Raw genomic sequence first — 82,344 nt, 5'->3', positions numbered from 1 at the left:
TCCTATCTTCGCATTGCCAGGACCGCGGCAATGATGCGGGGCGCTACGCTCATGCCAAGCAATTCAAGCGGCATCAGCGGCAGTTGCGCATTCTGCGCAGCCGGCTGGGCCGGATCATTCGCGATATCCGCCGCAAGATCGAAGGTCAGACCGTGCTCGAGAACGCCTTCGCCCTCCCGCTCGGCCGAGCCTCGCAGATCCGCTCGCAGCAGCAGCGCCAGCGCGGCTGGAAGCTCTATTCCTTCCACGCCCCGGAGGTGGAGTGCATCGGCAAGGGCAAAGCAGCCGCGCCTTACGAGTTCGGTGTCAAAGCCTCTATCGTCACCAACAACCGCCGTGCTCCCGGTGGCCTGTTCGTGCTGCACGCCAGGTCGCTGCCCGATAACCCGTACGACGGTCACACATTGCGGGACGTCATCGACCGCACCGAGACACTCACCGGCTGTGCGATCGAGCGGGCCTATGTCGACAAGGGATACCGCGGCCATGACACAAAGAACCCGCGCCGTGTCTTCATCTCTGGCCAGAAGCGCGGCGTCTTCGGTGTCATCAAGCGCGAGCTGCGCCGCCGCTCCGCCATCGAACCCATCATCGGACACCTGAAGACCGATGGCCACCTCGGCCGCTGCTACCTCAAAGGCCGCGCCGGCGATGCGGCCAACGTCATCCTCTCAGCCGTCGGCCACAACTTCCGCCGCATCCTCGCCTGGCTCAGAGAACTCTTGTGCCTGTTCCTGATCCAGCTCTGGCGCACGCCCGCCTGTCCGGCCCCGCTCAATTCGGCTTCTTAACGGACGACTGCGAAGTGACGGCAACAGAGTCTCGCTTCATTCGACAGAGCACGCCGTGTGGCTACCCCTCTCCCTAGCCCTCCCCCACAAGGGGGGAGGGAACGCACTGTGCTTGCGGCGCGATCTCTCCCAACACAACAAATTCACGACTTCCGCATCCGCGCCTTTGCCCCCGCGACGATCTGCATCGCGACGCCGGCGATCCAGCCGAACAGGGCGAACCAGCTCCACGCAATATGCGGTTCGAGGCGGAGCACGATGATGGCGACGGAGGCGAGCGCAGTGAATGTGGCGCAGAGCGTGCCGGCGGAGCTCAACAGTTCCGCGGCGTCGATGTCGCCGTGGGCCTCGTCGAAAGGCAGTTGCGGTGTGTCGATGCCGAGATAGAAGCCGACGAAGCCCAGCACCATCATCAGCAGCAGGAAGCCTTCCGTGGTGAGCGCGGGTATAGCGGATCCCACGTAAGCGCCGACGAACAGCCCGCACGCCGCGCCCGCCATCGCAAGCCCCACGCGCTCGATGACGTGGGCAGCTTTCCGGATACGAAACCGCATGGCAGGCCTCCGCGAGGCGTTGGACGCACGCGAGGTTAGGCCAGATTTGGCGGAGGTGGAAGGTGAGAGGGTTTACGGATGCGTGAGGTGGGATGGTTTAGGACCAAAGGACGCAAGCGCGGCGACCTTTGCGTGGGCGCATGCCTCCCCGACCGTCATTGCGAGCGCAGCGAAGCAATCCAGGCTCTTTCCGCGGACGCAGTCTGGATTGCTTCGTCGCAAGGGCTCCTCGCAATGACGAGTTTGCGGCGCGGTCGTCGCGCCACATTCGCCCCCCTCACCGCGCCCCGAAATTGGTCTTGCCGAACAGCGCCTTCTGCGTCGAGGGCTGCGAGCGCCAGTATTGCGGGGGGGCTTCGACCTCGCCGCCGAGATCCGCTGCGGCGTGCCAGCCCCAGCGGGGGTCGTAGAGCATGCCGCGGGCGAGCGCGACCATGTCGGCCTTGCCGGATGCGACGATCTCTTCGGCCTGCTTCGGCTCCGTGATCAGGCCGACGGCGATGGTGGGCAAACCCGTCTCGCGCTTGATCGCCTCTGCGAACTGCACCTGATAGCCGGGGCCGAGCGCGATCTTCTGCAGCGGCGAGACGCCGCCGGAGGAGGCATCGATCCAGTCGACGCCGCGCGCCTTCAGCACCTTGGCGAACTCAATCGTCTGCGCCAGGTCCCAGCCGCCCTCGACCCAGTCGGTCGACGACACCCGCATCCCGACCGGCTTGTCGTGCGGGAATGCCGCGCGCACCGCGTCATAGACCTCCAGCGGGAAGCGCATGCGGTTTTCGAGCGAGCCGCCATATTCGTCGGTGCGTTTGTTCGAGATCGGCGACAGGAACTGATGCAGGAGATAGCCGTGCGCGCCGTGCAGCTCGATCGCGTCGATGCCGATGCGATCGGCGCGCTTCGCCGACTCGACGAAGGCATCGCGAATGCGCTTGAGGCCGGCGGCGTCGAGCGCCAGCGGCGCGGCTTCGCCCTCCTTGTGCGGCAGCGCTGACGGCGCCACGGTCTGCCAGCCGCCCTGGTCCTGCGGGATCAGCTGGCCGCCGTCCCAGGGCCGCGCGCTCGAGGCTTTGCGGCCCGCATGCGCGAGCTGCATTGCGACCGCGGTCGAGGAATGTTTCCGCACCGAGGTGAGGATCTGCTTCAGCGCGGCCTCGGCGGCATCGCTGTAGAGCCCGAGGCAGCCCGGTGTGATGCGGCCGATCGCCTCGACATGGGTCGCCTCGATGCAGAACATCGCCGCGCCCGACAGGCTGAGATTGTTGATGTGGGTGAAGTGCCAGTCGGTGGGAACGCCGTCCTCGGCCGAATATTGACACATCGGCGACACCACGACGCGGTTCTTCAAATTCAGGCCGCGCAGCTTGATCGGGGAAAACAGGACGCTCATGCGGGGGAGTTCCGGGATGGGGCGGGGAGTTGGACAGAGTGTAGTGAGCGATGCGCCGATTGCCAGCCGCGCGGCGGGCATGGCGGCTCGTAGCGTCATGCATTGCGGCCGCGCCGCCCTACTCCACCAGCGCGAACTGCAGCAGCAGGGTGCGCTGGAGCATCGAGAAATTGTCGTCGGACACCAGCGTCAGCACGGTCTCGCCGTCAGGCGTGACGTGGGCGTCGATGCCTTCCATGTTGTCGATCTCGTGGCCGAGATCGGCCTTGAACAGCACGGGGCCGTCGACCAATGCGCCCGGCGCGATCGATTTCAGGGGGATCGCGCGGATGCGGATATCGACGCCGGTGAACCAGGAAAATTTGCGTTCGAGGATCAGGAGGTCGCTCGAGGGCAGCAGCACCGCATCGCTGATCAGCTGCTGCTCGGTGCGGCGAATGCTGAACTGGCCGGGCGTCGGGCCGCCGAGCAAGAATCCGATCAGATTGCCGTCGGCATCGAAGCCGCCCTCCGACAGCGCGATCAAGGTGCCCGCGAGCGGCTGCCCCTTTGGTATGTCCTTGGGGACAAACACCAGCGCCTCGAGCCCTTTATTATAGGGCAACTTCCGCACTGCCGGCGGCGTCGGCAGCACCTCGCCGCGGGCGCGCGTGCCGCCCTTCGAAAAATCGAACCGCATGATCTGGTTGACGCGCTCGAGCCCCACATAGACGAAGTCGCCGTCGCGCGCGAGCGATTCGGTGTCGTACCACAGCCGCTTCTCCGTGATCGGCCGCCCCTCCGCATTGAGCACCGGCGCAGCCTCGACGTCGTCGAGACCGGTCATGCTCCGCCCGGAATAGCGGATGCGACCGGTGAACCAGGTGCCCTGGTCGGAGATCGCGAGAAAGCGCTCGCCTTTGGTGTCGAGGAAGCGGAAGCCGGACAGGCCGCCGAAGCCGCGATGCGGCGAGGTCAGCACCAGGCCGCCGCGATAGTCCAGCGAACCGAACCGCGTGCGCGCGCGGTCGCGCGGCTCGAAATTGGGAATCGGCCGCGCGTTGACCTCGATGCCAACGGGCGCGGCGACGGCGTGCTCGATGAGCGCCGGCTTCGGCGCGGGCTGTGCCTGCGCCAGACGAGACAGTGCGAGAGTGGAAAATCCCGCCGCCGCGTGGCCGATAAAGCTGCGGCGGGATCGATGCTTGCTCACGAATGCAATTTGCGTCGCGGGCGGTTGGCCGGCTGCGTGGGCGCGGTGTTGGTCTCGCTGAAGAGTTCGGCGAGTTTTTCGGTGATGGCGCCGCCGAGCTCTTCGGCGTCCACGATCGTCACCGCGCGGCGGTAATAGCGCGTCACGTCATGGCCGATGCCGATCGCGATCAGCTCGACCGGCGAGCGGGTCTCGATCTCCTCGATGATGTGGCGCAGGTGCCGCTCGAGGTAGTTGCCGGGATTGACCGACAGCGTGGAATCGTCGACCGGCGCGCCGTCCGAGATCATCATCAGGATCTTGCGCTGCTCGGGCCGGCCGAGCAGGCGCTTGTGCGCCCAGTCGAGCGCCTCGCCGTCGATGTTCTCCTTCAGCAGCCCCTCGCGCATCATCAGGCCGAGATTCTTTCGCGCACGACGCCACGGGGCATCGGCCGACTTGTAGATGATGTGGCGGAGATCGTTGAGGCGGCCGGGACTGGCCGGCTTGCCGGCGGCAAGCCACGCCTCGCGCGATTGGCCACCCTTCCAGGCGCGCGTGGTGAAGCCGAGAATCTCGACCTTGACGCCGCAACGCTCCAGCGTGCGGGCGAGGATGTCGGCGCAGGTCGCCGCGACCGTGATCGGCCTGCCGCGCATCGAACCGGAATTGTCTAAGAGCAGCGTCACCACGGTGTCGCGGAACGTCGCCTCCTTCTCGTGCATGAAGGACAGCGGGTGATAGGGATCGGTCACCACGCGGGACAGGCGCGCGGGGTCCAGGATGCCCTCTTCGAGATCGAACTCCCAGGCGCGGTTCTGCTGCGCCATCAAGCGCCGCTGGAGGCGGTTGGCGAGACGGGCGACGATGCCCTGCAGATGTGCGAGCTGCTTGTCGAGATAGGCGCGCAGGCGCTCCAGCTCGTCATGGTCGCAGAGGTCTTCGGCGGCGATGATCTCATCGAACTTCGGCGCGAAGGCGTGATATTCCGGCCCGCGCGGCTCGTTCTTGCCGTGCGAATTCGGTCGCGTCGCCTCGCCCGGCGTCTCGTCGTCGCCGAGTTCGCCGTCGTCGAAGGTGTCGGAGGTCGAGGCCTGCGCGCTTTCCATCGCGCTCTCGCTCATCTCCTCGCTCGACGCCTGGGCTTGATCAGCGCTCATCTCCTGCGCGGCGTCGGAATCGGGCGAGCCCTCGGCGCCGGACTGATCGTTGTCGCCGTCCTGGTTCTCGTCGTTCTCGTCATTGTCTTCGCTGTCGGCGCTGCGCTCGTCGCCGATCTCGAGCGCCGTCAGGAGATCATGCACGGCATCGCCGAACCTGGTCTGGTCCTCGACCACGGTATCGAGCCGATCGAGCCGCCTGCCGATCTTGTCTTCGAGGATGGGACGCCAGAGATCGACCATCTTCTTGGCGGCCGTCGGCGGCGCCATGCCGGTCAGGCGTTCGCGCACCAGCATCGCCAGCGCGTCGGCGAGCGGCGCGTCGGCGCGATCGGTGATCTCGTCGAACTTGCCGCGATGGAAATGGTCGTCGAGCATCGCGGTGAGGTTCTTCGCAACGCCCGCCATGCGCCGCGCACCGATCGCCTCGACACGGGCCTGCTCCACCGCCTCGAACACGCCGCGCGCCTGCGGATTGCCGGGCATCAGCTTGCGATGCAGCTTCGGATCGTGACAGGCGAGCTTGAGCGCGATCGAGTCGGCATGGCCGCGCACGATCGCGGCATCGCGCCTGGTCATTTTTCGCGCGGGTTCGGGCAGCCGCGCCTTGCCCGGTGCGAGCCCGGGACGCTCGGCGGCGAAGCTGACGTCGAGCTCGGGCGCCTTGGCGATCGCCTTCAGGCAGGAGGCCACCGAGCGCTTGAACGGCTCGGTCGGAGCTTCCTTGGTGTTGCGGAATTTGGAGTTGGAGGTGGTGCTCATCTCGCCCTTACCCGTCGTCCCGGCGAAGGCCGGGACCCATAACCACCGGCGATCATTGCGTCAGGAGAAATTATCGGCGGCGCTTCACTCGAGACATCACGCGGTATGGGTCCCGGCGTTCGCCGGGACGACATATCGCGTGAAATCAGCTGAGCGCCACGTTCACCGCCGATTCCGGCAGCTCCGCGTTGAAGCAGCGCTGGTAGAACTCGGCGACGAGAGGACGTTCGAGCTCGTCGCACTTGTTGAGGAAGGTGACCCGGAACGCAAAACCGATGTCGCTAAAGATGTCGGCGTTTTCCGCCCAGGTGATCACCGTGCGCGGGCTCATCACCGTCGACAGATCGCCATTGGCGAAAGCGTTGCGGGTGAGATCGGCGAGGCGAACCATCTTGTTGACGATGTCGCGGCCCTCCGTGGTGCGATAGTGCTTGGCCTTGGCCAGCACGATCTCCACTTCCTCGTCATGGCTGAGGTAGTTCAGCGTGGTGACGATCGACCAGCGGTCCATCTGGCCCTGGTTGATCTGCTGGGTGCCGTGATAGAGGCCCGAGGTGTCGCCGAGGCCGACGGTGTTGGCGGTCGAGAACATGCGGAATGCCGGGTGCGGCTTGATCACCTTGTTCTGGTCGAGCAGCGTCAGCCGGCCGGAGACTTCCAGCACGCGCTGGATCACGAACATCACGTCCGGGCGGCCGGCGTCGTATTCGTCGAACACCAGGGCGACGTTATGCTGGAGCGCCCAGGGCAGGATGCCGTCGCGGAATTCGGTGACCTGCTTGCCGTCGCGGACCACGATCGAGTCCTTGCCGACGAGGTCGATACGGCTGATGTGGCTGTCGAGGTTGACGCGCACGCAGGGCCAGTTCAGTCGCGCGGCGACCTGCTCGATATGGGTGGATTTGCCGGTGCCGTGATAGCCCGTGACCATGACGCGGCGGTTGTGGGCGAAGCCGGCGAGAATGGCGAGCGTGGTGGCGCGATCGAAGCGGTAATCGGAATCGACTTCGGGGACGTGAGGATCGACTTCGGAATAAGCGGGGACTTCGAGATCGCTGTCGATCCCGAACACCTGGCGCACCGACACCTTCATGTCGGGCAAACCGGAAACTTCCTCAACTTTGGACATCGCGGCGGTCGTCATCAATCCTCCGAGGTCCCGGGCGATCCCGAGACCAGTTATTGCACGTTGGCTGCGGCTGGGTGCGATCGCGAACCTATCAGAGACAACCCGCGGGCAGAAGCCCGCCCCCCAATCAAAGTTCCGTTGTCTTTTCATTTAGATAGGCAAGGAACGCGATTTTTGGAAGGCTGCCCTGCGAATCACGCCTGAATTTCGTGCCGAGGGCACGGTCCTGCTCACGCGGGTGGCACTTTTACCGGCGCTCGTTACTTATGTAGGGTCCGAATGTAGGGTTCGAACCCCAAGGCCCAATCCCACCACAGAGACGATGTGACGTCCTTTCTCGATCCCCTCATTTCATTCGTCTCGGCCCATCCGTGGCTGGCCTATCTGACCCTCTTCCTGGCGGCCCTGCTGGAGGCGGTTCCGGTGGTGGGCTCGGTCATCCCCGGCTCGACCATCATCCTGGCGCTGAGCGCCCTGGTCCCAGGCGGCGAGCTCAGGCTGCAATGGGTGTTGCTGGCGGCAGCGCTCGGCGCAGTGCTCGGCGATGGTTCGGCTTACTGGATCGGGCACCGGCAGCAGCGGGAGATCCTCAACACCTGGCCGATGACCAATTATCCGCGTGTGGTCGAGCAGAGCGAGACTTTCTTCCACCGCTTCGGCACCTGGGCGGTGTTCTTCGCCCGCTTCGTGCCGCCGATCCGGGCCTTCGTCCCGGTCACCGCGGGCGCGCTGGGCATGCCCCCGGCCCGCTTCTACGCCATCAACATCCCCGCAATCCTGGTCTGGGCGCCGGCGCATGTGCTGCCGGGTGTTTTGGCGGTGTCGGCCCTGCACGAATATGCCGGGCTGCCGCACCATGGGCATCCGTACAAGCACATGTGGATTTTGACCGTGGTCGGCGTGGCAATCGTCGTAGGCGCGGCGGTTTGGATCTATCGCCGCCGGAACGGCGGCGGTGTCGCGGTGGCGAAGCCGCGGGGGTGATAGAGTGTATCCAGGCGCACCGCCTCATCCTGAGGGCCCGCCAACGGCGGGCGTCTCGAAGGATGGCCGCGGGCGAAAGCCGGGCCTGCATGGTTCGAGACGCGCGTTCCGCGCTCCTCACCATGAGGGTTTTTGATTATCCCTTGGAATCCGCAACCCCCGCCCTTCGTCCCGGTGCCGGTCCCACATACCTTGCCCTTGGCCTGATCAGCTTGCCGAACTGCAATTGCTCGCTGGCATGGGCGACCCAGCCGACGCTGCGGGCCATCGCAAACAACGCGAGCTCGCTGCCTCCCGGCAGGCGCAGCGCGTGCACGAGCACCGCGAGCGCGTAGTCGATATTGACGAGTTCGCCGGTCGCCTCCGCGATGCGCTCCGGCACCTCTTTGGTGAATTTGCGCGGTGCGCCGGCGCGGGCCAGGGCATTCAGCAGCGACTGCGCGCGCCGATCGCCCCGCTTGTAGACACCGTGACCGAAGCCCGCAAAGCGTTCGCCGAGCGCGACGCGTTCGCGGACCATCGGCTCGACGTCACGATCCACCAGCGCCTTGACGAGTTGCGAGGCGAGCACGCCGGCGCCACCGTGCTTCGGTCCCTTCAGCGCGGCGAGGCCGGCGATGACGGAATCATAAAGATTGAGGCCGGTCGAGGCCGCGCAGCGCGCGGTGAAGGTGGACGCGTTCAATTCATGCTCGGCGAGCAGAACCAGCGCGCGGCGGATGAGATCGGCCGCGTGCTTGTTGTCGGGCGCCCAGGCCCTCGCGATCTGCTGGTGCAGCGGCTCGGCGGACGGATCCGTGTTGAGCATGGTCGCGACCAGAAGCCGGACGATGCGCGCACCGACCATGGCGCGGCCATCCGGCGCACGCGTGAACGCGCGGGGATCGGCGCTCGATGCGAGCGCCAGCACGGCAATGGCGCGATCGATCGGTGCCGCCCGGCGCGCGGCCTGCGCGATCAGGCGCATCTCGTCGGACATCGCAGGCTGATTATGCGGGGCGAACGGATCGACGCCGGAGACGTCCCACAGCAGCGTCGCCGTGTGCTCCAGCGTATCGTTTTCGGCGAGATCGACGCAGTTGACGCCGCGATAGATCGCGCCGTCCTCGGTGATGGTGGAGATCTCCGTGTCCATGACCGGCAGATCGGCATCGAAGCTGCGCAGGCCGCGCGGCTCCGGCGACGGCACCCGGCGCTCCTTCAGCGCCCGGACGTCCTCGGCGCGATAGCGGTTCTTGCGCGAGTCCGGCGTCGGCTCGGAGCGGACCAGGCCGCGGCTGACATAGGCGTAGAGCGTGGCCGGCGAGATCGCGAGCTCGGCGGCGGCTTCCCGGGCGGAGAGGTAGAGACCTTCCGAATTTTTCATATTGATTTATGTAATCAAGATTGATCAATCTGTCGAGAGGCCCGACCTTTGGCTGGTGCAAAGGAGATTTGGGCCATGAACATCCACCTCACCAAAAGCCAGATCGGGCTGGACGGCGTTCCTGCAGCCGAAACCGTGCTGAGCCATGTCGACGGCGAGCGCGGCGAGTTGATCATCGCCGGGGAGCATGTTGGCCGACTGGCGAGCCAGTCGAGTTTTGAGGGCGTCACCGCCCGGCTCTGGAACGGCGCCAGCACGACCACGCTGAGCGAAGCTAATGTGCGCGCGAGCCTGGGCGCCGCACGCGAGCGCGCCTTCGCGCGGCTGGATGAGTTGCTGCCAGCAACGCGCGGCATGGGCATCATCGACGGGTTTCGCGCGGCGGTCGCGGGACTTCGCGCCGAGCACGGCCTTGCCCATGAGGCGACAATCGTCGGCGCATTCCCGGTGATTGCGGGCGCGCTCGTCCGCCGCGCCAGGGGTCTCGATCCCGTGGCGCCCGATCCGAACGTGAGCCATGCTGCCGATACGCTTCGCATGCTGCACGGGCACGCGCCCGAACCACGCGAGGTCACGGCGCTGGACGCCTATCTCGTCACCGCCAGCGACCACGGCATGAACGCCTCGACCTTCACCGCGCGCGTGGTGGCCTCAACGCAGGCTGATCTGTTTGCCGCCGTCACCGCCGGCTATTGCGCGCTGACGGGTCCGCTGCATGGCGGCGCGCCGGAGCCGGTGCTGGAAATGCTCGACGCGATCGGTTCGCGCGAGCGCATCCAGCCCTGGGTGGACGCTGCACTCGCCCGCGGCGAGCGGATGATGGGTTTTGGCCACCGCGTCTATCGCGTGCGCGACCCCCGCGCAGATGTGCTCAAGACCGCGATCGAGGCGCTGGCATCGGACGGCGCCGGCCTGCCCTTTGCCGGCGAGGTCGAGGCCTATATCCGCAGCGCGCTGCGCAAGAAGAATCCGGAGCGGCCGCTGGAGACCAATGTGGAGTTCTTCACCGCGATCCTGCTCGATGCGCTGGCGATCCCGAGGCAGGCCTTCACGCCCATCTTCGCGGTGGCGCGCGCCGCCGGTTGGACGGCGCATGCGCGCGAGCAGCAGCGGACCGGGCGGTTGATCCGGCCGAGCTCGTCATATGTGGGGGCGATGCCGGAGGCGTGAGGGACCGCGGATATCTCCGCAAGCCGGGAATCGTAGGGTGGGCAAAGGCGCACTTGCGCCGTGCCCACCATCGATCCAACACCGCAACAGAAGTGGTGGGCACGCTTCGCTTTGCCCTCCCTACGATACTACGGCGCGGGGAGAGGCCTACGCCTCGCGCACCACGGTCTTCAGGTAATTATACGCCTTGATGATCTCGATCAGGCGGTCCTCGGTGGAGCGGTCGCCGCCGTTGGCGTCGGGGTGGTGCTGCTTCACGAGCGCCTTGTACTTGGACTTGACGTCGGCGAGCGTGGACTCGGGGCCGAGGCCCATCACCTGGAGCGCCTTGCGCTCGGCATTCATGATCTTGCGCGTCTCGGCCTTGGGCGCGGCCTGCGGCCCGGCGCGCCAGCCGGTGCGGCCGTTGAGCTCCTGGAACATGCTGAACGGATCGAAGGCGCCGTCGATCTCGGCTTCCGCGCCTTTCTTGACGCCGCCATTGGCGCCCATCTTCCAGGTCGGACGATGGCCGGTCAGCGCATCCTTCTGATAGCGCGCGACAGCGTCGGCATTCATGCCGGAGAAGAAATTGTAGTTCTGGTTGTACTCGCGCACATGGTTCAGACAAAAGTGCCAGTACTCACGCTGGTTGTCGCGACCCTTGGGCGCACGATGCGCGCCCTTGTTCTGGCACCCGGTCCATTCGCAATTGACCACGGCGTCGCGCGGCTTCACTTCCGGTTGCTTGCCTTTCGGCTTGACCCGGATGGAGTCGAAGAACTTTGATGAATCGATCGGCATGGCTGACTTTGACTACGCAATGCAAAAACCTTCAAGTCTTGACATTGCAATTAGCTGAAAAGCATAGCCGAAGCTATGCTGAGGCGTCCTTGAACGGCCGCCAGAGGCGGCCTATGCAATACGGAGAGCGATCTCGCACCGTAATGACCCAGATGGCCATCAGAGACACTATCAGCAACAAGTTGCAGGAAGCTTTCACGCCGGAAAGCCTGCAAGTCGTCGACGAGTCACATTTGCATGAGGGCCACGCCGGCCATCGGCCGAGCGGCGAGACGCACTTCCGCGTTTATATTGTGTCTTCCGCCTTCAAAGGGAAGAGCCGGGTCGATCGCCACCGCATGATAAATTCGGCGCTGGCCGCGGAACTCTCCGGCAGCGTGCACGCGCTGGCGATCCACGCGCAAGCGCCGGGGGAAGGCGGGAGCTAGCTCGCCAGTTCAAGCGTCGGACGGCGCCATTTCTCCTCATCCTGAGGAGCGCGCAGTAGCGCGCGTCTCGAAGGATACAGGCCCCCGCGGCGGCATCCTGGCCTGCATGGTTCGAGACGCGCCTTTCGGCGCTCCTCACCATGAGGGGCAACAGGGTCATGCGAATCCTAAAACGACGTCCCCGCCCGCCGCCGCTTGGCTTCCTCCATTTCCGTCTCGCGCGGCACCGGTGAAATACGGAGTGCGGTGATGCGGTTGCGTTCGCGGCGGAGGACGCGGAAGCGGAAGCCGTGAAAGGTGAAACTCTGGCCGCGGTCGGGGATCGAGCGCGCCTCGTGAATGACGAGGCCGGCGACCGTCGTTGCCTCTTCGTCGGGCAGGTGCCAGTCCATGGCGCGGTTGAGGTCGCGGATCGGCACCGAGCCGTCGACGACGACCGAGCCGTCCGGCTGGGCCCGCACGCCCGCGACCACGACGTCATGCTCGTCGGAGATGTCGCCGACGATCTCTTCCAGAATGTCTTCCAGCGTCACGAGCCCTTCAACTTCGCCGTACTCGTCGACGACCAGGGCGAAATGGGTCTTGCGGCGGCGGAACGCCTTGAGCTGCTCGGAGACGGGCCGCATCTCCGGCACGAACCAGGGCGGCAGCGCGATGGTGGAGACGTCGATGCGCGAGGTCTCGCCGTCGGCCGCGCGGATCGCGCGCAGCAAATCCTTGGCGTGGAGCACGCCGATGATGTTTTCCGGCTTCTCGCGCCACAGCGGGATGCGGGTGTATTCGGCCGCCAGCACCTCGCGCACCAGATCCTCCGGCGGCAGGTCGGCGTTGATCATCGTCATCTCGGTGCGATGGATCATGACGTCGGAGACCTGGAGCTCGCGCAGATCGAGCAGCCCTCCGAGCATGTCGCGGTCGTGCTTCTCGAACTTGCCTTCATGATGCAGCAGGTCGACCGCGCCGCGGAGGCGCTCGGTCGGCGACAGGATCGCCTGGTGCTCGCCGGCAAGGCCAAACAGGCGCATCAACAGCCGCACGATGACTTCCACGATCCGCAGCAGCGGCCCCAGCACGTACATCGTCAGCCGCATCGGGCGCGCGACCGCGAGCGCCATGCGGTCGGGCGCGTTGATCGCGATGGTCTTGGGCAGCACCTCGGCGAAGATCACGACCAGTGCGGTCATCAAGCCGGTGGCATAGAGCACGCCGACGTCGCCGAACCAGGCCGTGAAGATGCTGGTGGCCAGTGCGGATGCACTGATATTGGCGATGTTGTTGCCGAGCAGCAGCGCGCCGATCAGGCGCTCGCGCATGTCGAGCAGTTGCGAGACCACGTCGGCGTCGCGATTACCCTGCTTGGAGAGCCGCAGCATGCTGGCGCGCGAAGCGCCGGTCAGTGCGGTCTCGCTCGCGGCGAAGAAGCCGGAGACGAGCAGGCAGAGAATGACGATGGTGAAGCCGAGCCAATCCATGAACCACTCTGGTTTCTTGTTTTGACGCGTTTTCTTGACGCGAACCGGTACCCACTTCGCTCGAAAACGCTTTAGCGCCGTTCAACCGCGTGTCACGCCTTGAGGGCGAGCTTGTCCTTCAGGAAGTCGCGCACCGGAGCCGGCTCGACGTTCTTCACGACGACGGCCCGCCCCACGGCCTCCAGCAGGATGAAGGTGAGCCTGCCGCGCTCGACCTTCTTGTCCTGCGCCATCAGCGCCAACAGCGCGTCGGCATCGGCAAGCCCCTCCTGCGCGAAGCCCGCGATGTCCTGCAAGCGCGTCGGCAGGCCGGCTTCGATCAGGTGGCGCTCGACGCGCGCGGCGTCCGCGTCGCCGATCATGCCGAGCTTCGCGGAAAACTGCGCCGCCAGCGTCATGCCGATAGAAACACCCTCGCCGTGAAACAGGCGGTCGGAGAAACCGGTCGCGGCTTCCAGCGCGTGACCGAACGTGTGGCCGAGATTGAGCAGCGCGCGCTCGCCGGTCTCGCGCTCGTCGCGCGAGACCACGCCGGCCTTGGCGCGGCAGGAGGTCGCGATCGCATGCTCGCGCGCCGAACCGCCTTTGGCGATGTCGGAATGGTTTTTCTCGAGCCAGGCGAAGAACGCCTCGTCGCCGAGCACGCCGTATTTGGCCACCTCGGCGTAGCCGGCGCGGAACTGCCGCGGCGACAGCGTATCGAGCACGGCGGTGTCGGCGATCACAAGCACCGGCTGGTGGAAGGCGCCGAGCAGGTTCTTGCCCTGCGGCGAGTTGATGCCGGTCTTGCCACCGACGGAGGAATCGACCTGCGCCAGCAGCGAGGTCGGCACCTGCACGAAGTCGACGCCGCGGCGCAGGATCGCCGCCGCAAAACCGGCGAGATCGCCGACCACGCCGCCGCCAAGCGCGATGACGAGATCGTTGCGCTCGATCTTCGCGGCGATCAGGGCTTCGCTGACCTTTTCGAGACCGGCATAGGTCTTGGAGATCTCGCCTTCCTCGACGACGATGCGCGATGTCGGAATGCCCGCGGCTGCGAGCGAAGACTCGGCGGGCTCGAGCCAGTATTTCGCGACGGTGCGATCCGTCACGATCGCGGTGCGTACGCCGGGGCGCAGGCGCGCGACCCGTTCGCCGAGCGAGGCCAGCACGCCGCGGCCGATGACGATGTCATAGGCGCGATTCTCCAGCGCGACCTCGACGTTGACGGGATCGGAATGTTTCAAAGGCGCGGTCATCGTGCGGCACTCGCGATGTCGGCTGATGGCGGGGACGCCCGTTCGCCGCAAAGATGCGCGCGTAGCGTCTCGATGGTCTCGTCAACGATTCTGTCGTGCGGCACGTCGCGCGAGGCGATGGTGAGGTCGGCATGGCCGTAGACCGGCTCGCGCTCGGTGAGCAGGCGCGTCACGGTTCCTTCGGGATCGGCGGTCTGGAGCAGTGGACGGTCGGCGCGCCGGCGCACGCGGCGCATGATGACATCGTGATCGGCCTTGAGCCAGATCGAGATCGCCTTCGCGGCGATGCGGGCCCGCGTCTCCTCGCGCATGAAAGCGCCGCCGCCGGTCGCCAGCACGATGGGACCGCCGTCGAGCAGACGCGCGATCACCCGGGCCTCGCCGTCGCGGAAATGCGGCTCGCCGTGGCGCTCGAAGATTTCCGGTATGGTCATGCCGGCCGCCGCCTCGATCTCGGTGTCGGCATCGACGAAGGGCAGCTTGAGCCGGAGAGCCATGCGGCGGCCGATGGTGGATTTGCCGACCCCCATCATGCCGACGAGCACGATCGAGCGCGTCCCCAGCGCCGACAGGATGTCGGCCTCGGGCGAGGCTTGGATCGGCAACGCGGCGTCGGGCATTTGTCTCGCTCGAATGGGTCTCGCTCGATCTGCCGCCAAAGGCGGCATCCTTTGGCCACCTATACGACCCCGCAGGGGCCCTCGCCAGAGGACTCTTGCCACGAAACGGCGAACGTGTTGGATGATTTCATTGGTTAATTTGCCCGCCAAGCCCCTGACCGAGACCCTCTCCGAGATCCTGCCGATGCCCAGCCTGTTCCGCTTCCTGACGGTCGTCGCCGTGATCGCCGGCATCGTCTACGGCGTGGTCTTCGCGCTGGCGAACTTCGTCAATCCAAAGCCGCGGGAAATGACGGTGACGATCCCGCCGGATAAGTTTCTCAAGAAATAGGGGCTAGCCTCCGGGGCATGCGTGCCAGATCTTCCGATAACAAGCCCTCAGATACAAAACTTACCGGCCTGTTCCTCGACATGCTCGCGGCGGAACAGGGCGCCGGCCCCAATACGCTCGACGCCTACCGCCGCGACCTCACCGACTTCTCCGAATTTCTCGGCCGCGTCGGCCATGCATTCGCGGACGCGGAAACACAGACGCTGCGCGACTATCTCGCCGATCTCGACACGCGCGGCTTCAAGTCCACCAGCGTCGCGCGACGGCTGTCGGCGCTGCGGCATCTCTATCGCTTCCTCCTGAACGAACGCATCAGAACCGACGATCCCGCGGCGATCCTGTCCGGCCCCAAGCGCGGCCGCGGGCTGCCGAAGGTGCTGTCGATCGCGGATGTCGATCGCATGCTCCGCCGCGCCAAGGAATTGAGCGAGGCTGAGGATGCCTCGCCGTCGAAACGGCTGCGCGCCCTGAGACTCTATTGTCTACTCGAGGTCCTCTACGCCACCGGCCTGCGCGTCTCCGAGCTGGTGGCGCTGCCGCGCACGGCGGCGAAGCGCGACGCCCGCATGATCGTGGTGCGCGGCAAGGGCAACAAGGAACGGCTGGTGCCGCTCAACGAGGCCTCGCGCCAGGCGATGGCCGATTATCTCGCGGCGACAGAGGCGGCCAAGGACAACAAGGCAGACAAGAAGAACAGCGTGGCGGCCTCGAAATGGTTGTTCCCCTCGTTCGGCGAGAGCGGACATCTGACGCGGCAGCATTTTGCCCGCGACTTGAAGGAGCTCGCGGTCGCTTCAGGGCTGCAGGCCCGGCTGGTCTCCCCCCATGTGCTGCGCCACGCCTTCGCCAGCCACCTGCTGCACAACGGCGCCGATTTGCGTATCGTGCAGACGCTGCTCGGCCACACCGACATCTCGACCACCCAGATCTACACCCACGTGGTCGAGGAGCGGCTGAAGAGCCTGGTCCGCGACCTGCACCCGCTGGCGGAGAAGTAGTTGCTGCCCTAGCTGCAGTAGCCCGGATGAGCGAAGCGACATCCGGGATTGACGATTGGGGCGACCTGCGCCGGATATCGCTTCGCTCATCCGGGCTACGGTACGGGTCGGAGCCCGAAACCGCCTTGACTTCGGCCACATCTCCGCAGAAAGAGCCGAGGCCTCACGATGATTTGGCCTGCGCTCGTTGCGAGCACACAAGCCAACTCATTGACGAACCTACATTTCTTTCCACGACATCGAATCCGCTTCGCCGCCTCGCCCCGTTCTCCCTATATTGAGTTGATGCCAGACCAGATGCGCAGCTATCTCGATTTCGAAAAGCCCGTCGCCGAGCTCGATTCCAAGCTCGACGAATTGCGGACGCTTGCGGCCTCCGGCAGCGACATCGCCGAGGAGATCGGGCGGATCGAGGACAAGGCGGCGCAGGCGATGGCCGACCTCTATCTGAACCTGACGCCGTGGCAGAAGACGCTGGTTGCGCGGCATCCGCAGCGGCCGCATTTCAACGACTTCATCAAGGGCCTGATCACCGAGTTCACCCCGCTCGCCGGCGACCGCAAGTTCGGCGAGGACGAGGCGCTGGTGGCCGGCTTCGGCCGCTTCCGCGGCGAGGCCATCTGCGTGATGGGCCAGGAAAAGGGCGATTCCACCGAGAGCCGCATCAAGCATAATTTCGGCATGGCGCGGCCCGAGGGCTATCGCAAATGCGTGCGGCTGATGGAGATGGCGGAGCGGTTCGGCCTGCCGGTGCTGTCGCTCGCCGATTCCGCCGGCGCCTATCCCGGCATCGGCGCGGAAGAGCGCGGTCAGGCCGAGGCGATCGCGCGTTCGACCGATGCCTGCATGGCGCTGACCGTGCCGAACGTCGCCATCATCACCGGCGAGGGCATGTCGGGCGGCGCCATCGCCATCACCACCGCCAACAAGGTCCTGATGCTGGAGCACGCGATCTACAGCGTGATCTCGCCCGAGGCGGCGTCCTCGATCCTCTGGCGAGACGGCTCCAAGGCGCAGGAAGCCGCTAACAACATGAAGATCACCGCCCAGGACATGCTCCGCTTCGGCGTGATCGACAGCATCCTGAAGGAGCCGGTCGGCGGCGCCCATCGCGACCCCGCCGCCATGATCGCCACCACGGGCGACGCCATCGCCAAGGCTTTTGACGAGCTGCGGGGCCTGGACGGCGACGCCATCCGCAAGCATCGGCGGCAGAAATTCCTCGATATCGGCCGGAAACTGGGCTGATTCGGGCGGTTTGGGACCGCAGCGGCGGTGCGCTCCCTCCCCCGCTTGCGGGGGAGGGTCGGGGAGAGGGTATTTCCTCTCGCGATACTCCCGATGCGGCACGAGCCCTCTCCCGGCCTCCCCCGCAAGCGGGGAGGTGAAGAGCCCCCGGTAACCCCGCGTTAACCCTTTTTTTGCCCAAATCAGCGATCTCTGTACCGGTTTGGCCGCGAGGCCCAAGTTACGGCCCAGTTTAAGTCTTCGTTGACCACGCCTTTGGGCCAACGGGCTCGTGATCCCCGTTCGGGTTGCGACCACATGACCCAGAGGTTAGAATTTTAATCAATGGCTTCAGGGCATAAGCGCTGGAGCGTGATTGCGAAAAAGCCCGTCGCGACGGGTCCGGGTCTCCGGTCGGATCATGCTTCAAGATTGGGGTTTGCGCGCGATGCCCTGGACGGTGTGGGGTCCATCTTGATTTCTCGTTCGCTTGCTCGCGCGTTTCTGGTTTCGGTGGCGCTTGCCGCCAGCTTTGTGCTGGCCGGGTGCGACACCGACCAGGTTTCGCTTGCGACCAATGCCAAGGCCAACCAGCCGGTGCCGCCAAAACTTCTCGCCGCGATGGTCGAGAAGGACATGGATCTGCAATCGCCGATCCTGGTGCGCCTGTTCAAGCAGGAGGCCGAGCTTGAGGTCTGGAAGCAGACCCGCAACGGCCAGTTCGCGCTGCTCAAGACCTATCCGATCTGTCGCTGGTCCGGCGATCTCGGCCCGAAGGTGCGCGAAGGCGACCGCCAGGCGCCGGAAGGATTCTACTCGATCAATCCGGGCCAGATGAATCCGCAGTCGGCGTACTATTTGTCGTTCAACACGGGCTATCCGAACGCGTTCGACAAGGCTTTGGGCCGCAGCGGCTCGCAGCTGATGGTGCATGGCGATTGTTCCTCGCGCGGCTGCTACGCGATGACGGACGAGCAGATCGCCGAGATCTATTCGCTCGGGCGCGAGTCCTTCTTCGGCGGCCAGAAGGCGTTCCAGCTGCAGGCCTATCCGTTCAAGATGACGCCGGTGAACATGGCCAAGCACCGGAACAATCCGAACATGCCGTTCTGGAAGATGATCAAGGAAGGCTATGATCATTTCGAGGTGACGCGGCAGGAGCCGAAGGTCGATTTCTGCGAAAAGAAGTACGTGTTCGACGCGGCGAAGCCGCCCGACGCCAAGCGTGATCCGGTGTTCGACGCGTCCGCAAAGTGCCCGGCCTATGTGATCCCCGAGGAGATCGCCAGCGCCGTGCGCGAGAAGGATGCACGCGACCAGGCCGAGTACAACAAGCTGGTCTCGCGCGGCACGCCCGTTGCGCGCATGAACACCGGCATCGACGGCGGCATGAACAAGATCTTTGCCGCGAAGATTCCGGAGGGCTCGACCGGCCTGTCGGAAGGCGCCGAAGGCACCACGCTCCAGATGCTGGCGATGGCGAAGGCGCCGGGCACGATTCCTGGACACGTCAATCCGCCGAAGCCGAATCTCGATGCGGCCGCGCCCTCGCCGCAGGAAGAGCCGGTCGTCGCCGTCAGCGCGCCCGCCGCCAACACGCGTGTCGCCACCGCTGCTCCGGCGGAGAAATCCGGCTTCTTCTCCAACCTCGGCCGCAAGATGGGCATCGGCAACGCCGACGCCACGGCGACCACGCCGCCGCCGCAGGCCACGGCATCCGTCGCCCCGGCTGCGACTTCCACGACGCCGCCTACCGCGGCGTCCCGGCTGAAGGCCGCGGTAACCCGGTTCGTGCCGGGACACGACAAGTCCAAGGATGCAGGGAAGGATGCGCCGAAGCCAGCCGTTGCCGTCGCCAAGCCCGCCGAACCAGCGAAGCCCGACACCCGCCTCGCGGCGACCCGCCCGACGCTGAAGCCGTCGGTGTCCGATGGCGCGGGTGAAGCGACCCAGATCATGGGCGCCGCGCCGGTGGTCCAGTCGAACTCGTTCGACAGCCGGTTCGGGGCGGTGAAGTAAGCGGGCGGGAACCTCTCGCCCTATCCCGATTTTTACCGAGCTGACGGCGGTCCCGAATGATCAGGGCATATCATTCCATGCTGGTCTCCAAATGGGGTAACAGCCTCGCAGTCCGCCTGCCTAAGGCACTCGTTGAGGCTTTGAACCTCTCCCCCGGTGACGAGCTCAATGTCGTAGAGACTTCGACAGGCCAGATCGCAGTAGAGAAGGTCGACAGACGAGCGGAATTTCTCAGGCAAGCCGACCAGTTCCGGATTCCCCTGCCCGAGGGTTACAAATTCGACCGGGACGAAGCGAACGAGAGATAAGCCCGTTCTTCGACAGCAACATCCTGGTCTATGCCTTTTCGGCCGACATCCGGCGCGAGCGCGCGCTGACCACAATTGCCGGCGGCGGCGTCATCTCACTGCCGACACGCACGCTACGGCGCTTGCGCTTGCGCGCGACCATACGCTTGCCTTTTTGCGATGCTCTGATCGTAGCGACCGCAATCGAGGCTGGCTGCGAGACCCTGTATAGCGAGGACATGCAGCACGGACGCAGCATCGGCGGGCTGTCCATCGTCAATCCATTTTTCGGAAGCACTTCACCGTCACCCTGAGGTGTCCGCTTCTTCAGCTACCCTCGAAGGCCGACGGCCCGCTTGGCCGCGCGGCCGTGCATCCTTCGAGGCTCGCTGCGCGAGCGCCTCCAGCGACAATGGCTTCGCCATTGCGCGGGGATGACCGGACTGGCAGGGCGCCCTACGGCGCCAGATACCGCAGCAGCTCCGGATTGCCCCTCACCTCGCCTGCCTCGCCTTGCAGCGCGACTCGTCCGCGGTCGAGCACGTAGGCGTAGTCCGCGACGCGAAGCGCGAGGTCGAGGTGCTGCTCGACGATGATCACGGCGATGGTTTTCGCGAGCTCGATCAGGCGCTCGGTAATTTCCTCGATCACGCCGATCCAGACGCCCTCGGTCGGCTCGTCGAGCAGAAGCAGTTTTGGATCGCCCAGCATGGCACGGCCGATGGCGAGCATCTTGCGCTCGCCGCCGGACAGCGTGCCGGCGGGCTGGTCGAGGCGCTGGCCGAGTTTTGGGAAGATGGTCAGCACGTGGTCGACCGCGTCGGCCTTCCTGCTCGCGAGCGAGCCGACCGCGAGATTGTCGCGCACCGACAGACGCGCGAACACCGAATGCTCCTGCGGCACGTAGCCGATGCCGGCGCGGACGCGCTCCTGGGTCGCGCGGCGGCTGATGTCGCGGCCATCGAAGGCGACCTCGCCCTTCCACGCCGGCAACTCGCCGACGATGGTCTTCATCAACGTGGTCTTGCCGGCGCCGTTGCGGCCGAGCACGGCGACACCGCCGCGCCAGGGAATGCCGAGGTTGACGTCGAACAGGACCTGGCTGCGGCCATAGCCGGCGTCGAGATGCTTGATGTCCAAAAATTCAGGCACGGCGCAAATAGATCTCCTGGACGGCCTTGTTGGCCTGGATCTCCGACACCGTGCCGGACGCCAGCACCTTGCCCTGGTCGAGCACGGTGAGACGATCGCAGATGTCGCGGATGAAATCGAGGTCGTGCTCGACGATGACAAGCGAGCAATGCTTTTTGATCGGCTGCAGCAATTCGCCGGTAACGCGGCGCTCCTCCAGGCTCATCCCGCCGGTCGGCTCGTCCAGCAGCAGGAGTTTCGGCTTGCCGGCCAGCGCCATCGCGATCTCCAGCCATTGCTGCTGACCGTGCGACAGCGCTGCGGCCGCATCGAAAGCGCGGTCGGCGAGGCGGAACTGCGTCAGCATGGTCATGACCTGATCGTGCAGGAGCCCGCGCGTGCGCGAGAACACGAGATCGAACAGCGAAGATTGCGCCTGCAGCGCGAGCAGGATGTTGTCGTAGAGCGTCAGCGTCGGCAGCACGGATGTGATCTGGAATTTCAGGCTCATGCCGGCGCGGGCACGCTCGGTCGGCGTGAACGCGGTGATGTCGGTGTTGATGAAACTCACCTTGCCCTGCGTCGGCACCTCGGCGCCAGCGATGCACTTCATCAGCGTGCTCTTGCCGGAGCCGTTCGGTCCGATCAGGCCGTGAAACTCGTTCTCGCCGACAGTGAGCGCGGCGCCGTCGAGCGCGGTGAGCTTCCCGAAAATCTTCTTGACGCCGGTGGCTTCAAGGAGCGGCATCGCGCTTCTCCTTCCCGGTTTTCCTGGACTTGCCACCAAAGCTGCCGACCCGCTCGCGCTCGCCGAGCACAAAACTGATCAGACCGAGCGGCCGGAACAGGATCACGAGCAACAGCAGCACGCCAAGGATGATCGGCCAGACCTCGCGGTAATTGTCCGAGAGCCAGAAGCTGACGCCCTCGACGATGACGGCGCCGATGACGGCGCCGATCAGCGTGCCGGAACCGCCGAACAGGACGTAGAGCACGACTTGCGTCGAGACCACGACGCCGACCATGTTGGGCCAGACGAAACCCTCGTGGAAGGCGTAAAGGCTGCCGGCAAGACCCGCCACCGCGCCGCCGATCGCGAAGATGATCGCCTTCAAGTGCTGCGTCTTGTAGCCGAAGAAGGCGATGCGCTGCTCGTTCTCGCGCAAGCCCGCGAGCGCCAACCCGAACTGCGAGCGCACCAGAAAACGGCAGAGGAGATAGACCACGACAAGAAGGCCAAGCACGAGATAGTAGAACGGCGGCCCTTCCGAGAATTCGTAACTGCCGAGCGTCATCGACGAGATCGAGGGGATACCGTTCTGGCCGCCGAGATAGTACCAGCCGCGCGCCAGCCGGTCGGCGGCGTAGGAGCCGGTTAGCGTGCCCAGCGAGACGAAGATCACGCTGGAGGGATGTCGTCCCAGCAGCAGGAAGCCGCCGAGCAACAGCGCGAACGTGAGCCCGATCAGCGTTCCCGCGGGCAGCACCAGGAAGATGTTGGTGATGTCGAGGTCGCGCGCGAGCAACGCCACGCCATAGCCGGCCGAGCCGAAGAACAGCGCCTGGCCAAAGCTCATGATGCCGGCATAGCCCCACACCAGGTCGAACGAGAGCGCGAACAGCGCGAGGATGATCACCCGCGTCGCGAACACCGTGAGGTAGTCCTGCAGCACCAGCGGCGCGACCAGCGCCGCAACGAGCACGACGCCCTCCACGATCGGCAGGACTTTTCGTCCTGCCGCGACCTGTTCCGCTACCGCGCGCTCAGCCATCGCATCGTCCGCTTCGTCGCCGGCGATGGCCTCTCTTACCACACTCATCGACTTCGGCATTCCGCCTCAGCATTCCTTGGGATCGACGAGCCCGTCGCTGCGTCCGACGATCTCGTAATTCCCGCCCTTGGCGACCGCGGTGTACATCTTCATCTTGCAATGCCGCTTGCCCGGTACCATCTCGGCCGGTCCGCCGGGGCCTTCGGCGATCTTGGCGTGGTCGAGCGTCGCGGCGACCGACTCGCGGTCGATCTTGCCGGCTTCCTTGACGGCGGCTTCCCACAGCTTCAGGCCGCGATAGGTGCCGGTGGCGGCGCTGCCGGCGGCGAACAGGAAGTTGCCCGGGAAATCCTTCTCGTAGGCCGCCTGGATTTTCGCGTCGAACGGGTTCTCCTTGGTCAGCACCTTGAAATAATCGAGGCAGCTGGCGAGACCCTCGATCTCGGCGGCCTGATTGATGTTGAGCGTGTTCTCGTCATAGTAGACGCAGGCCAGCCGTCCGCCATTCTTGAGGAAGCCGGCCTCATAGAGCTGCTTGAAGAACGGACCGACGCCGGGCGGGATGACGGTATTGAAGACGACGTCGACCTTGTTGGAGATGATGCGGTTGACGGTCGAGGAGAAGTCGACCTGGTCGAGCGGATAATATTCCTCGAACACGACCTCGCCGCCATTGGCCTCGATCACCTTGCGGGCGTAGACGTTGAGCGTGTGCGGCCAGACGTAGTTGGCGCTCGGCAGCGCGAACTTCTTGCCGCCGTTCTTGATCAGCCAGGGAATGAACTCGTCGCACTGCTGCGCGGGCGTCGGCCCGGTGCAGAACAGATAGGGCGTGCACTCCTTGCCTTCGTACAGCTGCGGATAGATGTAGAGCGTCTTGCCGCGCGCGACGATCGGGTCCTTGATGGCGTTGCGCATCGACGAGGTGATGCCGCCGAGCACCATGTCGACCTTGTCGCGCTGGATTAGCTTGCGGACGTTGCCGACAGCGACGGACTCGTTGGAGGCCGTGTCCTCGATATAGAGCTCGAGCGGGCGGCCGAGCAGGCCGCCGCCGGCGTTGATCTCCTTGATCACCATCTTGGCGACGTTGGCGTCGGCATTGCCGGCGTAGGCGATCGGCCCGGTGAGGTCGGTGGCGATGCCGACCTTGATCGGGGCTTCGGCCGCATTGGCCCAGGGCGCGGGGATCACCCAACTGCCGACGCCGGTTGCGACCGCGCCGGAGGCAAAGGCGAAATTCGAGAGGAAGCGGCGGCGGGAGAGCTGAGTGCGATCGGACATGTGACTAAACCCCTTTTCCAGCGATGAGGCCCTGCGGCCGGAATTTGATGAAGATGATGGCAAGAACGAAGACGAGGACATCGGCGACGACCGGCGCCATCACCCAGGGCAGCGCGGCACTGAGCGTGCCGATGACGCCGGCGCCTGCGACCGGCCCGATGAAGGAGCCGACGCCGCCGACCATCACCGCGACGAAGCCCTGGATCAGGAAGCGCAGGCCGAGATCGGCGAACAGGCTGAACACCGGCACGATCAGAGCGCCGGCAAGGCCGGCAAGTGCCGCGCCGAAGGCGAAGGTGGCGCCGTAGATCAGCGGCGTGGAGATTCCGGAGGCGCGTGCCAGCGAGGGATTTTCCAGCGTGGCGCGCACGCGCAGGCCGAAGCTGGTGCGCGCCAGCAACAGATAGCAGCCGCCCATCACCAGCGCTGTGATGACGATGATGGTGAAGCGCCAGGCCGAGATGTGCATGGCGCCGACATCGATCGAGCCGCCGATCGGCTCCGGCACGGTGAGATAGAAGCCGCCGATCAGGCCGCGCACGGATTCGCGGATGATCAGGCCGAGCGCATAGGTGCCGAGCATGGCGACGATGGGCGCTGCGTAGAAGCGTCGGATGATCAGCGCCTCCAGCACGAAGCCGAGCGCGCCGACGACGAAGGGCGCGGCGACCATGCCGGCCCAGATCGGCAGGCCCTTGGCGTAGGCGAGATAAGTGATGTAGGCCCCGAGCAGGACGAACTCGCCCTGCGCGAAGTTGAAGATGCCCATCATGCTGGCGATGATCCCGAGCCCCAGCACGATCAGGACGATGATCGCGCCAAAGCTCAGGATCTCGAAAGCCGCGACGAATGCGTTAGCCATGCGCCAGAGCCTTTCCCGTTCCGACGGGATCGGAACGGGGCTCCGGCTTGTTGTCTTGACGCGTCCGAAAACGCTTCCCTGTTCCGTTGGCCCGCATCAATGCCTCGCTCACATCTTCTTCCAGTCGCCGATCTGCTCGAAGGCGTGGGCGGCACGGTAGATGGTGGATTCCTCGAACATGCGGCCGACCAGCATGAGGCCGACGGGAAGGCCGTCGACCATGCCGCAGGGCAGCGACATCGCCGGATGATGAGTGATGTCGAACGGCGCGGTGTTGGAGATCATCTCCAGCGCACGCGCGACATAGTCCTCGCGGCTGGCCGTGGCTTCCGGCAGCTTCGTCGCCTTCATGGGCGTGGTCGGCAGCAGCAGCAAATCGTAGTCTTTGAAGGCCTTGTCGTAGGCCGCGGTCAGGCGTCGGGAGATGTTGAGCGCCTTGCCGTAATAGCGCGGACCGAAAGTGTTGTTGATGTAGGTGCCGAGCAGCAGGAACAGCTTTGTGGTCTCGGACAGGGAATCCGCCTGCCGGCGCCAGCCGCGATGGAAGTCCATCAACGTGGTCGAATAGAGGTCGGAGCGGGACAGACCATAGCCGTCGCCATACATCATGGTCTGGGTCATGCCCTCGGTGCCGATCGGCGTCCAGATCGCGGGGCCCATGAGATGCATCGGAATCGAAACGGTCTCGACCGTGGCGCCGAGATCCCTAAAACGCTTTGCGGCCTCCCGCACGCTCTCGTTCACGGCGGCTTCGGCATTCGCCTGCTCAAAGCCTTCCTTGAGGATCCCGATCTTCATGCCCTTGACGCCCTGGCCGAGCGCCTTGGTGTACTCCTCGACTTTGGGCGCCTTGATGCGGGGATCGTAGCCGTCGTCGCCGGCCAGCACTTCGAGCAGCAGGGCGTTGTCGGCGACGGTCGCCGTCATCGGGCCGGTGTGATCGACGAACACCTCGATCGGCATGATGCCGGTGTAGGGCACGAGGCCCCAGGTCGGCTTCATGCCATAAGTGCCGCAGAAGGAGGACGGCATGCGGATCGAACCACCCTGGTCGCCGCCGATCGCCATGTCGACCTCGCCGAGCGCGACGACGACGCCTGAGCCTGACGATGAGCCGCCGGCCGAATAGCCCATCTTGTGCGGATTGTGGACGGCGCCGACCGCATTGGTGTGGCTGCCGCCGGACATGCAGAAGGATTCGCAATGGACTTTTCCGGCAATCTCGGCGCCGGCATCGAGCATGCGGGTGACGATGGTGGCGTCGAAATCCGGGACGTAGCCTTCGAGCGTCGCCGAGCCGTTCATCATGGGAACGCCGGCGAGCATGATGTTGTCCTTGAGAGCAACCGTCTTGCCCTTGAGCTTGCCGCTCGCCGCACCCTTCACCGTCGACTTGCGATACCAGGCGTTGCGCGGGTTTTCTTCCGGCGAGGGCCGATAGCCCGGGGTGCGCGGATATTTGACCTCCGGCACCTCGTCCGGCATGGCGCCGACGAGATTGTAGGCCTCGATCGAGCCCTGCATCAGGCCGCGGAACGAGGCGACATCGTCGTCGGTCAGCGAAAGGCCGCACTGGTCGGCGACACTGCGCAATTGGGCTGGCGTGGGAAGGACAACTGTCACGGCGCTCTCCTCAAGGCTTCTTGATCCCTGGAATTGGAATCCCTGGCATTGGAGCCTCATGGGCGCGCGTGCACGGCGCGGGCCCATCGGCTCCACCTCGATATTACAGACGGAAATATTTTCCTTTTCAAGTATTATTTTGAATTCGGGCGTTTGCGGATGGCCGCGCCGGCATCAGATCGGTTTGATCAGCTTGAAATCGAGGCCATCCGCCCCGGCGAGATACATTTGCATCCGGGTATGACCGTTCCTGACGGTGACGGGGCCGCGCGCGCCGCCATAGACGATGTTGCGGCCGGCCGCGAGCATGGGCGCCATCGCCAACGTGCCCGCCTTGTTTGCTACGGCCTCAAGGAAGCGCAGTCCCTCATAGCTGGATTGACCGAGCGACCCGATCGGGGGGCCGTTCGGTCCGAACATCGCGCGATAGCGGCTCTGGAAGTCGTCATTGACCCGCGATCCGATGCCGGGGAAATAGCCGGAGGCGCAGAACAGATTCTCGCTGTTGTCGGCGCCGATTCCGAGCAGCACGGTCTCGTCCATCGCCCCGGCCAGCCGCAGCGTCGTGGCGCCGAGACCGCATTCGCCGAACGCGCGATTGAACGTGATGCTGTCGGTGCCGATCAACGAGATCAGGACGACATCCGGCCTCGCGGCACGGATGCGCTCCAGATGCGGCTCGTGGTTGTCTTCGCCGAGGGGAACGAACTCTTCGCCGACGACATGGCCGCCGGCCTCCTTGATGTAGCGCTTCACCGCGCGGTGCGACTGCCAGGGCCAGACATAGTCGCTGCCGATCAGGTACCAGCGCGCCGCCTTTTTGACGTCGGCAAGCCAGTGGATCGACGGACGGCTCTGCCAGCGCGGCGTCTCGCCGATCGCCATGACACCCGGCGTCTGCTCGCCGCCTTCGTAAACGGGTGTGTAGATGTAGGGGATGCGGTGGCGGGTGGTGACCTTGCGCAGCGCCACACGCACCGCGCTGGTATGTAAGCCGACGATGAGATCGATCTCATCGGACGCGATCGCCTGCTCGGCGCGGCTCAGAATCTCGTCGAGCGGGCCGCCGGCGTCGTAGATCGAAAGCTCGATTTCGCGCCCGAGAATGCCGCCGCGCTTGTTGATCTCGGCGACGGCGAGCTGCGCACTGCTTGTCGCGCACGGACCCCAAACGCCGGGCGAGCCGGTGCAGCAGATGAAGCCGCCGACGCGGAGCTTGTTGTGTGCGCCGCGGCGCTTCATGAAATGCGCGTCAACCGGCGACAGGTCGAAATCCGCTGCCGCGGGCGACAGATTCCTGAACAGCAAGGACGGCGGTAACGCCGGACCGCCGTGAGCCGGGAAGTTTACCGTCGCGCGCACGCCAACTCCTGTCTGATACCAGACTTGAAAGCTCATTCAGCAGGCGGCCGCGGCACCCGCCCTATTGTTGGGCAATATCCTATTTTGAAAATATTGAATATTCAAGAATTGAAGTGCATATAGATGCAGCATCGATTGCAAGACATTCACTCATTTGGGTCAAGACAAAGTCTTAGCCGTGGCAAAACCAAACACCCCGATCACCGAACACCTCGCCTACCTGCTCGCGCAAGCCAACCGGGAGATCAACCGGCAGCTCGAACTGCGGTTGAGCAAGGAAGGCGTGCCCGTCGAGCAGTGGCGCATCCTGAAAGTGCTGTCGGATGGCAACGGCCATTCGATGGGCGAACTCGCGGATGCCGTGCTGCTCAACCATCCGACGCTGACCAAGATGATCGATCGCATGGTCTCGGACACGCTGGTCTACCGCGTGCAGGACCCGAACGATCGCCGCAAGGTCCTGATGTTCATCTCCGATCGCGGCAAGGTGCTGAGCAAGAAGCTCAACTCGCTCGCGGTCGACCAGGAAGAGCACATCCTGGAGAGCTACGGCGACAAATCGACGAGCGAATTGAAGCGGCTGCTGGAGAGCTTGATCGATAGTTCGAATTGAGAATTCGTCGTCCTGGCTTTCGCCAGGACGACGATGGAGATGGAGCTGCGCGCCACATACTCGCTGTCATCGCCCGATTTAATCGGGCGATCCAGTATTCCAGAGACTGATGTGATTTGAACCGAGAAGCCGCGGCGTACTGGGTCGCCCGGTTAAACCGGGCGACGACAGTGGGGTGTGAGGCGTCGACGTCGGCGCTTCACATTCAAGCCTTACGCGTACCGCCCGTGGCAGTGCTTGTACTTCTTGCCTGAGCCGCACGGACAATCCTCGTTGCGGCCGATCTTGCCCCAGCTGGCCGGGTTCTTGGGATCGCGCAACGCGGCGTCGGTGGCCTGCGCTCCGAGCGTGACGCTGGCGAGCGCCATTTCGTCCTCGCCGGTGTTCGGGTCGAATTTGTGCGCTTCCATCTGAGGCAGCACCGGGGCTTCCTGCTCCGGCGGCACGATCTCGACCCGCATCAGCTGCGCCGTAACGGCCTCGCGCAGATGCGCGCTCATCTCCTGGAAAAGGTTGAACGCCTCGGTCTTGTACTCCTGCAGCGGATCGCGCTGGCCGTAGCCGCGCAGGCCGATGACCTGGCGCAGATGGTCGAGCATGATCAGATGCTCGCGCCAGAGATGGTCGAGCGTCTGCAGCAGAATGGTCTTCTCGACGTAACGCATCACGTCGGGACCCCATTGCCCGACCTTGGCCGCCATGTGCTCGTCGGCGCGGGTCTCGATGCGCGTGAGCAGCTCCTCGTCGGCGATGCCCTCTTCCTTGGCCCAGTCCTCGACCGGCAAGTCGAGATCGAGCACGCGCTTGAGCTCTTCCTTCAGGCCCGCGACGTCCCACTGTTCGGCATAGGCGTGCTCGGGCACGTGCTTGGCGACGAGATCGTCGATGAAGGCGTGGCGCATGTCGGCGACGGTCTCGGCGACGCTGTCGTCCTTCATCAGGTCGACGCGCTGGTCGAAGATCACCTTGCGCTGGTCGTTCTGGACGTTGTCGAACTTGAGCAAATTCTTGCGGATGTCGAAGTTGCGCGCCTCGACCTTCTGCTGCGCCTTTTCGAGCGCCTTGTTGATCCAGGGATGGATGATGGCCTCGCCCTCTTGCAGGCCGAGACGCTGCAGCATGCTGTCGAGGCGATCCGAGCCGAAGATGCGCATCAGATCGTCTTCCAGCGACAGGAAGAATTTCGAGCGGCCGGGGTCGCCCTGACGGCCGGAACGACCGCGGAGCTGGTTGTCGATGCGGCGGGATTCGTGGCGTTCGGAGCCCATGATGTAGAGGCCGCCGGGCTTCTTCACCGTCTTGGCGGGCTTCGAACCCTTCGCCGGCTCGATCTCGACCTCTTCTTCGGCCTTCAGCACGATGTCGCGGAAGTGCTCGATGTCGGCCTTGATCTGCTCGATCTTCAAGGCCTTCTCGGCCTCGTCCTCGATCGAAGCGGCCTCCTGCTGGATGCGCATTTCCAGCGAGCCGCCGAGCTTGATGTCGGTGCCGCGGCCGGCCATGTTGGTCGCGATCGTGATCGCGCCGGGGACGCCGGCTTCCGCGACGATGTAGGCTTCCTGCTCGTGGAAGCGCGCGTTCAGCACCGCGAACAGCTTTGCCGGCTTGCCGGCGCGGGCCGCGGCGTACAGCTTCTGCATCGAATTTTCGCTGCCGAAATCGATCTGCCGATAGCCGTGCTTCTTGAGATATTCGGCGATCACTTCCGATTTTTCGATCGAGGCGGTGCCGACCAGCACCGGCTGCAGCCGCGCGTTGGCGCGCTCGATCTCGGCCAGGATCGCGGCGTATTTCTCGTTCTGGGTGCGATAGACCTCGTCGTCCTCGTCGAGACGGGCGACCGGCAAATTGGTCGGGATTTCCACGACCTCGAGCTTGTAGATGTCGAACAATTCGTCGGCTTCGGTCAGCGCCGTGCCGGTCATGCCGGCGAGCTTTTCGTACATCCGGAAATAGTTCTGGAAGGTGATCGAGGCCAGCGTCTGGTTTTCCGGCTGGACCTGCACGTGCTCCTTGGCTTCCAGCGCCTGATGCAGGCCTTCCGAATAGCGGCGGCCCTGCATCATGCGACCGGTGAACTCGTCGATGATGACGACCTCGTCGTCGCGGACGATGTAGTCCTTGTCGCGCGTGAACAGGGTGTGGGCGCGCAGCGCCTGGTTGATGTGGTGCACGACGGAGACGTTCTCGACGTCGTAGAGCGACTCGCCCTTGAGCTGGCCGGCATCGCGCAGCAGCGTCTCGATCTTCTCCATGCCGGCTTCGGTCAGCGTCACTGTGCGCTGCTTCTCGTCGACGTCGTAGTCGGACTTGTCGAGCTTGGGCAGGAAGCCGTCGATGGTGTTGTAGAAGTCGGAGCGGTCGTCGAGCGGACCGGAAATGATCAGCGGCGTGCGCGCTTCGTCGATCAGGATGGAATCGACTTCGTCGACGATGGCGTAGAAGTGCGGCCGCTGGACCATGTCCTCGAGCCGGTACTTCATGTTGTCGCGCAGATAGTCGAAGCCGTATTCGTTGTTGGTGCCGTAGGTGATGTCGCAGGCATAGGCCGTCTTGCGCTCGGAATCGTCGAGGCCGTGCACGATCACGCCGGTGGTCAGGCCGAGGAAGCCGTAGATCTGGCCCATCCAGGCGGAGTCGCGGCGGGCGAGGTAGTCGTTGACGGTGACGACGTGGACGCCCTTGCCGGCGAGCGCGTTGAGGTAGACCGCGAGCGTTGCGACCAGGGTCTTGCCTTCGCCGGTCTTCATCTCGGCAATGTCGCCCTCGTGCAGCACCATGCCGCCGATCAGCTGGACATCGAAATGGCGCTGGCCGAGCGTGCGCTTGGCGGCTTCACGGACCGTGGCGAAAGCGGGGACCAGAAGGTCGTCCAGGGTCTTGCCCTCGGCGAGCTGCTGCCTGAACTCGACGGTGCGGGCCTTGAGGGCTTCGTCGGAGAGTTTCGAAACCTCGGGCTCCAGCGCGTTGATCGCGTTGACGCGGGACTGATATCCCTTCACCCGCCGGTCGTTGGCGGAGCCGAAAAACTTGCGGGCGAGCGCGCCGATCATGCTTAGTTCCTGTGTTCGCGATTCAACCGCGTTCGCGTTGCAGCCAAGAGGTTGTCACCCGCCTGCCTATCAACTCACCGTGACGCCTGCTGGGCGCCGGAGCCCGGACTGCGGGGGGTCCATCCGCCATATGGGTGGGAGTTGGGCAAGTCTGGGTTCAACGGCCAAAAACGCAGCAAAATAAACGCCATCGCATGGACGCGACCGGGCAGAGATATGGCCCGGTCAGGGCCTTGTCAACGGCGGGTGCATTGCGGCTAATTCATCATTTTGACAGACTTTTCGCGTTGCCAAGGCCCCCTGAATTGGGCGAGTGTCCGCCCCGCTCGAGCAGCCCCCTGCTTCAACAAAAGGATTTTCCATGACCACCTCGTTCCCGGTAACCAAAACCGGCCTGCGCTTCGGCCTCGCCACCGCCCTCGTGGGCTGCCTTGCGCTGGCGCTGATCGCAGGTCCCGGCCGGGCTGCCGACGATCCGGTGCTGGCGAAGGTCAATGGCGCGGAAATCAAGAAGAGCGACGTCGCCATGGCCGAAGAGGAACTCGGGCCGAGCCTTGCCCAGATGGACCCGGCGACCAAGGACGAGAACGTCCTGTCCTTCCTGATCGACATGAAGATCGTCGGCAAGGCCGCCGAAGACAAGAAGCTCGCCGACGGCGAGGAGTTCAAGAAGCGGCTCGCGTTCGCCCGCAACCGCCTGCTGATGGACAGCCTGCTCGCCGGCGAGGGCAAGGCCGCCACCACCCCGGATGCCATGAAGAAGGTCTATGAGGAGGCCTCCAAGCAGATCACCGGCGAGCAGGAAGTGCACGCCCGCCACATCCTGGTCGAGACCGAGGACGAGGCCAAGGCGGTGAAGGCCGAGCTCGACAAGGGCGCCGATTTCGCCGAGCTCGCCAAGAAGAAGTCCAAGGATCCGGGTTCGGCCGACGGCGGCGACCTCGGTTTCTTCACCAAGGAGCAGATGGTGCCGGAATTCTCGGCGGTCGCCTTCGCGCTCGAGCCGGGCAAGATCTCCGACCCCGTGAAGTCGCAGTTCGGCTGGCACGTCATCAAGGTCGAGGAAAAGCGCAACCGCAAGGCGCCGGACTTCGAGCAGGTCAAGGCGCAGATCGAGCAGTATGTCACCCGCAAGGCCCAGGCCGATTACGTCGCCAAGCTGCGCGCGGAAGCCAAGGTCGAGCGGCTGGACCAGCCGGCGGATGCTGCCAAGGACGCCAAGCCGGCTGATGCGGCCAAGCCTGCCGATGCGAAGCCGTCCGACAGCAAGATGGCGCCGCCTGCGAAGAAGTAAGAATTCGCTGTCACTTCGGTGACGTGAAGAGTATCTAAGCCTTTGTGATGCCCGGCCCCCGCGCCGGGCATCTGCATATCCAGATCCCATCAAGGCGCCCGCGATGTCCTCCTCCGTCTCTCCCCTCGCCCCGAAACACGTTCCCGACATGCCCGTGATCGCGGGGGTCCGTCTCGCGACGGCCGAGGCCGGCATCCGCTACAAGAACCGCACCGACGTGCTGCTCGCGGTGATGGACAAGGGCACCGCGGTCGCCGGCGTCTTCACCAAGTCGAAATGCCCCTCCGCGCCGGTGGAATGGTGCCGCGCCAAGCTGAAGGGCGGCAAGGCGCGCGCGCTGGTGGTGAATTCCGGCAACGCCAATGCCTTCACCGGCAAGACCGGTCGCAGCTCCACCGCGCTGACCGCGAAGATCGCGGCCAAGGCCGTCGGATGCACCGAGGGCGAGATCTTCCTGGCCTCGACCGGCGTGATCGGCGAGCCGCTGGATGCGACCAAGTTCGACGGCGTGCTCGGGCGGCTCGCGGAAACCGCCGAGGCCGGCGATTATCTCGCCGCCGCCAAGGCGATCATGACCACCGACACCTTCCCGAAGGTCGCAACCGCGACCGTGAAGCTCGGCAAGGCCAAGGTCACCATCAACGGCATGGCCAAAGGTGCCGGCATGATCGCCCCCGATATGGCGACGATGCTGTCCTTCATCTTCACCGACGCACCGATCGCGCCGGCCGCGCTGCAGGCGCTGCTCAAGAGCGGCGTCGAAGACACGTTCAACGCGGTGACGATCGACGGCGACACCTCGACCTCGGATACGCTGCTGGCGTTCGCCACCGGTGCTGCCGCAGAACACGGCGCGCCGAAGATCAGCCGCGCCAGCGACCCCCGCCTGAAAGCCTTCGTCAAGGCCTTCAACCAGGTGCTCGCCAATCTTTCCGAGCAGGTGGCCCGCGACGGCGAAGGCGCCCGTAAGCTGGTCGAGATCACCGTCGAGGGCGCCAAGACCAAGGCCTCGGCGCGCAAGATCGCGATGTCGATCGCGAACTCGCCGCTGGTGAAGACCGCAATCGCCGGCGAGGACGCCAATTGGGGCCGCGTGGTGATGGCGGTCGGCAAGGCCGGCGAGCCGGCCGACCGCGACAAGCTCTCGATCTCCTTCAACGGCATCCGCGTCGCCAAGAGCGGCGCGCGCGATCCGTCCTATGACGAGGCGCAGGTGTCGGAAGCGATGAAAGCGCCGGAGATCGCGATCAAGGTCTCGCTCGGCCTCGGCAAGGGCCGCGACCGCGTGCTGACCTGCGACCTCACCAAGGAGTATGTCGCGATCAACGGGGATTACAGGTCGTAAGCGTCCCGACCGGCGGCTATTTCGTGATGTGCGCAGTGATCAGCGCCTGATTGAACATGGCGTTCAGGGCGGCCGTGATGTCCGCCGGGGTATTCGCCGTATAGAAGTAGCCCGGCGTCGCGCAGCCCTGCAGGCTCGCCGGAATGAGCGGTATGTTCCAATTGGCGTAATCGTCCTCGTCATTGGCAAAAGACGCGTTCACCGGATCGATCACCTGGTAAGGAATGTAGAGCACCGAGATGATGATACCCTTGTCCTTCAAGGGTTTGCAGACGGTCGCCGGATTGATGACCGTGGCATGGTTACTGCCCGACCAGCCTCCATTCGGAACGCCTTTGACTTGCGGATCTTGTGCGCCGTCGGTGACGAGGAATACATAGGGTCGCGCGTTGCTCGAGGCGCTGCCGTCGCCGGCGCTGACGATCAAGCTGTTGAGCGAACTCAACGCGTTGTCGATATGGGTGCCGCCCGATCCGAGAGCCGTATTCATGTTGGTGTCGAGCAACGAAGCGAGGTTGGCGGCTGCGTAGTTGATTGTCGACGGATTCGTCGAAGAACCGTTGATGCTGGACGTCAGCGGAAAATAGTTCTTATCGAGGTACTGAATGAACGGATAGATACCAATCCGGAATTGATTAGCGACCTTCATGCTGCTGTTGGCGGTGATAAACAGCTGGTTCACGGCGTAGCCGACCGCATCCAGCCGGAGCTGAATGCAGTTATCGGTTCCGGCGGTGGGGCAGTTCGCAACGGTCGGAAGGGTCGAATACAGTGAGCCCGGTAGACCGGACACGACTGAAGACGACAGCTTCTTGCCCTTTGGATACGTTGAATTCACAGTCGTCGTCGAAAGCAGACCGGCATAGCCGCTTTGACTGACGCGCGAGATCGCATAGCCCAGACAGTAATTGTTGGTAGGATATCCCTGCGTTCCGCTATCGGTGCACGCACTGTTCTGGGGCGCGAAATGGCAGGCCAAGGTGCAGCCTGTGGGGTATTGCCTGAAGTTGTCCGGGTTGATCGATTGCATTCGGACGGCCTCGGCCGAGGTCGACGGCAGGCCCATGGATCCGGAGACGTCGAGCGTGAGATAGAAATCGAGATAGGGCGGCAGCGACGCGGAGGCATTCGAGGTGCCGGAGACGCTGAGCTTTTGGTAGCCGAGAATCTTCAGGAAGGTGACGGGGACGTCGGCACTGAACTGGACGCTGGCGGCCACGGCGATCCCAGTCTTCGTCACCGTGCTGTTGCGAGACAAGTTGGGCGGTGCCGTGACATTGCTCATGTTGGCGTCGAACACGTTATTGGCGTCGTTCACGCCCTCCGTGACGGAGCCATTGCCCGTCATGGCTGCGGCAGCGATAAAGCCGGGGGCCTTCTGTGAGACGGCGGCGACAGCGGCGCCATCGGCAGCAGCTTGCAGCTTTGCCTTCATCCTGGTCGCCATCGAATAGTCGACGGCGCAACCGATGAACGTGATCAGGGGGACGCAGCAGATTGCGAAGATCACCGCGACATTGCCGCGGCGATCGCGGAGAAACCGACGGAAGATGGGACGAAACTCAACGCGCATGGATCTGGCCCGGAATAGTTTCAGCGTTTCCACTCTAGGAACCGTGGATTAAATATGACTTATGGAGACCTCGGAAACACGGGCCGTCACAGGGTTAACGAACCGTTGCGGATGATCCTTCAGCGAGCGGAATTCCAGGGATGGCTGATCTCAAACTGACGCTCGTGGTGGCTTGCGCGCTGGTCGACGCCGACAAGCGCGTCCTGATCGCGCAGCGCCCCGAGGGCAAGACGCTGGCCGGCCTCTGGGAATTTCCCGGCGGCAAGTGTGAGCCCGGCGAGCGGCCGGAACAGAGCCTGATCCGCGAACTCCACGAGGAGCTCGGCATCAGCGTCGCGGAGCCCTGCCTGGCGCCGCTGACATTCGCGAGCTACGGCTACGAGACCTTTCACCTCCTGATGCCGCTCTACATCTGCCGGCGCTGGGAGGGACAGGTCACGCCACGCGAAGGCCAGACCCTGGCCTGGGTTCGCGCCAACAAGCTGCGCGACTATCCCATGCCGCCCGCGGACATTCCGCTGATCCCGCATTTGATCGATTTACTGATGTGAGCTCGGACCTCATCCTGAGGAGACCGCGCAGCGGTCGTCTCGAAGGATGGCTGCGGATGAGAGCCGGGCCTGCATGGTTCGAGATGGCGCCGACGCGCCTCCTCACCATGAGGAGTTACGTCCCTCCCGCCTTCTTCACCGCCTCCGCCAGGCTCGCCTTCGCTGATCCGGGCTTGAGCGGCTGCTGCTGGCTCGCATGCGGGGCCCAGCCTGAGAGCCAGATGATGTCGAATGTCGCACGGATGCGGCCGTCGGCATCGGCAAAGCGTTCCGCGTAGATTTCAGCCATCCGCAGCAGCGTCGATCGCCGGCTGGGCGTGCGTCGCCGTTCGATCAGCACATTGGCGGCGCCCATGCGCCTGATATCCTGCATCAGCGCGAAGGCATTGCCATAGCGCACCACGACGCGGTCGACATCGGTGACCGGCAGCGCAAATCCTGCCCGCTGCAACAGCGCGCCAACGTCGCGTAAATCGGCAAACGGCGCCACACGCGGCGAAACACCGCCCTCGCATTCGGCCTCGGCGGCGGCAAAAGCCTGGCGCAGCTCGGTCAGGCTGTCGCCGCCGATCATCGCCGCCAGCAGAAGGCCGTCCGGCCTCAGCGCGCGACGGATTTGCGCGAGCACCCCCGGCAGATCGTTGACGAATTGCAGCGCCAGCGCCGAGACCACGAGGTCGAGGCCCTCGGGCGCAAAGGGCAGCTTCTCCGCACCCGACGTATCGAGCTCAATGCGCTCGATCGAGGGCAGTCGCGCGCGCAACACGGCGAGACCCTCGCCGGGCGTCCAGAGATCGGCCGCTGTACGAAACTCCCGCATCACTGCGGCCAGCCGGTCGGACATGTCCTCGGCGACCCGATCCAGCAGGAAGCTCACGGCACCTTGCGCCTGCGCGCGGCGCTGTCGCGCGTGCAGCAAAGCACGGTCGAACAGAGCGGGCGCGGTTTGCGGGGTTGTGGCCATGGCGCTGGTTACGCCGATCATGCTGGTTCTGGCAATCCACTGCGCGCGGCGCTAGCCTTGCCTCGTGGAGGCCGACGCCGGCCCCCGTGTTCCAAACTAGCAATGCGCACCAGGTCCGCGGCGCCGGAGCGTCAAACGATGATCACCTGTTATCTGCGATACGAGATCCCCCCGGACAAGCTCGCCGAATTCGAAGCCTATGGCAGGATGTGGCTGGAACTGGTGCCAAGATTCGGCGGCATCCACCACGGGTACTTCCTGCCATCGGAAGGCGCGAGCGACGTCGCCCTCGCAATGTTCAGCTTCCCGAGCTTCGCGGCGTACGAACAATATCGGAAGGACAGCGCCGAAGATCCGGACGTCCAGAAAGCGATCGAATTCGCAAGGCAAACGCGCTGCTTTCGCCGTTATGAGCGATCGTTCTTCCGGCCCGTGCTGCCGAAAGAGCCGTAGGCCGGGCGCGGACGAGAACAGCCCATTGGCTTGAGCGTGGCGCAGGACGGCGCTAGCCTTGCCCAATGGGCGCCGAGGCATCACCACCACGCTCCATTTCCAGCCATCTGCGCGGCGCGCTCGAGGCCTGCCGCGGGGTATTGGCCCATCTGCCACGGCTCGCGCTCGACATCGCGCTGCCGACGCTGTGCGTGTCCTGCCGCGAGCCGGTCGATGGCGAGGGCGTGTGCGCTTCGTGCTGGGCGCGGCTGTCGTTCATCGAACGGCCCTACTGCCCACGGCTCGGCATTCCCTTCGTCTATGACCCCGGCCCCGACATGCTATCGATGGAGGCCATTGCGAGCCCGCCGGCCTACCAACGGGCGCGCGCTGCGGTGCGCTATGACGACGTCGCGCGCACCCTGGTGCATGCTCTGAAATACCAGGACCGCACTGATCTCGCGCCGGCCATGGGGCGCTGGATGGCGCGGGCGGGCGGCGAGTTGCTCGCCGGCGCCGACATGCTGGTGCCGGTGCCCCTGCATTGGCGGCGGGCCTGGCGCCGCCGCTACAACCAATCCGGCGCCCTGGCACGCATCATCGAGCGGCAGAGCGGGGTGAAAGTGAAAGCTGAGGTGCTGCGCCGGGTACGCGCCACCGAGCAGCAGATCGGCCTGTCGCGGGCCCAGCGCGCCACCAATGTGCAGGGCGCATTCCAGGTATCCCCGGACCGTCAGGCGGACGTCCAGGGTCGGCGCATTGTCCTCATCGACGACGTCCTGACGTCGGGTGCGACGCTGGATGCCTGCGCGCGAGCCCTGCTCCGGGCCAAGGCGGCGCAAGTGGACGTGCTGGTGTTTGCCCGGGTTGTCGAGAGCCGGTGAAGTCCCATATAATTCAATGAATTCATGACATGAAAGCGCCAGACAAGATGACCGCTGCTGTCGAGATCTACACCAGGCCGGGCTGCGGCTATTGTTCCGCCGCCAAGTCGCTGCTGACCCGCAAGAAGGCGACGTTCACGGAGTTGGATATCGCCAAGAACCCGTCCTGGCGCCAGGAGATGTACGATCGCTCCGGCGAGGGCTCGACCTTCCCGCAGATCTGGATCGGCGGAACCCATGTCGGAGGCTGCGACGAACTCTACGCGCTCGATCGTGAAGGCAAGCTCGACGCCATGCTCGAAAGCGTCAAGGCGGAGTCATGAGCGACAACAGGACCTTCACGGCAGCGATGGTGCAGATGCGCACCGGCCTGATGCCCGAGCCAAGCCTCGCGCAGGCCACCAGGCTGATCCGCCAGGCTGCGGCCAATGGCGCCGACTACGTGCAGACGCCCGAAGTCAGCAATATGATGCAGCTCAACCGCAAGGCCCTGTTCGAGCACCTCCAGAGCCAAGACGACGACAACTCGCTGAGGGCGTACCGGGCGCTCGCGGCCGAACTGAAGATCCACATCCATGTCGGCTCGCTGGCGCTGCGCTTTTCGGACGAAAAAGCGGTCAACCGCTCGTTCCTGATCGGGCCCGAGGGCAATGTGCTCGCGAGCTACGACAAGATCCACATGTTCGACATCGAGCTCCCTGACGGCGAGAGCTATCGCGAATCCGCCAATTACCAGCCGGGCGAGACGGCCGTGATCTCCGACCTGCCCTGGGGCCGCGTCGGGCTGACGATTTGCTACGATGTCCGCTTCCCCGCGCTCTACCGCGCGCTGGCCGAAAGCGGCGCGTACTTCATCACGGTGCCCTCGGCCTTCACCCGCAAGACCGGTGAAGCGCATTGGCACGTGCTGTTGCGTGCGCGCGCGATCGAGACCGGTTGCTTCATCTTCGCCGCGGCGCAGGCAGGGCTGCATGAGAACAAGCGGGAGACCTATGGCCATTCGCTGATCATCGATCCCTGGGGCGAGATCCTCGCCGAAGGCGATGTCGAGCCCGGCATCATCATGGCACAAATCGATCCGGCCAAGGTCGAGACCGCGCGCCGCGCGATCCCCTCGCTCCAGCACGGCCGCCGCTTCGGCGTCGCCGACCCCAAGGCCGGGCCGGACCACCTGCATCTGGTGCGGGGATCGGCATGATCCGCTACGCGCTCCGCTGCGACCGGAGCCACGACTTCGAGAGTTGGTTCCAGAGCTCGGCCGCGTACGATTCTCAGGTGAAGCGCAAGCTCGTGACTTGTCCGATCTGCGGCTCGGCCAAGGTCGACAAGGCGATCATGGCGCCGCGCATCGTCGGCAAGAAGGGCCGCGGACGCGCCACGCCGCCGCCTGAGCCCACCGCCACGACGACCGCGCCCGAGGCTGCGCAATCCGCACCGACCTCGCTGTTGATGGCGCAGGAGCGCGAGCTGCGCGCCAAGCTCAAAGAGCTGCGCGATCACATCGTGAAGAACGCCGACAATGTCGGTGAGCGATTCGCCAATGAAGCCCGCGCGATGCATTACGGCGACAAGGAGCACCGTCCGATCTACGGCGAAGCCTCGCCCGACGAGGCCAAGTCGCTGATCGACGAAGGCATCGAGGTGTCGCCGCTGCCGACGCTGCCGGAAGACCGGAATTAGACTCCCACCAGCACCGCCACGCCGAGCACGATCAGCGCGATGCCGATAATTTCGCGCGGCGCGATCGGCTGCTTGAACGAGTAATAGGCCACGCCTTGCGCGAACAGCACCTCGATCAAGGCCAGCGTGCGGACATTGGCGGCGGCCGTCAGCGCGAACGCCAGGAACCAGAACTGCGAGGCGAAGGCGCCGGTGAAGCCGGCCAGCATTGAGGGCCGCCACATTGAGAGGATGCCCTGAAGCACCTTTGGCGCGCGCCAGAGCAGATAGATCGTCAGGATCAACGTCTGCACGAACAGGCCGAGCACCAGCGTGAACGATGCCGCCGTCACGAACGAGACATCAGGCACGTTGATGATGGCGCCGCGGAAGCCGACCGCTGACAACGCGAACGCCGCCGCCGCGACGAGACCGGTGATGGTCGGCTTCAATTCGGCAAAACTCTTCTCGCCACCGGGCCGTAGCGCGGTGATGACGACGCCGATTGTCGCGATCACGATCGCCAGCACCTTGAGCCATGTCAGATGATCGCCGAGGAAGACGAAGCCGAAGATGGCGGTCTGGATCGCCTCGGTTTTCAGATAGGCCGTCGTCACCACGAAGGAGCGGTCGTTCATGGCGAGCAGCATCAGGCCGGTCGCGACGATCTGGCTGAGCGCGCCGAGCAGCAGCCACGGCCAGAACACACCGGGCGGCATGCCGAGATGATCGCCGGTGGCAACCAGCACCACTGCCAGGAACAGGAGCGAGAACGGAAAGCCGAATAGGAAGCGGATATTGGTCGCGCCCCAAGTCCCCAGCGGCTTTGTCAGTGACCGCTGCATCGCATTGCGCGCGACCTGGCCGAGCGCGGCAATGACGGTGAAGGGAATCCAGAGGCTGGCGATGGTGAACATGGGGAAATGGGTGGGAGGGCCAATGATTGCGGCCAACCTGCCGCTAGCTGTTCAATGGGTCAACCACACGAACGTCATGGGAGCGATGCTATCGCCAAATTCATCGTCGTCCTGGACAAGCGAAGCGCAGATCCAGGACCCATTACCCCTGGGAGTGGTTTGGCGAAGACTCGAGATTATCTGTCTCGCGCCACAACTTCTCCCAGGGGTAATGGGTCCTGGCTTTCGCCAGGACGACGCCGAATGTTTGGAAGCAGCAACGCCTCACACCATGCCTTCCGCCACCACCATGTAGTTCACGTCCATGTCTGACGAGAGGGTCCATTTGTCGGCGAAGGGTGAGTAGACGACGCCGGTCTGCTCGGTGATGACCAGGCGGTTGTCGAGCAGGTATTTCGTCAGTTCGTCGGGGGTGACGAATTTGTTCCACTCGTGGGTGCCGCGCGGCAGCCATCGCAGCACATATTCGGCGCCGACGATGGCGAGCGCAAAACTCTTCCAGTTCCGGTTCAGCGTCGAGACCACCATCAACCCGTTCGGCTTCAGCATCGCGGCGCAGCGCTTCAGGAAAACGCCGACGTCGACGACGTGCTCGACCACCTCCATCGCCAGCACGATGTCAAAGCGCTCGCGCGGGTCGATCTCCTCAACCGTGGTGCAGCGATAGTCGATCGCGAGATGCGCCTTGTCGGCATGCAGCTTCGCGGCCGCGATGTTGCTGACCGACGGATCGACGCCGATGACCTGCGCACCCAGGCGCGACAGCGGCTCGCAGAGCAGGCCGGCGCCGCAGCCGATATCGAGCACGCGCAGACCGCCGAGGCAGTTGAGGCTGCGCAAATTGCGCTCGAACTTGCGGCAGGCGGCATCGCGGATGTAGCCGAGCCGCAGCGGGTTGATCCGGTGCAGCGGCGCCATCTTGCCGTTGGGGTCCCACCACTCGGCCGAAAGTTTTGAGAATTTCGCGATCTCGGCGGCGTCGACGGTCGAGCCCGGCTGCGGGCTTGCGGTAGCGGAAGTATTTTGCTGCATGCTCATGGGTTGCGCGCGGTCCTACCGCGTGGTGATCGAACTGCGGAAGGCGAGCGGCGAGGCGATGGTCCGGATGGTTTCGCGACCTTCCCCCACGCCATTGATGGTGACGTCGCCATAGTTGAGAATACGTCCGAGAATGGTCTGATTCACATCGACGCTCTCGACCTTATCCAGCGCCATCTCGAAGGTGCGGCGCTTGATGAAGCCGGTCTTGTGCACGACCCGCAAATTGGTCACGTCGGTCTCGGTGGTAAAGCGATGGAACCAGCCCTTCACGGTCCAGTACAGCGCCGCCAGAGCCACTAGGCCGGCCGCGACCAGACAGAGCAGGACGAGCCCCTCGACGATGGTTTGCCGGGACAGGACGAACAGGACCAGCGCCACGATCCAGGCCAGGATCGCCGGAAAATAGAAGATCCAGTGCGCATTGGTCGAATACAGCACCCGCTCGCCCGGTTGCAGGATCTCGTCGATGTAACGCGCCATGACCTCGAATAACCCATTGCCCGGATTGGCCCGCGCAGGAACCTGCTTGCCCCCGGCCCCGCCCCTCTGTATACGCGCGGTCGGTATCGCAGGCACCCGTCCAGCGCGGGTCACCATACTTATCCTTATGAGGGAATGCACGCGTCGTCATGAGCCGCCTCGTGATGAAATTCGGCGGCACATCCGTCGCCAACATCGAACGTATCCGCAACGTCGCACGCCATGTGAAGCGTGAGGTCGACGCCGGCCATGAAGTGGCCGTGGTCGTCTCGGCGATGTCCGGTAAAACCAACGAGCTGGTGGCCTGGTGCACCGAGGCCTCGCCGATGCACGACGCACGCGAATACGACGCCGTGGTCGCCTCGGGCGAACAGGTGACGTCCGGCCTGCTTGCCATCGTGCTTCAGGGCATGGGTATCCAGGCCCGCTCCTGGCAGGGCTGGCAGATCCCGATCACGACCAGCGACGCCCATGCTTCGGCCCGGATCGAGGGCATCGACGGCAGCGAGATCATCAAGCGCTTCAGGGAGCGCAAGGAAGTCGCCGTGATCGCCGGCTTTCAGGGCATCAACCCCGAGACCAACCGCATCACCACGCTCGGCCGCGGCGGCTCCGACACCTCGGCCGTGGCAATCGCCGCCGCCGTCAAGGCGGACCGCTGCGACATCTACACCGACGTCGACGGTGTCTACACAACCGATCCGCGAATCGTGCCGAAGGCGCGCCGGCTCGACAAGATCGCGTTCGAAGACATGCTGGAGCTGGCCTCCCAGGGCGCCAAGGTGCTCCAGGTCCGCTCAGTGGAACTCGGCATGGTCCACAACATGCCGATTTTCGTCCGCTCGAGCTTCGACAAGCCCGAGGATATCGACCCGCATGCCAACCAGCCGCCCGGCACGCTGATCTGCAGCGAGGAGGAGATCATGGAAAGCCACGTCGTCACCGGCATCGCCTTTTCGAAGGACGAGGCCCAGATCTCGGTACGCCAGATCGAGGACAAACCCGGCGTGGCGGCGTCGATCTTCGGCCCGCTCGCGGAGGCCAACATCAACGTCGACATGATCGTGCAGAACGTCTCCGAAGACGGCAAGACCACCGATCTCACCTTCACGGTCCCGGCCGCCGACTATACCAGGGCCAAGGAGACCATCACCGCGGCCAAGAGCCAGATCAATTACGCCCGGCTCGACACCGCGACCGACGTTGCCAAGATCTCGGTGATCGGCAGCGGAATGCGCAGCCATGCCGGCGTCGCCGCCCAGGCGTTCTCGGCCCTCGCAGGACGGAATATCAACATCCGGGCCATTACAACCTCCGAGATCAAGTTCTCGGTTCTGATCGACACCGCCTATACCGAGCTTGCGGTGCGCACGCTGCACACGCTCTACGGTCTCGATCAGGCGTAGGCTAATTTTCTCTTAGCGGTCGCAGCAAACGCTGAGGTCTCCACACTTTCGCGTTTGGCAGGCGTTTTGCTTGGCAAAACAAGCCCCAATTCGCTATACGGCGAACAGGGTGGGCTGCCAGAAACTGTGCCCCAGTTGAGGCGGTGCTGATTCGGCCCAGGCAACCGCCGGGGCCGGCGCCGGACGAGCAAATTTGTTGTTTTTCTGGATTTCTGGGCGAGCCGCCGCGGGCCCTTTCGGCCCCGGCTGACGAAGGAGATTGACGGTTCATGCGGAGCGCGTCGGGAGGTCCCCGCGTCTTGTTGAGACGGCTCCGCGAAACCATGGCGGAGCAGGTCTCGGCCCAGGAGCGGCTGGACAAGATCGTGGTGCTGATCGCCGCCAACATGGTGGCCGAGGTGTGCTCGGTCTATGTGCTGCGCGTCGACAACACGCTCGAGCTCTATGCCACCGAAGGCCTCAACCGCGAGGCCGTGCATCACACCGTGCTCAGCGCCCATGAGGGCCTTGTCGGCCTGGTCGCCAGCGAGGCAACCCCTCTCAACTTGAACGACGCGCAGAGCCATCCGGCCTTCTCGTTCCGCCCGGAGACCGGCGAAGAGATCTACCACTCCTTCCTCGGCGTGCCGATCCTGCGCGCCGGCAACACGCTCGGCGTGCTGGTGGTGCAGAACCGCGCCAAGCGCAACTATGTCGAGGAGGAACTCGAGGCGCTTCAGACCACGGCGATGGTGCTGGCGGAGCTGATCGCCTCCGGCGAGCTGTCCGCGCTGGCCCAGCCGGGCCATGAGCCCGCCGCGCGCCATTCGGCGCAGAAGGTCGGCGCCATCCTGTCGGAAGGCATCGCGCTCGGCCACGTCGTGCTGCACGAGCCGCGCGTCGTCATCAAGGACTACATCGCCGAGGACCTGCCGAAGGAGATCAAGCGGCTCGACACCGCGCTCGCCAAGCTGCGCGCCGATCTCGATCGCATGCTGGAGCGCGGCGACGTCGCGGAAGGCGGCGAGCATCGCGAGGTGCTGGAAGCCTACCGCATGTTCGCCAACGACCAGGGCTGGTCGCACAAGCTGCACGAGGCGGTCGCCACCGGCCTGACGGCGGAAGCCGCCGTCGAGCGTGTGCAATCCGACACCCGCGCGCGCATGCTGCGCTCGACCGATCCCTATTTACGCGACCGGCTGCATGATCTCGAGGATCTCGGCTATCGCCTGATGCGGCAACTGGTCGGCCAGGATCACGCGCCGTCACGCGAACAATTGCCCGACAATGCCATCGTCATCGCCCGCGCGATGGGCCCGGCGGCGCTGCTCGACTACGACCGCAAGCGCCTGCGCGGCATCATATTGGAGGAAGGCACCGCCAATTCCCACGTCTCGATCGTGGCGCGCGCGCTCGGCATTCCCGCGGTCGGTGAGGTCCCGAACGCGCCTGGGATCGCCGATCCCGGCGACGCCGTCATCGTCGACGGTACCTCCGGCATGATCTATGTGCGCCCATCGCAGGAGGTCGAAGCGGCCTTCGCGGAGCGCGTGCGCTTCCGCGCCCGCCGCCAGGCGCAGTATCTGGCGCTGCGCGACCTGCCCTGCGTCACCAAAGACGGCCAGAAGGTCGAGCTGATGATCAATGCGGGTCTCGCGATCGACCTGCCGCATATCGAAGATACCGGCAGCGCCGGCATCGGCCTGTTCCGCACCGAGCTGCAATTCATGGTCGGCCAGAGCCTGCCGCGCACCAGCGACCAGCTCGCGCTCTATCGCACCGTGCTGGATGCCGCCGGCACCAAGCCCGTCACCTTCCGCACCCTCGACATCGGCGGCGACAAGGCGCTGCCTTACATGGAGGCGGTGATCGAGGAGAATCCCGCGCTCGGATGGCGCGCGATCCGGCTCGGGCTCGACCGTCCCGGGCTGTTGCGCGGCCAGATCCGCGCCCTGCTGCGCGCCGGCGGCGGCCGCGCGTTGCGCATCATGTTCCCGATGATCTCGGAGGTGGGTGAATTCGATTCGGCGAAGGCGCTGGTCGAACGCGAGCTGACCTATCTGCGCCAGCACGGCCACACACTGCCGGAGCGGATCGACATCGGCACCATGGTCGAGGTGCCGGCGCTGCTCTATCAGCTCGACGAGCTTCTCAAGAAGGTCGACTTCATCTCGGTCGGCTCCAACGATCTGTTCCAGTTCCTGTTCGCGGTCGACCGCGGCAATGCAAAGGTCTCCGAACGCTTCGACACCATGTCGGCGCCGATCCTGCGTGCGCTGCGCGACATCGCGCGCAAGTCGCAGGAGGCGAAGAAATCGCTGTCACTCTGCGGCGAGATGGCCTCGAAGCCGATCGGCGCACTGGCCCTGATCGCGATGGGCTATCGCTCGCTGTCGCTCTCGGCCACCGCGCTCGGCCCGGTCAAGGCGATGGTGATCGATCTCGACGCCAAGAAGGCCGAAGCGATGCTCGGCCCGTTGCTGGACGCGCCCGCCGGCAGCGTCTCGATCCGGCAGAAGCTGACGGAATTTGCCGAGGCTGAAGGCCTGGCGTTGTAGCGGGCCTGTCGCCCCTTCCTGCCGCCTCGCCCTTTCCCGCATTTTGAGACTGAACCGATGTCGTCACTCCCCGAAGCCAAACTGGACGTCCTGCTCGCGCATCACGCCTCGCTCGAAGCCGAATCGCTCGGTCAGCTCGCCTCCGAACGCTATGTGCAGATCACGCGTGAGCTCGCCGAGCTCACGCCATTGATCGAAGCGGTCAAAACCTATCGTTCGGCCGTCAAGGAGCTCGCCGACACCGAGGCGCTGATCGCCGATCCCGCGACCGATGCCGAGATGCGCGCCATGGCGGAAGCCGAGCGCGACGAGCTGACGCCGAAGATCGAGGATCTGGTCCAGAAAATCCGCGTCGCGCTGCTGCCGAAGGACGCCATGGACGACCGCAACGTGGTGCTGGAAATCCGCGCCGGCACCGGCGGCGACGAGGCTTCGCTGTTCGCCGGAGATTTGTTCCGGATGTACGAGCGCTTCGCGGCCCTGCAGGGCTGGAAGGTCGAGGTGATCTCGGCGAGCGAAGGCAGCGTCGGCGGCTACAAGGAAATCATCGCCGAGGTGCAGGGCCGCGGCGCGTTCTCGAAGCTGAAGTTCGAGTCCGGCGTGCACCGGGTGCAGCGCGTGCCGGACACCGAGACGCAGGGGCGCATCCACACATCCGCCGCCACGGTCGCCGTAATGCCCGAGGTCGAGGAGGTCGATGTCGAGATCCGGAACGATGATTTGCGTATCGAGACCATGCGCGCCGGGGGCGCCGGCGGCCAGCACGTCAACAAGACCGAATCGGCGATCCGCATCACCCACATCCCGACCGGCATCGTGGTGATGATGCAGGACAGCCGCTCGCAGCACAAGAATCGCGCTTCTGCCATGAACATCCTGCGTTCGCGCATTTACGACGCCGAGCAGCAACGCCTCGACGCGGCGCGCTCGGCCGAGCGCAAGGAGAAGGTCGGCTCCGGCGATCGCAGCGAGCGCATCCGCACTTACAATTTTCCGCAAGGACGCGTCACCGATCACCGCATCAATTTGACGCTCTACAAGCTGCCGCAGGTGATGGCGGGCGAAGCGCTGGGCGAACTGACCGACGCGCTCACCACCGAGCATCAGGCTGCGCAGCTCGCCGCCCAGGGCGCGGCGGCGTGAGGATCTGACGTCGCGTCAAGCCCCGCTGGAGGCGCGGAACGACTTCAGGAGCCGGCTCAATGCCGGGCTCGCGGCGCGGCGGAGCTCCTCGAGGTTCTTGCGCGAGAGCGCCTGGAGCTTCTGCTCACCCTTTTTCGTCAGCTTGAGATGAACGCGTCTGGCGTCTTCAGGGTCGGCAATGCGGCTGACCAGCCCAAGCTTCGCGAGGCGGTTGATCAGTTCCACGGCGGAGTGATGCCGGATCAGCAGAAACCGCGCGACATCACCGATGCTCGCGGGACCCGGACGCACGAAGCCCTTGATCCCAAGCAGCGCCTGATGTTGCGTCGGCGTCAATCCCTGCTGTGCTGCGGCTGCCTCGCTGAACGCCAGAAAGCTTCGGATCTGGTAGCGGAACTGCGCCAGCCCAGCATAGTCGGAGTCGCGCATCGTGCGGCGGCGTGAAGCCCGCGCAGGTATCGCCGCCGTCGACCGTTGCGCCTTCTTCGCCTGAACCATGCCGTGCCCCTCCGTTCTTGCCACTCGGCAACGCGGGCAGCCCAGCCAAAAGTAGCAAGCAGCGGCGCCGGGACCAACCAGCGGGAACTCCGGATACACAGCTATCCGTCGATCTATTCGAAGCTGGACAGCAGGATCTTCACCAGGATGACCTGGAACGCGATCGGGATGCGGACGCTTTTCCGCCGGATCGAGCGCTGCAGCGCGCCGGCAATCTCGGCGCTGGTCAAGGCACCCGCGGATGCATTGCCAATCAACTCCGCCCACATCTGCGACAGCGAGCCTCCGGGCGGGATCACCGGCTTGATCGTCACGCCACAGCCCTGCGCCCAGTCGATGATTTCCCTCATCGTGTGAGGACCGCAATTGCGCGCGGTCGCGAGGCGTTCGGCCGTCAGCGCAAGCAGCAACTCGCGCGAGGGCGACCAATTCCCCTTCGGCGGCTGCTCGGCAGTGAGCTCGACCGCGAGCTCCTTGAGGACGTTCTGGGCGCGCACGCTCAGCTTCTGCATCGGACCGGGTGCGCGCTTCGCCTGAGCGGGGCCGACGGCGGGCCCGCGCCGGCCGGCCGGCCAATTACGCGGATCCGGCATGCGCGACGCATCGCCGGATTGCGGTGTCGCCCGCTGCCCGTTCGCCTCTTCCACCGGCCACGCCGCCTCCTGCCGCCCCGCACCTTGCGGCCATGACCGTCGCTTCCGGGTACCCGCCACTGTCGTCTGCCGCGCCATTTTTCTCGCCGAACCCGCCAGCCTCGTACTCACAAAGGCTAATATATATCGTGATACGATATGTTTTCACGAGATAATTTTCGGCGTTCGACCAAAGACGAAATTGACAGAAGGCGTTCACAAGCAATGCTTGCGCCCAGGAGCTACACGCGGATGTGACGTGCCCGGCGCGGGCAGGCCCTCGAGGCCGGCCGCCGCCGGACAGGTCGTGCTTTGCCTGCAAACAACAACGATGTTCGGAGGAAACGATCATGACTGACAATCTCGTCCGCCGCGGCCTCTCGCGCCGTGGCCTGCTTCAGACCACCGCGGGCCTCATCGGCGGCGCGGTACTGCCGGGAATGCCGGCGTTTGCCGAGGACAAGCCGGCGATCGGCTCCTACCCCGCGGGGGTTTCGGGCTCCACCGCCTTCATCGGCATCTCGGTGCCGCGCACCGGCACCTATGCCGTGCAGGGTGAAGACGAGCTCAAGGGCTACCAGCTCGCGATCGAGCACATCAATGAAGGCCATGAGCTGATCAAGAAGATCTCGCCCAAGACCAGCAAGGGCGTACTCGGCAAGGAGCTGAAGTTCGGCGTCGCCGATTCCGCGGCCAAGCCGAACGAGGCGGTGCAGGCGCAGCAGCGCTTCATCAGCGAGAACAAGGCGATCATGATCACCGGCGGCACGTCGAGCGCCGTTGCGGTGGCGCTGAACAAGCTCGCCCAGCGCGAACATGTGATTTTCGTATGCGGCATTTCCGGCTCGAACGACACCACTGGCAAGGATTGCGTCCGCTACGGCTTCCGGCAGAACTTCTACGGCCAGACTGCGGCTGCAGCGATCGGCCCGGTGATGGTACGCGAGTTCGGCAAGGGCAAGAAGGCGGCGTATCTGACGCCCGACTACACCTACGGCCACACGGTTACCAAGTCGATGCAGGACTTCCTCGCGACGGCCGGCTGGACCACCGTGACCAACCAGGTCGCCCCGCTCGGCGCCCCCGACTACTCCTCGTACCTGCTGAACGTCGCGAATTCCGGCGCCGACGTGCTCATCAACGTCAACTGGGGTCACGACGCCGTGCTGTCGACCCAGCAAGCCAAGCAGTTCGGCGTGCTCGACAAGATGAAGCTGGTCGTGCCGTACCAGGTGCCTTTCATCGCGCGCGAGACCGGCGGCCTGATGCAAGGCGTCTACGCCGCCACCGACTATTGGTGGACCATCGAAGACAAATTCCCGCTGGCCAAGATGTTCAACGAAGCCTTCGAGAAGAAGTACGGCTACAAGCCCGAATGGGGCGCGGAGAACGCCTATGTCAGCTTCGCGCATTGGGCGCACATGTGCGAGCAGGCCGGCAGCTTCAGTCCGCCCGACGTGATCAAGGCCTACGAGAAAGGCGAGACGATCCCCTCTCTCGTCGGCGACGTGCATTACCGTCCCGAGGACCATCAGTGCGTTCGCCCGGTGATCATCGTCAAGGGCAAGCAGCAAAAGGACATGAAGAACAAGGAAGACTGGTACGATGTCGTCGAGATTGTCCCCGGTGAGGGCCTGATGCAGAAGCCCGACGCCTTCGGCTGCCATCTCGGCGACTACAGCTGAGACCTCGCTAATTCCTGTGACGCCGCGGACTGCACTCCGGTCCTGCGGCGTCACCCTTTTTGGACGCGCACCCTCGCGCGCCACAACAGCGATTGTCGCATGATAAGTTGGCCCAACCTCGTTTCACAGCTTTTCAACGGGCTCGCGCTCGGCGCTCTGCTCGCGCTGATCAGCTCCGGCCTGACCATCATTTACGGCACGCTCGGCGTGCTCAACCTCGCGCACGGCGCGATGTTCATGATCGGCGGCTATGCCGGCTTCGTCGCTTATCAGTACACGGAATCGTTCATCCTTGCGGTGATCGCGGGCTCGCTGTTCGTGATGCTGCTCGGCGTTCTCATGGAACGCGTCATCATCCGCCATTTCTATCATCGTCCGCACGAGGATCAGCTGCTCGTGACCTTCGGGCTCGGCATCTGTTTCGTCGAGCTCGTGCGCCTGATCTTCTCGAGCCAGTCGCAGCTGGTGCCGCCGCCGGCGCTATTCCAGGGCATCACCAATCTCGGCTTCATGTTCTATCCGACCTACCGCCTGGCCGTCGTCGGCATCGTCGCGGTCGCGCTCGGCGCACTGTTCATCGTCCTCTACCGGACCCGGCTGGGCATGATTGTGCGCGCCGGCATCGAGGATTCGGTGATGGTCGATTCGCTCGGCATCAACGTCTACCGCGTCTTCATGGTGGTGTTCGGCATCGGCGCGATGGCCGCCGGCTTTGCCGGCATCGTCAACGCGCCGGTGGTGTCGCTGACACCGGGCATCGGTGACGACATCCTGGTCCAGACCTTCGTGGTGGTCGTGATCGGCGGCGTCGGCTCGTTCCCCGGCGCGATTCTCGGCGGCCTGATCGCCGGCGAGATCATCAGCGTCACCTCCATGTTCAACCCCGGCTACGCCTATGTGATGCTGTTTGCGGCGATGACGCTCGTACTCGTGGTACGACCGCATGGCCTGCTCGGCGTCCAGGGCCGCGAGTAAGCGATCACCTGATGCTCAAGCAACGCCCGTTTCTGATCGAAGCCCTGACTGCGATCGGCCTGATCGCAGCCCCCTTCGTGCTGCCTCATCTCGGCTTCGCGCCGAACACCGTGAACAGGATCCTGGTCTGGGGCCTGTTCGGGCTCGGCTTCGACATCCTGTTCGGTTTCACCGGCCTGCTCTCGTTCGGCCAGTCCGCCTTCTACGGCACCGGCGGCTTCGTCGCCGCCTACCTGCTGACGCGCGCGGGCTTCGGCAACGTGCTGGGTGCGCTGGTCATCGGCATGATCGCGGCCGCCGCGACCGGCTATCTGATCGGCCTGATCGCGTTGCGCCGCACCGGCATCTACTTCGCGATGATCACCGTGGCGATCGCGGAAGTGTTCTTCTTCGTCGAGTTCAATCCGCTTTCCGATTTCACCGGCGGCGAAAACGGCCTGCCCGGCGTGCCGACGCCGAGCTTCGATCTCGGCTTCACCTCCATCCACTTCACCAATGGCTGGTCGCTCTATCAGTTCATCGCGCTGTGCTACTTCGTCGGCGTCGTCATCGCCCTCAGGATCGTGCGCTCGCCGGTCGGCGCGATTCTGAGTGCGATCCGCGACAATCCGCTGCGCGCCACGGCCGTCGGCCACAACATCCATGGCTACAAGCTGACCGCCTTCGTGATCGCAGCCGCTTATGCGGGCTTCGCCGGCGGCCTGCTCGGCGTGCTCCAGGCTTTCATGCCGCCCGACGCCTTCACCTTCGACACCTCGGGCCAGCTCGTGATGCAGACGGCCATCGGCGGCAGGGGAACGTTGTTCGGACCGCTGGTCGGCGCAACCGTTTGGCTCTTCCTTCAGGACTTCCTCCAGTCGGCGCTCGGCCTCGGCGCGGCCTGGAAGCTGGTGCTCGGCGTCGTGTTCGTGCTGCTGGTCTGCTTCCTGCGCGGCGGCATCATCGGCGGTCTTGCCGATCTCTACCGCCTCGTCTCGGGAAAGCGAAAGCAGACGGACGCGGAGATGGACCAGGAGGCCGCTGACGCAGCGGCCGCGCTGCAACCCCCACCGGCTCCGATGCAGGCCAAGGAAGTCGAGCATCCCGCCTATTCCGGGCCGATCCTGAAGGCCACCGGCCTGACCAAACGCTATGGCGGCCTCGTCGCCAACAGCGACATCGATTTCAGCGTCAATCAGGGCGAGCTGCGCGGGATTATCGGCCCCAACGGCGCCGGCAAATCGACCTTCTTCAAAATGCTGACCTGCGAGATCGCGCCGAGCTCCGGCCAGATCGTGTTCGAGGGGCGCGACATCACGGGATTAAAGATCACCGAGGTCTGCCAGCTCGGCCTCACCAAGAGCTACCAGGTCAACCAGCTCTTCACCGGGTTGACGGTGCGGCAGAACCTGACGATCGCCGCGCTGGCCGAGCTGCGTGGAAAATTCCGGCTCGACCTGTTCCGCAAGCTCTCCAGCGTCAAGGGCCTGACCGAGCAGGTGGAGCACACGCTTGCCCTCGTCAATTTGAGCCGCCGTGCCGATACGCCGGTATCCGAGCTCGCCTATGGCGAGAAGCGCAGACTGGAAATCGGACTCGCGCTCGCCACCTCGCCGCGCCTGCTGCTGCTCGACGAACCGCTTGCGGGCATGAGCCCACGCGAGCGCGTCGAGACCGTCAAGCTGCTCAAATCGATCGCGCGCGGGCGCACCATGATCATCATCGACCACGACATGGATTCGCTGTTCGAGCTGGTCGAGCGCGTGACAGTGCTCCAGGAAGGCAAGGTGCTACTTGACGGCACGCCGGAGGAAATCAAGGCCAACGCTGCCGTGCAGGAAGCCTATCTCGGCGGAGTTCACGGAGAGATCGCCGCATGAGCCTGATCGAGGTCAACGGCCTGAACAGCTATTACGGGGACTCCCACATCCTGTTCGACGTCGCCATGCGGGTCGAGCGTCATGAGGTGGTGGCGCTGCTCGGCCGCAACGGCGCCGGCAAGAGCACGACGCTGAAGAGCCTGATGGGCGTCCTGACGCCGCGTAGCGGCAGCGTGAAGTTCGACGGCATTGATATCGCCGGGCGAAAGAGCCACAGAATCGCCCAGGCCGGCATGCAGCTCGTGCACGAGGAACGCCGCATCTTCGGCAGCCTGTCGGTGGAAGAGAATATCCTGCTCGCCGGCATCACTGCGCCGAAACGCTGGCCGCTCGACCGCATTTACGAGATGTTTCCGCGGCTAAAGGAGCGGCGCAGCAACCGCGGCACCGAGCTGTCCGGCGGCGAACAGCAGATGCTCGCTATCGCGCGGGCGCTGGTGCGCGATCCCAAGATCGTGCTGCTGGACGAGCCGTTCGAGGGGCTTGCACCCGTCATCGTCCACGATCTCGTCAAGGCCTGCCGCGAGCTCGCGGCCGCCGGCCAGACCATCGTGCTGGTCGAGCAGAATTTGGCGGCGACGCTGGCGCTGGCGACGCGGATCTACATCATCAACAACGGACATATCGTGCACGAGGGGCCGGCGCGGGAGCTCAAGGCCCAGCCGGAGCTGCTCCAGCGCTATCTCGGCGTCTAGAGAGCGGCGATCATTCGCCTGGCGTGAGTGGCGAGCACCGTCGTGTCCTCCTTGTGCGTCTGCGCTGGCAGCAGCTCGATTCCGGCCCTGACAGGCATGACGTGCATGTGCAGGTGAAAGACCACTTGGCCGCTGGCGGGCTCGCTGAACTGCTGAAGGATGATGCCCTCGGCGTCGAACGCCTTCATCGCGGCAATCGCGATTCGCTTGGCGGTTCGGGCGACCGCGGCGAGGTCGTCATCCGCGATGTCGAGGATGCCGCGGGCCGGCGCCCGGGGAACGACCAGCGTGTGCCCGGGCGAACGCGGCATGATATCGAGGAAGGCGAGGCTGTGGTCGTCCCGGAAAACCTCGAAGCAGGGGACCTCGCCGCGCAGGATCTTTGCGAAGACGTTCTGATCGTCGTAGGGCGTCATGGACCCTTCTTCATTGCGAGGCGGGATCTGACGCGCTCCTTTCCGTTGACGCAAGCAAGCCAGCCGATCTATCCACGATGCCAGGCAGGATGGTTCCATTGGCGACAGATTTCGATCCCGGACATAGCATCGAGAGTGCGCGGCGCGCGCTTACGGCACGGCTGCAATCGGCCGGCATCGAGCAGCCCGCCCTCGATGCGCGCCTGCTCGTCGGGGCTGCGCTGAGGCTTGATCTGACCGGCATGGTGACGCAGGCGGCCCGGCAACTCGCACCTGAAGAGGCTGCGCGGCTGGAAGCATATGCGCAACGCCGGCTCGCGCATGAGCCGGTCGCCCGCATTCTTGGCGCCCGGGAATTCTGGGGCCTGCCGTTCCAGCTGTCCGAGGCCACCCTGGTGCCGCGGCCGGACACCGAGACCGTCGTCGAGCTGGCACTCGAAATCTTTCGCGAGCGGCAAGCCTCCCATCAGATGCGCATCGCCGATATCGGCACCGGATCCGGCGCCATCCTGCTCGCGCTGCTGCACGAAATTCCCGGCGCCTTCGGGGTCGGCACCGATCTCAGTCTGACCGCGCTCAAGACCGCAAGAGACAACGCCGCAGCTCTGGGCCTCGGCGACCGCGCCAGCTTCGTCGCCTGCTCCTACGCAGCGGCGCTCCGCGGCCCGTTCGACCTCGTCGTGTCGAACCCGCCCTACATCCCGTCGGCGGAAATTCCGAAACTGAGCATCGAGGTGCGCGAGCACGATCCGCATCTGGCGCTCGACGGCGGCAATGACGGTTACGACGCCTATCGCGCCCTGATCCCGCAGGCGAGCGAACGTCTCGCCCCCGGCGGGGCACTGATCGTCGAGGCCGGACAGGGCCAGGCCCGAAATATTGAAACCTTGATGACGGCTGCCGCGTTAGTCGTGGACAGGCCGCCCAAGGCCGATTTGGCGGGCATTCCCCGGGCGGTTTCGGCCCGGAAAATGCCCCCATAAAAGCCGGATTGGGCTGCAAAAAACCTCTTGGAATATCCCTTGGGAACGACTACCTTCCGATCAACACATCGGTGCCGGCCCCGTAGACCTACGGGCGAAAGCCGGGCTCTCGAGCGAGAGCTTACTGATAATGGTTCCAAGCCGCAGGTCCTGTTGAGCGCGATGGCCATTTGAGCTGCGCTGCTTACCGACCGCAACGTGAACGAAAGCCTGATATTGCGCTTGAAGACTTACGCAACAAAGCAGGGCTTGTTTCGGCAGGCGATATGAATGGGTTCGCTGGCGATGGATGCTGGCGGTGGGGAACGCGTCTTTTGTTGAACGCGACGGTCGACGAACATCGGCAGGGATCAATCCGCTCTTGCGTGCGGTTGCGCGCAAGCGATGTGAACCGCTGTCATCAGGTCACTCTCGGCAATCAGTAATGCGTGCAACCTTTAGGGCTGGAATTAAAGGCAGGACATGAGAAACGGTCAGAACAAGCAGCGGATGCGCAACCGCAACAACAATAATAATAACAATAACAACAATAATAACCGGCGCGGCCAGAACCCGATGACCCGGGTCTACGAGTCCAACGGACCCGACATCAAGATCCGCGGCACGGCTTCGCATATTGCTGAAAAGTATCTCCAGCTTGCGCGCGACGCGCGCTCCTCCGGAGACCCCGTTGCGGCCGAGAACTACTACCAGCATGCCGAGCATTATTTTCGCCTGATCGCGACGGCTCAGGAGCAGTTCCGGCAGAACCAGCAGCCGCGCGGCGACGAGCCCATCAGCAACAGCAGCGGCGACGACGGCGAGGACGACGGCGAGAATTTCTCGAACTTCGGCCAGGAGCCGGGTTTTGTCCCGCAGCCGCCACCGCAGCCCTTCACACGCGACCGCGACGGCCAGCGCGATCATCAACCGCGTGATCATCAGCCCCGCGACAACCACTATCAGCGCGACAACCAGCAGCCGCGCGAGCATCGCGAACGCGACCATCGTCCGCAGCCGCAATATCAGCCACAGCCGCAACCGCTGCCGCTGAACCAGCCCCAGCCCGTCGTCGCCGACGCCGTCAGCGTCGATCGTCTGCCCTCCTTCATCACCGGCCCGCAGCCGCAGGTGAGCGGTGGCGCGCCCGGTCAGGCCGGGTTCGAGGGTGGTGGTGGTGGCGAGCGCTTTCCGCGGCGGCGCCGCCGCCCGAATGGCCCGCGCCCCGAGCGCGAAGCCGCTCCGGCCGCCTCGAGCGACGAAGTGGCTCCCGGCGAGTAAGCCGCATTCACACGTTATCTTGCGCCAGATACCCTGACCTGAATCGTCCCGGCATGTCCGGGACGATTGTTTTTAGCCGCGCGTCGCCGTCGTCGAGGACGGCACCAGCACCGGCTTCGCCAGCGAGGGAATCAGTCGCGCCCGCTCGCGCTTGGCGGGGATCGCGCGGTAGACCTGCTTGGTCGCCTCGACGATGTGCACGCCGGCGAAAGGCAGCGACAGCGCCGCGCCGGCCCGCTCCCACATCTGTGCGGATTTCAGCACCCAGCCGCCGGCATAAGGCGGCATGAACAGCGCCTCGCCCCAGGCGGTCGGCGTGAACCAGGTCTGGCGCAACAGGTCGGTGATCTGCGAGCGCGAATAGGGCCGACCGTGACCGAACGGCGTGCTGTCGGTGCGGGTCCAGACCCCGCGCCGGTTCGGGATGACCGCAATCACACGACCGGACGGCGACAGCACGCGCCACGCCTCGCGCAGCAGCGCGGCCGGATCGTCCGACATTTCCAGTGCGTGGACCAGCAGGATGCGATCCACCGCGGCGTCGGGAAGCGGCAGCGAGAACTCATCCACCAGCGAGGCGAGCGCCGGCCGTCCCGTCGGCCATTTCAGGACGCCCTGGGCCGACGGCATGAAGGCGATGCAGCGCTCCGCATCCTCGCGGAACAACCCGAGATAGGGCGTGGGATAGCCGAAGCCGAGCACCCGCTGGCCGTCGACGCGCGGCCAGCGCTCCCGAATGCCGCGATTGATCATTTGCCGCGCCACAATCCCGAGGCGACGGGAGTAGAACTCGCGGAGGTCGACGACATCAATGGTCATGATCGCAATGTAACATGCACGAGGTGGCCCCCGCGCGCGGAATATTGCATTGCCTGCGCAACGTTAACGCCATATTTGTCTGACGGAGCTGAGCGCGATCGGAGATGACATGGCCGCCGAAATTCGTACTTTCACCTGTTTAAACGACAATTTCGGTTATCTGATCCATGATGTGGAAACCAAGGCGACGGCGTCGATCGACGCGCCGGAGGCCGGCCCCATCGTGAGGGCGCTCGAGCGCGAGGGTTGGCAGCTCACCGATATCCTGATCACCCATCATCATGGCGATCATGTCGGCGGGGTCGCCGAACTCAAGCAGAAATACAATTGCCGCGTCGTCGCGCCGCATGACAAGACGACCAAAATCGCAGACGTCGACCTGCGCGTCGCCAATGCCGAAATCGTCAAGGTCGGCAGCTTGCTGGGGCGCGTATTGGAGACGCCGGGCCACACGCTCGACCACATCTCCTACGTGTTCGACACCGAGAAAGCGCTGTTCGCCGCCGACACGCTGTTCTCGATCGGCTGCGGCCGCGTGTTCGAGGGCACCTATCCGATGATGTGGGATTCGCTTCTGAAGCTGCGCGCCCTGCCCGACGACTTCAAGCTCTATTGCGGCCATGAATACACGGCTTCCAACGTCAAGTTCGCGCTGACCGTCGATCCCGACAATGCGGCGCTGCAGGCGCGCGCGGCGGAGGTGGCGAAGCTGCGGGCCGAGAACAAGCCGACCATTCCCTCGCTACTTGGTGACGAGAAGCGCACAAACGTGTTCCTGCGCGCCGACGAACCATCGGTCGCAGCCAGGCTGCACATGAAGGGCGCGGATGCCACCGCGGTGTTCGGCGAGCTGCGCGAGCGCAAGAATAAATCTTGAAGAACAAATCCTGACGATCAAACCCTGACGGGAATCGATGCCGACCGCAGCCGAGATCATCGCGCGCCTCGAACTCCGCCCGCATCCCGAGGGCGGGCATTACCGCGAGACGTTTCGCGACCAGACCACGGACGCCAACGGCCGGTCACGTTCGACCCTGATCTATTTCCTGCTGGCGCGCGGCGAGCGTTCGCACTGGCATCGCATCGATGCTGTCGAAAGCTGGCACTATTACGCCGGCAGCCCGCTGACGCTGCGTATCGCCCATGACGGCTGCTCCCAGCACGAGGTACGGCTCGGTACGGACCTGTTGAACGGCGAGCGGCCACAGGCGATCGTGCCGGCGGATGCGTGGCAGACGGCGGAGACCACCGGCGAGTGGACCCTGGTCGGCTGCACCGTGGCGCCGGCCTTCGAGTTCGCAAAATTCGAGCTCGCGCCGAAGGGATGGGAGCCCTGAATCTTAATCTGGAATCGGGTGGGTTCGGTTCGCGTCACGCCTTAGGACAGCGCTTCCAGCGAACAGGAGCGCACGATGCACGGAACACTCGGCCCCACCGCCGTCCAGATCGACCCGGCCATTTTGTATTTCGGCACGCCCGTCGTCCTCATCGGCTCAACCAATGAAGACGGCACTTCCAATCTCGCGCCGATGTCGTCGGCATGGTGGGTCGGGTGGCGCTGCATGCTGGGACTGGCCCGGAATTCCAAGACCACCGAGAACATGATTCGCACCGGCGAATGCGTGCTCAATCTGCCGTCCGCCGATCTCGTCGCCGTGGTCGATCGCCTCGCACGGACCACAGGATCGGATCCGGTGCCGCCCGGCAAACTCTATCGCGGCTATCGGCACGAGAAGGACAAGTTCGGTCGTGGCGGACTAACCGTGCTGCCGGGCGAAACAGTCGCCGCACCGCGTGCGGCCGAGTGTCCCGTGCAGATGGAAGCCAAGGTCGCCCATGTCCATGAGATGGCACAAGACGACGCGGTTTGGCGCGGCAATCTCGCTGCGATCGAGGTCCGCATCACCCGCGTGCATGCGCATCCCAACATCATGATGGACGGTGCAAGCAACCGCATCGATCCGGACAAATGGCGGCCGCTGATTCTCAGTTTTCAGGAATTCTACGGCCTGACGCCGCAACGCTTGCAGCGCTCCGAACTCGGACAGATTCCGGAGGCGATGTATCGGCCGCCGGGTTGGCAGCCGGCGCTTTAGCGGCGCCCTCACCGTTTCCTCGACACCATGTCCTTGGCCGCGATCAAGCCGCCGCCGGCGATCAGGATCGCGGCGATGGCGATGTTGGCGCTCGCCTTCGCAAAGCCAGCGGCGATGAGGAAGCCAGTCGAGAGTAGCGGCGTCGCGTAGGATGCGGCGCCGAGCACGCGGATGTCGCCGCGCTTCATGCCGATGTCCCAGGCGTAGAACGCAGCACCGACCGGACCGATGCCGAGCGCGATGACGGAGAGCCATTGCAGCGTCGTGTCCGGCCATACCGTGGCTTCAAGCAGGCCATGCATCAGCGCGGCAAGCAACGCCGTGGCGAGGCAGAATCCCGCGACCGCATCGGTCGGCACCGCCTTCAATCGCCGCGACAACACCGAATAGATCGCCCACACGAAGGCTGCGATGAAGGCCGCGGCCAGACCCGGCAATTGTCCCTGCGTGAAGCCCGAGGTGTTCCCGGCGAACAGCAGCACGGTGCCGACGAGACCGAGCACGGCGCCGACGACGTGATGCACGGCCAGCCGCTCGCCCGGCAGAAACGACGAGAACAGCACGATCAGAAGCGGCCACAGATAATTCAGCAAGCCGGCTTCAGCCGGCGGCGCGAAGCGCAGCGCGAGGAAATAAAGCGCGTGATAGCCAAACAGTCCGCCGACACCGACGATCCACACGGCCAGCGGCTGACGCAGGCTTTTGGCCGCCGAGCCGCGGCCGATCCAGGTGAGCAGGCCGACGAGACCGCCGATCGCGAACGTCATCGCGGCCAGCTGGAACGCCGGGATCTTTCCGGTCGCCACCGTCATCACCGACAGTAACGACCACATCAGGATCGCGGTCAATCCGATCAGCGTCGCAGTGCGGGGAGTCATCGGCCACATACTCTCGTCATGGCGGGCTTGTCCCGGCCATCCACGTTCTTTCGTGGCGACGGATGTTGTAAGGCCGTGGATGCCCGGGACAAGCCCGGGCATGCCGAAGTTACCGATATGATCGAACGTGATGCCTGCGCATCACACCATGTATTGGCCGCCGTTGACGGTCAGCGTCGAGCCGGTGATGGCGCCGGCCTCGTCGGCGGCAAGGAACACGACCGCGCGCGCGATTTCCTCGGGCTCACCGAGACGGCCGATCGGGATCAGCGGCAAGATGGCCTTTTCCAGCACGTCCTTCGGCACCGCCTGCACCATCTCGGTGTTGATGTAGCCGGGGCAGATCGCATTCACGGTGATACCGCCCTTGGCGTTCTCGATCGCCAGCGCCTTGGTGAAGCCGATCTCGCCCGCCTTCGCCGCCGAATAGTTCACCTGACCGAACTGACCCTTCTGCCCGTTGATCGAGGAGATGTTGATGATGCGGCCGAACTTGCGTCCACGCATGCCCTCGATGACCTGGCGCGACATGTTGAACAGCGAGCCGAGATTGGTGCCGATCACGGCGTTCCATTGCTCGAGGCTCATCTTGTGGAAGGCGCCGTCCTTGGTAATGCCGGCATTGTTGACGAGCACGTCGATTGGGCCAACCTCGGCCTCGACCTTCTTCACGCCCTCGGCGCAGGCATCGAAACTGCTGACGTCCCATTTGTAGACGGCGATGCCGGTCTCGGCCTTGAACTTCTCCGCCGCCGCGTCGTTGCCGGCATAGCTCGCCGCAACCTTGTAGCCGGCCGCCTTCAGCGCCTTGCCGATGGCAGCTCCGATGCCCCGCGTACCACCCGTCACCAATGCAACACGTGCCATATCGTATTTCCTTCCCTTGGACTCTTCGGACGTTTCTGTGTGATCGTTTTTAACGGTGGATTATGCGGTTGGTTTGACGGACATCAAGAACAAAACGCCCGGCATCGAGCCGGGCGTTTCTCTTTAGTCGAGGCTTGTACGGTTGCGAAGAATATTTGATTTGCAACCGCTGCTTTTTTAATCGCGTGCAACGCACTCAGTCACGTGTGCAACGCACGCGCAAATGACGCACCAACTATCTCAGTCGCGCGCCACACACATCGCGATGCCCATGCCGCCGCCGATGCACAGCGTGGCGAGGCCCTTCTTCGAATCCCGCTTCTGCATTTCGTGGAGCAGCGTCACCAGCACGCGGGCGCCGGAGGCACCGACCGGATGGCCGATCGCGATCGCGCCGCCGTTGACATTGACCTTCGAGGTATCCCAGCCGAGATCCTTGTTGACGGCACAAGCCTGCGCCGCGAAGGCTTCATTGGCTTCGATCAGGTCGAGATCGCCGACGTTCCAGCCGGCCTTCTTCAGCGCGGCGCGCGAGGCCGGGATCGGGCCCGAGCCCATGATCTTCGGATCGACGCCCGCCTGCGCCCAGGACACGATGCGCGCGAGCGGCGTCTTGCCTTCCTTGGCGGCCTGTTTGGCGGTCATCAGCACCACGACGGCGGCGCCGTCATTGATGCCGGAGGCCGAACCCGCGGTGACCGTGCCGTCCTTCTCGAAGGCGGGACGGAGCTTCGCCATCGCGTCGACCGTTGCGCCATGGCGCGGATATTCGTCGGCGCTGACGACGACATCGCCCTTGCGTCCCTTGATGGTGACGGGAACGATTTCGTCGTTGAATCTACCGGCCTTCTGCGCGGCCTCGGCCTTCTGCTGCGAGGCGACCGCGAACTCGTCCTGCTGGGCGCGGGTGATCTGCCACTGCCGCGCGACGTTCTCGGCGGTGTTGCCCATGTGATAGCCGTTGAAGGCGTCCCACAGGCCGTCCTTGATCATGGTGTCGATGAATTCGACCGCGCCCATCTTGACGCCGCCGCGCAGATACTGGGCGTGCGGAGCCATGCTCATGGATTCCTGGCCGCCGGCCACCACGATCTCGGAATCGCCGTTGAGCAGCGCCTGATAGCCGAGCGCAACAGTGCGCAGGCCCGAACCGCAGAGCTGGTTGACGCCCCAGGCCGGGCTCTCGACCGGAATGCCGGCATTGATCGAAGCCTGGCGAGCCGGGTTCTGGCCTTGGGCGGCGGTCAGGATCTGGCCCATGATGACTTCGGAGACCCGGCCGGGCTCGATGCCGCCGCGCTCCAGCGCGGCCTTGATGGCGATGGCCCCGAGATCATGGGCGGGAAGGGTTGCGAACGCTCCGTTGAAGCTTCCGACCGGGGTGCGGGCGGCGCTGACGATGACGACATCGTCTGACATGGGCATCTCCTGGGTTGAATGGGGGCAGAGGGGGCTGGGGAAACGGCTCGCCAGTCTCGGACGGCATCCTGTTAACGTCGTTGAGGCATGTCAATCGGCCGGCGGCCGAATTCATCCCGCAGCGCATTCAAAATAGCGTTCTTGGCGCTTTCGCAAGCACGTTTTTGCTGCCCGATTAACCGTGGCGCACAAAACGGTAGCGTGACCCCTTTGAAAATGCTTATTTTGTTGCGTTGCGTACTCTTCCCGCCCTGCGGCATAGCCCGACAGGTTCCCGTTCTCCGCGCTTGCAAGTGAGAGCCCATGGCGAAATCAGACCAACCCACCACCATCAAGAAATACGCGAACCGCCGGCTCTATAACACCGGAACGAGCACTTACGTGACGCTGGAAGACCTCGCCTCCATGGTCAAGGACGGCGAAGATTTCCTGGTCTACGACGCCAAGACCGGCGACGACATCACCCGCTCCGTGCTTGCCCAGATCATCTTCGAACAGGAGAACAAGGCCGGCCAGAACCTGCTCCCGACCACCTTCCTGCGCCAGCTGATCCGCTTCTACGGCGACAGCATGCAGATGGTGGTGCCGAAATATCTGGAGCAGGCCATCGCGTCGCTGACGCAGGAGCAGGAGAAGTTCCGCAAACAGATCGCCACCTCCCTGTCCGGAACCCCGTTTGCGCCGCTGGAGGAACAGGTCCGCCGCAACATGGAGCTGTTCCAGCAGACCTTCTCGATGTTCAAGCCTTTCGCGCCCGGCGCAGCCCGCCCCGCGGGCTCCGCGGAGCCGGCCCCCGAGGCGACTGCCGAAGCGCCGAAGGACAGCAACATCGACGATCTGCGCCAGCAGATGAAGGACATGCAGGAACGCCTCGAGCGGATGTCGAAGAAGGACGAGTAGATCGTCCCTCTGCGCCGGCTCCCGGCAAGCCGGAGGACGCGCATGTCCGACCGAAGCACCCATTGGGACAATGTTTACGCCACCAGGGGCGAAGCCGAGGTCAGCTGGTTTCAGAACAGTCCGGCGACTTCGCTTGCAATGATCCGGGCGGCCAATCCGGACCGCGCGGCCGCCCTCCTCGACATCGGCGGCGGCGCATCGCGACTTGTCGATGCTCTCCTGCTGGACGGATATCGCGACGTCGCCGTGCTGGATCTCTCTGCCAATGCGCTTGACGCTGCAAAGAAGCGGATCGGCGCAGCCGCTTCGACGGTCGACTGGATCGTTGCCGACGCCACGACATGGCGCCCGGCAAAGACCTACGATCTATGGCACGATCGGGCGGCGTTTCACTTCCTGACCGACTCCCGCGACAGGACCGCATACATCGAGCGGCTGCGGTCGGCGGTTGCGCCCGGCGGCCACGTCATCATTGCGACGTTTGCACTCGACGGCCCCGAGAAATGCAGCGGCCTGCCGGTGCAGCGTCATGACAGCGCGAGTCTTGCGGCGGAGCTCGGGCCGGGATTCGAGCTCGTCGAAACGCGCAACGAGGCGCACCAGACGCCGTGGAATTCGATGCAGGCGTTTCAGTTCAGCCGGTTCAAGCGACGCAGCTAGGACAGTGCTATTCAAGCCGCCAGCTTCACGGCATGGGCAAAGTCCCAATAGAGCTTGCGCGCGCGAATGTAGAGCGGGCCCGGCTGCAGCTCGCGATCGTCAATGCGGATCACCGGCGCGACTTTTGCGAAATTGCCGGTGGAAAAGATCTCGTCGGCGGCGAGGAAGTCGGCATAGCGCAGCGTCTTCTCGACCACGGTGACGCCGTCGGCGCGAAGCAGGCTGATGACGCGCTGGCGGGTGACGCCGTTGAGAAAAGTGCCGTTCGGCGCCGGTGTGTAGACCACGCCGTCCTTGGCCATGAACACGTTGGAATTGCCGAACTCCGCGACGTTGCCGAGCATGTCGAGCATCAGCGCGTTCTGGAAGCCGCGCGAGGCGGCCTCGGCAAGCGCGCGCGAATTGTTCGGATAGAGACAGGCGGCCTTGGCCTCGACCGGCGCGCACTCGGCGGTGGGCCTGCGGAACGGCGACAGCGTGATCGCATTGCCGACGGGTTTCGGCATTGGCGCCTCGTAGATGCATAGGCACCAATCAGTGGTCTCGGGATCGAACAGCACGCCGCCGCCCGAGCCGTTCTGCGCCCAATACATCGGACGGACGTAGAGCTCGGCATTCGGCGCGAAGCGCGCGATGCCCTCATTTGCGAGTGTCATCCAGGTTCCGGTATCGACCACCGGCTTCAGCCCAAAGTTGATGGCGGACTGATTGGCGCGGGCAACGTGGCGGTCGAGATCGGGCGCGACGCCTTCGAACACCCGCGCGCCGTCGAACACGACCGAGCCGAGCCAGGCCGCATGCGTGCGCGGACCCATGATCGGCACATTGCCGTCATGCCATTTGCCCTCGAAGAAGGTCCAGCTTGGCGAATATGCAATGGGCTTTTTGATCTCGGCCATGACCGGCCTCTCCCTTGGCGTGGTGCCGCATTATAGCGCCACTATTGGGCGCAATTTCTAAATGATTCCCTGCGGGAAAATGGTGAGTTACCCTCCCGGACGGGGAAAGGAAGCACCATGCCGCTCGATCCGCTCGCAAAGCGTTTGTTGACCATGATGGCTGCGGCTGCGCCGCAGGCACGGAGCCGGCCCAGCGTGGAGGCACGGCGGCAATCATTGGCAAAGCTGATGCAGTTTGCGCGCGCCGATGCGCCTGACGTGACGACGTCCGACGGCATGCTGCCTGGTCCCGGCGGCGCGCTGCCCTATCGCCTCTATTCACCGGCAGGCGCCGATGATCGCGCGCCCGGCTTCGTGTTCTTTCACGGCGGCGGGCTCGTTGCCGGCAGCATCGCCACGCATGACCGCATCGCGGCGGCGCTGGCACATGCGACCGGCTGCCGCCTCGTCTCGGTCGATTACCGGCTGGCGCCCGAGCACAAATTCCCCGCCGCCGTGGACGATGCGGTTGCTGCCACCGAATGGGTGGCGCGCGAGGCCGCATCGCTCGGCATCGACGCCGGACGTCTGGTGCTCGGCGGCGATTCCGCCGGTGCAACGCTCGCCGCGATCGTGTGTCAGGAGGCGGCGCAGACAGCTGGCCTTTCCATCGTCGCGCAATGCCTGATCTGCCCGGTGCTGGATTTCGAGGAGGCCTCGCCGTCGCGGCAGGCGTTCGCCGAGGGGCACCTGATCGACCGCGTCACGATCGAAGCCGATCTCGCCGATTATCTGCCCGAGGACCTTGATGCTGCCGATCCGCGCATCTCGCCCTTGCGCGCGACACGGCTTGCGGGCCTGCCGACCGCCATTATCCACACCGCCGAGTTCGACCCGATGCGCGACGAGGGCAATGCCTATGCCCGCAAGCTGCTCGCTGCGGGCGTCACGGTCGAGCACGTCTGCCACGAGGGCATGGTCCACAATTTCCACGCCATGGGCGCAATCCTGCCGCAGGCGCAGCTCGTGCTGTCGCAGATCGGTGAGCAGGTCAGGCGGGCGGTGGGGACGTGAAGCACCTCGTGTTGCCGTCTCCCGCAACGGAAGAGGAAAGAGAATGCCTCACGCTCTCGCCTCGATGACGGAACGCGCCGCCGCGACGTAGTTTGGCCAATGCGCATCCGCATAACGCTCGGCCTGTCGCGCGCAGGTGACGTCGGGCGCATGCGCAGCCGCGATCATGCGCGCAAAGCGCTCTTCGGCGACCGTCACGTCGTCGGACGCGGCCGAGGACGCGGCTCCTGCGGCGGTCGGCGCAACGGCGAGTCCCGCCAGTCCGGCGAGCAGGATGCGGCGTGACGTGTCCATGGCTGTCGTTCCCTCTTCATTGCACTTCGATCGTGACCGGCGATGCGTCGCCATGGCGGCGGCAGGGTACCGTGACGCCTCCGTCCAGTCCAGCAGTTGGGCCAGCGTGGTCAGTCTGGCACCGGCACGTCGAACGTGTTGAGCGTCACCGACACCATGCAGTAAATGCCGACGAGATAGGACAGTTCGGCCGCGCCGTGCTCGCCGAATTCCTTGACGGCGGCCCGATAAGTCAGTTCCGGCAGCACGCCGCCGCTGACCAATGCGGACGCCACATCGTAGGCGACCGCCTCCTGCTTGGTGAGATCGACCGGCCGCTGTCCGGCGACGATGGTCGCGAGCTTCTCGTCGGAGAGGCCGCGCTGCTCGGCGACCAGCACATGCGCATAGAGCTCGTAGCCGGAGCGGAAATGCGAGCCGGTGACGAGGATCGCGACCTCACGCACCGGCGCCGGCAGCAGCGGGTTCGCCGCGATCGCCTTGACCAGCTCCCACACCGGCTTGCCGAACCGCGGCTCGCGGATCCATGGATTCCAGGGCCCGAGCAGCGCGCCATCGTCGCGCATGTTCACAAAGCCCTTGAAGTGGTCCTTGATGCCGGCTCGCATGTCGTCGTAGAGCGGCTTCTGTTCGGCACTCAGGTCTTTCGGATCGAGAATGGGAAGGCGCACGGCAGGTCTCCTCGTTGAGAAGCCGCGAAACTCGCCCGCACGCACGCGCAAGGCAAGTGAAGTTGCCGTGACATTCGGTTCGGGGCGAGCGACCCGATGGCGTCGGTTACGATGCCTCCGGCCGCACCAGCGGCTCGCCCAGCGTATGCATCAGCCGGTTGGCCCAGCCGAAGATCGCGGCCGACAGCACCAGGTCGAGCTGCTCAAGCTCGCTGAGCCCGGCCTCGCCAAGTGCGCGCGCATCGTCTGCGCTCGCTTCGATCGGAGTCGTCGAGAGTTTTGTAGCGAAATTGAACAGGGCCTGCTCGCGTGCCTCCAGCGTGGAATCGCGCTCGTCGGTAAAGATCTCCTCGACGACCTCTTTGCGCCCGGAGTAATTGATGAAGCGTGAGGCGTGCACGGCGGCGCAATAGATGCAGCGGTTGACGACCGAGGCACTCAGCGCGCCGAGCTCGCGCTCCGCCGGGGACAGTCCGTCCTTGCCATACATAATGAGGTTGAACAGCGGCGAGCGCACCGCGAGCGACTCCGGGTCATGCGCCAGCGTCAGCACGTAAGGCGAGACGCCCTTGTTGGAGGGGGTGACCTTCATCGCCGCGAGCTGCTCGGGCGTCGCCGAGGCGAGCTCGACCGGCGTGACATAAGGCGACCAGGTCGGGATCGTGGTAGTGAAGTTGTGGACGACCTCGCTCATCAGGCTTCGATCTCTTTCAGGAGCCTGAGGCCGGCAAGGACCCGCAGCTGGTAGTTCACGAAGGCGCCAAGCTCGGACAGCCGCACGATATCGGCCTCGCTGACGCCGGCCGCCTTCAGCGCCGCGATGTCCTGTCGCGTCGACTCGCGCGGCGAAAGCGTCAGCAGATCGGCGTGGCGGGCCATGGCATCGTGCAGGGGATCGCCACACACACCGCCGGGCCGGGCGAGCACGGCGAAGTCAAGATCGCTCGAATGCGCCAGATAGGAGTCGTAGTGCGCGGTCAGCGCCTCGTCGCCGACATGCCGGCACATCCGCGCCGCGAGTGCCGCCCGCAAGCCGTGGCTCAGACCGCCGGGCTCGCGCGGCAGCAGCACCGCGTCATGGGCTGCTTCGCTGAGGCGCAAAATCTCGGTGCGGGCGTTCAGAGCGTGGCCGAGCCGCGACGCCGCGGGCACCCCGACAATGGTTTCGATCAGCGTGGTCAAGCACTGCTCCGCAAGCTCTGTGGATTGGCGACGTCCTCGACGGCGAGCGCCGGCGGCTGCGCCGTATCGAGAAACGCCGACAGGGCAGCCTCGATCGGCATCGGATCAAGGCCGCGAGCTTTTAGCCACGTGGGATCATAATAGGTCTGCCGGTAGCGCTCGCCGGAATCGCAGATCAGCGTGACCAACGATCCGGTTTTGCCGGCGGTGCTCATCTCCGAGGCAATGCGGCAGAGCGCCAGGAAATTGGTGCCGGTCGAGCCGCCAACTGGCCGGCGCAGCCGGCGCGACAGCACGTTCATCGCTGCGATCGTTGCGACATCCGGGATCTTCATCATGCGATCGACGACGCCCGGCACGAAGGAGGGTTCGCAGCGGGGCCGACCGACGCCTTCGATCAGCGAAGGCCGCTCGCAGACATGGGAGCGGTCCTGCGAGCGGAAGCAGTCGAAGAAGGCGGAATGCTCGACATCGGCAACGCACAGCCGCGTCGGGTACTGGCGATAGCGCAGATAGCGTCCGAGCGTGGCCGAGGTGCCACCGGTGCCCGCCCCCATCACGATCCAGTCCGGCAACGGACGCGTCTCGCCCTTCAATTGCGTAAAGATCGATTCGGCGATGTTGTTGTTGCCGCGCCAGTCGGTGGCGCGCTCGGCGAAAGTGAACTGGTCCATATAGTGGCCGTTCAGCCGGGCGGCGAGCGCCGCCGCTTCCGCATAGAGTGCACGGCCGTCATCGATCAGATGGCAGTTGCCGCCGTAATGCTCGATCGCGGCGATCTTCTCTGCCGAGGTCGTGCGCGGCATCACGGCATAGAAGGGCACGCCGATCATCTGTGCGAAATAGGCTTCCGACACCGCGGTCGATCCCGACGAGGCTTCGACGACGGGCGTGCCTTCGCGGATGTGGCCGTTGCAGAGCGCGTAAAGGAAGAGCGAGCGCGCGAGCCGGTGCTTCAGGCTGCCGGTCGGATGCGTGGACTCGTCCTTCAGATAGATGTCGATGCCGGCGAGAGCCGGCACGATCAGCCGGATCAGATGCGTGTCGGCCGTGCGGCACTGGTCGGCCTCGATCGCCGCCACGGCCTCATCGACCCAGCCGCGCCGATAGGCCGGTCCGGCCGGATTGTGGTGGCGAAAGGGGTTTGGCTCCATCGACATGACCTCAACTTCCCATAATACCTATTGCACATCAAGAAATATTGTTCATTCTATATTCGCATAATTCGGACAACCAGACCATGAACCAGGACGTTATCGACATTCGCCTTCTCGAGGCCTTCGCCGCCGTGATGTCGGCCGGCAGCATCACCGGTGCGGCGCGGTTGCTCGGCCGTTCGCAGCCGGTCACGACGCGTCAGATCCAGGATCTCGAGGCTGACGTCGGCTATCTCCTGTTCACCCGGAATGGCCCGCGCATCAGCCCGACACCGAAAGGCCTCCTGTTTCATGCTGAGGTCGAGCGGCTTCTGATGGGCCTGAAGCACATCCGCCAGCGTGCCAACGCGATCGGCGCGGGTGCGCTTCCCGTGCTCAGCCTGGCGGCGATCCCGGCGCTGGCGGCCGGCTTCGTCCCGGCTGCGCTCGCAGCGCTCGAACGCGAGTTGCTACCAAGCCAGATCCACGTGCAGGCGCTCTCGGCCGAGAATGTGGTTCAATCGGTGCTGTCGCAGTCGGTCGATTTCGGTCTTGCGAGCCTGCCGATCCAGCATCCCGGACTCGATGTGCAGTGGGTCTGCGAGGTGCCGTGCGTTGCGTGCCTCGCGATGGATCACCCGCTGGCGAAGAAGAAGGTCATTCGCCTGAAGGATCTTAGTGGCGTCCGGCTGCTGACGATGGCCAACCCCTACCGGCTTCGCCGCCGCGTGGAGGAGGCGCTGGAGCGTGAAGGTGTCGTGCCCGCTGAGGTCATCGACACCAACGCTTCACTGACGGCGATTGCCATGGCCAAGCAGACGCTCGGCATCGCCGTGGTCGAGCCGGTGCTGACTTCCAGCCTGCCGGTTGAAGGCGTCGTCACCCGGCCGTTGGATGTGTCCATTTCGTTCCTGTTCGCCGCGATTGCGCCGACCGGGCGCGAGCTGACGCCGACGGTTGCCGCGCTCAACGGCGCTCTGCGCGCCGCGGTCGCGCTGATGCCTGGCGCAAGGCTCCATAGCGGCGCCACCGCGCTAGCCGAGGCCGGCGACGAAACCACTAAATTCGAGAAAGCTTCCTCATGACGATGACACCTGGTGCGGCGGGCCTCGGGGCACTTGAAGCGCGCCTGAAGCAGGATCTGGCCTGGCTCGAACTGCCGGCCAAGTCATGGGTGCCCCGCCGCGTCGTCGATGGCGAGGGCGTCGTCGACGTCGTCATCGTCGGTGCCGGCATGGCCGGCCTCGTCGCCTCCGCCATGCTCAAGCGTCTCGGCGTCGACAACCAGCTCGTGCTCGACCGCGCGTGCGCAGGCGAGGAAGGTCCCTGGGTCACGTTCGCGCGGATGCGGACGCTGCGCTCACCCAAGGAATTGACCGGCCCCGCGATGGGCATGCCGGCGCTGACCTTCCGCGCCTTCTACGAGGCGCAATATGGCGAGCAAGCCTGGCAGGCGCTCGACCGCGCGCCGCGCACGGTATGGATGGATTACTTGATATGGTACCGCAAAGTGCTGGGCCTGCCCGTCCGCAACGGGGTCTCGGTTGAGCGTATCCACGCGCGCCCCGATGAATTGTTCGCGCTCGAAATCAGCGAAGGTGGCACGTCGCGACACATTCTCGCGCGGCATGTCGTCCTGGCGACGGGGCGCGACGGCCTCGGCGGCGCTTACGTGCCGCCGCTCGCCGACGGCATCGACCGGCGCTTCTGGGCCCATTCCTCCGACCCGATCGACTTCGAAAAGATTCGCGGCAGGCGCGTGGCCGTCGTCGGCGCGGGCGCATCCGCGATGGACAACGCGGCGATGGCGCTGGAGGCGGGCGCCGCGCGCCTCGATCTCTTCATCCGGCGCGCAGACATCCCGCGCGTCAACAAATTCACCGGCATCGGCAGCCAGGGGGTCGTGCACGGCTTTGCCGGCCTGACGGACGACTGGAAATGGCGCTTCCTCGATCACACGCTGAAAGCGCAGACGCCGCCGCCGCGGCAGAGCGTGCTGCGCGTCTCCGCCTATCCGCAGGCGCATTTCCATCTCGCAAGCCCGATCGATGATCTCGTCGTCAAAGAGGATCATCTCATGGTGACGACGCCGAAGGGCCGCTATGCGACCGACTTCATCATCTTCGGCACCGGCTTCAAGGTCGACCTCGCGTTGCGCGACGAGCTTGCCGCGTTCGCGCCGCATATCCGCTTCTGGAGCGATCGCTTCCCGACGCCTGACGGCATGAACAATGCGGAGCTGGAAAACTCGCCCGACCTCGGCGACAGCTTTCAGTTCCTGGAGAAGCAGTCAGGCGCCTGCCCGATGCTGGCACGGCTGCACTGTTTCAACTATCCGGCGACGCTGAGCCACGGGAAACTTTCCGGCGATATTCCGGCGATCAGCGAGGGCGCCGACCGGCTCGCGCGCGGCATCGTCCGCCGCCTCTTCGTCGAGGATCGCGAGATTCATTTCGCCAACCTCAAGGCCTTCGCAACGCCGGAACTCGCCGGCGACGAATGGCAGGATGCCGACGCCACCCATCAACCCGCCGAATAGGCACAACCGGACAGGCAAGCGAGAGATGCAGACGAACAGGAAGGCCATCGTGGCCGCGGTCGCCGGCAACGCAATGGAGTGGTACGACTTCACCGTGTTCGCGCTGATGACACCGGTCATCAAGAACCTGTTCTTTCCGGTCGACCCCAAAATTCCAGGCAGTGAGATCAACGCGCTGCTGCTGACGACCGCGCTGTTCGGCACCGGTTTCTTCATGCGGCCGATCGGCGGCCTCGTGCTCGGCTATTTCGGCGATCGCAAGGGGCGGAAGGCGGCGATGACGCTCGGCATGGGCATCATGGCGCTGTCGGTCGCGCTGTTGGCATTGACGCCGACCTACGCGACAGCCGGCATTGGGGCACCCCTGATCGTGCTGCTGGCGCGGCTGTTACAGGGCTTTTCGGTCGGCGGCGAGTTCGGTACTTCGACCGCCTATCTGATCGAAGCGGCGCCTCCCGGCCGCACCGGCTTCTATGGCTCGTGGCAAATCGCCGGCCAGCTCATGGCCAACGTGCTCGGCGCAGTGCTGGGCGCCGCCCTGACGCTGACCTTCACGCAGGAGCAGCTTGCCGCCGGCGCCTGGCGTATCCCCTTCTTCGTCGGCCTCGTGATCGTTCCGATCCTGCTTTATATGCGCGCCAGCGTCATCGAGCCCGAAGCGTCCCGGCGCAGCATGGCGACGGTGCACAAGGAAGATTTCATCGCCGCGCTGAAGAATCCCGGCCGCAATTTCCTGATCGGCATGGGCATGGTGGTGGCAAGCGCCGTGTCGTTCTACGTCACCTTCGGCTACACCGTGACCTACGCCAAGGAGGTGCTGAAGCTGCCGCTGATGCAGAGCTTCCTGGTTCAGATGATCGCGGCGATCGTGATGGTGATCGTCGTTCCCGTTGCCGGCGCCGTCTCCGACCGCTACCCGCGCAGGCCGCTGCTGCTGGTCTCGCTCATTGGCTATTTCGTCTCGCTGTATCCGCTCTATAGCTGGGTGATCTCCGAGCCGTCGATCGCAAGGCTCCTGGTCGCCCAGGTCGTCATCGGCTTCTTCAGCGCCTTCTTCCTCGGCGTCTACTGCACCACGCTGGTCGAGCTGTTCCCGATCCGCGTCCGCTCGACCGCGCTTGCCATCGTCAACAATGTCGCGGTGCTGGTATTCGGCGGCTTTGCCCAGTTCTTCGTGACATGGCTGATCGCGCTCACCGGCTCCCCGCTGGCGCCGATCTTCTATGTGATGATCGGCGTCGGCCTCGGGCTGATCGCGGTGATCGCGATGCGACCGGAGGACGCCGGACGGGAGCAGGTCGCGGACGGCATCGTCGAACAGGCGTTGTGAGGCCGTTCAAAACTCCAGCGGTGCGTTGTCGACGACTTCCTTCATCACGAAAAAGGTGCGGGTCTGGCGCACGCCGGGCAGCGCGATCAGCTGCTCGCCATGGATACGGTTGAAGTCCTCCATGTCGCCGACGCGGATCTTGAGGAAATAGTCGAAGTCGCCGGCGACGAGGTGGCAGTCGAGCACGAATTTCAGCCTGGTGATCGCCTGCTCGAAGATCGCAAAGCTCTCCGGCGTCGAACGGTCGAGCACGACGCCGACCATCACCAGCGTGCCCTTTGCCACCTTCTTCGGCGCGACCATGGCGCGGACGGCGGCGATGAAGCCGTGCTCGAACAGGCGTTGGGTGCGGCGATGACAGGTGGCGGGACTGATGGCGACGGTTTCGGCCAGCTCGGCATTGCTGAGCCGGCCGTTATTTTGCAGCAATCGCAACATCTTAAGGTCGATACGGTCGAGGCGGGCGGACATGGAAGAAGCTTCCGTGGCGAGCGTCTATTCGGAAGGAATAGCACATATTGGCGCCCTTATCGCAAGATCGAGCGCAATAAACGCGCAATATTTGAAAGCACCTTTTTGCGGCGCGATGTTAGTGTTTTCGCAGACATTTAACGCCAATCGGGATGACCTGACGATGCTCGAAAAATTCGCGCGCTATCCGCTGACCTTTGGTCCGACGCCCATCGAGAAGCTGGAGCGGCTCTCGAAGCATCTCGGCGGCAATGTCGAGGTCTACGCCAAGCGCGAGGACTGCAATTCCGGGCTCGCCTATGGCGGCAACAAGCTGCGCAAGCTCGAATACATCATCCCCGACGCGATCGCCTCGAACGCCGACACGCTGGTCTCGATCGGCGGCGTGCAGTCCAACCACACCCGCATGATCGCGGCGGTCGCTGCCAAGATCGGCATGAAGTGCCGCCTGGTGCAGGAAGCCTGGGTGCCGCACGAGGACGCCGTCTATGACCGCGTCGGCAACATCATGCTGTCGCGCATCATGGGCGCCGACGTGCGCCTGGTCGACGACGGCTTCGATATCGGCATTCGCAAGAGCTGGGAGGAGGCCATCGAGGAGGTGAAGGCGGCGGGCGGCAAGCCCTACGCGATTCCCGCCGGCGCCTCCGTGCACAAATTCGGTGGGCTCGGCTATGTCGGCTTCGCCGAAGAAGTGCGCAAGCAGGAAGCCGAGCTCGGCTTCAAGTTCGACTACATCGTGGTCTGCACCGTCACCGGCTCCACCCATGCCGGCATGCTGGTCGGCTTCGCCGCCGATGGCCGCGCGCGAAAGGTGATCGGCATCGACGCGTCGTTCACCCCGGCGCAGACCAAGGCGCAGGTGCTCTCGATCGCGCAGAACACGGCCAAGCTTGTCGAACTCGGCCAGGATCTCGTCGCAGACGACGTCGTTCTGATCGAGGATTACGCTTATCCAGCCTACGGCGTGCCGTCGGAAGAGACCAAGGAGGCGATCCGCCTCACCGCGCGTCTCGAAGCCATGATCACCGATCCCGTCTACGAGGGCAAGTCGATGCAGGGCCTGATCGACCTTACGCAGAAGGGCTATTTCGAGAAGGGCGCGAAGATCCTCTACGCCCATCTCGGCGGTGCACCGGCGCTGAACGGCTACGGGTATGCGTTCCGGAACGGCTAGCGCGTCGGTGATGTGAGGCGGCGCGCACCTCCCCACGAGTGTCGTTCTGGCGAAAGCCAGGACCCATTACCCCGACTGCCAATTGTTGAAACACGCTGAGGCATTCAGCGTGCCTTTTCCTACGGCCTGTGGCTATGGATCCCGGATCGGGCGCTCCGCTTCGCTGCGCTTATCCGGGATGACGGCGGGGGTGTGGCGCGCCCTACCGCGTCCTGACAATCTGCAGCAGCTCGTCGCCGTAATGCTCGAGCTTCTTGTCGCCGATGCCGGGCACATTGCGCAGCTCGTCCAGCGTGGTCGGCCATGCGCGAACGATGCCGTCGATGGTGGCGTCGTGCAGCACGACGTAGGCCGGCACGCCACGTGCGCGGGCAATCTCCGAGCGCCATGCTCGTAGCCGCGCGCGCAATTCAGGATCGACATCGCCCTGCGCCGCGCCGGCCGCAGGCGCAAGATCACCGCGGCGAGACTTGGCGCGGCTTGAACGGATCCGGGCGCCGGGCGCTTCTTCGCGCAGCCACACTTCCGTTTCGCCCCGCAGCACGCCGCGCGACGAATCCGTCAGCTTAAGCGCGCCGAACGCTTCGCTGTCACTCAGCAAATGTCCCATCGCCACGAGCTGCCGCAGCACCGTGCGCCACTGCTTCTCGTTGAGCTCGCGTCCGATGCCGAAGACGGTGAGCTTGTCGTGACCGAACTGCGTCACCTTCTCGGTGAGCCGTCCGATCAGCACGTCGATGAGGTGCATCGCGCCGAAGCGCTGCCCGGTGCGATAGGCACAGGATAGCAGTTTTTGCGCCAGCACCTTGCCGTCGCGCATTTTCGGCGGCATCAGGCAATTGTCGCAATTGCCGCAGCCCTCGCCCATCACGATCTCGCCGAAATAGGCGAGCAGCCGCCGGCGCCGGCAGTGCGGCGTTTCGGCCAGGCCAACAAGCGCATCGAGCTTGCCGATCGAGACCCGCTTGAATTCGTCGGAGCCGCTCGACTCGTCGATCATACGGCGCTGCTGCACGATGTCCGAGAGACCGTAGGCCATCCAGGCCGCCGACGGCTTGCCGTCACGGCCGGCGCGCCCTGTCTCCTGGTAATAGGCCTCGATGCTCTTGGGCAGATCGAGATGCGCGACGAAGCGCACGTCGGGCTTGTCGATGCCCATGCCGAAAGCGATGGTCGCGACGATGACGATGCCGTCCTCGTTGAGGAAGCGGTCCTGGTTGCGCGAGCGCACGCTGCTGTCGAGCCCGGCGTGATAAGGCAACGCGGCAATGCCGGCGTCGTCGAGCGCGGCGGCGACCTCCTCGACCCGTTTGCGGGACAGGCAATAGACGACGCCCGCATCTCCCGCGTGACGCTCCCGGATGAAATCCTTGAGCTGCGACACCGCGTTGCGCTTGTCGACGATCTCGTAACGGATGTTGGGACGATCGAAGCTCGAGACGAAGTGCGGACTGTCTGCAAGGTGAAGCCGCTCGACGATTTCCTTGCGGGTCAATTCGTCGGCAGTCGCGGTCAGCGCGATGCGGGGAACGTCGGGAAAACGCTCGGCGATGACCGACAGGCCGACATATTCGGGGCGGAAATCATGGCCCCATTGCGAGACGCAATGCGCCTCGTCGATAGCGAACAGCGCCACCTTCGCCCGCGCCAGCAGCGCCAGGCAGCGCGGCGTCAGCAGCCGTTCCGGCGCGACATAGAGCAGGTCGAGATCACCCGCGATCAGGCGCCGCTCGATGTCGGACGCTTCCTGCGGGGTCAGCGACGAGTTCAGCGCGGCGGCGTTGACGCCTGCTTCGAGCATGGCGGCGACCTGATCGCGCATCAGCGCAATCAAGGGCGACACCACGACACCGCAGCCTTCGCGCAGCAGTGCCGGCAATTGATAGCACAGCGACTTGCCGCCGCCGGTCGGCATCAACACCAGGCAATTGCCGCCGTCCGTGACGTGCCGGATGATCTCACCCTGCGCGCCGCGGAACCCGGGCAGGCCGAACACCGAACGCAGCACCGACAACGCATCGCGGCCCTGAGCCGGCGCGGACAGCGGAGCGGTGGAAGGAGAGGACATGGGCATGTCGGGGTGAGGCCGTGAGATTCGTCCCAAGGCCAGTCGCATGACCGCGCAGGCGTGGCAAGACCGTTTGCTCCGCCGGACGCCGCCTTCCCCCACCCTTTGTGGGAAGAAAACTTTCTTACGCGCCGATTCGTCGCAGCGCTTCCGCGACCGTCACGATCGGCATGTCGCGCTTCCCGGCGGCCTGCAGCGCGTGACGCATCAGGTGCGGCGTGCAGCCATATGGGCTCGGCGCGTCGGCGACGTCATGACCGTAGAAGATCAGCCATCCGCCGCTCTCGACCGCCTCGTCGAAATAGCGATCGACACCCGTCGTATTGATCTCGCGATCGACCAGGGGCGAGGCGCGCAGGAACTGGAGGTCGATGACGTCGCGATTGACTCCGGGAAGGATGCCGCGCGCCGAGCGGAAGGTCTTGGCGAGCTGCGGCTTGCGCCACACCGACGCGATGCCATAGGGGTAAGCGAAATTTTCCAGCGTGATCGAGGAATCAATGCCGCGAAAATGGCTGCGGTTTCGCTCGATCTCCCGGGCCATGGCGGTCTCGTCGAGACCGACCGCGCTCTGGTGCGAGAAGGTGTGGCAGGCAATCTCGTGTCCGGCCCGGTGAAGCCGCACGATGGCGTCGTTCGACAGGCCGTGCCAGTGGTCCGAGGGACGATCGACCAGGCTGCCGGCGAGATAGAAGGTACCGCGACCGCCATGCTGCTCCAGAAGCCCGGCGCCCTCGCCTGCGGCGCTATCGGGGGCATCGTCGAAGGTGAAGCTCACCATGGGCGCATTCGCGGGCAGCCGATGCGGCGCGGCGCGGAAATGCCGGGCCAGCCGATTGCTCACGCGTCCCTGGAGTGCCGACCACACGACTCGCATTTCCTGTCTGTCCCGCCCCTCACTGAAGCATTCGTACGCTGCTCGAGGCAAGCTTCACACTTCGTTAGTCCTAACGTCGAGCTCGTCGTCCCGACCTAACGCGCAAGCACCGACGCATCGGTCCCCGCGCCGAGATATTGCAGCCAGTTCCGGAACAATGCCGCCGCGGCGCTGCCAGCGGCGATATCGGTGCGCAAATTCAGCGCGGGCAGCTCGTTGCTGAGCGCGGGGTGGCGCTGGTGCCTTGCCTGCTTCTCGAAGCGGACCAGCTTCTCTTCCGTCGCAGCGTCAAAATAGCTCACGGGCAAATGCGGATAATTGTCGCGCTCACGCGCGAGATAACGGCCGATGTCGCGCAGATATTCACGCTGAAGCGACAGCGCGTCATATTCCGGATGGCCCTGGAAGAACACGAAGCGGCTGGCATATTGCCGGACGAAGATGTCGACGCCGGCCTTTGCCGAACGCGTCAGCACCTGGTAGCCGGCCTGCGCGAGGTCGCTCTCGGCGATCTCGTTCAGGCGCGAATGCGAGACCTTGAGCGGCGCAGGCGCGGCCCGCGTCAGCGGATCGCCGGTCACGGCTTCGCAGTCGAAAATGCCGTGACATTTGGCGGCGAGCGGCCGCCGTTCGATGCGGTCGAGATGCAGCACCGCGGCGTGCGCAGCGAGGCACGACCAGATCGTCGAGCGCGTGTTGACCTTGGCCCAGTCGATCAGCTCGGTGAGGTCGCGCCAGTACGGTTCCTGGTCGAGCTCGGGCGCGATCGGCTCGGCGCCGGTCACGATCAGGCCGTCGAACCTGTGGCGCCTGAGCTCGGTGAGTTCCGAATATTCGCTATCGACATGCCACTTCGCTTCCGGCGAGCGCTTGACCGAGGGCAGCGAGAAGCAGTGAAAGCGGATGCGGCGCGGACCTGCTGCGGCTTGCAGCAGCTTCATGAACTGCCGCTCGGTCGCCTTCAGCGCCGGATCCGGCATGTTGTTGATCAATCCGATGGTGAGCTCTGTGTCGCCGTGCTCGCGCGCCAGATCGCCCGCCCCCGGCACCAGCGCCGGGCTCGATATGCCTTGATCCCTGTCGATCAGGATCGTCATCGGCGCCGCCGCCTACTCCGCGGCCTGGAGGCGCGCGGACCGGCAGGCCTTTTCCAGGGCCTGGTCGAGGTCCTCGATGATGTCCTGGCAATGCTCGATGCCGATCGACAAGCGGATCGTTTCCGGCAAAACGCCGGCGACCCGCTGCTGCTCGGCAGACATCTGCCGGTGCGTCGTCGAGGCCGGATGGCAGGCCAGCGACTTGGCATCGCCGATATTGACGAGGCGCGTGATCAGGTTCAACGCATCGTAGAAGGACTTGCCGGCTTCCATGCCGCCCTTGATGCCGAAGGTGAACAGCGACGAGGCGTTGCCGTCGAGATATTTCTGGACCAGCGGATAATAAGGACTGTCCGGGAAACCGGTGTAATTGACCCAGGCCACGCGCGGATCCTTGCGCAGGAATTCGGCGACCTTGCGGGCATTCTCGCAGTGGCGCTCCATGCGCAGCGCGACGGTCTCGATGCCCTGGAGCAGCAGGAAGGCGTTGAACGGCGACAGCACCGAACCCATGGTGCGCTGATAGATGCTGCGCGCGCGCTCAATGTACGCCGTCTTGCCGAAGCGCTCGGCATAGACGAGGCCGTGATAGGAGGCGTCCGGCTTGTTGTAGCCGGGGAAGCGATCGACGTGCTTGGCCCAGGGGAAATTTCCGGAATCGACGATGGCGCCGCCGAGCGTGGTACCATGGCCACCCAGGAATTTCGTCAGCGAATGCACGGCGATGTCGGCGCCGTAATCGAACGGCTTGAGCAGGATGGGGGTTGCAACGGTATTGTCGACGATCAGCGGCACGCCATGGGCATGGGCGATCTTCGCCAGTGCCTCGATGTCGCAGACATTGCCGGCGGGATTGCCGATGGTTTCGGCGAACACGGCGCGGGTGTTCTCGTCGATCAGCTTTTCGATCGCCTCGGGCTTGTCGCTCTCGGCGAAGCGGCCGGTGATGCCCTGCCGCGGCAGGATGTGCGAGAGCAGCGTATGCGTGGTGCCGTAGAGCTGCGGCACGGAAACGATGTTGCCGCCGTGATCGGCGACGTTGACGAAGGCGAAATGCAGCGCGGCCTGCCCGGTCGCGACCGCAAGCGCGCCGACGCCGCCCTCGAGCTCGGCGATACGTTTCTCCAGCACCGCGCTGGTCGGATTGGCGATGCGGCTGTAGCGATAGCCTTCGGTCTCGAGATTGAAGAGCGCCGCGCCGTGATCGGCGCTGTCGAAGGCGTAGGCCGCGGTCTGGTAGATCGGCACGGCAACAGCGTGCGTGGTGGCTTCGGGCTCGTAGCCGGCGTGAATAGCGATCGTCTCATTGCGCATCGTGCCACCTCCGCGTGGAGCGGGCCGCACTTATTGGCCTGTATGAGGCATGTGCGTTGTCCGCCGTCCCTCTGTTAGAGGCGGGTGGTAAAGCGGACAATAATTCGTCTAGAGATCGAGGAAGTAACCCTAACGGTTATTGGGGAATTGGCTAAAATTCGAGTCAAATTGGATGAATGAAATTTTGCGGTTTGCGGCAGCGACCACGCTGCACTCCCTCTCCCACAAGGGGGGAGAGGGAAACACCCTTCGCTACCTCTCAGTCCATCTGTTCCCACAGCCGATGGGCGAGCACGCCGGCCCGCTTCTCGATCGCGGCCGCCGCGTCGAGCGCCAGGTCCTCGCGATAGCGCCCGGCGATGAGCTGCACGCCGATCGGCTTGCCATCGTGCAGCGTCACCGGCACCACGGCGCCGGGCAGGCCCAGCACGTTGATCGCGGAGATGAAGCGGATCTCGCCCCAGAAAATCTCGCGCACGCGCTCGGGGCTGACAGTGTCCTCGCGCGGGCCAGGCGTCGGCTTCACCGTGGTCGGTGCCAGCACCACCGGATACTCCTCGAAGAACAATTGCCAGGCGCGGATGTGGCCGTTGCGCGCGGCGGTCGCCTGCATCCAGGCCTTGAGGTCGAGCACGTTGGCCTTGGCTTTCATGCCGCCCCACGCCTTGTGGAAGTCTTCGGACGTCACCTTCAGCATGCCGGCTTCCTGCATCACCATCGTCTCGTTGGTGATGATGTCGCACCAGGTCTGCCAGACGCCGTCGATGTCGGGCACGGGCACGTCGACCTCGCTGACACGATAGCCGGAACGCTCCAGATGATCGGCGGCCTGGCGCAACGCCGCCGCGACGTGCGGATCGACGTCCATGTCTTCAGGAATCCTGGCGAGCGCGACCTTGATCGGCCCCTTCGGCTTCGGACCGACCAGCGGCGCCGGCACCCACCAGGGATCGCGCGGATCGCGCTGGCTCATCACCTCCAGCGCGAGCCGGACGTCCGCGACGTGGCGGGCGAGCGGCCCCTGCGCCGACATCAGATGCGCCAGCATCGGCCGCTCGGCGGCTGCGCTCGCGTTGAACGCAGGAATACGCCCCTGCGTCGGCTTGATGGTCGCAACGCCGTTGCAATGCGCCGGCCAGCGCAGCGAGCCGCCGATGTCGTTGCCGTGCGCGATGGAGCCGATGCCGGCGGCGACGGCCGAACCCGCACCGCCCGAGGAGCCCCCGCAGGTGATATTGGGATCCCAGGGATTGAGCGTCAGTCCGTGCAAGGGATTATCGGTGAAGCCGCGGAAGGAGAATTCCGGCGTGTTGGTGAGGCCGATAACGATCGCGCCGGCCTTCTTCAGGTTGCGCACCACGGGCGAATCCGACGGCGCGATGAGATCCTTGTTGGCCGGCACGCCGTTGAAATTGGGACGGCCTTCGTAATCGACATTCTCCTTGATCGTGATCGGTACGCCGTGCAGAAGGCCGAGCTCGCCGCCCTTGGCGCGCCGCTTGTCGGCCGCATGGGCCGCAGCCAGCGCCTCCTCCGAGAGATCGACGACGACGGCGTTCAGCCTCGGGTTGACGGCACGCATGCGCTCCAGATGCGCCTCGGCAGTCTCGACCGCGGAGATGGCGCCGGAGCGGATTGCGGCTGCGGTCTCGACCGCCGACCATTGCCAGGCCGGGCCTTTTGGGCGGCGTGGTGCTGATGATTTGCGCTGGGGGGCCCGCTTCACCGGCTTCGTTGCAGCCTTCGCGACCTTGCTCTTGCGAACGGCGCTTTTCTTGCTGGAGG

At 64.8% G+C, this 82,344-nt stretch carries 78 protein-coding genes and 1 pseudogene (1 of these 79 running past the window's edge); 37 read left to right on the top strand and 42 right to left on the bottom strand.

Annotation, left to right across the window (positions count from 1 at the left end):
- Positions 1–791 (top strand): annotated as a pseudogene (locus BRA1253DRAFT_RS25915) (IS5/IS1182 family transposase); the annotation flags it as partial.
- A 143-nt stretch (positions 792–934) separates the two neighbouring features.
- Here BRA1253DRAFT_RS25915 and BRA1253DRAFT_RS25910 read toward each other — a convergent pair.
- The 5 genes from BRA1253DRAFT_RS25910 to cobS all read right to left on the bottom strand — a co-directional run bounded on the left by BRA1253DRAFT_RS25910 (position 935) and on the right by cobS (position 6,972).
- Complete coding sequence (locus tag BRA1253DRAFT_RS25910; RefSeq protein WP_007599237.1) at positions 935–1,345, bottom strand: hypothetical protein; 411 nt, start codon at positions 1,343–1,345, stop codon at positions 935–937.
- 277 nt (positions 1,346–1,622) lie between these two features.
- A complete protein-coding gene (locus tag BRA1253DRAFT_RS25905) occupies positions 1,623–2,735 on the bottom strand; it encodes an NADH:flavin oxidoreductase/NADH oxidase (RefSeq protein ID WP_035993952.1) in 1,113 nt (370 codons plus the stop codon).
- Between the two features lie 118 nt (positions 2,736–2,853).
- On the bottom strand, positions 2,854–3,927 hold the full coding sequence (locus BRA1253DRAFT_RS25900) for an esterase-like activity of phytase family protein (RefSeq protein WP_007599235.1): 1,074 nt from the start codon (positions 3,925–3,927) through the stop codon (positions 2,854–2,856).
- On the bottom strand, positions 3,924–5,828 hold the full coding sequence (cobT, locus tag BRA1253DRAFT_RS25895; RefSeq protein ID WP_007599234.1) for a cobaltochelatase subunit CobT: 1,905 nt from the start codon (positions 5,826–5,828) through the stop codon (positions 3,924–3,926). The genes BRA1253DRAFT_RS25900 and cobT overlap by 4 nt, the downstream gene beginning before the upstream one ends.
- A gap of 145 nt (positions 5,829–5,973) precedes the next feature.
- Positions 5,974–6,972, bottom strand: a complete 999-nt coding sequence (cobS, locus tag BRA1253DRAFT_RS25890; protein WP_007599232.1) for a cobaltochelatase subunit CobS — start codon at positions 6,970–6,972, stop codon at positions 5,974–5,976.
- 309 nt (positions 6,973–7,281) lie between these two features.
- Here cobS and BRA1253DRAFT_RS25885 point away from each other — a divergent pair, with 309 nt between their 5' ends.
- A complete protein-coding gene (locus BRA1253DRAFT_RS25885) occupies positions 7,282–7,941 on the top strand; it encodes a DedA family protein (protein ID WP_007599231.1) in 660 nt (219 codons plus the stop codon).
- 136 nt (positions 7,942–8,077) lie between these two features.
- Here the strand turns inward: BRA1253DRAFT_RS25885 and BRA1253DRAFT_RS25880 are convergent, their stop codons facing one another.
- A complete protein-coding gene (locus BRA1253DRAFT_RS25880) occupies positions 8,078–9,307 on the bottom strand; it encodes a citrate synthase family protein (protein WP_007599230.1) in 1,230 nt (409 codons plus the stop codon).
- A 75-nt stretch (positions 9,308–9,382) separates the two neighbouring features.
- Here BRA1253DRAFT_RS25880 and BRA1253DRAFT_RS25875 point away from each other — a divergent pair, with 75 nt between their 5' ends.
- Complete coding sequence (locus BRA1253DRAFT_RS25875) at positions 9,383–10,477, top strand: citrate synthase/methylcitrate synthase (RefSeq protein WP_007599229.1); 1,095 nt, start codon at positions 9,383–9,385, stop codon at positions 10,475–10,477.
- 147 nt (positions 10,478–10,624) lie between these two features.
- Here the strand turns inward: BRA1253DRAFT_RS25875 and BRA1253DRAFT_RS25870 are convergent, their stop codons facing one another.
- Positions 10,625–11,260 (bottom strand): J domain-containing protein, encoded by a 636-nt coding sequence (locus BRA1253DRAFT_RS25870; RefSeq protein ID WP_007599228.1) that lies wholly within the window; start codon positions 11,258–11,260, stop codon positions 10,625–10,627.
- A gap of 152 nt (positions 11,261–11,412) precedes the next feature.
- Between BRA1253DRAFT_RS25870 and BRA1253DRAFT_RS25865 the strand changes: the two genes are divergently transcribed.
- Positions 11,413–11,688, top strand: coding sequence for a BolA family transcriptional regulator (locus BRA1253DRAFT_RS25865; RefSeq protein WP_026232423.1), 276 nt, complete (start codon positions 11,413–11,415; stop codon positions 11,686–11,688).
- Positions 11,689–11,855: 167 nt separating this feature from the next.
- Here BRA1253DRAFT_RS25865 and BRA1253DRAFT_RS25860 read toward each other — a convergent pair whose 3' ends face one another.
- The 3 genes from BRA1253DRAFT_RS25860 to BRA1253DRAFT_RS25850 form a co-directional block, all read right to left on the bottom strand.
- Complete coding sequence (locus BRA1253DRAFT_RS25860; RefSeq protein ID WP_007599226.1) at positions 11,856–13,160, bottom strand: HlyC/CorC family transporter; 1,305 nt, start codon at positions 13,158–13,160, stop codon at positions 11,856–11,858.
- Positions 13,161–13,252: 92 nt separating this feature from the next.
- Complete coding sequence (gene aroB / locus BRA1253DRAFT_RS25855) at positions 13,253–14,401, bottom strand: 3-dehydroquinate synthase (RefSeq protein WP_007599225.1); 1,149 nt, start codon at positions 14,399–14,401, stop codon at positions 13,253–13,255.
- Positions 14,398–15,021: a shikimate kinase gene (locus BRA1253DRAFT_RS25850; RefSeq protein ID WP_007599224.1), complete on the bottom strand. Its 624-nt coding sequence runs from the start codon at positions 15,019–15,021 to the stop codon at positions 14,398–14,400. Before BRA1253DRAFT_RS25850 ends, aroB begins: the two co-directional genes overlap by 4 nt.
- Before the next feature lie 184 nt (positions 15,022–15,205).
- Between BRA1253DRAFT_RS25850 and BRA1253DRAFT_RS25845 the strand changes: the two genes are divergently transcribed.
- The 5 genes from BRA1253DRAFT_RS25845 to BRA1253DRAFT_RS25825 all read left to right on the top strand — a co-directional run bounded on the left by BRA1253DRAFT_RS25845 (position 15,206) and on the right by BRA1253DRAFT_RS25825 (position 19,904).
- Entirely contained in the window at positions 15,206–15,352 is a 147-nt protein-coding gene (locus tag BRA1253DRAFT_RS25845) for a hypothetical protein (protein WP_035669499.1), read from the top strand.
- A gap of 17 nt (positions 15,353–15,369) precedes the next feature.
- Entirely contained in the window at positions 15,370–16,350 is a 981-nt protein-coding gene (xerD, locus tag BRA1253DRAFT_RS25840) for a site-specific tyrosine recombinase XerD (RefSeq protein ID WP_007599222.1), read from the top strand.
- 285 nt (positions 16,351–16,635) lie between these two features.
- Entirely contained in the window at positions 16,636–17,598 is a 963-nt protein-coding gene (locus BRA1253DRAFT_RS25835; RefSeq protein ID WP_007599220.1) for an acetyl-CoA carboxylase carboxyltransferase subunit alpha, read from the top strand.
- A 453-nt stretch (positions 17,599–18,051) separates the two neighbouring features.
- Positions 18,052–19,596: a murein L,D-transpeptidase family protein gene (locus BRA1253DRAFT_RS25830; protein ID WP_245285965.1), complete on the top strand. Its 1,545-nt coding sequence runs from the start codon at positions 18,052–18,054 to the stop codon at positions 19,594–19,596.
- Between the two features lie 77 nt (positions 19,597–19,673).
- A complete protein-coding gene (locus tag BRA1253DRAFT_RS25825; RefSeq protein WP_007599216.1) occupies positions 19,674–19,904 on the top strand; it encodes an AbrB/MazE/SpoVT family DNA-binding domain-containing protein in 231 nt (76 codons plus the stop codon).
- Positions 19,905–20,339: 435 nt separating this feature from the next.
- Here BRA1253DRAFT_RS25825 and BRA1253DRAFT_RS25815 read toward each other — a convergent pair whose 3' ends face one another.
- The 7 genes from BRA1253DRAFT_RS25815 to BRA1253DRAFT_RS25785 form a co-directional block, all read right to left on the bottom strand.
- Entirely contained in the window at positions 20,340–21,035 is a 696-nt protein-coding gene (locus BRA1253DRAFT_RS25815) for an ABC transporter ATP-binding protein (RefSeq protein ID WP_007599215.1), read from the bottom strand.
- Entirely contained in the window at positions 21,028–21,762 is a 735-nt protein-coding gene (locus tag BRA1253DRAFT_RS25810; protein ID WP_007599214.1) for an ABC transporter ATP-binding protein, read from the bottom strand. The genes BRA1253DRAFT_RS25815 and BRA1253DRAFT_RS25810 overlap by 8 nt, the downstream gene beginning before the upstream one ends.
- Positions 21,749–22,846, bottom strand: coding sequence for a branched-chain amino acid ABC transporter permease (locus tag BRA1253DRAFT_RS25805; protein ID WP_007599212.1), 1,098 nt, complete (start codon positions 22,844–22,846; stop codon positions 21,749–21,751). The genes BRA1253DRAFT_RS25810 and BRA1253DRAFT_RS25805 overlap by 14 nt, the downstream gene beginning before the upstream one ends.
- A 6-nt stretch (positions 22,847–22,852) precedes the next feature.
- Positions 22,853–24,070 carry a substrate-binding protein gene (locus BRA1253DRAFT_RS25800; RefSeq protein ID WP_007599205.1) on the bottom strand — a complete coding sequence of 406 codons (1,218 nt, stop codon included), beginning with the start codon at positions 24,068–24,070 and terminating at the stop codon, positions 22,853–22,855.
- Positions 24,071–24,074: 4 nt separating this feature from the next.
- The gene (locus BRA1253DRAFT_RS25795; protein ID WP_007599204.1) at positions 24,075–24,932 is read right to left on the bottom strand and encodes a branched-chain amino acid ABC transporter permease; all 858 of its coding nucleotides are present in this window, start codon (positions 24,930–24,932) and stop codon (positions 24,075–24,077) included.
- Positions 24,933–25,040: 108 nt separating this feature from the next.
- Positions 25,041–26,555, bottom strand: a complete 1,515-nt coding sequence (locus BRA1253DRAFT_RS25790; protein ID WP_035993944.1) for an amidase — start codon at positions 26,553–26,555, stop codon at positions 25,041–25,043.
- Between the two features lie 174 nt (positions 26,556–26,729).
- The gene (locus tag BRA1253DRAFT_RS25785; RefSeq protein WP_007599200.1) at positions 26,730–27,917 is read right to left on the bottom strand and encodes a substrate-binding domain-containing protein; all 1,188 of its coding nucleotides are present in this window, start codon (positions 27,915–27,917) and stop codon (positions 26,730–26,732) included.
- Between the two features lie 178 nt (positions 27,918–28,095).
- On the opposite strand from BRA1253DRAFT_RS25785, the gene BRA1253DRAFT_RS25780 reads away from it, so the two are divergent.
- Positions 28,096–28,530, top strand: a complete 435-nt coding sequence (locus BRA1253DRAFT_RS25780) for a MarR family winged helix-turn-helix transcriptional regulator (protein ID WP_007599198.1) — start codon at positions 28,096–28,098, stop codon at positions 28,528–28,530.
- A gap of 212 nt (positions 28,531–28,742) precedes the next feature.
- Here BRA1253DRAFT_RS25780 and secA read toward each other — a convergent pair whose 3' ends face one another.
- Positions 28,743–31,583, bottom strand: a complete 2,841-nt coding sequence (gene secA / locus BRA1253DRAFT_RS25775) for a preprotein translocase subunit SecA (protein ID WP_007599197.1) — start codon at positions 31,581–31,583, stop codon at positions 28,743–28,745.
- Positions 31,584–31,944: 361 nt separating this feature from the next.
- On the opposite strand from secA, the gene BRA1253DRAFT_RS25770 reads away from it, so the two are divergent.
- Both BRA1253DRAFT_RS25770 and argJ read left to right on the top strand, forming a co-directional pair.
- Positions 31,945–32,877: a peptidylprolyl isomerase gene (locus BRA1253DRAFT_RS25770; protein WP_007599196.1), complete on the top strand. Its 933-nt coding sequence runs from the start codon at positions 31,945–31,947 to the stop codon at positions 32,875–32,877.
- A gap of 103 nt (positions 32,878–32,980) precedes the next feature.
- Positions 32,981–34,222, top strand: coding sequence for a bifunctional glutamate N-acetyltransferase/amino-acid acetyltransferase ArgJ (argJ, locus tag BRA1253DRAFT_RS25765; protein ID WP_007599195.1), 1,242 nt, complete (start codon positions 32,981–32,983; stop codon positions 34,220–34,222).
- Between the two features lie 16 nt (positions 34,223–34,238).
- On the opposite strand, the gene BRA1253DRAFT_RS25760 is transcribed toward argJ, so the two are convergent.
- Entirely contained in the window at positions 34,239–35,795 is a 1,557-nt protein-coding gene (locus BRA1253DRAFT_RS25760) for a TadE/TadG family type IV pilus assembly protein (RefSeq protein WP_007599194.1), read from the bottom strand.
- 140 nt (positions 35,796–35,935) lie between these two features.
- On the opposite strand from BRA1253DRAFT_RS25760, the gene BRA1253DRAFT_RS25755 reads away from it, so the two are divergent.
- The gene (locus BRA1253DRAFT_RS25755) at positions 35,936–36,346 is read left to right on the top strand and encodes a (deoxy)nucleoside triphosphate pyrophosphohydrolase (RefSeq protein ID WP_007599192.1); all 411 of its coding nucleotides are present in this window, start codon (positions 35,936–35,938) and stop codon (positions 36,344–36,346) included.
- 115 nt (positions 36,347–36,461) lie between these two features.
- Here the strand turns inward: BRA1253DRAFT_RS25755 and BRA1253DRAFT_RS25750 are convergent, their stop codons facing one another.
- On the bottom strand, positions 36,462–37,331 hold the full coding sequence (locus BRA1253DRAFT_RS25750; protein WP_007599189.1) for a methyltransferase domain-containing protein: 870 nt from the start codon (positions 37,329–37,331) through the stop codon (positions 36,462–36,464).
- A gap of 117 nt (positions 37,332–37,448) precedes the next feature.
- On the opposite strand from BRA1253DRAFT_RS25750, the gene BRA1253DRAFT_RS25745 reads away from it, so the two are divergent.
- The 5 genes from BRA1253DRAFT_RS25745 (at position 37,449) to BRA1253DRAFT_RS25725 (ending at position 40,306) form a co-directional block, all read left to right on the top strand.
- Positions 37,449–37,763, top strand: coding sequence for an NIPSNAP family protein (locus BRA1253DRAFT_RS25745; protein ID WP_007599187.1), 315 nt, complete (start codon positions 37,449–37,451; stop codon positions 37,761–37,763).
- Positions 37,764–37,828: 65 nt separating this feature from the next.
- Positions 37,829–38,626 (top strand): ComF family protein, encoded by a 798-nt coding sequence (locus BRA1253DRAFT_RS25740; RefSeq protein ID WP_007599185.1) that lies wholly within the window; start codon positions 37,829–37,831, stop codon positions 38,624–38,626.
- A 47-nt stretch (positions 38,627–38,673) separates the two neighbouring features.
- A complete protein-coding gene (gene grxC, locus BRA1253DRAFT_RS25735; RefSeq protein WP_035995401.1) occupies positions 38,674–38,949 on the top strand; it encodes a glutaredoxin 3 in 276 nt (91 codons plus the stop codon).
- Positions 38,946–39,824, top strand: a complete 879-nt coding sequence (locus tag BRA1253DRAFT_RS25730; RefSeq protein WP_007599182.1) for a carbon-nitrogen hydrolase family protein — start codon at positions 38,946–38,948, stop codon at positions 39,822–39,824. Before grxC ends, BRA1253DRAFT_RS25730 begins: the two co-directional genes overlap by 4 nt.
- Positions 39,821–40,306, top strand: a complete 486-nt coding sequence (locus BRA1253DRAFT_RS25725) for a DUF1178 family protein (RefSeq protein WP_007599181.1) — start codon at positions 39,821–39,823, stop codon at positions 40,304–40,306. The genes BRA1253DRAFT_RS25730 and BRA1253DRAFT_RS25725 overlap by 4 nt, the downstream gene beginning before the upstream one ends.
- Here BRA1253DRAFT_RS25725 and BRA1253DRAFT_RS25720 read toward each other — a convergent pair.
- The 3 genes from BRA1253DRAFT_RS25720 to BRA1253DRAFT_RS25710 all read right to left on the bottom strand — a co-directional run bounded on the left by BRA1253DRAFT_RS25720 (position 40,303) and on the right by BRA1253DRAFT_RS25710 (position 42,723).
- The gene (locus tag BRA1253DRAFT_RS25720) at positions 40,303–41,202 is read right to left on the bottom strand and encodes an EamA family transporter (protein WP_007599180.1); all 900 of its coding nucleotides are present in this window, start codon (positions 41,200–41,202) and stop codon (positions 40,303–40,305) included. The genes BRA1253DRAFT_RS25725 and BRA1253DRAFT_RS25720 overlap by 4 nt on opposite strands.
- Before the next feature lie 264 nt (positions 41,203–41,466).
- Positions 41,467–42,240 (bottom strand): bifunctional 2-polyprenyl-6-hydroxyphenol methylase/3-demethylubiquinol 3-O-methyltransferase UbiG, encoded by a 774-nt coding sequence (gene ubiG / locus BRA1253DRAFT_RS25715; RefSeq protein WP_007599179.1) that lies wholly within the window; start codon positions 42,238–42,240, stop codon positions 41,467–41,469.
- Between the two features lie 15 nt (positions 42,241–42,255).
- Positions 42,256–42,723 (bottom strand): PH domain-containing protein, encoded by a 468-nt coding sequence (locus BRA1253DRAFT_RS25710; protein WP_007599178.1) that lies wholly within the window; start codon positions 42,721–42,723, stop codon positions 42,256–42,258.
- Positions 42,724–42,872: 149 nt separating this feature from the next.
- On the opposite strand from BRA1253DRAFT_RS25710, the gene BRA1253DRAFT_RS25705 reads away from it, so the two are divergent.
- The 3 genes from BRA1253DRAFT_RS25705 to prfA all read left to right on the top strand — a co-directional run bounded on the left by BRA1253DRAFT_RS25705 (position 42,873) and on the right by prfA (position 47,809).
- Positions 42,873–44,129 carry an aspartate kinase gene (locus BRA1253DRAFT_RS25705; RefSeq protein ID WP_035993939.1) on the top strand — a complete coding sequence of 419 codons (1,257 nt, stop codon included), beginning with the start codon at positions 42,873–42,875 and terminating at the stop codon, positions 44,127–44,129.
- A gap of 269 nt (positions 44,130–44,398) precedes the next feature.
- Entirely contained in the window at positions 44,399–46,666 is a 2,268-nt protein-coding gene (gene ptsP / locus BRA1253DRAFT_RS25700; protein WP_007599176.1) for a phosphoenolpyruvate--protein phosphotransferase, read from the top strand.
- 57 nt (positions 46,667–46,723) lie between these two features.
- Positions 46,724–47,809, top strand: coding sequence for a peptide chain release factor 1 (prfA, locus tag BRA1253DRAFT_RS25695; RefSeq protein ID WP_007599175.1), 1,086 nt, complete (start codon positions 46,724–46,726; stop codon positions 47,807–47,809).
- A gap of 15 nt (positions 47,810–47,824) precedes the next feature.
- On the opposite strand, the gene BRA1253DRAFT_RS25690 is transcribed toward prfA, so the two are convergent.
- The gene (locus BRA1253DRAFT_RS25690) at positions 47,825–48,307 is read right to left on the bottom strand and encodes a MarR family winged helix-turn-helix transcriptional regulator (protein ID WP_007599174.1); all 483 of its coding nucleotides are present in this window, start codon (positions 48,305–48,307) and stop codon (positions 47,825–47,827) included.
- A gap of 113 nt (positions 48,308–48,420) precedes the next feature.
- Positions 48,421–49,038, bottom strand: a complete 618-nt coding sequence (locus BRA1253DRAFT_RS25685; RefSeq protein ID WP_245285964.1) for a hypothetical protein — start codon at positions 49,036–49,038, stop codon at positions 48,421–48,423.
- A 251-nt stretch (positions 49,039–49,289) separates the two neighbouring features.
- Here BRA1253DRAFT_RS25685 and BRA1253DRAFT_RS25680 point away from each other — a divergent pair, with 251 nt between their 5' ends.
- From BRA1253DRAFT_RS25680 to BRA1253DRAFT_RS25665, 4 genes are all read left to right on the top strand, one after another.
- On the top strand, positions 49,290–50,624 hold the full coding sequence (locus BRA1253DRAFT_RS25680; protein WP_007599170.1) for a substrate-binding protein: 1,335 nt from the start codon (positions 49,290–49,292) through the stop codon (positions 50,622–50,624).
- A gap of 99 nt (positions 50,625–50,723) precedes the next feature.
- The gene (locus BRA1253DRAFT_RS25675) at positions 50,724–51,599 is read left to right on the top strand and encodes a branched-chain amino acid ABC transporter permease (RefSeq protein WP_007599169.1); all 876 of its coding nucleotides are present in this window, start codon (positions 50,724–50,726) and stop codon (positions 51,597–51,599) included.
- 11 nt (positions 51,600–51,610) lie between these two features.
- Complete coding sequence (locus tag BRA1253DRAFT_RS25670; RefSeq protein WP_007599167.1) at positions 51,611–53,458, top strand: ATP-binding cassette domain-containing protein; 1,848 nt, start codon at positions 51,611–51,613, stop codon at positions 53,456–53,458.
- Entirely contained in the window at positions 53,455–54,153 is a 699-nt protein-coding gene (locus tag BRA1253DRAFT_RS25665; RefSeq protein WP_007599164.1) for an ABC transporter ATP-binding protein, read from the top strand. Before BRA1253DRAFT_RS25670 ends, BRA1253DRAFT_RS25665 begins: the two co-directional genes overlap by 4 nt.
- On the opposite strand, the gene BRA1253DRAFT_RS25660 is transcribed toward BRA1253DRAFT_RS25665, so the two are convergent.
- A complete protein-coding gene (locus tag BRA1253DRAFT_RS25660; RefSeq protein ID WP_007599163.1) occupies positions 54,150–54,569 on the bottom strand; it encodes an HIT family protein in 420 nt (139 codons plus the stop codon). The two genes, BRA1253DRAFT_RS25665 and BRA1253DRAFT_RS25660, sit on opposite strands and share 4 nt — an antisense overlap.
- 89 nt (positions 54,570–54,658) lie before the next feature.
- On the opposite strand from BRA1253DRAFT_RS25660, the gene prmC reads away from it, so the two are divergent.
- Together prmC and BRA1253DRAFT_RS25650 are read left to right on the top strand one after the other, a co-directional pair.
- On the top strand, positions 54,659–55,552 hold the full coding sequence (gene prmC / locus BRA1253DRAFT_RS25655) for a peptide chain release factor N(5)-glutamine methyltransferase (RefSeq protein WP_007599161.1): 894 nt from the start codon (positions 54,659–54,661) through the stop codon (positions 55,550–55,552).
- Between the two features lie 462 nt (positions 55,553–56,014).
- Positions 56,015–56,812 (top strand): DUF4167 domain-containing protein, encoded by a 798-nt coding sequence (locus tag BRA1253DRAFT_RS25650; protein WP_007599159.1) that lies wholly within the window; start codon positions 56,015–56,017, stop codon positions 56,810–56,812.
- Positions 56,813–56,884: 72 nt separating this feature from the next.
- Here the strand turns inward: BRA1253DRAFT_RS25650 and BRA1253DRAFT_RS25645 are convergent, their stop codons facing one another.
- The gene (locus BRA1253DRAFT_RS25645) at positions 56,885–57,631 is read right to left on the bottom strand and encodes a class I SAM-dependent methyltransferase (RefSeq protein ID WP_007599158.1); all 747 of its coding nucleotides are present in this window, start codon (positions 57,629–57,631) and stop codon (positions 56,885–56,887) included.
- A 109-nt stretch (positions 57,632–57,740) separates the two neighbouring features.
- On the opposite strand from BRA1253DRAFT_RS25645, the gene gloB reads away from it, so the two are divergent.
- The 3 genes from gloB (at position 57,741) to BRA1253DRAFT_RS25630 (ending at position 59,727) form a co-directional block, all read left to right on the top strand.
- Positions 57,741–58,508: a hydroxyacylglutathione hydrolase gene (gene gloB, locus BRA1253DRAFT_RS25640; protein WP_007599156.1), complete on the top strand. Its 768-nt coding sequence runs from the start codon at positions 57,741–57,743 to the stop codon at positions 58,506–58,508.
- 37 nt (positions 58,509–58,545) lie between these two features.
- Positions 58,546–58,968 (top strand): cupin domain-containing protein, encoded by a 423-nt coding sequence (locus tag BRA1253DRAFT_RS25635; protein ID WP_007599155.1) that lies wholly within the window; start codon positions 58,546–58,548, stop codon positions 58,966–58,968.
- Between the two features lie 75 nt (positions 58,969–59,043).
- Positions 59,044–59,727, top strand: a complete 684-nt coding sequence (locus BRA1253DRAFT_RS25630) for a flavin reductase family protein (RefSeq protein ID WP_007599153.1) — start codon at positions 59,044–59,046, stop codon at positions 59,725–59,727.
- 8 nt (positions 59,728–59,735) lie between these two features.
- On the opposite strand, the gene BRA1253DRAFT_RS25625 is transcribed toward BRA1253DRAFT_RS25630, so the two are convergent.
- From BRA1253DRAFT_RS25625 to BRA1253DRAFT_RS25615, 3 genes are all read right to left on the bottom strand, one after another.
- A complete protein-coding gene (locus BRA1253DRAFT_RS25625; RefSeq protein WP_007599152.1) occupies positions 59,736–60,605 on the bottom strand; it encodes a DMT family transporter in 870 nt (289 codons plus the stop codon).
- A gap of 141 nt (positions 60,606–60,746) precedes the next feature.
- Positions 60,747–61,472 carry an acetoacetyl-CoA reductase gene (phbB, locus tag BRA1253DRAFT_RS25620; protein ID WP_007599151.1) on the bottom strand — a complete coding sequence of 242 codons (726 nt, stop codon included), beginning with the start codon at positions 61,470–61,472 and terminating at the stop codon, positions 60,747–60,749.
- 240 nt (positions 61,473–61,712) lie between these two features.
- Positions 61,713–62,891, bottom strand: coding sequence for an acetyl-CoA C-acetyltransferase (locus BRA1253DRAFT_RS25615; RefSeq protein ID WP_007599150.1), 1,179 nt, complete (start codon positions 62,889–62,891; stop codon positions 61,713–61,715).
- A gap of 303 nt (positions 62,892–63,194) precedes the next feature.
- Here BRA1253DRAFT_RS25615 and phaR point away from each other — a divergent pair, with 303 nt between their 5' ends.
- Complete coding sequence (phaR, locus tag BRA1253DRAFT_RS25610) at positions 63,195–63,791, top strand: polyhydroxyalkanoate synthesis repressor PhaR (protein WP_007599149.1); 597 nt, start codon at positions 63,195–63,197, stop codon at positions 63,789–63,791.
- Positions 63,792–63,833: 42 nt separating this feature from the next.
- A complete protein-coding gene (locus BRA1253DRAFT_RS25605) occupies positions 63,834–64,451 on the top strand; it encodes a trans-aconitate 2-methyltransferase (protein WP_007599148.1) in 618 nt (205 codons plus the stop codon).
- Positions 64,452–64,462: 11 nt separating this feature from the next.
- On the opposite strand, the gene BRA1253DRAFT_RS25600 is transcribed toward BRA1253DRAFT_RS25605, so the two are convergent.
- Positions 64,463–65,350, bottom strand: coding sequence for a branched-chain amino acid aminotransferase (locus tag BRA1253DRAFT_RS25600; protein WP_007599147.1), 888 nt, complete (start codon positions 65,348–65,350; stop codon positions 64,463–64,465).
- A 117-nt stretch (positions 65,351–65,467) separates the two neighbouring features.
- Here BRA1253DRAFT_RS25600 and BRA1253DRAFT_RS25595 point away from each other — a divergent pair, with 117 nt between their 5' ends.
- The gene (locus tag BRA1253DRAFT_RS25595) at positions 65,468–66,403 is read left to right on the top strand and encodes an alpha/beta hydrolase (RefSeq protein ID WP_007599146.1); all 936 of its coding nucleotides are present in this window, start codon (positions 65,468–65,470) and stop codon (positions 66,401–66,403) included.
- Between the two features lie 48 nt (positions 66,404–66,451).
- Here BRA1253DRAFT_RS25595 and BRA1253DRAFT_RS25590 read toward each other — a convergent pair whose 3' ends face one another.
- The 5 genes from BRA1253DRAFT_RS25590 to BRA1253DRAFT_RS25570 all read right to left on the bottom strand — a co-directional run bounded on the left by BRA1253DRAFT_RS25590 (position 66,452) and on the right by BRA1253DRAFT_RS25570 (position 69,704).
- Complete coding sequence (locus tag BRA1253DRAFT_RS25590; protein WP_007599145.1) at positions 66,452–66,697, bottom strand: hypothetical protein; 246 nt, start codon at positions 66,695–66,697, stop codon at positions 66,452–66,454.
- A gap of 110 nt (positions 66,698–66,807) precedes the next feature.
- Complete coding sequence (locus BRA1253DRAFT_RS25585) at positions 66,808–67,368, bottom strand: carboxymuconolactone decarboxylase family protein (protein WP_007599144.1); 561 nt, start codon at positions 67,366–67,368, stop codon at positions 66,808–66,810.
- 106 nt (positions 67,369–67,474) lie between these two features.
- Positions 67,475–68,062, bottom strand: a complete 588-nt coding sequence (locus BRA1253DRAFT_RS25580) for a peroxidase-related enzyme (RefSeq protein WP_007599143.1) — start codon at positions 68,060–68,062, stop codon at positions 67,475–67,477.
- A complete protein-coding gene (locus tag BRA1253DRAFT_RS25575; RefSeq protein WP_007599142.1) occupies positions 68,062–68,550 on the bottom strand; it encodes a CMD domain-containing protein in 489 nt (162 codons plus the stop codon). Before BRA1253DRAFT_RS25575 ends, BRA1253DRAFT_RS25580 begins: the two co-directional genes overlap by 1 nt.
- The gene (locus tag BRA1253DRAFT_RS25570; RefSeq protein WP_007599141.1) at positions 68,547–69,704 is read right to left on the bottom strand and encodes a PLP-dependent cysteine synthase family protein; all 1,158 of its coding nucleotides are present in this window, start codon (positions 69,702–69,704) and stop codon (positions 68,547–68,549) included. The genes BRA1253DRAFT_RS25575 and BRA1253DRAFT_RS25570 overlap by 4 nt, the downstream gene beginning before the upstream one ends.
- A gap of 86 nt (positions 69,705–69,790) precedes the next feature.
- On the opposite strand from BRA1253DRAFT_RS25570, the gene BRA1253DRAFT_RS25565 reads away from it, so the two are divergent.
- Genes BRA1253DRAFT_RS25565 through BRA1253DRAFT_RS25555 form a run of 3 tightly spaced genes read left to right on the top strand, consistent with a single transcriptional unit; the run spans position 69,791 to position 73,555 of the window.
- On the top strand, positions 69,791–70,771 hold the full coding sequence (locus tag BRA1253DRAFT_RS25565; RefSeq protein ID WP_007599140.1) for a LysR family transcriptional regulator: 981 nt from the start codon (positions 69,791–69,793) through the stop codon (positions 70,769–70,771).
- Positions 70,768–72,225: an NAD(P)-binding domain-containing protein gene (locus BRA1253DRAFT_RS25560; protein ID WP_007599139.1), complete on the top strand. Its 1,458-nt coding sequence runs from the start codon at positions 70,768–70,770 to the stop codon at positions 72,223–72,225. Before BRA1253DRAFT_RS25565 ends, BRA1253DRAFT_RS25560 begins: the two co-directional genes overlap by 4 nt.
- 25 nt (positions 72,226–72,250) lie before the next feature.
- Positions 72,251–73,555 (top strand): citrate-proton symporter, encoded by a 1,305-nt coding sequence (locus tag BRA1253DRAFT_RS25555; protein WP_007599138.1) that lies wholly within the window; start codon positions 72,251–72,253, stop codon positions 73,553–73,555.
- Between the two features lie 6 nt (positions 73,556–73,561).
- On the opposite strand, the gene BRA1253DRAFT_RS25550 is transcribed toward BRA1253DRAFT_RS25555, so the two are convergent.
- The gene (locus tag BRA1253DRAFT_RS25550; RefSeq protein WP_007599137.1) at positions 73,562–74,026 is read right to left on the bottom strand and encodes an Lrp/AsnC family transcriptional regulator; all 465 of its coding nucleotides are present in this window, start codon (positions 74,024–74,026) and stop codon (positions 73,562–73,564) included.
- Between the two features lie 163 nt (positions 74,027–74,189).
- Here BRA1253DRAFT_RS25550 and BRA1253DRAFT_RS25545 point away from each other — a divergent pair, with 163 nt between their 5' ends.
- Positions 74,190–75,203: a 1-aminocyclopropane-1-carboxylate deaminase gene (locus BRA1253DRAFT_RS25545; protein WP_007599136.1), complete on the top strand. Its 1,014-nt coding sequence runs from the start codon at positions 74,190–74,192 to the stop codon at positions 75,201–75,203.
- 202 nt (positions 75,204–75,405) lie between these two features.
- Here the strand turns inward: BRA1253DRAFT_RS25545 and recQ are convergent, their stop codons facing one another.
- The 5 genes from recQ to BRA1253DRAFT_RS25520 all read right to left on the bottom strand — a co-directional run.
- The gene (gene recQ / locus BRA1253DRAFT_RS25540; RefSeq protein ID WP_035993930.1) at positions 75,406–77,271 is read right to left on the bottom strand and encodes a DNA helicase RecQ; all 1,866 of its coding nucleotides are present in this window, start codon (positions 77,269–77,271) and stop codon (positions 75,406–75,408) included.
- A gap of 124 nt (positions 77,272–77,395) precedes the next feature.
- Positions 77,396–78,139, bottom strand: a complete 744-nt coding sequence (locus tag BRA1253DRAFT_RS25535; RefSeq protein WP_088941380.1) for a polysaccharide deacetylase family protein — start codon at positions 78,137–78,139, stop codon at positions 77,396–77,398.
- A gap of 104 nt (positions 78,140–78,243) precedes the next feature.
- On the bottom strand, positions 78,244–79,245 hold the full coding sequence (locus BRA1253DRAFT_RS25530) for a homoserine O-succinyltransferase (protein ID WP_007599131.1): 1,002 nt from the start codon (positions 79,243–79,245) through the stop codon (positions 78,244–78,246).
- Between the two features lie 12 nt (positions 79,246–79,257).
- Positions 79,258–80,559, bottom strand: a complete 1,302-nt coding sequence (locus BRA1253DRAFT_RS25525) for an O-acetylhomoserine aminocarboxypropyltransferase/cysteine synthase family protein (protein ID WP_007599130.1) — start codon at positions 80,557–80,559, stop codon at positions 79,258–79,260.
- A 259-nt stretch (positions 80,560–80,818) separates the two neighbouring features.
- Positions 80,819–82,344, bottom strand: partial view of an amidase family protein gene (locus tag BRA1253DRAFT_RS25520; RefSeq protein WP_007599129.1) — the 3' portion only. It continues 55 nt past the right edge of the window; the window shows 1,526 of its 1,581 coding nt (coding positions 56–1,581); its start codon lies beyond the right edge, outside the window; its stop codon occupies positions 80,819–80,821.

The organism is Bradyrhizobium sp. WSM1253 (assembly GCF_000244935.1).
GTDB lineage: Bacteria > Pseudomonadota > Alphaproteobacteria > Rhizobiales > Xanthobacteraceae > Bradyrhizobium > Bradyrhizobium canariense.
This window is presented reverse-complemented; position numbering and strand designations above follow the sequence as displayed.

What these genes read in the sequence shown, in the direction of transcription:
- BRA1253DRAFT_RS25555 (WP_007599138.1), top strand. Translation starts at nt 72,251, where the DNA reads ATGCAGACGAACAGGAAGGCCATCGTGGCCGCGGTCGCCGGCAACGCA.
- BRA1253DRAFT_RS25615 (WP_007599150.1), bottom strand. Translation starts at nt 62,891, where the DNA reads ATGTCAGACGATGTCGTCATCGTCAGCGCCGCCCGCACCCCGGTCGGA.
- BRA1253DRAFT_RS25800 (WP_007599205.1), bottom strand. Translation starts at nt 24,070, where the DNA reads ATGTCCGATCGCACTCAGCTCTCCCGCCGCCGCTTCCTCTCGAATTTC.
- phaR (WP_007599149.1), top strand. Translation starts at nt 63,195, where the DNA reads ATGGCGAAATCAGACCAACCCACCACCATCAAGAAATACGCGAACCGC.
- BRA1253DRAFT_RS25770 (WP_007599196.1), top strand. Translation starts at nt 31,945, where the DNA reads ATGACCACCTCGTTCCCGGTAACCAAAACCGGCCTGCGCTTCGGCCTC.
- BRA1253DRAFT_RS25740 (WP_007599185.1), top strand. Translation starts at nt 37,829, where the DNA reads ATGGGCGCCGAGGCATCACCACCACGCTCCATTTCCAGCCATCTGCGC.
- argJ (WP_007599195.1), top strand. Translation starts at nt 32,981, where the DNA reads ATGTCCTCCTCCGTCTCTCCCCTCGCCCCGAAACACGTTCCCGACATG.
- BRA1253DRAFT_RS25630 (WP_007599153.1), top strand. Translation starts at nt 59,044, where the DNA reads ATGCACGGAACACTCGGCCCCACCGCCGTCCAGATCGACCCGGCCATT.
- secA (WP_007599197.1), bottom strand. Translation starts at nt 31,583, where the DNA reads ATGATCGGCGCGCTCGCCCGCAAGTTTTTCGGCTCCGCCAACGACCGG.
- prmC (WP_007599161.1), top strand. Translation starts at nt 54,659, where the DNA reads ATGGTTCCATTGGCGACAGATTTCGATCCCGGACATAGCATCGAGAGT.
- BRA1253DRAFT_RS25860 (WP_007599226.1), bottom strand. Translation starts at nt 13,160, where the DNA reads ATGGATTGGCTCGGCTTCACCATCGTCATTCTCTGCCTGCTCGTCTCC.
- BRA1253DRAFT_RS25565 (WP_007599140.1), top strand. Translation starts at nt 69,791, where the DNA reads ATGAACCAGGACGTTATCGACATTCGCCTTCTCGAGGCCTTCGCCGCC.
- BRA1253DRAFT_RS25745 (WP_007599187.1), top strand. Translation starts at nt 37,449, where the DNA reads ATGATCACCTGTTATCTGCGATACGAGATCCCCCCGGACAAGCTCGCC.
- BRA1253DRAFT_RS25725 (WP_007599181.1), top strand. Translation starts at nt 39,821, where the DNA reads ATGATCCGCTACGCGCTCCGCTGCGACCGGAGCCACGACTTCGAGAGT.
- BRA1253DRAFT_RS25795 (WP_007599204.1), bottom strand. Translation starts at nt 24,932, where the DNA reads ATGGCTAACGCATTCGTCGCGGCTTTCGAGATCCTGAGCTTTGGCGCG.
- BRA1253DRAFT_RS25665 (WP_007599164.1), top strand. Translation starts at nt 53,455, where the DNA reads ATGAGCCTGATCGAGGTCAACGGCCTGAACAGCTATTACGGGGACTCC.
- xerD (WP_007599222.1), top strand. Translation starts at nt 15,370, where the DNA reads ATGCGTGCCAGATCTTCCGATAACAAGCCCTCAGATACAAAACTTACC.
- BRA1253DRAFT_RS25875 (WP_007599229.1), top strand. Translation starts at nt 9,383, where the DNA reads ATGAACATCCACCTCACCAAAAGCCAGATCGGGCTGGACGGCGTTCCT.
- BRA1253DRAFT_RS25825 (WP_007599216.1), top strand. Translation starts at nt 19,674, where the DNA reads ATGCTGGTCTCCAAATGGGGTAACAGCCTCGCAGTCCGCCTGCCTAAG.
- BRA1253DRAFT_RS25835 (WP_007599220.1), top strand. Translation starts at nt 16,636, where the DNA reads ATGCCAGACCAGATGCGCAGCTATCTCGATTTCGAAAAGCCCGTCGCC.
- gloB (WP_007599156.1), top strand. Translation starts at nt 57,741, where the DNA reads ATGGCCGCCGAAATTCGTACTTTCACCTGTTTAAACGACAATTTCGGT.
- BRA1253DRAFT_RS25910 (WP_007599237.1), bottom strand. Translation starts at nt 1,345, where the DNA reads ATGCGGTTTCGTATCCGGAAAGCTGCCCACGTCATCGAGCGCGTGGGG.
- BRA1253DRAFT_RS25595 (WP_007599146.1), top strand. Translation starts at nt 65,468, where the DNA reads ATGCCGCTCGATCCGCTCGCAAAGCGTTTGTTGACCATGATGGCTGCG.
- BRA1253DRAFT_RS25660 (WP_007599163.1), bottom strand. Translation starts at nt 54,569, where the DNA reads ATGACGCCCTACGACGATCAGAACGTCTTCGCAAAGATCCTGCGCGGC.
- BRA1253DRAFT_RS25680 (WP_007599170.1), top strand. Translation starts at nt 49,290, where the DNA reads ATGACTGACAATCTCGTCCGCCGCGGCCTCTCGCGCCGTGGCCTGCTT.
- BRA1253DRAFT_RS25650 (WP_007599159.1), top strand. Translation starts at nt 56,015, where the DNA reads ATGAGAAACGGTCAGAACAAGCAGCGGATGCGCAACCGCAACAACAAT.
- BRA1253DRAFT_RS25625 (WP_007599152.1), bottom strand. Translation starts at nt 60,605, where the DNA reads ATGACTCCCCGCACTGCGACGCTGATCGGATTGACCGCGATCCTGATG.
- BRA1253DRAFT_RS25635 (WP_007599155.1), top strand. Translation starts at nt 58,546, where the DNA reads ATGCCGACCGCAGCCGAGATCATCGCGCGCCTCGAACTCCGCCCGCAT.
- cobS (WP_007599232.1), bottom strand. Translation starts at nt 6,972, where the DNA reads ATGACGACCGCCGCGATGTCCAAAGTTGAGGAAGTTTCCGGTTTGCCC.
- grxC (WP_035995401.1), top strand. Translation starts at nt 38,674, where the DNA reads ATGACCGCTGCTGTCGAGATCTACACCAGGCCGGGCTGCGGCTATTGT.
- BRA1253DRAFT_RS25755 (WP_007599192.1), top strand. Translation starts at nt 35,936, where the DNA reads ATGGCTGATCTCAAACTGACGCTCGTGGTGGCTTGCGCGCTGGTCGAC.
- cobT (WP_007599234.1), bottom strand. Translation starts at nt 5,828, where the DNA reads ATGAGCACCACCTCCAACTCCAAATTCCGCAACACCAAGGAAGCTCCG.
- BRA1253DRAFT_RS25590 (WP_007599145.1), bottom strand. Translation starts at nt 66,697, where the DNA reads ATGGACACGTCACGCCGCATCCTGCTCGCCGGACTGGCGGGACTCGCC.
- BRA1253DRAFT_RS25905 (WP_035993952.1), bottom strand. Translation starts at nt 2,735, where the DNA reads ATGAGCGTCCTGTTTTCCCCGATCAAGCTGCGCGGCCTGAATTTGAAG.
- BRA1253DRAFT_RS25580 (WP_007599143.1), bottom strand. Translation starts at nt 68,062, where the DNA reads ATGAGCGAGGTCGTCCACAACTTCACTACCACGATCCCGACCTGGTCG.
- BRA1253DRAFT_RS25760 (WP_007599194.1), bottom strand. Translation starts at nt 35,795, where the DNA reads ATGCGCGTTGAGTTTCGTCCCATCTTCCGTCGGTTTCTCCGCGATCGC.
- BRA1253DRAFT_RS25870 (WP_007599228.1), bottom strand. Translation starts at nt 11,260, where the DNA reads ATGCCGATCGATTCATCAAAGTTCTTCGACTCCATCCGGGTCAAGCCG.
- BRA1253DRAFT_RS25530 (WP_007599131.1), bottom strand. Translation starts at nt 79,245, where the DNA reads ATGACGATCCTGATCGACAGGGATCAAGGCATATCGAGCCCGGCGCTG.
- BRA1253DRAFT_RS25525 (WP_007599130.1), bottom strand. Translation starts at nt 80,559, where the DNA reads ATGCGCAATGAGACGATCGCTATTCACGCCGGCTACGAGCCCGAAGCC.
- BRA1253DRAFT_RS25710 (WP_007599178.1), bottom strand. Translation starts at nt 42,723, where the DNA reads ATGGCGCGTTACATCGACGAGATCCTGCAACCGGGCGAGCGGGTGCTG.
- BRA1253DRAFT_RS25645 (WP_007599158.1), bottom strand. Translation starts at nt 57,631, where the DNA reads ATGACCATTGATGTCGTCGACCTCCGCGAGTTCTACTCCCGTCGCCTC.
- ubiG (WP_007599179.1), bottom strand. Translation starts at nt 42,240, where the DNA reads ATGAGCATGCAGCAAAATACTTCCGCTACCGCAAGCCCGCAGCCGGGC.
- BRA1253DRAFT_RS25550 (WP_007599137.1), bottom strand. Translation starts at nt 74,026, where the DNA reads ATGTCCGCCCGCCTCGACCGTATCGACCTTAAGATGTTGCGATTGCTG.
- BRA1253DRAFT_RS25570 (WP_007599141.1), bottom strand. Translation starts at nt 69,704, where the DNA reads ATGGAGCCAAACCCCTTTCGCCACCACAATCCGGCCGGACCGGCCTAT.
- BRA1253DRAFT_RS25685 (WP_245285964.1), bottom strand. Translation starts at nt 49,038, where the DNA reads ATGGCGCGGCAGACGACAGTGGCGGGTACCCGGAAGCGACGGTCATGG.
- phbB (WP_007599151.1), bottom strand. Translation starts at nt 61,472, where the DNA reads ATGGCACGTGTTGCATTGGTGACGGGTGGTACGCGGGGCATCGGAGCT.
- aroB (WP_007599225.1), bottom strand. Translation starts at nt 14,401, where the DNA reads ATGACCGCGCCTTTGAAACATTCCGATCCCGTCAACGTCGAGGTCGCG.
- BRA1253DRAFT_RS25600 (WP_007599147.1), bottom strand. Translation starts at nt 65,350, where the DNA reads ATGGCCGAGATCAAAAAGCCCATTGCATATTCGCCAAGCTGGACCTTC.
- ptsP (WP_007599176.1), top strand. Translation starts at nt 44,399, where the DNA reads ATGCGGAGCGCGTCGGGAGGTCCCCGCGTCTTGTTGAGACGGCTCCGC.
- BRA1253DRAFT_RS25845 (WP_035669499.1), top strand. Translation starts at nt 15,206, where the DNA reads ATGCCCAGCCTGTTCCGCTTCCTGACGGTCGTCGCCGTGATCGCCGGC.
- BRA1253DRAFT_RS25690 (WP_007599174.1), bottom strand. Translation starts at nt 48,307, where the DNA reads ATGGTTCAGGCGAAGAAGGCGCAACGGTCGACGGCGGCGATACCTGCG.
- BRA1253DRAFT_RS25865 (WP_026232423.1), top strand. Translation starts at nt 11,413, where the DNA reads ATGGCCATCAGAGACACTATCAGCAACAAGTTGCAGGAAGCTTTCACG.
- BRA1253DRAFT_RS25675 (WP_007599169.1), top strand. Translation starts at nt 50,724, where the DNA reads ATGATAAGTTGGCCCAACCTCGTTTCACAGCTTTTCAACGGGCTCGCG.
- BRA1253DRAFT_RS25670 (WP_007599167.1), top strand. Translation starts at nt 51,611, where the DNA reads ATGCTCAAGCAACGCCCGTTTCTGATCGAAGCCCTGACTGCGATCGGC.
- BRA1253DRAFT_RS25850 (WP_007599224.1), bottom strand. Translation starts at nt 15,021, where the DNA reads ATGCCCGACGCCGCGTTGCCGATCCAAGCCTCGCCCGAGGCCGACATC.
- BRA1253DRAFT_RS25880 (WP_007599230.1), bottom strand. Translation starts at nt 9,307, where the DNA reads ATGAAAAATTCGGAAGGTCTCTACCTCTCCGCCCGGGAAGCCGCCGCC.
- BRA1253DRAFT_RS25560 (WP_007599139.1), top strand. Translation starts at nt 70,768, where the DNA reads ATGACGATGACACCTGGTGCGGCGGGCCTCGGGGCACTTGAAGCGCGC.
- BRA1253DRAFT_RS25805 (WP_007599212.1), bottom strand. Translation starts at nt 22,846, where the DNA reads ATGCCGAAGTCGATGAGTGTGGTAAGAGAGGCCATCGCCGGCGACGAA.
- BRA1253DRAFT_RS25750 (WP_007599189.1), bottom strand. Translation starts at nt 37,331, where the DNA reads ATGATCGGCGTAACCAGCGCCATGGCCACAACCCCGCAAACCGCGCCC.
- BRA1253DRAFT_RS25810 (WP_007599214.1), bottom strand. Translation starts at nt 21,762, where the DNA reads ATGCCGCTCCTTGAAGCCACCGGCGTCAAGAAGATTTTCGGGAAGCTC.
- BRA1253DRAFT_RS25730 (WP_007599182.1), top strand. Translation starts at nt 38,946, where the DNA reads ATGAGCGACAACAGGACCTTCACGGCAGCGATGGTGCAGATGCGCACC.
- BRA1253DRAFT_RS25720 (WP_007599180.1), bottom strand. Translation starts at nt 41,202, where the DNA reads ATGTTCACCATCGCCAGCCTCTGGATTCCCTTCACCGTCATTGCCGCG.
- BRA1253DRAFT_RS25545 (WP_007599136.1), top strand. Translation starts at nt 74,190, where the DNA reads ATGCTCGAAAAATTCGCGCGCTATCCGCTGACCTTTGGTCCGACGCCC.
- BRA1253DRAFT_RS25705 (WP_035993939.1), top strand. Translation starts at nt 42,873, where the DNA reads ATGAGCCGCCTCGTGATGAAATTCGGCGGCACATCCGTCGCCAACATC.
- BRA1253DRAFT_RS25605 (WP_007599148.1), top strand. Translation starts at nt 63,834, where the DNA reads ATGTCCGACCGAAGCACCCATTGGGACAATGTTTACGCCACCAGGGGC.
- prfA (WP_007599175.1), top strand. Translation starts at nt 46,724, where the DNA reads ATGTCGTCACTCCCCGAAGCCAAACTGGACGTCCTGCTCGCGCATCAC.
- recQ (WP_035993930.1), bottom strand. Translation starts at nt 77,271, where the DNA reads ATGTCCTCTCCTTCCACCGCTCCGCTGTCCGCGCCGGCTCAGGGCCGC.